This window comes from Asanoa sp. NPDC049573, from assembly GCF_040676615.1.
Lineage (GTDB): Bacteria > Actinomycetota > Actinomycetes > Mycobacteriales > Micromonosporaceae > Asanoa.
The window spans coordinates 341,018-453,282 of sequence record NZ_JBFAPI010000004.1; the positions used below are offsets into that span (position 1 = coordinate 341,018).

Here is a 112,265-nt window from a genome sequence, read left to right on the forward strand (position 1 = left end):
TTGGCGTCTTCGGTGGCCTCGACAGTGAAGTTGTTCTGCGCGCCCAGTTGCTGGATCGCGGCGATGCCCGCCGGGATCGAGTCGTGCCGGAACCCCGCCGTTTTGCTGAAGACCAGCACGGAGAAGTCGGCTGCGAGAGCGGGTGTCGCCGGTATTCCGACGAGTGCCGCTGCCACCAGGGCGACGCAGAGCAGCGCTCTGCGCAACATGATCGGACCTTTCTCATGGGGACGGTCATGAAGCGTGCGCCGACCACGCCGTGCCCACACGATGGCCGATAGAGCGCTCTCCGTCAATCCCCTTCGATGTCTCCGAGGGCCCCGGCGATGATCGCGACCAGCAGGAAGCACAATGCCAGCACGGGTACGGACCAGCGTGCGGCGTGCATCAACGCGGCGGCGACGGTGGCACCGGCGCACAGCGCGCCCAGCTGTCCGAAGGCGACCGCCCGGGTGCCGCGCTTGCCGGTCACCAGGTCGTGCAGCGCGGTGGTGAGGGTGCCGGTCATGTAGGTGGTCGACTCGTGCAGCCAACTCGCGACGACGCTCTGGGTGCCCATCGCCAGGCCCGCGGCGGCGAGCAGCAGCAGCGCGGTCTCCCGGTCGGGCCGGCTGCCGGTCGCGATCCAGCCGCCGGTCAGCACGCCGAGCAGGGCGAGTTCGATGACCAGGTGGCCGGGCCAGCGGAACCGCGGGATGGCCTGGGCGGTCAGCACCCCGGCGGTGTAGCCGCCGATCGCGACGGCGGCCGGCGCGAACACGTGGTCGTCGGCGCTGCCGATGCCGTTGCCGGCGGTGACCAGGTTGCCGGTGATGATGCTGGCGAACGCGCCACCCAGGCCGGCGATGGCGAGCAGGTCGACCGCGCCGGCGCAGGCGGCAAGACTGAGCGAGGTGACCCGGCGCCCGCCGCGCCGGGCCAACCTCGCCAGCACCACAGGCCCCACCGTACCCACGAATTGGGATTAAGGGGTAAAAACGACAAACCAACCAGGGTGGAGCCCGCCGCCACGGCCGGCGGGACGGCGCGGGCCGTGGCGACGAGCACCCCGACGGCCGCCAGCGGGCGCGTGGGCAGCCCGAACTGTAGGTACCGGTGATCGCCGACAGGCGAACCTTAAGTCGAACGTAACCAGGCTTTACAGATCATTCCGGCGGCTATCGCGACGCGCGCCGCGGATAACCGAAATTCCGGCCGGAGTTTTACGCCGTTTCGGCGACCGCGGGGACCTCCTGCGCGGCCGGGGCGGCCTGACGGGGCAGCAGGAACGCGGCGATCGCGATGACGACCGCCACGATCAGCACGCCGATGAACACGTGATGCACGGCCGGGACCAACCGCGCGGGGTCGGCGTCGCTGCCCTGGAGGGTGGCGTTGGCGACCGCGCCGAAGATCGCGGTGCCCAGCGCGCTGCCCATCGAGCGCAGGAACATGTTGTTGCCGGTGACCACCCCCCGCTCCTTCCAGCCGACGCTCGACTGGGAGGCGATCAGCGTCGGGCTGACCGTGAGGCCCATCCCGAAACCGATCACCAGGCACGTCGCGCCGACCTGCCAGACGCTGGTGCCACCGTCGAACAGGAGCAGCAGCGCGCAGCCGAGCAGGATGATCGACGAACCGGTCATCGCGCAGGCCCGGAACCCGAACCGCAGGTAGAACCGGCCCGACTGGGAGGCGGCGATCGGCCAGCCCAGCGTCAGCGCGGCCAGGGCGAGCCCGGCGACCAGCGGGCCGACACCGATCACCACCTGGGCGTACGTCGGCACGTAGGAGCTGAGGCCGAGCAGCACCGCGCCCGCGCCGGCGGATACCGTCCCGCTGGCCAGCAGCAGCCGGCGGCGGAACACCCACAGCGGCAGCACCGGCTCACTGGTGCGGCGCTCGACCAGCAGGAACGCGCCGAGCAGCAGCGCGCCGCCGCCCAGGATCGCGACGCTGGTCGGCGAGTCCCAGGCCCACGACTGGCCGCCTTCGAGCACGCCGAGGATGACCAGCGTGAGGCCGGCGGTCAGCAGCACCGCGCCCGGATAGTCGATCACCGGGCGGGCCGGCGTGCGGCGCTCGTGGTAGCTGCGCATGATCATCCAGCCGGCGAGCAGGCAGAGCGGCAGGTTGACGAAGAAGATCCAGCGCCACGAGACGTACTCGCTGAACACCCCGCCCAGCGTCGGGCCGACGACCGAGGAGATGCCCCAGACGCTGGCCACGTACCCCTGGACCTTGGCCCTTTCCTGCAGTGTGTAGATGTCGCCGACGATGGTGATGGTGGCCGGTGCGATGGCGCCGGCGCCGAGCCCCTGCACCACGCGGAAGACGATCAGCAGGGTCATGCTGGTCGCGAACCCGCATAGCAGCGAGCCGACCAGGAACACCCCGATGCCCCACAGGATGACCGGCTTGCGGCCGAACAGGTCGGCCAGCTTGCCGTAGACCGGCACGGTGACCGCCTGGGCCAGCAGGTAGATCGAGAACAACCAGGGGAACTGGGCGAATCCGCCGATGTCGTCGACCACGGACGGTACGGCGGTCGCGATGATGGTGGAATCGATGGCGACCAGGGCGGTGGACAGCATCACCGCGGCGAGGACCGGTCCGCGTTCGGAGCGGAACCCGACGCCACTGTGTACGGCGGAGGCAGCAGGCACGTTTTCCCACAATCCACCCGGATGAGTGACAGCACCAGGGTGTGAACGATCACTCCGGCCGACACGTGATCACCTTCATGTCATGAACTCCCTGCTACTGGCCGTTGTCACGGCGTTGACTGTCGGTATCGGACCCGCGACCGTCCCCTCCGCGGCGGAGCCGGCCGCACCCGAGGCGGCCACCCCGGTCAGCACCAACGGCGCGCTGCACGTGTGCGGCATCCGCCTGTGCAACCGCTACGGCCAGCAGGTGCAACTGCGCGGCATGTCGACACACGGGATCCAGTGGTACGCCAACTGCGTCAACGCCAAGTCACTGGACGTGCTGGCCAAGGACTGGCAGGCCGATGTGCTGCGGGTCTCGATGTACGTCCAGGAGGACGGCTACGCCAGCGACCCGCGGAAGTTCACCGAACTCGTCGACGACTACGTCGACCTGGCCACCGAGCGCGGCCTGTACGTCATCGTCGACTGGCACATCCTCGAACCGGGCGACCCGAAGGCCAACCTGACCCGGGCCCGTACGTTCTTCAACGAGATCGCCATGCGGCACCGGACGGCCGACAACATCCTCTACGAGATCGCCAACGAGCCCAGCGGCGTCTCGTGGCGCCGGATCCGCACGTATGCCGAGGACGTGATCCCGGTGATCCGGGCGCAGGACCCGGACGCGGTGGTGCTGGTCGGCACCCGGGCCTGGTCGTCGCTGGGCGTGTCGGAAGACGCGGACGAGCGCGAGGTGGTGCGCGACCCGGTGCGGGCGACCAACGTGATGTACACGTTCCACTTCTACGCGGCCTCGCACGGCCACCAGTATCTGGACACCCTGTCCCGCGCGGCCGACAAGCTGCCGATGTTCGTCACCGAGTTCGGCACGCAGAAATACACCGGCGACGGTGGCAACGACTTCGCCCGCGCCCAGCAGTACCTCGACCTCATGGCCACCAAGCGGATCAGTTGGACCAACTGGAACTGGAGCGACGACAAGCGCTCGGGCGCGGTGTTCACGAAGGGCACCTGCAAGGCCGGGGCGTACGCCGACGCGGCGCGCCTCAAACCGGCCGGCGGGTGGGTGCGCGACCGGATTCGCAGCGGCCGGATCGCGGGTTCCGTACCGGGGGCGCTGGTGGGCGCGTAGCGTCGGAAAAGGTGGATGAGCAGCGATATCTCCCGATCGGCGAGCACGGCCTCATCGGTAACCTGCGAACCGTGGCCCTCGTCGGGACCGACGGCACCATCGACTGGTGCTGCATCCCGCGGTTCGACTCACCCAGCGTGTTCGCCTCTCTCCTCGATCGTGACAAGGGCGGCTGCTTCAGGCTGACCGCCGACGTCGCGGCCACCACGCGGCAGTTCTACTTTCCCGACACCAACGTGTTGATCACCCGTTTCCTCTCGGAGGACGGCGTCGCGGAGATCCAGGACTACATGCCGGTGCCGGCCGACAACGCCGAGACCGACCACCATCGGTTGATCCGCCGGGTCCGGTGCGTACGCGGCGAGCTGCCGTTCCGGGCACACATCGCACCCCGGTTCGACTACGGCCTGCAGCCGCACACGCTGCGCGAGGAGGGCGGCCGGGCCGTCTTCGAGTCGGCGTCGCTGAGCCTGACGCTGCAGTCGACCGCGCCGTTCGAGCTGGTCGACGGCGACGTGCTCAGCTCGTTCCGGCTCAAGCAGGGCGAGTCCGAGGTGTTCTGCCTGGAGCGGACCGACGGCGGCAGCCCGGTCGCCGCCGGCAGCGCCGAAGAGGCCGAGGAGGAGTTCACGGCCACCGTCGCCTACTGGCGGCGCTGGCTGTCGCAGTCGCGCTACCGCGGCCGCTGGCGCGAGGCGGTGCACCGCTCGGCGCTCACCCTCAAGCTGATGACCTACGCACCGTCCGGCGCGATCGTGGCGTCGCCGACCACCAGCCTGCCGGAACGCCTCGGCGGCGGCCGCAACTGGGACTACCGCTACGTCTGGGTGCGCGACGCCGCGTTCTGCACCTACTCGTTGCTGCGCCTCGGCTTCACCGAGGAGGCCGACGCGTTCATGGGCTTCCTCGCCCAGCGGGTGCGGGAGAGTGACGAGGACCCGGAGGGCCCGCTGCAGATCATGTATCGGATCGACGGCAGCGACACGCTCTCCGAGCGCCGCCTCGACCATTTCGAGGGGTACGAGGGTTCCGCGCCGGTGCGGGTCGGCAACGACGCGGTCAACCAGCTCCAGCTCGACATCTACGGCGCGCTGGTCGACTCGATCTACCTCTACAACAAGTGGGGCCAGCCGATCTCCAGCGGTGTCTGGGAGGGCGTGACCACGTTCGTCGAGTGGGTCTGCAAGAACTGGGACCAGCCCGACGAGGGCGTCTGGGAGACCCGCGGCGGGCGGCGCAACTTCCTCTACTCTCGGCTGATGTGCTGGGTCGCCATCGAGCGGGCGATCCGGGTCGCGCACCAGCGCGGCCTGCCGGCCGACCTGGTCCGCTGGGGCCAGGCCCGGGACGCGATCTACCACCAGATCATGGACCGGTTCTGGGACCCCGACCTGCGCGCGTTCGTGCAGCATCGCGACGGACACGTGCTCGACGCGTCGGTGCTGATGATGCCGCTGTCGAAGTTCATCGCGCCGTCGGACCCGCGCTGGCTGAGCACGCTCGATCTGCTCGGCGACACACTGGTCTCCGACTCGCTGGTCTACCGCTACGATCCGCATCTGAGCCCGGACGGCCTGGAGGGCGAAGAGGGCACGATGTCGATCTGCACCTTCTGGTACGTCGAGGCGCTGTCCCGCGCCGGCCGCGTCGACGAGGCGCGGCTCGCGTTCGAAAAGATGATCACTTACGCCAACCACCTCGGCCTGTACGCGGAGCAACTCGGCCCGACCGGCGAGCAGCTCGGCAACTTCCCGCAGGCGTTCACCCACCTGGCGCTGATCAGCGCGGCCTTCAACGTCGACCGCGCGCTCGGCTGACCGTGCAGACCTTCCTGCCGTTCCCGGACTTCGCCCGCTCGGCCGCGGTGCTCGACCCGCCCCGGCTGGGCAAGCAGCGGGTGGAGAACGTGCAGATCCTGCGCGGCCTCACCGTCGCGGGCCACGGCTACCGCCACCACCCGGCGGTCAAGATGTGGGCCGGCTACGAGGAGGCGCTGGTCCGCTACGGCCTGATCGTCGCCGGAGTGTGGACCGCGACCGGCCGCAACGACACCACCGCCGCGACGCTGTCCGCCGACCTGGCGGCCGCCTGCGGCATCACCGCGGTGCGCGACGTGGCCGATCTCCGCGAGGCCGGCGACCTGCCGCCGTGGCTGGGCGACGAGGCGTTCCACCGGTCGCACCAGTCGGCGCTGATCCGCAAGGACGCCGCGCTCTACGGCCCGATCTTCGGCGACGTGCCGCCGGACCTGCCCTACGTCTGGCCGCCGTCGGACCGGCCCAACGGCTGCGTGCCGGCGAGCTGAGCGTCGAGCCAGGCGAACATCCGCTCGTCGGTTAGCGCCCGGCCCAGCGGCTGGCAGTGCAGGTTGGCCCCTTCCTCCGCGGTGAACTCGACCCGGTGCGCGCGGTCGCCCAGCAGGTCGGCGAGCTGTCTGGACTGGCCCGGCCAGAACTGCTCGCCCTCCGGGTCGGTGACCAGGATGGGCGTGCTGATCCGGGCTGCGAGGTCGTCGGTGAGGCGGTACTCGCGTACCTCGTTGAACAGGTCGAACCAGTCCCCCGCGGACCGGTAGGGACGCGACCGGAAGGTGAGGGTGCGGCGCAGCTTCGGCACCACCGTCGCGAACTTCACGTCGCGGTCGAACGCCGCCCGGTCGCCCTTGTCGAGCAGGCCGCGCATGCTCTTGCCGAGCGGTCCGGTCCACGTGGTCGACACGTCCACCACGCCGGGGTCCGCCACCGCGGCCACCAGGCGGTGCTCGAAGGCCAGCGCCCGGGGCAGCCAGTAGCCGCCCTGGCTGATGCCGTAGCCGGTGAGCCGGTCCGGGCGACGTCGGCCCGGCCGACCAGGGCGTCGAGCACCGGGGTCAGCACGGCTTCCCAGTCGGGGCGGAACGAGGTCTTGCGCTCGAAGAGCATCGACTGCTGGCCGGGACCGTCGTAGACGAACGCGTTCCAGCCGCGGGCCACCGCGCCCGCGGCCGCAGCGCTCCACAGGCCGCTGATCGAGCCGTCGCTGCCGTTGGTGACCACCAGGGTCGGCCGGCGGGCGCCGGAGGCGTCGGGCCGCAGCAGGAAGCCCGGCAGGGAGCCGCCCTCGTAGGGGACCTCGAGGCGGACGTGCGCGCCGTCCGAGGCATCGACGAACCCCTCCCAGGCGGTGCGGTGGGCCCGGAAGGCCAGCAGCAGCGCCGGCTCGTCGTCCAGTTCGGACAGCGACTCGACCACGCAGGCCCAGTAGTTGGCCGCACGGAGGAAGGCCGACCCGGCGCCCCGCCGGTCGCCCTGCTCCCGCGAGCGCTCGGCCAGGCCGGCGACCCGGGTGGCGGTCGCCGACCAGGCCGACCGCCAACTGTCTGCGTCGGAGATCCGCTCGATGGTGGCCAGGACCTCGCCGGCGTCGCTCCCGCCGTGCACGGCCCGCCCGAGGATCCCGCGGGCCTGGTAGTCCAGGCCCTTGTCACGGAAGAAGCCCTTCGAGAACGCCGTGTTCGTCGCCATTGCCTCACGCTACGTAGCCCCGCGCGGTCACGGCGGGTGAACACGCCGGGGCGCCGTGATGTCGGCAACCATGGCGCGCCCGGCTGGTTTGTCGTAACCTGCCGGAAGTCACAACGGGAGCTCGGAGCACCGGGCTGAGAGGGCGGCTGACGCGCCGCCGACCGTCGGAACCTGTCCGGGTAATGCCGGCGTAGGGAGCCTCACCTATGTCTTCGTCAACCGCCGTCGACGTCGCCGCGCCGGCCGCAGCCGACGCGGGCCGGACCCTCGGCTTCCGCGACACCGCCGGGCTGTTCGGCAGCCTCGGCGTCAGCCTGCTCCTCCCGGTCGCGGCCACCTTCGCGGTGCTGCCGGGCCGCCCGCTCTGGGTCACCGTGCTGGCCATCGTGGTCGGCGCCGCGATCGGCTCGGCCCTGCTGGGCCTCGGCGCCGCCGCCGGTGCCCGCGAAGGCGCGCCGACCATGGTGCTGCTGCGCGGCCTGCTCGGCCGCCGGCTCTCCTACCTGCCCACCGTGCTCAACGTGGCGCAGTGCGTGGGCTGGGCGACCTTCGAGATCTTCATCATCGCGTCCGCCGCGGCGCAGGTGCTGCACACCCCCAAGTGGCCGTTCGTGCTGGTCGCCGGCGTCGCCGCCACGCTGATGGCACTGCGGCCCCTCGGCGCCGTCCGGCTGCTCGCGCGCTACGCGGTCTGGGCCTCGCTGATCGCCGGGGCCTACCTCTTCGTCGAGGTGCTGCGCGCCCACCCCCAGCCGCTGACCGGGCCGGGCGGCTCGTTCTGGACCGCGGTCGACGTGGTGATCGCCATGCCGGTCTCCTGGTTCCCGATGGTGGCCGACTACACCCGCTACACCCGCGGCGGCCGGGCCGCCTTCGCCGGCACGGCGCTGGGCTACGGCACCGCGACCGTGGCCTGCTTCGTGCTCGGCGTGCTGGCGCTGTCCGCGTACGGCGCCGGCGGGCTCGACGTGGTCGGCGCGCTGCTGGCCGTGCCGCTGGGCGCGGTCGCGCTGGCCGTGCTGGTCGTGGTCGAGGTCGACGAGGCGTTCGCCAACGTCTATTCGACTGCCGTCTCGGCCCGCAACATCGTCGAACGCATCGACCGTCGGGTGCTCGTGGTCGCCGTCGGCGCGGTGGCCACCCTGCTCGCGCTCGTCGTCGACATCGTCTCCTACGAGCCGTTCCTGTTCCTGATCGGCGCCGTCTTCGTGCCGCTGGTGGGCGTCTTCGCGATCGCCTACTTCGTTCTGCCCCGCGGCGGCTGGAATGTCTCCGCGACCGCACCCGCGCGGCCGTGGCTGCTGCTGCCCTGGGCCGCCGGGTTCATCGCCTACCAGCTCACCCTGCCGACCTCCTTCCCGGACGCCGGTCGACAGTGGACGCAGTGGTGGCTGGCGCGGCAACAGGACCTAGGCATCGACCCGGCCAACGGATTTTCGGCCTCGCTGGTCAGCCTCGCGGTCGCCGCGCTGCTGACCGCGCTGATGCTGCTGCCGGGCCACACGAAGCGTGGCGCGCGATGATCGGGCGGCTGCACGTGGTCACCGACGCGGCCGGCGGCCGGCCGGCGCTGGACGCCGTACGGGCCGCCCTGAACGCGGGCGCGCCCGTCGTCCAGGTCCGCACCAAGACCGGCAGCGACCGGGCCCGGCTGGCGTTCGCCCGCGAGGTGGTCGGGCTCTGCCGGGCGGCCGGCGCGCGCTGCGTCGTCAACGACCGGGTCGACCTGGCCCTGGCCGCCCGGGCCGACGGCACCCACGTCGGTGCCGACGACCTACCGGTCGAGGTGGTCCGCCGGATCGCCGGCCCGGCCCACCTGGTCGGCGGCACCGCCCGCGACCCGGACCGGGCGGCCGCGCTGGTCGCCGCGGGCGCCGACTACCTGGGTGTCGGCCCGGCCTTCGCGACCGCGACCAAAGACGGGCTGCCGGACCCGATCGGGCCCGAGGGTGTCGCGGCCGTCGCCGCCGCGGTGGCGGTGCCGGTGATCGCGATCGGCGGGGTGACCGCGGCCCGGGTGCCGGCGCTGCGCGCCGCGGGGGCGCACGGGGTCGCCGTCGTGTCGGCGGTATCCGGCGCGGCCGACCCGGTCGCGGCCACCAAGGCCCTGCTGGCGGCCCTGGACGGCGCGCCGCGGTCGCGGCTGACCGGCTTCGGCTCATGACCGTCGCGGTCGCCGGCGGCGGGCTGATCGGGCTCGCGGTCGCCTGGCGGGCGGCGCGCCGCGGGCTCGCCGTGACGGTCGTCGACGACGATCCCGGCAACGGCGCCTCGCGGGCCGCCGCCGGGATGCTCGCCCCGCTGACCGAGGCCGCCTACGGCGAAGAGGCGCTGCGCGCGCTCAGCCGGGAGTCGCTGGCCCGCTACCCGGCGTTCCTCGCCGACCTGGCCGCCGACGGGGGCGGCACGGTGGACCTGCGTACGGCCGGCACGCTCGAAGTGGGTTTCGACGCCGACGACATGGCCTCGCTCGACCGGTTGCACGCCTACTACCTCGATTCCGGCCTGCCGGTCGAGCGGCTCACCGCCGGCCAGGCCCGGCGCCGCGAGCCGGCGCTGAGCCCGCGGGTGCGCGGCGCCCTGCACGCACCGAGCGACCACTCGATCGAGCCCCGCGCGTTGCACGCGGCCCTGCTGAGGGCGGCGGGAGCCGCGGATGTCCACATCGTACGGTCGCGGATCGCCGCCCTGGCGGTGGAGAACGGGCGCGCGACCGGCCTGCGGCTGGCCGACGGTTCACGCGTCGAGGCCGACCAGGTGGTCCTCGCGCTGGGCGCCTGGAGCGGCACCCTGCCCGGCGCTCCCCCGCTGCCGGTCCGCCCGGTCAAGGGCCAGATCCTGCGGCTGCGCGGCGACGACGGGCTGCTCGCCGGCACCGTCCGGGCGCTGGTCCGCGGCCGGCACGTCTACCTGGTGCCCTACGCCGACGACCGACTGGTGGTCGGCGCGACCAGCGAGGAGCGCGGGTTCGACCCGACGGTCACCGCCGGCGCCGTGCACGACCTGCTCCGCGACGCCATCGAGGTGGTGCCCGGCGTCGCCGACCTGGAACTGGTCGAGACGCTGGCCCGCTGGCGACCGGGCACGCCCGACAACGCGCCGCTGCTCGGCCCGTCGGGGCTGCCCGGTCTGGTGCTGGCCACCGGCCACCACCGCAACGGCGTGCTGCTGACCCCGGCGACCGCGGACGCGATCGCCGACCTGTTGACCGGAGGGACGCTGCCCGCCTACGCGGCGGCGTTCACCTCGGACGGGAGAAATCGATGACGCTGACCGTCAACGGCCAGACCGTCGAACTGGACACCGCGGTGACCGTGGCCGGGCTGGTCGCGGCGCGCACCGACCAGCGGCGGGTCGCGGTGGCCCGCAACGGCGAGGTGGTGCCGCGCGGCGAGTGGGCGGCGACCGTGCTGGCCGAGGGCGACGAGGTGGAGATCCTCGCCGCGCAGGCGGGCGGGTGACCGCGATGACCGACGACCCGTTCGTGCTGGCCGGGGTGACGCTGCCGTCCCGGCTGCTGCTCGGCACCGGCGGCGTGCCCAGCCTCGACGTGCTCGCCCGCGCGGTGACCGCCTCCGGCACCGCCCTGGTCACCGTCGCGCTGCGTCGGGTGGAGGCGTCGGCCGGCGGCGCGCTGGCCGACGTGCTCGACACGTGTGGTGTCCGGCTGCTGCCCAACACCGCCGGCTGCTTCACCGCCCGGGAGGCGGTGCGCACGGCGAAACTGGCGCGGGAGGCGTTCGACACCGACTGGGTCAAGCTCGAGGTGATCGGCGACGAGCGGACGCTGCTGCCCGACCCGGTCGAGTTGCTCGACGCGGCCGAACAACTGGTCGCCGACGGGTTCCAGGTGCTGCCCTACACCAACGACGACCCGATCACCGCGCGCCGGCTGGCCGACGCCGGCTGCGTCGCGGTGATGCCGCTCGGCTCGCCGATCGGCAGCGGGCTGGGCATCCGCAACCCGCACAACATCGCGCTGATCCGCGAGACGGTGCAGGTGCCGGTGATCCTCGACGCCGGCTTGGGCACGGCGTCCGACGCGGCGCTGGCGATGGAACTCGGCTGCGACGCGGTGCTGCTGGCCTCCGCGGTGACCCGCGCCCGCGACCCGGAGCGGATGGCCCTGGCCATGCGCTACGCGGTGGACGCGGGCCGGCTCGCGCACCGGGCCGGCCGGATCGAGCGGCGCTGGCACGCCCAGGCGTCCACGCCGAACGCCGGCCTGGCCGCGCTGTGAGGCTGCCCCGCCTGCTGGTGCTGACCGACCGCACGCAGTGCGCCGGCCCGCTGCCCGCCACCGTCGCCGCGGCCGTCGACGCCGGCGCGCGGGCCGTGCTGCTCCGCGAGAAGGACCTCCCGGCCGGCGAGCGGGCCGCGCTGGCGGCCGAGTTGGCCGCCCTTCTGGCGCCTGTGGGTGGGACGCTCATCGTCGCCGCCTCCGCTGGCCAGAGCGGCACTGCCGCCCGCGCCGGCCAAAGCGGCACCGCCGTGCACCTGGCCGCCCGCCAGCCGTTCCCGGGCGAGCGGCCGGCGCTGGTCGGCCGCTCCTGCCACGACGCGGCCGAGATCGCCGGGGCCGCCGCCGAGGGCTGCGACTACGTGACCGTCTCGCCGGTCTTCCCCAGCCCGTCCAAGCCCGGCTACGGCCCGCCGCTGGGCCCGGCCGGGCTCGCGGCACTGCTCAGGGACGCTCCCCCGGCCTACGCGCTCGGCGGTGTCCGGCCGCCGGACGTGCCGGTCTGCCGCGCCGCCGGCGCCTACGGCGTGGCCGTGATGGGCGCCGTGATGCGCGACCCGCACTCCGTCGCCGGCTACCTGCGCGCACTCACCACAGTGGAGGACTGACCGTGAACCCGCCCGTCGCGCTGACCATCGCCGGCTCCGACTCCGGCGGGGGCGCCGGCATCCAGGCCGACCTCAAGACGTTCGCGGCGCTGCGGGTGTTCGGCACCAGCGCGATCACCGCGCTGACCGCGCAGAACACCACCGGCGTACGCGGTGTGCACGCCGCACCGACCGAGTTCGTGGTCGCGCAGATCGCCGCCGTCCTCGACGACCTGCCGGTGCGGGCGGTCAAGACCGGCATGCTGGCCACCGCCGCCACGGTCGAAGCGGTCGCCGCGCTCGCGGTCGCCGGCCGGCTGCCGCACCTGGTTGTCGACCCGGTGATGGTCTCCTCCTCCGGCGACCGGCTGCTGGAGCCGGCCGCCGAGGCCGCCTACCGCGACAAGCTGTTCCCGCACGCCGCCGTGGTGACGCCCAACCGGCGCGAGGCGGAGGTGCTGCTGGGCACCGCCATCCGCACGCGGGCCGACCAGCACGCGGCGGCCCGGGCGCTGGGCGATCTAGGCGCCGCCGCCGCGGTGGTCAAGGGCGGCCACCCGACCGACGACGCGGGCAACCACGCGGTCGACGTGGTCTGGGACGGCACCGGGACCTACGAGCTGACCGGGCCCTGGGTGGACACACCCAACACGCACGGCACCGGCTGCTCGTTCGCCGCGGCGACCGCCGCCCTGCTGGCACAGGGCGACGACCTGCGGACCGCCCTTGCCGGCGCGAAGGCGTTCGTCGCGCGGGCGGTCGCCGGCGGTGCCCGCTGGCGCCTCGGGGCCGGCCACGGCCCGCTGGACCACTTCGGCTGGGCCTAGCGCCGGAGGCGCTTCGCGAGCCACTCCACCGCGAGCGGGTAGCGGTAGTCGATGCCGCCGTGCGCCGCCGGGAACAGCTCGAAGTTGATCCGGTCCGCCGGCAGGCCGACCCGCTCGATGCCTTCCTTGAACGCCTCGGCGCCCAGGTCGAGGAACCACTCGTCGCGCGTGCCGGCGTCGATCCAGACCGCGCGCAGCGAACGCACCTCGTCGGCGTACCGGTCGATCATGCGCACCGGGTCCCAGGCCAGCCAGCGGTCCCACAGCTCCGGGATGAGCTGCCCGGAGCGCGGGTCGACCGGCAGCCGCGGCGTGCCGTCGGGGTCGGGCGAGAACGCGGCCGCGCACCCGAGGGTCAGCACGAGCAGGTTGTCCTCCTCCTTGGTGAAGGAGACGCGGCCCTGGAAGTCGCGCCACCAGGCCAGGATGTCGTGGTCGTAGGCGCGCAGGGCGCGGACCGACTTGGCGAACTCGTTGAGGTAGCAGTATTCGTACAGGGCGTCGCCGGCGTGCGTCGCGAGCGCGCCGAACAGGTCGGGCCGCAGCATCGGTGTGATCATCGCGCCGAAGCCGCCCGACGACTTGCCGGAGATGGCGCGCGACTCGCGGTCGGCGATCGTGCGGAAGCGGGCATCCACCCAGGGCACCACCTCGTCACACAGGTACGAGTGGTAGTTGCCGGTGCCGGGCGAGTCGACGAACTGGGAACCGCCGTACGCCGTCCACGCGTCGACGTAGACCAGGATGCAGCCCGGCGCCCGCCCCTCGGCGAAGACCTGGTCGGCGGTCTCGACGAACGGCTGCCGGAACGGGGTGCGGTTGCCCCACATGGCCAGCTGGCCGGTGTAGCCCTGGATCACGTAGATGCCCGGATAGCGTTCGGCCGATTGCTCGTAGCCCGGGGGTGTGTAGACCCAGAGCGGTCGCACGTGCGGGTCACCGAGCGGGTTGTCGCGCAGCAGCTCCGACTCGATCCGCTCCTGATGCAGGGTTCCGGCGAGGTCAGTGAACATGCTGTCAATTACTACCACCGCGGATCTTCGCCAGCGTGATCGGCAGGTCGCGGACGCGTACGCCGGTGGCGTGGAAGACCGCGTTGGCCACCGCGGCAGCCGCGCCGACGATGCCCAGCTCGCCGATCCCCTTGCCGCCGGCGAGGGTGATGTCGTCGTCGGCCCGCTCCAGCGAGTGCGCCTCGACGCCACGGATGTCGGCGTTGGTGGCGACGTGGTATTGCGCGAGGTCGTGGTTGACGAACAGGCCCAGCCGCGGGTCGACGACCGTCTCCTCGTGCAGGGCCATGGAGATGCCCATGACCATCCCGCCGAGCAGTTGCGAGTGGGCGGTGCGGGCGTTGACGGGCCGGCCGTGCGCGAAGACACCGAGCAGCCGGTCGACCCGCACCTGGCCGGTGTCGGCGTCGACCCGCAGCGCGCAGAAGTGCGCGCCGTAGGAGTGCCGGGACCGATCCGGCGGTGGTTGGTCGATGTCGGTGTTGGCCGTCACCTCGAGGCCGTCGGCGGGCACCGCGCCACCGTGCTCGGCCAGCCGTCGACACAGCTGCGTGGCGGCCTTGCGCACCGCGCCGCCCCACGACGCCGTCCCGGCAGAGCCGCCGGCCAGCGCGGCCGGGCCGTAGCTGGCGCGTCCGATGTGGATGGTGACCCGGTCCGGCGGCACGCCGAACACGTCGGCGGCGAGCTGCCAGAGCGCGGTGCGGGCGCCGGTGCCGATGTCGACCGCGGCGACCGAGACCTGGAACGTGCCGTCCGGCTCGGCCCGGGCGGTCGCGGTCGACCCGCTCTGGTAGACGGGATACATCGACGAAGCCAGCCCGGTGCCGAACAGCGAGCGGCCGTGCCGCCGCGCCCCCGGGGTCGGGTCACGGTCGGCCCAGCCGAAGCGTTCGGCACCGGTGGTCAGGCACTCGGTCAGGTGGCGGCCGTCGAAGGGCAGGCCGGTCGCCGGCTCGACGGCCGGCTCGTTGGCCAGCCGCAGGGCCAGCGGATCCAGATCGAGTGCGTACGCGAGTTCGTCCATCGCCGACTCGAGGGCGAACATGCCGGGTGTCTTGCCGGGTGCCCGCATCACCCGCGGGGTGGGCAGGTTGAGCCGGGCCAGCCGGTGCCGGACCCGCAGGTTGTCGGCGGCGTACATGGTGCGGGTGGCCGAGCCGGTCTGCTCGACGAACTCATGGATCACCGAGGTGTACTGCAGGGCGTCGTGGTCGACGGCGGTCAGCGTGCCGTCGCCGCGGGCGCCGAGGCGGATCCGGCTGCGGGTCGCGGTGCGGCCCGGAACCATCGTGAACATCTGCTGCCGGGTCAGCATCAGCTTGCAGGGCCGGCCGGTGACCCGCGCGGCCACGGTGGCCAGCACCGAGCCGGGCGTCGGCCAGACCTTGCTGCCGAACCCGCCGCCGACGTGCTCGGTGACCACCTCGACCTGCTCGCGCGGGATGTTCCAGAGCATGCCGTACGCGGTCGCCACCGCCGCCGGACCCTGGTTGGAGTCGTACAGCAGCAACCGGTCGCCGTCCCACTGTGCGATGGTCGCGACCGGCTCCATCGGGTTGTTGTGCTCCGGCGGGGTGGTGTAGACGCGGTCGACCACCACGTCGGCCGCGCCGAGGGCGGCGTCGACGTCGCCCTTGACCGAGGTGCCGGGAAAGCCGGCGTTGGTGGTCCCGGGCGACTCCAGGTCGGGATCGTCGGGGTCGAGGGTGACCTTGTGCGGGTGCTCGGCGTAGCGCACCACGACCCGCTCGGCACCCTCGCGGGCGGCCTCGGCGGTGGTCGCGACAACGCCGGCCACCACCTGACCGCGGTAGGCGACTGTGGCCGACTGGAGCACGGACTGGTCGGCGGTGACGCCCGGCCGCAGCCGCGGCACGTTGGTGTGGTCGAGCACCGTCACCACGGCCGGGTCGGCCAGGGCGGCGCTGGCGTCGACGTCGGTGATCGTGCCGCTGGCCACGTTCGCGCCGACCGGCCAGACGTAGAGCGCGCCGTCGACCGGGTACTCGTAGGCGTAGCGGGCCGCGCCGGTGACCTTGTCGCGACCCTCCAGCCGGGCGAGTCCGGTGCCGGCACTCACGAGGCGCTCCGGCGGAGCACGGCCGCGACCAGGTCGGCGGCCAGGTCGATCTTGAACGCGTTGTCGGGCAGCGGCCGGGCGCCGGCGAACGCGGCACGGGTGGCCGAGCGCACCTCGTCGTCGCCGGGGTCGGTGCCGGCCAGCCGCCGCTCGGCGGTCCACAGCCGCCACGGTTTCGGTGCCACGCCGCCGAGCGCGAGCCGGACCTCGTCGAGCCGGCCCGCGGCGTCGCGACGGAACACGGCCGCGACCGAGACCACGGCGAAGGCGTACGACCAGCGGTCGCGCACCTTGCGGTAGGCGGCGGTGGCGCCGTCCGGGGGCGCCGGGAGTTGGACGCCGGTGACCAGGTCGCCCGGGTCGAGCACGGTCTCGATCCAGGGCGTGTCGCCGGGCAGGCGGTGCAGGTCGTGGATCGGAACGAGCCGCTCGATCCCGTCCGGGCGGCGCACCTCGACCACCGCGTCGTGCGCGGCGAGGGCGACCGCGAGATCAGACGGGTGACTCGCGACGCAGGCGTCGGACGTGCCGATCACCGCCAGGTCGCGGTGCGCGCCCGGGATCGCCGAGCAACCGCTGCCCGGTTCCCGCTTGTTGCACGGCGTGGCGGTGTTCTGGAAGTACGGGCAGCGGGTCCGTTGCAGCAGGTTGCCGGCCACGGTGGCCTGGCTGCGGATCTGCCCGGAGGCACCGGCGAGCACCGCGCGGGCGACGGCCGGGTAGCGGCGACGGATGCCGTCGTCGAGGGCCAACCGGGAGTTGCGGACCGCGCCGCCGATCAGCACGCCGCCGTCCGGGCGGTGTTCGATCGCGTCGTAGGGCAGCCCGCTGACGTCGACCAGCAGGCCGGGCCGGAGCACGCCGAGCTTCATCAGGTCGACCAGGTTGGTGCCCCCGCCCAGGTAGGCCGCGTCCGGCACGCCGGCGACCAGGGTGGCCGCGGCGCCGGGGTCGTCGGCCTTCGCGTAGCGGAACGCCCTCATCCGCGGGCCACCTCACGCACCGCGGCGACGATGCCGGCGTAGGCGCCGCAGCGGCACAGGTTGCCGCTCATCCGCTCGCGGATCTCGTCGTCGTCGAGGTCGGCCGGCGCGACGCTGTCCAGATCGTCGCCGGCCCAGCTCGGCAGCCCCTCCTCGGCCTCGGCGAGCATGCCGAGCGCCGAACAGAGCTGGCCCGGCGTGCAGTATCCGCACTGGAACCCGTCGTGCGCGATGAACGCGCGTTGCAGCGCGTGCAGGTCGCCACCCGCGGCAAGCCCCTCGACGGTGGTCACCTCGCGGCCGCCGGCGGCGACCGCCAGCAGCAGGCAGCTGTTGGCCCGCTGGCCATCGACGAGCACCGTGCAGGCGCCGCACTGGCCGTGGTCACAACCCTTCTTGGTGCCGGTGAGGCGCAGGTGTTCCCGGAGGGCGTCGAGCAGGGTGACCCGATTGTCGAGGTTGACGACCCGGTCCGCGCCGTTGACCCGCAGGACCACATCGCCGCGCAACTGGTCGGTCACGACCGTCTCCCGCTCTGTCGCCGGCGTCAGTTCGACACTACGTCGGCAGCGGCGCGCCGCTCAGCTAAACCACGGCGGCGGTCCGGCGCCGGACGGCGAGCAGGAGGCCGGCCGAGACGAGCAGCAGCAGGCCGCCCTCGACGAGCTGGAACCAGACATAGCGGGCGGCGGGCTGGTAGACCACCCGCTGGCGCAGCCCGAGCCGGTCGACACACTCCGGCGTCGGCGAGCTGTTGGCGGGGTCGGCGCACAGTCGCCCGGCCGCCGCGGAACTCAGCTCGTGCCCGTCACGGTCCAGATAGGACACGCGATAGATCCAGCCGCTCTCGATGGCTTCGGGGCCGGGATCGCCGACGAACTGCTCCTGGGTGACGGCGATCCGGTCGACAGGCGGGATCAGGTGTGGCCGCAGCGCGACCAGGCCGGCGAAGACGAGACTCAGCGCCACGACCGTCGCCGCGACCGCGGGCATCAGCCGGCGCAGGAACGCACCGAGCGCCACGCCGGCCACGAGGGCCAGCACCCAGGTCGCGGCCGGCATCATGCCGGCCTGGCTGAACAGCAGGTCGTTGCCGAAGGCCGGGCTGGAGAAGGCGCCCAGGCGCCCAATGGACCAGCTCACGGACGCGCCCACGGCGAGGCCGAGGAGCACCGCGACGCCGGCGAGCACACCCAGCTTGACGGTGAGCCAGCGCCGCCGGCTGACGGACTGGGTGAACGCCAGCCGGATCGTGCCCTGCTCGACCTCGCGGGCCAGCAGCGGTGCGCCCCAGAACACCCCGACCGCGAGCGGCAGGAGGTTGCCGACGAAGACGGCGTTGGTCCACCGCGCGTTGAGCAGGTTGAGCTGGGTGCAATCGGGATCCACGGGCCCACAGGCCCGCACGGCCTCGGGAGCGGCTCGGACCACCCAGAGCAGGTATCCACAGTAGGCGGCCACCAGCGCCGTGACGGCGAGGAGCTGCCAGCGGTGCTGGCGCCAGACGAGCCAGAGCATATCGGTCTCCTGTGGAGGATCAGCGGACGACGGAGGTCGGGCCGGGCAGCGCGGTCGCCTCGGGCGTGCCCAGATAGCCCCGGACCAGCTCGTCGAGGGTCGGCGGCCGGGTGCTCCAGGCCGGGCCGAACGTCTCGGCGCCGGTGCGGGTGAGCAGCTGGGCCTGGCGCCCGCCGGCCGTCTCGGTGACCACCGGCAGGCGGTCGGGCAGCAGCGCGCGGGCCTGCAACGGGCCGCTGACCACGGCGTGCCCGGCCAGCAGCTCCTCGATCTCGCCGGAGATCTGCACCCGGCCCCGGTTGACGGCGACCAGCCAGTCGCAGGTCTCGACGAGGTCGGCGATGATGTGCGAGGACAGGATGATCGTCGTGCCGTGCAGCGCGACCATCTCCATCAGCACGGCCATCACGTCGTGCCGGGCCAGCGGGTCGAGGCTGGCCAGCGGCTCGTCGAGGAGCAGCAGGTCGGGCCGCTTGGCCAGGGCGAGCACGAGCGCGCACTGGGCGCGCTGCCCGCCGGAGAGCTGCCGCATCCGCCTGTCGAGCGGGATCCGCAGCCGGGCCAGCCGGTCGCGGGCCAGCTCGTCGTCCCAGCCCGGGTTGAGCCTGCGCCCGAAGGTGAGCAGGTCGGCGCCGGTGAAACCAGGGTAAAGCGCGGAGTCCTGCGCCATGTAGGCGAACCGGCGCAGCGACGCCCGGTCGTCGCGGGTCGGCTCGCCGAACCTGAGCACCGTGCCGGCCGACGGCCGCACCAGCCCGGCCACCAGGTTGAGCAGCGTGCTCTTGCCGGCGCCGTTGGGGCCGACCAGGGCCACCACCCGACCCTGCGGGATCGACAGGGCGCAGTCGTGTAGCGCCCAGGTGCGCCCGTAGCGGCGCCCCAGCCGGATCGTCTCCACCGCGTTGGTCATGCGACGCCCCGCTCCGCGTCCTGGCGCGCGGCCTCGAACAGCGCGTCGACGTCTTCCCGGTCGAGCCCGGCCGCGGCCGCCGACCGCATCCACCCGGCGAGCTGGCGGCGCAGCCGGGCCCGGTCGGCGGCGCCGACCCGGCCGAGCGTGCGTTGCACGAACGTCCCCGTGCCGGGCCGGGCCGCGACCAGCCCTTCGCGCTCCAGCTCCCGGTAGGCCTTGAGCACCGTGTTGGGGTTGATGGCGAGGGCGGCCACCACCTCGGCGGCGGTGGGCAGCCGGTCACCGGGCTCCAGCAGGCCCAGGCGCAGCGCGTGTTTCACCTGGTTGACGAGCTGGAGATAGGTCGGCACGCCGGAGCGTGCGTCGAGCCGGAAGCCGATCATCTCCCACCTTCCACTAAGTGATTAGTTGAATGATGGAGCACGGACCGGCCCCCGTCAACGACGACCCTCCGCAGGCAGTTGATCACTCGTCTCGTTCCGGTAACGGCCGGTCAACACGTGTTGCATCTGTTCATCCACGCGTCACATGATCTCCAGCACATCCCACGCAACACGTGTTGACCGGAGGTACCCGCGTGACGGTTCGGCGCATGGACGTGGCCCGCCTGGCCGGGACATCGCCGGCGGTGGTCAGCTACGTCCTCAACGGCGGCCCCCGCCCGGTGTCCGCCGAGACCCGGGCGCGGGTGCTCGCGGCCGTCGAGCAGCTCGGCTACCGGCCCAACGGCATCGCCCGCTCGCTGCGGATGAGTCGCACGATGACGCTCGGCCTGGTCATCCCCGACAACGCCAACCCGTTCTTCGCCGAGCTGGCCCGCGCCATCGAGGAGGAGTCCTTCGCGCAGGGCTACACGCTGCTGATCGGCAACGCGGCGGAGAACGACGAGCGGCAGACGGCGTACGTCCGGACGTTCCTCGCCCGTCAGGTCGACGGGCTGTTCATCGTGCCGGCACACGGCCCCGCCGGTTTCCTCGGCGACCTCGATCGGGCCCGTACCCCGTGGATCTGCCTCGACCGGCAGGTGCCCGGCGCGGCCGCGCCCGGTGTCCTGGTCGACAACCGCGGCGGCGCCTACACGGCCACCCGCCACCTGCTCGACCACGGCCGCCGCCGGATCGCCTGCATCGGCGGCCCGGAAGACGTCATGCCGGCCACCGACCGGGTCAGCGGCTGGCGCGACGCGCTCGACGAGGAGGGCATCTCCCGGCGCGCGATGTCGGTCGTGCACTCGTCGTTCGGCCGCCGCGGCGGCTACGGCGCCGCCCGCGAACTGCTGGCTGGGCCGCAGCGCCCGGACGCCATCTTCGTCGCCAGCGACGAGCAGGCCGTCGGGGTGCTCCGCGCGATCGCCGAGGCCAAGCTGCGCTGCCCCGACGACGTCGCGGTGGCGTCGTTCGACGGGATTCCCGGCGCCGCCTACACGACGCCGGCGCTGACCACGATGGCGCAGCCGTTCGCGGCGCTCGGCCGCGCCGCCGTCGCACACCTGCTGGCCCAGCCCGCCGGCCCGACCGACGTGCTGCCCGTCGCGCTGGTCAGACGTGGCTCGTGCGGCTGTGCGGACCCACCGGGCGGCGACCTCGCGGTGGCGGAGGTGCCGGCATGAGCAAGGTGGTCGTCGTCGGAAGCGCCAACCTCGACCTCGGCGTCGGCGTGCCGCACCTGCCCGGGCCGGGCGAGACCGTGCTCGGCTCCGACGTGGTGGCCAGCCCGGGCGGCAAGGGCGCCAACCAGGCCGTCGCCGCGCACCGGTTGGGCGCCGACACGCTGCTGGTCGCGGCGCTCGGCGCGGACCGGTTCGGTGCCGACCTGCGCGGCGCGCTCCAGCGCGAGGGCCTGCCGCTCGACCAGGTGGTGACCCGCGACGGCACCGCCACCGGGATCGCCCTGATCGTGGTCGACGCCGGCGCCGAGAACACGATCGTGGTCGCGCCCGGCGCCAACGCCCACCTGGACGACGCGGCGCTGGGCGGGCTGCCGGATCTGCTCGGCCCCGGCGACGTGCTGGTGCTGCAACTGGAGATCCCGCTGGAGACCTGCGTGGCGGCCGCCCGGCACGCCCGCCGGGCCGGCGCCCGGGTGCTGCTCAACGCCGCGCCGTTGCCGCCGGCCGGCTCGGGCGCGCTCTCCGAACTGCTGCGCGAGGTCGACGTGCTGGTGGTCAACGAGGGCGAGGCCCGGCAACTGGGCGGCGACGCCACGGCGCTGCGGCACCGCGGGCCGGCGGCGTGCGTGATCACGCTCGGCGCCCGCGGCGCGATCAGCGCCGACGCGACCGGCACCCGCGCGCACCCCCCGTTCCGGGTCGACGCCGTCGACACGACCGGCGCCGGCGACAGTTTCTGCGGTGCGCTGGCCGCCGCCCTGGCCGCGGGCGCCGACCTCGAGCAGGCCGTCCGCCGCGGCTGCGCGGCCGGCGCGCTGGCCACCACCCGGATGGGCGCGCAGTCGGCGATGCCGACCGCCACCGAACTCGACCAGCTCCTGGAGACCACCCATGCGTGATTCCGGAATCTGGCATCCGCGGCTCGCGGCGCTCGTGGCCGGCCTGGGCCACACCGAGACCATCGTGGTCGCCGACGCCGGCCTGCCGGTGCCGCCCGGCGTCGAGGTCGTGCAGCTGGCGGTGAGCCGCGGCGTCCCGCCGTTCCTGACGGTGCTCGACGCGGTCGCCGGCGAACTCGTCGTGGAAGCGGCCACCGTGGCCGACGAGCTGACCGACGAGCCGACCATCGACGGCATCCGCCGGCTGGGCGTGCCGATCGAGGCCGTCGAGCACGGGGAGTTCAAGCAGCGCTGCCGGACCGCCCGCGCCGTGGTGCGCACCGGTGACGCGACGCCGTACGCCAATGTGATCCTGAAGGCGGGAGTGCCCTTCTGATGCTGCCCACCGACTACGAGGAGCGCGTCTACGCGGGCGTGCTCGGCAAGGTGATCGCGGTCTACCTGGGCCGCCCGTTCGAGGGGTGGACCTACGAGCGGATCAGCCGCGAGCTGGGCGAGATCACCGGCTATGTCAACGACCGGGTCGACCTTCCGCTGAAGAACCACCTGCTGGTGGTCACCGACGACGACATCAGCGGCACCTTCGTCTTCCCGCGGGCGCTGCGCGACCACGGCGTCGAGCCGACCTCGGCGCAGGTCGGCGACACGTGGCTCAACGAGATCCTGGAGGGCACCTCGGTGCTCTGGTGGGGTGGCGTCGGCAACTCCACCGAGCACACCGCCTACCTGCACCTCAAGGACGGCGTACGGGCACCCGACAGCGGCTCGGTCGCCCGCAACGGCGTCGTGGTGGCCGAGCAGGTCGGCGCGCAGATCTTCGTCGAGGGTTTCGCGATGACCCGCCCGGGCGACCCCGAGGCCGCGGCCGACCTGGTCGAGCGGGCGGCCCGGGTGAGCCACGACGGCGAGTCGGTGCACGCGGCCCGGGTGGTCGCCGCGCTGGTCGCCGGCGCGTTCACCGAGACCGACATGGACCGCCTGCTCGACACCGCGGTCGGGCTGATCCCGGCGGACAGCCTGATCCGGCGGGTCATCGACGACGTCCGGTCGTGGACAGCGGCCGACTCCGAGTGGACCGCCACCAGGGCCCGGATCGACGAGCGCTACGGCTACCACCGCTACGGCGGCAACTGCCATGTGGTGCCCAACCACGCGACCGTGATCCACGCGGTGGCCCGCAGTCGGGGCGCGTTCCTGCCGGCGATGACCGTGGTCAACACGTCCGGCTGGGACACCGACTCCAACGCCGGCGACGTCGGCGCGATCTGCGGCGTGTTCGGCGGCCTGGCCGGGATCGCCGACGGTCCGGACTGGCGCGGCCCGATCGCAGACCGGATGTATCTGCCCAGCACCGACGGCGGATCGACGGTCACCGACGCGGCCCGCGAGGCGATCACGCTCGCGGACCACGGCCGGGCCTGGGCCGGCCTGCCGCCCCGGGAGCCGGCCGCACGCTTCCATTTCGAGTTGCCGGGCAGCGTGCAGGGGTTCACGGTGCTCGACGGTCCCGCCCGGATCACCAACCCGGGCGGCCGCCTCGCGATCGACGGCGCCGGCACGGTGGCCACGCCGACGTTCATCCCGCCGGAAGCCCGGGACATGCCGATCTACGGGCTGATCGCCAGCCCGACGCTCTACAGCGGACAGACGTTGCGGGCCGCCGTCGACGGCGCCGACTTCCGGCTGACCGTGGCGCACTACGCCGACGACGGCGACACGCTCGCCTGGGTCGACGGGCCCGCCGGTGCCACCGAGTGGACCGTGCCCGACATCGGCGGCCAGCCGGTCGCCTACGTCGGCCTGCGGGCCGGCGGCCCGGTCGAGCTCGAATCGCTCACCTGGGCCGGCGCGCCCACGGTCACCCTCACCCGGCCGGCCAACGGGCACGTCGGGCACGGCGGCGACCCGGGTGCGATGTGGCGGCGGGCCTGGGTCAAGGCCGTCGACCGTTGGGACCCGCACTGGCCGGAGCCGTTCCGGCTGGTGCAGAACCGCGGCACCGGGCTGCTGATCCAGGGCGCCCGGGAGTGGCAGGACTACACCGTCACCGCCGATGTCACACCGCACCTGGTCGAGGCGGCCGGCCTGGCCGCCCGGGTGCAGGGACTGCGCCGCTACTACGCGCTGCGGCTGGCCGGCCGCGACCGGGTCGAGCTGGTCCGCCACCTCGACGGGCCGGCACCGGTCGTGCTCGCCGGGCGCGCGTACCCCTGGGAGTTCGGAGGGACCCATCAGCTCGCGCTGCGGGTCGCCGGTTCCCGGATCACCGCACTGGTCGACGGCGAAGAGCTGTTCGACCTCGACGACACCGCACTCACCTGCGGCGGCGTGGCCCTTCTCGTCGAGCAGGGGCGCACCGCCACGCAGGCCGTCCAGATCACCCCCATCCCCTCGGAGGACTCAGCATGACCGCATCGCTCAGCCGCCGTCGGTTCCTCTCCGGTGCGGGCCTGACCGCACTCGGCCTGGCCAGCCCGAGCCTCCTTCTCGCCGCGTGCGGCGACAGCGGCGGGTCGGCCGGCACCGGGACCGGCAAGGTCGACCTCTGGCTCGACATCCAGGGCGACGCCAACCAGAAGTACTTCAACGAGAGCGTGGCCGCGGCCTTCGAGAAGGCCAAGCCCGGCATCGACCTCAACACCACCTACTACAAGGGGGACGACCTACGCCGGCTGGTGCAGACCGCGCTGCAGTCGCGGTCGGGCCCCGACATCGTCCGCGGCCCGAGCGCCACCCAGACCATCGCGTGGAGCAAGGCGCACCTGCTGGCCGACCTGAACCCCTACGTGGAGAAGTTCGGCTGGAAGGACAAGCTGTCGACCTGGGCGGTGGACGCGTTCACCACCGACGGCAAGCTCTACGCGCTGCCGATGCGGGTCGACACCATGCTGCTCTACTTCAACAAGACGCTGTTCGCCGACAAGGGCTGGACCCAGCCCACCGACCGGGCCTCGCTGGAGGCGCTCGCGACCGAGGCCGCCGGCCAGGGCATCATCCCGTTCGGCTCGTCGAACGTCGACTGGAAGGCCGCCGGCGAGTGGCTGATGACGGTCTTCTGGAACCTCTACTCGGGCCCCGACGCGCTGCGTCAGGCGCTGACCGGCGAGATCAAGTTCACCGACCCGGTGTTCGTCGACGCGGTCAACCTGATCAAGGGCTACTTCGACAAGGGCTGGATCGGCGGCAGCGTCGAGAAGTACTTCGCGGTGCCGTCGCAGGAGATCGGCGCCAACTTCGGCAAGGGCAAGGTTGCCATGGTCCCGCAGGGCAACTGGTTCATGAGCCAGGTCGGGCAGTATTTCGGCGCCAAGGCCAAGAACGACAACGACTGGGACTGGATGGCCACTCCCCCGCTGCGCTCCGAGGTCAAGGCCGGCACGCTGCCGCTCGGCATCGGCGGCTCGTTCGCGATCAACGAGGCCAGCAAGAACAAGGACGCGGCGGCCGAGTACCTCAACTGGTACTACGGCGACAAGACCGCGGCCCTCAAGCGGATGGCCGACGTCCCGTCGACCTACAACATCCCGATCGACTTCGCCGACAGCGACGTGCCGAGCACCATCGACCCGCGCGCGGGCCGGGCGCTGGCCGCGGTCAACAAGGCGGTCGCGGGCGGTGACTACGGCTTCGTGACGTGGACCTGGTGGCCGCCGAAGACCGACGTGTTCGTCTACGAGGGCCTGGAGCAGGTGCTGACCGGCAAGCTCACGCCGGCCGCGTACTGCGCGCAGCTCGACCAGATGTTCACCGAGGAAAAGGCCGACGGCAACCTGCCACAGCTTCCCGCCAAGGGGCCCGGCAAGTGACCGCCACCGCCGCGCCCGCCGTGGCTCCGCCACCTGGCAAGCATGGCCCGCACGCCCGCCGCGCGCGGCGGCGCGCGGCGGTGGTCGGCTGGGCGTTCCTCGCGCCGCTGCTGCTGCTCAACGTGCTCGTCGTGGCCGGGCCGTCGGTGGCCACCATCTACTACTCGTTCACCGACTGGTCCGGCCTCGGGCCGGCGACCTTCATCGGCCTCGACAACTACGTCAAGGCGTTCGGCGACGCCAAGGTGCACGAGGCGCTGCTGCACAACCTGATCTGGTTCGCGCTCTTCCTGACCGTGCCGATGGCGCTGGGCCTGCTCGGCGCCTACCTGCTCAGCCAGGTCAAGCGGTTCCAGATGCTGTTCCGGGCGCTCTACTTCATCCCGTACGTGGTGGCCAGCGTGGTCAACGCCGCGGTCTGGAAGATGCTCCTGTCGCCGACCAGCGGCATCGGCCACCTGCTCGGCACCGACCAGTCGTGGCTGGGCGACCCGAACACCTCGCTCTACAGCGTCAACTTCGTCGTCGACTGGCACTGGTGGGGTTTCCTCGCCGTCATCTTCCTGTCGGCGATGCAGGGCGTCGACCCGTCGCTCTACGACGCGGCCAAAGTGGACGGTGCCAGCCGCTGGCAGCAGTATCGCAACGTCACGCTGCCCGGCATCCGGCCGACGATGGTGTTCATCGTGCTGATGACGGTGATCTGGTCGCTCAAGGCGTTCGACTACATCTTCATCATGACCCAGGGCGGGCCCGCCGGGTCGAGCGAAGTGGTCTCCACGCTGATGTACAAGCAGGCGTTCAACGAGTACTCGGCCGGCTACGCGGCCGCGCTCGGCCTCTCGATGACCCTGGTGACCGCGGTGATCCTGGCCGTCTACCAGTGGATGCGGCGCAAGGGATGGGAGGACGCATGACCCGGCGCTTCGCTGGCCACTACATCGTGCTGGTCGTGTTGGCGCTGTTCGCGATCGGGCCGCTGGTCGCGGTGCTGTTCAACGCGTTCAAGAACAACGCCGAGATCGGCAGCAACCCGCTGGCCCCGCCGACCTCGTTCACGTTCGACAACTTCGTCCACGCCTGGACCCAGGGCGACTTCGCCACGACGATGCGCAACAGCCTGATCATCTGCGCGGGCTCGGTGCTCGGCACGTGCCTGGTCGCCGGGCTGGCCGCGTTCGCGCTCAGCCAGCTCAAGGTGCCCGGCGGTGGTGCGGTGGTCGGCTACCTGTTCCTGGGCAGCGCGCTGCCCGTACAGCTGTTCCTGGTGCCGCTGTTCTTCCTCTGGACCCAGCTGCACCTGACCGACAACCTGTTCGGGCTGATCGTCATCTACTGGGCCACCGACGCGCCGTTCGCGACGCTGCTGCTGCGCTCATTCCTGCTGAAGATCCCGCAGGACTTCACCGAGGCGGCCCGGCTCGACGGCGCGTCGAGCCTGCAGGTCGCCTGGCGGGTGGTGCTCCCGCTGGCCTGGCCGGGCTTCCTGACCGTGGCGCTGATCGTCGCCCTGTGGTCGTGGAACGAGTTCTTCTGGGCGATCACCTTCATCCACACGCCCGAGCTGCGGCCGGTGTCGACCAGCTTCCTGGCCTTCCAGGACCAGAACTCGACCGACTGGGGCCTGACCAGCGCGGCGGCGATCTTCATGCTGGCACCCGTCGTGCTGCTGTTCCTCGCGCTGCAACGCAAGTTCGTCAGCGGCCTGACCTCCGGAGGTATCAAGTGACCCGGCCGAACATCATTCTGATCATCTCCGACCAGCTCCGCCGCGCGGCGCTCGGCTGCTACGGCGACCCCAACGTCAGCACGCCGCACATCGACGCGCTGGCCGGCGCCGGAACCCGGTTCGACGCCGCCTCGTCGACCTATCCGGTCTGCGTCCCCTACCGGTTCACGCTGATGACCGGCGAGTACGCGCACACCCGCTTCATCCCGTCCATCGAGTGGCGGATGTCGCCGGCCGAGCGGACGCTGGCCGACGAGTTCAACGACGCCGGCTACGCGACGGCGCTGTTCGGCAAGTGGCACCTCTACGGCAACTTCGGCCACTACCCCGGGCACAACGTGGTCAAGGCCTCCCGGACCCCGGTGCCGCGGCCGTTCCAGGGCCGGTTCGAGCGGTTCGGCGGGTTCGACATCTGCAACGACCCGTGGGACACCTACTACTGGAACGAGGACGACCCGACCCCGCACAAGATCGACGGGTTCCAGACCGACGGGCTCTTCGACCTCGCGATCGAGCACCTCGGCGCGGTCGGCGACCGGCCGTTCGCGACCGTGCTGTCGGTCGAGCCGCCGCACCCGATCTTCACCGCGCCCGAGTCCTATGTGGAACGCTGGCGCGACCGCGAACTGGTGCTGCGCGACAACGTGGAGCTGGACAAGGACTACAACAAGCGCGGGCCGCACGGCCGCGACCTGCTCGACGACCTGCGGGTCTACTACGCGATGATCGAGAACCTCGACGACAACATCGGCCGGCTGGTGGCCGCGTTGCGGGCCAATGGTCAACTCGACAACACCGTCATCGCGCTGACCGCCGACCACGGTGAGCTGCTCGGCTCGCACGGGCTGCTGGCCAAACAGCGGCCCTGGGAGGAGTCGCTGGGCATCCCGCTGATCGTCTCCGGCGCCGGCACGCCCGCGTCGGTGGTGGCCGACCCGGTCTGCACCGAGGACCTGTTCCCGACCCTGCTCGGCCTGGCCGGGGTGACGCCGCGCGACCCGAAGCCCGGCATCGACCTGAGCCCGCTGGTGCGGGGCGAGGCCGCTTCGGTCGATCGGGAGGGCGTGCTCCTGGAGTTCGTCGCCGAGATGCGCCCGGGTCTGCCGTTCCACGACGAGACCTGGCGGGGCATCCGCACCCGCCGGTTCAAGTACACCGTGCTCGGCGACGCGCACGGCGGGCGCCCGTGGCAGTTCTTCGACCTCGAGAACGACCCCTACGAGATGACCAACCTGGTCGACGACCCCGCCCACGCCGCGCAGGTGGCACACCACCACGCCCTGCTGCGGTCGCGGCTGGCCGAGACCTACGACCACTACGTGCTCGCGCCCGCCTTCGGCGCGGCCGGGCTGAACGAGTGGGACCCGGAAGCCAAATACCAACGCCGATTCGGCTGACAGGAAGCTGGTACGCCCATGCCACGCAACCGTTCACTCGTCGCCTTCGCCGCCGCCGCCCTCGTGGCCGCCCTGCTTCCCGCGGGTGCGGCCCGGGCCGACGGTCCGCCGTTCACCGGTCAGCAGTACGACTTCGGCGGCGCGGTCACCCCGATCAACGGGACCGTGCCGGTCGTCGACGACATCGCCAACAGCATCACCGCGTCGACGGCGGCCACCGTCGACGAGATCGCCGCGCACCGTTCCTCGTTGCCGTACGGCGACATCGACCCGGCACCGGGCACGCCCGACCAGCTCACCACCTACCCCGGGCCGGCCGGGATCCCGGCCTCGGACCAGTATTCGGTGACCGTGCAGCAGGCGGGCGGCCCGGTGCCGTCGTTCGTCTACAGGTCGACGGCGAAGAAGGCCGACACCAACCGCGAGGCCGACACCTCGTGGACCTCGTTCTCGTTCTCGGGTGCGGTCACCGTGCGGGTCACCCGGAACGCCGCGGGTGCGACCGGGTGCCTGGTGCGGCCCTACTCCGCCGCCGTCGCCACCAGCTTCGCCGGCAACACCTGCACGTTCACGATGACCCGGCCGGGCAACCTCTCCGTGGAGTTCGAGCCCGAGATCCACAACCCGGTGCTCCATCCGATGCTGGTGTTCGCCAACCCGCCCGAGGTCGACGTGCCGTCGCCGGGCGACCCCAACGTCCGCTATTTCGGGCCGGGCGTGCACACCGTCGGCGCCGGGCAGCCGATCACCTCCGGCCAGACCATCTACCTGGCCGGCGGCGCGTTCGTCTCCGGCGCGTTCATCGCCACCGGCGCCGTGCACGACGTGACCATCAAGGGCCGCGGCGTCATCTCCGGGCTGTTCATGGACACCGGAAACCAGGACACGAACAAGAACCAGCCCGGCATGATCGACATCGCCGACCAGGCCTCGTCCAACATCCTGGTCGAGGGCGTCACGTTCGTCGACGCGCCCCGCTTCAACGTGCGGGCGTTGGGCCAGTTCACCACCATCCACAATGTCAAGACGATGTCCTGGTGGTACAGCACCGACGGGATGGTCGGCGGCAACAAGAGCCTGCTGGAGAACAACTTCGTCAAGTCCAACGACGACTCGATCAAGCTGTTCTGGGGCGACACGATCGCCCGGCACAACACGATCTGGCAGCTCGAGAACGGCGCGCCGTTCATGATCAGCTGGAACATCCAGCAGGACAGCTCGACGTTCCACGTCTACGACAACGACGTCATCCACGCCGAGCACTACCAGATCGAGAAGTCCGGCATCTTCCGCGCACTGCACGCCGGCAGCGGCACGCTCTCGCGCTATCTGTTCGAGGACATCCGGGTCGAGAACGCCACCTTCCGGCTCTTCGACCTGACCATCGACAACAACAAGTGGTACGACCCGGCGCTCGGCTACGGCGAGATCGAACAGCTGATCTTCCGCAACATCCACGCCTACACGACCTACCAGAAGCCGAGCATCGTGCGGGGCATCGACAGCACGCACAAGATGCGCAATATCAACTTCGAGAACGTGTACGCCAACGGCGCGTGCCTGAACAACGCCGGCACCTTCGACATCGACCCGGCGACCACCAACGCGGTACGGATATACCGCAGCACCGACGGGAGCTGCCGCACGTGAAACCCAACATCCTGGTCGTGCTCGCCGACGACATGGGCTGGGGCGACCTCGGCTGTTACGGGTCGAAGATCCCGACCCCGCACATCGACGCACTGGCCGCGGGTGGGGTGCGCGCGACCGACGCGCACTCCGCCTCGGCGGTCTGCACGCCCAGCCGCTACGCGCTGATGACCGGCCGCTACGCCTGGCGCGGCCCGCTGAAGAACTTCGTGCTGATGGGGCACGGCCCGGCGCTGATCGAACAGTCGCGGCCGACGCTGGCGTCCGTGCTGCGCGACGCCGGCTACGCCACCGGCGCGTTCGGCAAGTGGCATCTCGGGCTCGGCTGGCGGCACCGCGACGGCTCGGTCCGCGACGCGTTCGCGCCGGGCGCGACCCTGCACGACGACGTCAAGACCGACTTCGGGACCGACATCGACTACACCGCACCGGTCACCGGCGGGCCGACCGCGCTCGGCTTCGACCGGTTCTTCGGCATCGCCGGGTCGCTCGACATGCCGCCGTACGCCTTCATCGACCAGGACCGCACCGTCGGCGTGCCCGACCGGGAGAAGGAGCACTACCTCACCGAGCAGCGGCCGGGCCTGCAGGTGCCGGGTTTCCGGGAGGACGAGGCCGATATCCGGTTCGTCGCCGAGGCCGTCCGCTGGCTCGGCACCGTGCCGACCGACCAGCCGTTCCTCTGCTACGTCACGCCGTCGGCGCCGCACCGGCCCAACGTGCCGCCCGACGTGGTCCGCGGCCGGTCCGGGCTGGGTGACCGCGCCGACGGGGTCTGCCTGGTCGACTGGACGGTCGGTCAGCTGGTCGCCGCCATCGACGCACGTGGTCAGCGCGACAATACGTTGGTGATCGTGACCAGTGACAACGGCGCACCGATGATCTTCACCGACGACGGTGACGTGGCGGAGCACCGGCCCAACGGCGACTGGCGCGGCCAGAAGGGCGACCTGTGGGACGGCGGCCACCGCGAGCCGTTCGTCGCGTACTGGCCCGACCACCTGCCGGCCGGCGCCGTGCTCGACGCGCCGGTCTGCCTGACCGACGTGCTGCCCACGGTCGCGTCCGCCGCGTCGATTCCGCTGCCCCCGGGCGCCGCCGAAGACGGCCGCGACCTGTTCGGCGCGCTGGCCGGCACGGCCGCTCCCCCGCCGGCCGACCGCCCGATCGTGCACCACAGCCTCGGTGGACGGTTCGCGCTGCGGGCCGGCCGCTGGAAGGCGGTGTTCGCGATCGGCTCCGGCGGCGGCTTCTCCGAGCCGTCGATCGACGCCCTGTTCGCCTCCGGTTCCGGCAAGGCGCACGCCAACCCGCCCTGGGACGCCGAGCACCCGGTCGGCCAGCTCTACGACGTCTACGCCGACCCGGGCGAGACCACCGACCGCTGGGCCACCGAGCCGGCCGTGGTCGCCGCCCTCTACGCTCAGCTCCGCGAGATCTGCCGCGACGAGAGCAGCGGCCTCCCGTTCGACGTCCCGGTGCCGGCGTGAGCTCTGCCTGCTGCGCGCCGGGCGGCCACGGCATCGGCCCGGCGCCGGTCGGCGCGGCCCCGGTCGGCGCGGCCCCGATCGGCGCGGCCCCGATCGGCGCGGCCCCGGTCGGCGCTGGCGCGGTGGTGCCGCACCCGGTCGGTGCGCGTGCGGTCGATCCGCGGGAGGCGGCCCGCGGGATGGTCCGGGTCCCGGCGGGGCCGTTCTGGATGGGCAGCGACGACGAGGACACGTTCGCCGACGACGGTGAGGGTCCGGTCCGCGAAGTCTCGGTGGCGGCGTTCCGGATCGACCCCAAGGCCGTGACCAACGCGCAGTTCGCCGCGTTCGTCAAGGCCACCGGCCACCAGAGCGACGCCGAGCGGTTCGGCTGGTCATACGTGTTCCACGCGTTCGTCCGCGGCGAGGCGGCGCATCGGGTGCTCGACGGGCACGTGCCGGGCGCGCCGTGGTGGCTGCCGGTCGAGGGCGCCTCCTGGCGGGCGCCGGAGGGCCCCGGCTCCGACGTCGCCCGCCGGGCCAACCACCCGGTCGTGCACGTCTCCTGGCAGGACGCCGCCGCCTACGCGGCCTGGGCCGGAAAGCGGCTGCCGACCGAGGCCGAATGGGAGAAGGCCGCCCGCGGCGGGCTCGACCGGGCCCGGTTCCCGTGGGGCGACGAGTTCACCCCGCGCGGCCAGCACCGGTGCAACACCTGGCAGGGCACCTTCCCGCGGCAGAACACCGGTGCCGACGGCCACCTGGGTACCGCGCCGGTCAGCGCGTTCCGCCCCAACGGCTACGGGCTCTACAACACCTCGGGCAACGTCTGGGAGTGGTGCGCCGACTGGTTCAGCGCGGACTGGCACGCGCCGGCGTCCGACGCCACCCGGCGTGACCCGGTCGGCCCCGACAGCGGCGTCGGCCGGGTGATGCGCGGCGGTTCCTACCTCTGCCACGAGTCCTACTGCAACCGCTACCGGGTCTCCGCCCGCACACAGTCCACACCGGACAGCACGACCGGCCATGCCGGTTTCCGGTGCGCCATCGACGAACCGGACCGCGCCCGTGCCTGAACCCCGCTGGCAGCGGGAGGGGCAGGAACCGGACTACCGCTTCTCGCTGGCCAACGAGCGCACGTTCCTGGCCTGGATCCGCACCGCCCTGGCGCTGCTGGCCGGCGCCGTCGCCGTCATCCAGTTCCTGCCCAGCTCCGCCCTGGTCGGCCTGCGCACCGCGTTCGCGGCCGTGCTCGCGGTCGGCGGCACCGTGCTCCCGGTGGTCGCCTACCGGCGCTGGTCGGCCGTGCAGCGAGCGATGCGGCTCGGCCGGTCCCTGCCCTACACCCCGTTGCTGGTCGTCGTCGCGGGCGTCATCGGCGTGCTCGGCACCGGCCTGGTGGTGCTCGCGGTGGTGTCGTGACCGACGGCCCGCCCGGCCTGCAGGCCGAACGCACCGCGCTGGCCTGGACCCGCACCGCCTCGGTCGCCCTGGTGACCGGCATCCTGCTGGTCCGCCTCGCGATCCACGCCGGCGAACCGCTGCCGCTGGCCGGCGCCGGCGCGGCCGCGGGCCTCGCGTCGCTCGCATTCTGGCGCCGCCGGCGCCGGATCGGCGCGGCCAACACCTCGGCCCGGCCGCGGTCGCTGCTGCTCTTCGCCGCCCTGGCCACCGTCTGCGGCGCGCTGGCGCTCACCGGAGTCCTCCTCGTTCCCTAGCCGACACCTCCCGCGGCCATCCGCTGACGGCCTACACTTGCGCGCGATGGCGGCTCGGCGGTCACTGGTCCTCGGCGCGTGGCTGCTCGTGGCCGCGGCGCTGCTCGGTGGTTCCGTCGCGCCGGCACCCCTCCCCCGGGCGGTCCGGCTCCTCCAGCTCAACCTGTGCGCGAGCGGGCAGGCCGCCTGTTACACCGGCAAGTCGATCGACGAGGCGGCCAAGGTCATCCGGGACACCCGGCCCGACGTGGTGACGCTCAACGAGATCTGCGAGGGCGACATCGCCACCCTGGGCGCGGTGCTCGCGGGGGTGCACGGCGAGCCGGTCGCGACCGGGTTCGAGGCGGCGCCCGACCGACCCTCCGGCGGGCCGACCATCTGCGGCCGCAACGGCCAGCCGTACGGGATCGGGCTGGTGGCCCGGCGGCCGGCGGCGCCGTTCGAGACGGTCGGCGGCGTCTACCCGGTGCAGGACCCGGTCGACCCGGAGGAACGGGTCTGGCTCTGCCTGCTCGCCTCGGTCGACGTCTGCACCACCCACCTGGCCGGCTTCGACGCCACCGCCGCGCTGCACCAGTGCCAGCACCTGCTCGGCGTGACGCTGCCGGCACTGCACCGGCGCGCCGGTTACCACCCGACGATCGTGGCCGGCGACCTCAACCTCCGCTACGGTGCACCGCCCGACCTGCGGCCGTGCATCCCGCCCGGCTACCGCTGGCTCGGCGACGGCGGGTTGCAGCACGTGCTGGCCACCACCGACCTGGCCGTGCCGACCATGCGCGCGATCGACCTGGCCCGGACCACCGACCACCCGGGCCTGCTGGTGACCGTGGGCCTCACCGGCACGACCTGAGCACAGACGGCGGGCGTACGATCCGGCAATGGCGCTGCTGCACCGGGCGACTGTGACGCCCACGAAGCTCGATCTGATCGCCGGCTGGTTGCCCGGCCGACGCTGGCACCAGGCCGCCGCCGGTGAGCTGGAGCGGGTCGCCGCATTCCGGTTCGACGACCCCGGCGGTGCTGTCGGCATCGAAACCATGCTCGTCCGTTATGGCGACGGCCCGGTGCACCACGTGCCCCTCACCTACCGTGACGCGCCGCTGCCCGGTTGCGACGCCTGGCTGCTCGGCACGGCGGAGCACTCCGTGCTCGGCAAACGCTGGGTCTACGACGCGGCCGGCGACCCGGCCTACCTCGCCGCCGTGGCCGGCGCGATCATCGAGGGCACCGGCGAGGCGGAGGAGTTCATCGACGTCGACGGCAATGGCACGCTGGAGCGACGCGAGCCGGCGATGAGCGCACGGGGCACCGGCCTGCCCGGCGGGACCGCACCCGGGGTCGAGTCGATCCGGCGGATCGAGGAGCACGGCGACCGCACACTGGTCGAGTTCGGATCACTACGGATCGTCATCATCCGCCGAATTACCGACGGTGACCTTCCACCCGCCGCGCTCGTCGGCCGCTACGCCGAACAACCGGAAGTTATCTTGGCGTTTCTTTCGAACGGTTGACAGCGGTCAATCTGCGGACTGAGGTAGGACCTAACGTCCTTCGATGTCCGCAGGAGGTTCCATGTCACACAGACGGATCTGGGTGGCCAGCGCCGCCGCAGCCGTTCTGACCGTCGGGCTGCTCGCCCCGTCCGGAGCGAGCACCGCCGCCCCGCCCGACACCGCCAACACCGCCGCCGGGCCGGCCGTCACGCTGGCCGCGGGCGAAACCGCGCTCGTCCGCTTCCGCCTTCCCAACGAAGCGATGCTGCGCGACCTCGTCGCCAGCGGCGCCGACGTCGCCGCCCGGCCGCGCACCACCCTCGGCGAGGTCCAGGTCGACCTGGTCGTGACCGACCAGGAGCTGGCCGCGCTGACCGCCCGGGGCGCGGTCGCGACCCAACTCATCCAGACGGCGACCGAAGGCAGCGCGCGGGTCGCGGCGAGCAAGAAGGCCGCCGCCCGGGCCCTGGTCGCCAGCGACACCCTGCAGTTCCTCCAGTCCTACTGGTGGACCACCGACGGCCAGAGCTTCCTGTCGGTCGAGGTGGCCACCACGGCGACCGACGACCCGGACGTCGAGATCACCGTGACCTGGACGACCGCGGACGGCACCACCGGTTCGTTCCCCCTCTCCCGGTTCGAGGACTCGGGCGAATACCAGTACCACGTCGCCCTGCCCCAGCCCGTGCCCGCGCAGCCGGTGACGGTGACCGCCAGCTCGAGCCTGGGTGGCAGCACCCGGGCGATCAAGCCGACCGCGTGGCCGGGCGCGACCCCGCCGCCCATGCCGGAGGGCTACCAGCAGGACTTCATCGGCGCCTACATGACGCCGACCGACATCCAGGCCCGGATCAAGCGGCTGGCCCGCCAGTACCCGAGCCTGGTCGACGTCATCGACCTGCCCAACAAGACGCAGGGCTACCGGCGCACCGCGACCGCCTACCTCGGTGACCCGGCCGCGGCCGCGATCGTCGTCGAGTCGGTCAAGTTCGGCGACCAGAAGATGAACGGGGTCCAGGTCAAGACGGTCGACCCGGGCAAGAAGAACCGGCCGCTGAAGGCCACGTACAAGGACCGGGTCCTGACCGTCTCGCTCGCGACGGACAGCGCCGGCGCCGTGATCAGCACGACCGACGACGTGGCCGCGCTCATCAAGGCCAGCTACCCGCAGGTGTTCAACGCGTTCGTCGAAGACGGCTCGGCCGGCAAGGTCATGCCGATCGTCGCGCCCGTGCGGCTCGACGACGGGCTCGACGGCACCGAGGTGTCGAGGAAGCCGTGGACGGTGCAGGCGCTGCGGCTCGGCTCGGTCCGCGACGGTTCGAAGATCGGCGTGCTGGCCTACTCGCAGGAGCACGCGCGTGAGTGGGCGACCCCGCTGGTCACCCTGGAGTTCGCGGAGCGGCTGCTGGCCAACTACGCGACCGACGCGGAGACCCGCAGCCTGCTCGACAACGTCGACGTGTTCGTCATCCCGGTGACCAACCCGGACGGCGCGAACTACTCGTTCAACGACTACAACTTCCAGCGCAAGAACATGGTCAACCACTGCACGGGCGCACAGCGCGACCCGCGGCTGGCCAACTCGTGGGGCGTCGACGTCAACCGCAACTACACCGTCGGCTCCTACTTCGACGGGTACGTGGGCGGCAGCGCCAACTGCCTCTCCGGCACCTACTCCGGCACCTCGGAGCTGTCCGAGGCGGAGAGCAGCAACGTCATCGCGCTCGCGAAGTCGCACCCGAACATCAAGTTCGCGATGAACGTGCACAGCTACGGTGGCTACTTCATGTGGCCGCCCGGCTCCTACAAGGCCGACGGCCGGATCACGTTGCCGCGCCCGTCGATCGAGGAGGCGGCCTACTTCCAGGAGAGCGCCAAGCGGATCATCGGCGCGATCCGCAGCTCGCGTGGCACGGTGACCTGGCCGTCCTACACGGGCCCGGTGGCCGACGTGCTCTACTCGGCGGCTGGCAACTCGGCCGACCAGCTCTACTACGAGCTGGGCATCCTGGCCTGGGACTTCGAGGTCGGCAACGACCTGTGGAACGCGCAGACCCAGGAGTGGGAGGGCGTCGGCTTCCAGCCACCCTACGACGAGGCGCACGCCGAGTCGCAGGAGTACGCGGGCGGTCTGGTGGAACTGGTCCGGGTCGCGCGCGACCTGCAGGCCCAGGACGCCGCCGCGCGCTAGCTCGCACCGGTGGTGAGGCCCCCGGTCGACGCCACGGCCGGGGGCCGGCCACCATCGTCAGCGCCTCAGCCGGCTGTTCGTGGCCTAGCGTCCCTCCGGCAGCGCGAACGCGTGGATGAGTCCGGCCACCAGCGTGGCCCGCGCGACCGTGGCGTCGATGTCGATGTGTTCGTCGCGGGCATGCGCGCCGGCGCCGACCGCGCCGAGGCCGTCGAGCAGCGGGACGCCGAGCGCGGCCAGGAAGTTGGCGTCGCTGCCACCGCCGACGGCGCGCTCGCCCAGGTCCTCACCCAGGCCGGCGGCGATCCCCCGGGCCAGCTCGAACATCGCCGCGATGCCCGGCGTACGCGGCATCGGCGGCCGGTTCCAACCGCCGCCGACGGTGATGCCCAGGCGCGGGTCGGTGGGCCTGACCGCGGCCAGCGCGGCGTCCACCCGCGCGGCCTCGGCCGGGTCGGTGACCCGCACGTCGATGGTGGCCACCGCGTGCCCGGCGATCACGTTGTTGCGGGTGCCCCCGGCGATCGTCCCGACGTTGACGCTCGTGCCCCGGCCGAGATCCTGCAGCGCACGCAGGGCCAGCACGATCCGGGCCAGCTCGTCGATGGCGCTGGCGCCCTTCTCCGGGTCGAGGCCGGCGTGCGCCTCCACGCCGGTGACGTCGACCTGGAAGAAGCCGATGCCCTTGCGAGCCGTCTTCAGCGCGCCGTCGACGCCGGGCTCCAGCACCAGCGCCGCCGTGACGCCGTCGGCCGCCGCCTCGAGGACGGGCCGGGACGCGATGCTGCCCAGTTCCTCGTCGCCGTTGAGCACGAACCGCAGCGGCGGCCGGGCCAGCCCGGCCGCGTCCAGCGCCCGCACCGCCCAGAGCGCCTGCACCAGCCCCGCCTTCATGTCGAACACGCCCGGCCCGCGGGCGACCCCGTCGGCCACGGTGAACGGCCACCCGTCGAGCGTGCCGGCGTCCCAGACCGTGTCGTAGTGGCAGAGCACCAGCAACCGCCGCTCGCCGGTGCCGGCGTAGTCGGCGACCAGCACGTCGCCGTGCCGCCCACCGGGGAAGCGTTGACCGGCCGCGGGCGGCCCGAGCACCGACGCCAGCCGCCCGGTCAGCCAGGCAAGGCCCCGGTCCAGGTGCGGCTTGCTGTTGCTGGGCGTCTCGATCGCGACGTAGTCGGCGATGTCGGCGATGATGTCGGCGCGCCGTTCGGCCAGCCACGACGAGACGGCCGACAGGTCGAAGCCGCCGGCGCTCGGGACTCCAGTCAATGTCCTACTCCCGTGTCCAGGGGCCGACCGGGTCCGGGCCGGCGCGGAACCCGTGTGCCGCGGCGACCTCCGCCGCCGCGCGGAACTGGTGGGCCAGCGCGTCCGGGTGGTGTGCGTCGCTGCCGAACGTCACCGCCCGCCCGCCGGCCGCCCGCCACCAGGCGAGCAGGTCGGCGTGGAACACCTCGCGGGTGTTGACCTCCAGGATGCGCCCACTGCGCCGGATCGCCGCGAGCGCATCTCGGAACTCCGGCTCGAACGCGCCGATGTCGCACCGCCCGGCGGACGCCGGCCAGTAACGCAGCGGGTAGTCCAGGTGGCTCACCACCTCGAAGTCGGTGTTGCCGGCCACCATCCGGGCGGCCTCGGCCAGGTAGCCGCGCACCACCTCGGCCGCCGGCACCGACGCGTACGCGTGGCTGATCTCGACATAGCCCCCGGGACCGGCCGGCCGCGCGTGCACCGAGCCGAGCACCCGGTCGAACCCGCTCGCCACCAGCGCGCGCAGGTCGGCCGCGTGCCAGTGCGGCTCGCTGAACTCCACACCCGACAGGATCCGCAGGCCCGGGTAGCGGTCACGGCATTCGGCGAGCGCCGCCCGGTAACCCTCGACGTCGAAGGGCTCGCCCAGCAGGGTCCCGCCGTCGGGCATCGTCCAGGGGGTGTGGTCGACGTGCTCGGTGAACGCCACCGCGGGCAGCCCCCAGTCGACCGCCCGGGCACAGGTGCGGGCCATGTCGCCGCCGGGAGCGTCCCACGACCACTGGCTGTGCACGTGCCCGTCCGCCGGTAGCGCCACGCCGCCACCTTAATCCCCGTTTGGTGCCGGCGGCGGTGGGCATGTGGCGGGCGGAGGTGCACCCATGGACCTGACGATCCTGTCCGCCACGACGGCGGGCGCCGCGGCCGGCGCCGCCGGCTGCGCGGCGCTCGATGCCACCACCTATCTCGACATGGCCGTACGCGGCCGCCCGGCCAGCGACGTGCCCGCGGAGACCGCGGCGGCCGTGCTCAAGCACCTGCCGGTCGACCTGCCGGGCCAGAATTCCAAGCGGCAGAACCGGTTGAACGGGCTGGGCGGGCTCACCGGCGGGCTCACCGGCATCGGCGTCGGCGCCGTCTTCGGCCTGCTGCACGGCCTCGGCTGGCGGCCCCCGCTGCCGGTCGGCGCCGTGGCCGCCGCACTCGGCGCGATGGCCGTGTCCGACGGTTCGCTGGCGGCGTTGCGGGTCTCCGACCCACGTACCTGGTCGACCACCGACTGGCTCAGCGACCTGCTTCCCCACCTGGTGTACGGCGCCGTCACATACGCCACGCTGACCGCACTGGAACGCGACGTGTGACCCTGAACTGCCTTTTCAAGCCGTGGGCGTACGCGTAGGGTGGCCCAAAGGATCGAGACGTTCCGATAGATCGATGGGGGGTCCCGGAACCTCACAACGCTGTGCGAGATCCTCGCGGCCCGTCGGCGCGGTGGCCCCCTGGCAAGGGCCCAGACGACGTGCGCCGCCGTGCCGCGACCGGTCTCGCCGTGCTCATCCTCGTCGGCCCTGGCACCAGCCGGCGAACGCCTGGTCACCCGTGATCGGCCGTTGCGTGCGGCGTGCCTTCGTGTCGGCGACGAACGACGCCTGACGCTGCCCTGATCCGGGTGAAGTCCGTCCACCCCGGCAAGGAGGCGTCAGCACCCCATGAGAAGAAGACTGGCACTGGTCGTCGCTCCGCTCCTGGCGATAACCGGCGGCGGCATTTCGCTGTCACCGGCCGCCGCCGCACCACCCGGCGGGCCACCCGCCGACAGCAACTTCCAGAAGGTCACCCTCGACGACTTCCCCGGTGAGCCGATCAGCCTCGCCGTGCTGCCCGACAACCGGGTGCTGCACACCGCCCGCACGGGCGAGGTGCGAATCCACGACCCGCGCTCGGGCCGCAACATCCTGGCCGCTGACGTGCCCGTCTACGAGCACGACGAAGAAGGCCTGCAGGGCATCGCGATCGACCCCGACTTCGCACACAACAAGTGGGTCTACCTCTACTACTCGCCACCGCTGAACACGCCGACCGACGATCCCGCAACGCCCGACGTCAACGAGGGCGACGCGCCGTTCGAGGGCACGGCGGCCGACTTCGCACCCTACAAGGGCATGCTGCGGTTGTCGCGGTTCAAGTTGTACGGCAACACGCTCAAGCTCGACACCGAGCAGAAGATCATCGAGGTGGCCACCGACCGGGGCATCTGCTGCCACGTCGGCGGCCAGATCGACTTCGACAGCCGGGGCAACCTCTACCTGTCGACCGGCGACGACAGCAACCCGTTCTTCTCCGACGGCTACGTGCCGATCGACGAGCGGGCCAACCGCAACCCGGCGTTCGACGCGCAGCGCACCGCCGCCAACACCAACGACCTGCGCGGCAAGCTGTTGCGGATCCGGGTCAGGCCCGGCGGCGGCTACACGATCCCGTCCGGCAACCTGTTCAGGCCGGGCACCGCGAAGACCCGTCCCGAGATCTACGCGATGGGGCTGCGCAACCCGTTCCGGTTCGCCGTCGACCGGCGCACCGACGACGTCTACCTCGGCGACTACTCACCAGACGCGGGCGAGGCCGACCCGGCGCGCGGGCCGGCCGGCCATGGTCGCTGGATGCGGATCGACAAGCCGGCCAACTACGGCTGGCCCTACTGCGCAACGCCGGATCTGCCCTATGTGGACTACGACTTCGCCACGGGCACGTCGGGCGCGCCGTTCGACTGCCGGCGGCCCGTCAACAACTCGCCGCACAACACCGGCCTGACCCGGCTGCCCCCGGTCGAGGAACCCGAGGTGGCCTATTCCTACGGCGAGTCGGCCGAGTTCCCCGAGCTGGGCACCGGCGGCATCGGCCCGATGGGCGGCCCGGCCTACGACTACGACCGGCGCAGCGACTCGCGCATCAAGTGGCCGTCCTATTACGACGGTGTGCCGTTGTTCTACGAGTGGACCCGCGACTACATCAAGGAGTTCCGCCTCGACCGGCACGGCGACGTCGCCGACATCCGGCCGGTGCTCCCGTCGTTCGTGGTCGACAACCCGATGGACATGGAGTTCGGCCCGGACGGCGCGCTCTACGTCCTGGAGTACGGCGACGGCTATTTCGCCGAGAACCCGGACGCGCAGCTCTCCCGGTTCGACTTCGTGCGCGGCAACCGCACGCCGATCCCGAAGATCGGCGCCGACCCGCTGGCCGGCGTGGCACCGCTGACCGTCCAGTTCTCCAGCGCCGGCACGACCGACCCCGACGGCGACGCCCTGCGCTACGCGTGGGACTTCGACGCCGACGGCACGGTCGACTCGACCGCGGCCAACCCGACCTACACGTTCACCGCCAACGGCAACTACCGGGTCACCCTGAAGGTCACCGACAGCACCGGCCGGTCCGCGTCGGCCGAGCTGCCGTTCCTGGTGGGCCCGCGGGCGCCGGTCGTCGAACTGGTCTCCCCGGTCGAGGGCCAGCCGTTCGAGTTCGGTGACACCGTGACCTTCCAGGTCAACGTCGTCGACGACCAGCCGACCGACTGTTCCCGCGTCGTGGTCAACTACATCCTCGGCCATGACGAGCACGGCCACCCGATCACCGCGGCCACCGGCTGCACGGGCAGCATCACCACGACGGCACCCGGGCACGGCCCGGGCGACGACCTGTCCGCCGTGTTCGTGGCGACCTACACCGACGCCAGCGGCGAGAGCGGCTCCGACCAGGTGGTCCTCTTCCCCGGCACGACAACGCCGTAACAGCTGATGGGCGAGGGTGGAGCGGATGCGGCACACTGCGTGCCGTGGATCAGCCCTTCCGCACCACCCTCGCCCAGCTCCTCAAGGCGCGCTTCCCGATCCTGTCGATCGAGTCGCACGAGGAGCTCCGGGTCCTCTTCGAGGTGCGCGCGGTGGCCGGCGACGCTCCGCGGGTGCGCACGCCGCGGGCGGTCTGGACCTGGTCGCTGACCGACGGGTTGCGCTCCGACGACGGCACCCAGCAGGGCCGCACCAAAGACCCGGCCGACGCGCTCGACGCGCTGTTGCGGGTGGAGCAGCCGGTGGTCGCCGTCTTCCGCGACCTCCACCCGGTGCTGGGCGGGTCCGGCCGGCCCGGCGAGCCGGAGGTGATCCGCCGGCTGCGCGATGTCGCCACCGCCTTCCGGGCCGGCGTCGTGCCGCGCAGCCTCGTTCTGGTCTCGCCGGTCGGCGGCGTGCCGGTCGAGCTGGAGAAGGACGTCACCGTCGTCGACTTCCCGCTGCCGGCGGAGACCGAGATCCGGGCAGTGCTCGACGGCATGCTGCGGGCCAACGCCGCGTCGCCGCGGCTGCGGGTCGACCTCGACGAGAGCGGTCGCGAACGGTTCGCGAAGGCCGCGCTCGGGCTGACCCTGCACGAGGCGGAGAACGCGTTCGCCCGCGCGATGGTCAACGACGGCGTGCTCAGCCTGGCCGACCTGCCGGTGATCCTCGAGGAGAAGCGGCAGACCGTACGCAAGGCCGGTCTGCTCGAGTTCGTCGAGTCCGGCCCGGGGCTGTCCGACATCGGCGGGCTGGAGAATCTCAAGCGCTGGCTCAGCCGGCGCGAGGGAGCCTGGCTCGCCGACGCCGCCGAATACGGCCTGCCCGCGCCGCGCGGCGTGCTGATCACCGGCGTGCCCGGCTGCGGCAAGTCGCTGACCGCCAAAGCGGTCGCCGCCGCCTGGGCCGTCCCGCTGCTCCGCCTCGACATCGGCCGGGTCTTCGCCGGCCTGGTCGGGTCGAGCGAGCACAACATGCGCAGCGCGATCCGCACCGCCGAGGCGGTCGCACCCTGCGTGCTCTGGATCGACGAGATCGAGAAGGGATTCGCCAGCACCGGCGCCAACGACTCCGGCACCTCGTCGCGCGTCTTCGGTTCGTTCCTCACCTGGCTCCAGGAGAAGAAGCGCCCGGTGTTCGTGATCGCGACGGCCAACGAGATCGAAAGCCTGCCGCCGGAACTGCTCCGCAAGGGTCGTTTCGACGAGGTCTTCTTCGTCGACCTGCCGACCCGGGCCGAGCGGCGAGCAATCTGGCAGGTTCATCTCGACCGCCGGCTGGCCCACCCGCGGGTGCGGGGCGAACTGGCCGTCGACGATGCCGCGCTGGCCGAACTCACCGCCCTCAGCGAGGGATACTCGGGCGCCGAGATCGAGCACGCGCTGGTCGCGGCGGTCTACGAGGCGTTCAGCGAGCGGCGCGCGCTGCGCCAGGACGACGTGGTGCGGGCGCTGGCCAACATGGTGCCGCTGAGTGTCACCCAGGCGGAGCGGATCGCCGCCGTCCGCGGCTGGGCCGACGCCCGAGCGGTCGCGGCCACCGCGGCCGAAGACTGGGACCTCACGAGCGCGGCCGCACCCACCCGGCCCGGGCCGCAGCGTCCGCACGGCGGCCGACCCGTTGAGTTCTGACCCGAGGAGGGTGCGATGAGCGTCTCGCTGATCCTGATCCCGGCCGCCCTGGCGGTGGCCGCGGCCATCCAGGCCGGCGCGGTCGACACCGGCGGCACGGTGTGCACCGTGTCGACGCGGATGCGTGACAGCACGCTGCTGGCCGCCGCCCTCCGGGAGACCGGCGCGGTGGTCGAGACCGACACCGACCGGGTCGTCGCGGTCTGGCAGGGCGTCACCGCCCGGTTCACCCGCGACGCCGAGGGCATCTGGGCGGCACACTTCAGCGGCGACGTCGACGAAGCGCGCGCGGTGGCCATCGTCGGCCGGCTCGACACCGCCTACGGGCGGCAGGTGCAGGCGGCGGTCCTCGAACGGCTACGCGACCGCGCGCCCGCGGCCGGGCTGCGGCTCGAGTCCGAGACGGTCACCGACGACGCCGCCGTCCGGCTGGTCTTCGCCGTCGAGCAGCGGGGCCGGGCATGACCACGCGTCCGAGGATCACGGTCGTGGTGGCCGCCGACGGCACCGTCACCGCCGAGACCGGGGGCGTCACCGGGCCCGGCTGCCTCGACTACATTGCCGTGCTCGAAGACCTGCTCGACGCCACGACGGTGTCCAGTGCCTACACCGCCGACTTCGGCCGCGCGACGGTTGCCCAGCCGATCGAAGCCCGCGACGTGGTGCCCGATGTCGAACGACCCTAAGCCGAAGGTGGCGCGATCGCCGGAGCCCGCACCCCGCGGCTTCGGTTGGCGGCTGCTGCACAGCCTCTGGCTCCTCCTGCCGATCGTGGGCTTCGGCTGCCTGGGTGCGCTGCCGTTCGTCTACCTCGGGATCCGGATGCGACGCCGGTCGCTTCGGATCGCCGGGTTCACCTACCTGGTGATCAGCGCGGCCAGCTTCGTGACCGTCGGTTCGGTCGACGAGACGACCGCGCTCAGCGACTGGGCGGTCGGCGTCTTCCTGGTGACGTGGCTGGTGTCGATCGTGCACGCGTTCACCGTCAACGTGAGCTGGCTGCGCTTCGAGGCCGGCGTGCGCCCCCATCACGGCGTCCGGCTCGCGCCCCCGCCCGGGTACGACGACCTTCACCGGCCGCCGAGCAGCGCCGCCACGCTCGACGTCAACTCGGCCACGGCTGAGCAGTTCGCCACCCTGCCGTTCTTCGACCGGGCCCGTGCCGAGGCGGCGGTCACCCAGCGGGCCCGCGCCGGCGGCTTCACCGATGTCTACGCCTTCAGCGACGCCCTGGGCCTGCAGCCACACGAGTACGTGAAGATCTTCCCGTTGGTCGTCGCCACCCCGCGCGCATCCGCACCGCCGCCCCGGCCGGCACCGGAGCAGGGCGGCCACTCCGGACGCATCGTCGATGTCTGAGCCGGCCGTCAGCGTCGCGCGCTACCTGGCGACCACCACGGCGGAAGGACCGGGCTTACGCACCGCCATCTGGGTGCAGGGCTGTTCGATCCGGTGCGCCGGCTGCTTCAACCCGCACCTCTTCCCGACCGAGGGCGGCGTCCGCTGGTCGCCGGCCGATCTCGCGGCGCGCGTCCTGGCCGAGCCGTCGACCGGTCTCACGCTGCTCGGCGGTGAGCCGTTCGAGCAAGCCGAAGCGCTCGCCGAGGTGGCCCGCCAGGTCCGCGCCGGCGGCCGCTCGGTGCTCACCTTCTCCGGCTTCACGCACGCCGCCCTGCGCCGCGCGGCCGCCGCCGGCCGGCCCGGCGTAGCCGGCCTGCTCGCCGCGACCGACCTGCTGATCGCCGGCCCGTTCCGGCGCGACCGCCTCGACCACGAGCGGCCCTGGGTCGGCTCGACCAACCAGGAGTTCGTCGTCCTCGACGACCGCTTCCCCGACCTGGCCGACTGGCGGCCCGGCGCCCTCGACCGCGTCCAGGTCGACGTCGACCGGGCCGGCACCGTGTCGGTCAACGGTTGGCTCGACACCGACCGCCTCGACGCGCTGCTGGCCGATCTCTGAATTAACCCTGGACTTATATAAGCCACAGCTGTCAGACTGTCGCACGGCACCGGCGGGCACCCTGCCCGCCACCGACGGAAAGGACAGCCGATGATCGACATCGCCCAGCACCTCGCGGCGATCCACCGCGCGGTCGGCACGGGGCCGGCCGAGGGCGGCGGCGAGGAGGTCAGCGTGGTGCTCCGCCGTGGCTACGCCGCGCCGATCGCCGACGTCTGGGATGCGCTGACCGACCCCGACCGGGTCAAGCGGTGGTTCTACCCGCTCAGCGGCGACCTGCGCGCCGGCGGCACCTTCCAGCTCCACGGCAACGCCGGCGGCGAGATCCGCACCTGCGAGCCGCCCCGGTTGCTCACCGTGACCTTCGGCGGCCCGACCAGCGTGGTCGAGGTGCACCTCTCCCCCGCCGCCGACGACGCCACCGAGCTGCGGCTGACCCACACCGTGCCGATCGAGATGGCCCGCAGCGAGGCCGGCGCGCTGTTCGTCGGGCCGGGCTGGGACGGCGCGCTGCTCGGGCTCGCGCTCTTCCTGCAGGGTGAGGTCGTCGACGACCCGATCGCCGCGGCCAACTCGCCGGAGGTGCGCGAGTTCTCCCGTGGCTCGATCGACGCCTGGGTGGCGGTGGTCGAGGCGTCCGGCACCGCGCCCGCCGACGAGATCGTCGCGGGTCGCGCGATGGCCGAGGCGCAGTTCACGCCCGCGCAATGACCGGCCCGGGCCGCCGTCGCGGTCGCCGGTCGGTCATGACGTGACCGTGACGGCGCCGGTCTGTGCCACGTGCGGACGGACCAACCGCCTGCACATCTCGGTCCGCACCGTCGAAAATCACGTCTCCTCGCCGCTCCCCGAATACGCACCCGCAGGCCCGCGCCGCGCTGGCCGACCGGCAGCAGCCGGCGCGGCCGGGCGTGGTGGCCCGGCTGCCCGCGCCGGCTTCGCGGGCCGGTCCGTCGAACGCGACCCGGTGCTCGCCGGCCGGGCCGACGCCGCCTGCTGACCGTCGTCGGCCCCGGCGGCGTCGGCAAGACCGGCTGGCCAGCGTGGTCGCGGACGCCGCCCGGACCGGCCGGCGGCGCCTTCGTCGTCCTGGTGCGGACCCGGCCGGTCAGTGGCCGTTGATCCGCTTCGCGATCGCCTCGGCGAGGTCGTCGATGTCGATCTGCGGGCGGGCGGCCAGCTCGGCGACCTTGCGTTCGAGCGCCTGCCGGGCAACCTTGGCCTTGTTGGGCTCGGTCGCGTTCTGGCCGTTGGCCTTGCGGTAGGTGATCTCGTCGAGATCCTGGTAGACGCCCAGCGCGCGGAAGTTGGCACTGGTGAGGGCGTCCCGGTCGGCGTCGCTGAACATGTCGTCCTCCTCGGTGTTTCCGTCGACCGCGGCCTGGACGACCGCGATCAGGTGATCCCACGGGAAGTTCGGCCCGGGGTCAGTGTGCGTCGTGCCGCCGAACGCGCGGCGCATGTCGTCGTGGCCGTAGAAGGCCTTGATCTGGGGGTTGGCGCGCAGTTCGGCGACCGACGCCCGGCGCACCGAGAAGCCCGCGTAGTCCGGGTCGGTGCGGATGACGAACGCCAGCGTGCTGGCCAGCTTGTCCCAGGCGACCGAGTCGAGCCAACGCTGCCGGCTGAACGAGTTCAGCCCGGTGATCTCGACCGCGATCGAGTTCTGGTTGCCTTCCGTCGACCCGGCGTGCCCGGCCCGGGCGTCCGTGTCGAGCGACTGCACGACCGAGTCCTTGTCGCAGTAGAAGTGCGCGCTGATCCCGTCGGTGCGCCTGGTAGCGAAGTCCGCCTCGTCCTGCGCCGAGGCGAGATTCGCGTTCGAGGTGTTGTGGATGGCGATGCCGAAATGCTTGCCATCGGCATCGTTGAAACTGTTGCGTCCCTGCACGAACGGGACTCCCGGAACGCGCATCGCCGCTCCTTCCCACGATGGACGGTGCCGTTCTGCAGGTCCGGAGCGGGTGCGTCGGGGGGAAATACCAAGATCGCGAGATTTGCACCCGGAGGTGGCGATACGGTCGGCGGATGGTGTACGTCCCGGCAGCGGACCGGTATGACTCCATGCCCTACCGGCACAGCGGCCGCAGTGGGCTCCGGCTCCCGGCGATCTCGCTCGGCCTGTGGCAGAACTTCGGCGAGAACCGCCCGCTGGAGACCCACCGGGCGATCGTGCGGCGCGCCTTCGACCGCGGCGTCACCAGCCTCGACGTGGCCAACAACTACGGACCGCCGCGCGGCACCGCCGAGCAGGCGCTGGGCCGGATCCTGGCCACCGACCTGCGCGCTTACCGCGACGAACTGGTGATCGCCACGAAGGCGGGTTACGACATGTGGCCCGGCCCCTACGGCGTGGACGGCTCGCGCAAGCATCTGCTCGCCAGCCTCGACCAGAGCCTGCGCCGGCTGGGCCTCGACTACGTCGACATCTTCTACTCGCACCGCTTCGATCCCGGCAGTCCGGTCGACGAGACGATGCGCGCGCTGGACACCGCCGTACGCCAGGGCAAGGCGCTCTACGTCGGCATCTCCTCCTACTCGGCCGCGCACACCGCGGAGGCGGCCCGGTTCGCGCGGGAGTTGGGCACGCCGTTGCTCGTACACCAGGCGAGCTATTCGATGTTCAACCGCTGGATCGAGCGTGACCTGCTCGGCGTGCTCGACCGCGAGGGGATGGGTTGCATCGCGTTCTCGCCGCTGGCCCAGGGGATGCTGACCGACCACTACCTGCACGGCGTGCCGACCGCCTCGCGCGCGGCCCGGCACGGCTCGCTGCCGGTGGAGTGGCTGACCGACGAGAACCTGGCCAAGGTACGCGCACTGCGCGACATCGCCGCCCGTCGCGGCCAGACCCTCCCCCAACTCGCGGTCGCGTGGACGCGCCGTGACCGGCGGATCACCTCCACGCTGCTCGGCGCCAGCAGCGTCGGCCAACTCGACGACACGCTCGGCGCGCTCGACAACACCAGCTTCGACGAAGCCGAACTGGCCGAGATCGAACGCTACGCCACCGACTCGGGCATCAACATGTGGGCAGCCTCGAGTGAGGCCTGACCACTCGAAGGGAACGCCATGACCGACCGACCGCCATTGCCACCGTTCGACCACGCCGGCGCGACCGCCAAGGTGCAGGCCGCGGAGGACGCCTGGAACACCCGCGATCCGGAGCGCGTCTCACTCGCGTACACAGTGGACTCGGTGTGGCGCAACCGCGACGAGTTCCTGGTCGGTCGCCCGGCGATCGTCGAGTTCCTGACCGGCAAATGGGAACGCGAACTGGACTACGCGCTGCGCAAGAACCTGTGGTCGTTCACCGCCGACCGGATCGCCGTGCGTTTCCAGTACGAGTCGCACGACGCCAGCGGTCAGTGGTGGCGAAGCTACGGCAACGAACTGTGGGAGTTCGACGAGCACGGCCTGATGCGCCGGCGCGAGGCGAGCATCAACGACGTGCGGATCGACGAGTCGCAGCGGCGCATCCACGGCCCGCGCCCGAAGGGCACCCACGAACCCGACCTGCCGACCGAGTGAGCCTGGTCTAGGTTGGCGGGCATGATCGGACGGTTGCACCATGCGATCCTCGACTGCCCCGACCCGTTGGCGCTCGCGCGGTTCTACAGCGAGCTGCTCGGCCTGCCCATCACGTACCGTGATGATGATTTCGTGGTCGTCTCGACCTCCGACCGGGCCTCCGGGCTGGCTTTCCAGCGCGCACCGGACCATCGCCCGCCGACCTGGCCCGACCCGGCCGTGCCGCAGCAGATCCACTTCGACGTGATGGTCGACGACCGGGCCACCGCCGGCGCCGCCGTCCTCGCGCTGGGCGCGACCAAGCTCGCCGGCGAGGGCGTCTACGCCGACCCGGCCGGGCATCCGTTCTGCCTCATCCCCCTCCCCGGCTGGGCCGACCCGGTGGGTGCGCGCATCGGATGATGGACGAGTTCCGCGCCCTGCTCGCACGGCACGCCCGGCCCGACTTCAGCACCGCCATCGACGGCGTGCTCATCTCGTCGGTCGACCGGCCGCTGCCGCCGTCCCCCTCGATGTCGGGCACGGTGCTCGCGGTCATCGCGCAGGGAGCGAAACGACTGGCCCTCGGCGACCGGGTGTACGAGTACCGCGCCGGCCAGTACCTCGTCGCCTCGGTCGACCTGCCGGTCACCGGCCACTTCACCGAGGCCAGCCGGGAGCGGCCGGCGCTCGGCTTCGGCCTGACACTGCGCCCGGAGGCCGTGGCCGCCCTGCTCCTCGAGGCCGGTTCGCTCGGCGGTGGCACGGCCGCGGCGCCCGCGGGCATCTCCGTCAGCGACGCGCCGGCGGAGTTGCTCGACGCGGTGATCCGGCTGCTGCGCCTACTCGACCAGCCGCGCGACCGGGCGGTGCTGGCGCCGATGGTGATCCGCGAGATCCTGTGGCGGCTGATCACCGGGCCGCAAGGCGACGTCGTGCGCCAACTCGGCGTGGCCGACAGCAGCCTGCGGCACATCACCCGCGCGGTGGGCTGGATCCGCGAACACTACGCGCAGCCGTTCCGGGTCGAAGACGTCGCGCGACTCGCCGGCATGAGCGTGTCGGCGTTCCACCGCAACTTCCAGGCGGTGACCGCGATGAGCCCGATCCAGTTCCAGAAGCAGATCCGGTTGCAGGAGGCGCGGCTGCTGCTGGCCACCAGGTCGACCGACATCGCCGGGGTCGGGCTGCGGGTCGGCTATGACAGCCCGTCGCAGTTCAGCCGGGAGTACCGTCGCCAGTTCGGCGCGCCGCCCAGCGCGGACGCGGCCCGCCTGCGGCCGGTGCTTCCCTAGTTCGGCAGGATCGTGCAAGGCCTCGCGCGAATCCGTCTACCCCGCCCGGGAGGGCCGGCGTTCGATGGGGTCATGGCACTTGACCAGTATGTGACCCTCGGCCGATCCGGCCTCCGCGTCAGCCCGTTCGCGCTCGGCGCGATGACCTTCGGCGACGATCCCGGCGGCGCCGGCTGTGGCGTCGAGGAGTCCGAGAAGATCCTGGCCACCTACCTTGAGCGCGGCGGCAACTTCGTCGACACCGCCAACTTCTACACCAACGGCCACTCCGAGAAGATCCTCGGCGACTACTTCGCCGCCCGCCCGGGCCTGCGCGACCGCGTGGTGCTGGCCTCGAAGTTCTTCGGCAACATGCATCCGGGCGACCCCAACGGCGGCGGCGCCGGCCGTGGATCGATCATCGCCCAACTCGACGAGAGCCTGCGCCGCCTGCGGACCGACCACCTCGACGTCTACTGGCTCCACAACTGGGACCGGCACACGCCGATCGAGGAGACCCTGCGCACGCTGGACGACCTCGTCCGCGCGGGCAAGATCCGGTATGTCGGCTTCTCCAACACGCCGGCATGGCTGACCGCGCAGGCCCAGACGACGGCGCTGCTCAAGGGTTGGACCCCGCTGATCGCCCTGCAGGTGGAGTATTCGCTGCTGGCCCGCACGGTGGAGGGCGAGTTGGCGCCGCTGGCGCTCGACCAGGGCATGGCACTGGTCCCGTGGAGTCCCCTGAAGAACGGCTTCCTGTCGGGCAAGTACCGGCGCGGCGGTGAGGTCACGGACTCCGCCCGCACCGCGTTCGTCGGCGGGCCGACCGAGGCGGAGTACGAGGTCATCGAGGCCGTCGCCAAGGTCGCCGCCTCGCTCGGGACCACCGCCGCGGCGGTGTCGCTGGCCTGGCTGCGCGCCCGGCCCGGCACGGTGGTGCCGATCGTCGGCGCGCGGCGGGTGGCACACCTGGAGAGCAACCTGGCGGGCCTTGCGGTCTCGCTGACCGCCGAACAGGTCCGCACCCTCGACGAAATCTCCGCGCCCACGCTGAACTACCCGGCCCCGATGCACGGCGCACAGCGCGCGATGCTCCAGTTCGCCGGCACCACCGTCGACGGCGAGGCCTCCGAGGTGTACCCACCTCTGGTGCAGAGCAGCGTCCGGTACTGAGGGGCTTGATCGCGACGCGGACCAGCGGCCGGGCGTCTTCGCGATCAAGCTACCGGCGCTAAAAGCGGATGACCACGGCCGAGGTCGTCGGTTAGCTTCGGCGGCATGGACCCACTCGACGAGGAAACCATCCGCGGTTCCTTCGTGAACTGCAGCAAGGGCGAAGCCGGCCGCATCCGCCTCCCCGCGGGCTTCGCCGACGGTGGCGTGCCCTGGGCCGACCTCGACTTCCTCGGCTGGACCGACCCGGGCGCGCCGCTGCGGGCGCTCCTGGTCGTCCCCGGCGAGCAGGGCCCGACGGGCATCGTCCTGCGCCGCCCGGAGTCGCGCCGCACGAGCGCGCTGCGGTCGAGCATGTGCAGCGCCTGCCTGACCGACCATGCCGCGTCCGGGGTGGCGCTCTTCGTCGCGCCGCTGGCCGGCCCGGAGGGCCGCAAGGGCAACACCGTCGGCGAATACCTGTGTGCCGACCTGGCCTGCTCGCTCTATCTGCGCGGCAAGCGACAGCCCAAGATGCGCCTCGTGCGCCGGGAGGAGACGCTCACCCTGGAGGAGCGGATCGAGCGCACGATGACCAAGATCGGCGCCTTCATCAACCGCGTCGCCGCGCCGGCCCCGCTCGGCTGACCCACGGGCCCGGCCGGTTAGCATGAAATGATCGAATGGCCCGATTCCGGCAGGAGCAGCCGATGCCCGAGCAGCCGCCGGCCCCCATCGGGGCCATGATCGCGGCGACCAACGCCGCCGACTCGGCCGCCTTCGTCGCGACCTTCACCGACGACGCCTACGTCCGCGACGGCAGCCGCGAGTTCACCGGCCACGAGGGAGTCCGCGACTGGGACCGCACCGACAACATCGGCGTCGGCATGCACTTCGACCTCGTGTCCGTCGAACCGGCCGGCGACGACGCCTACGTGGTCACCATCCGCGCCCGGAGCAACCGCTTCAACGGCACCGGCCCGATGCGAATCACGCTGCGCGACAACCTGATCGCCCGCCTCGAGATCGGCTGACCGGGCGCGCCGCTCATCGCGACGCGCCGGCAGGGGACGGTTCAGCCCACCTCGGCCAAGGCGATCTTCTTGCGACCGTCGTCAGCCGAGACCCAGGGGTGCCAACCTCGGGACCCAAGCTGGTCGCCACGTAGCCACCGGCGACGCGCGGCACGTGCGAGCACGTCGTCATCCCCGCCGCCGGCGGGGGAATCCGCCTCGCGCAGGCCGGCTACACCCAGCCGAAACCGCTCATCCCTTGTCGGGCAAGCCGGCCTCCGAGACCGGCCCGGCCCGGTGTCGCGTCGCTACCGGTGGTGGTCCGGGTCATCCCGTTGCCGAAGGAGATGAGCGCGCTGCCGTCGGCCAGGCCGAAGCTGCCGCCGTCGCCGCCGGCCGACGGTCCGAGGTCGAAGTCGTGGCCGTCGTCCCAGGTCCGGCCGCCGTCGCCGCCGGCCGACGGTCCGAGGTCGAAGTCGTGGCCGTCGTCCCAGGTCCGGCCGCCGTCGTCGCTGCGGTAGATCCGCTTGGCGTCCGAACCGGTGCGAAGTCAGTGTGGTGCGCCGGTCAACGGGCGGTGCGCAGAGCGTCCGCCCGTGGTGAGCCCGCCGCCCAGGGGCCTGGATTCCGGATAAAATGGCGCATGCCGACACCAGCATTGGCCGGACAGACCGTGGTCCTCATCGGGGGCAGCGCCGGCATCGGCCTGGAGACCGGCCGGCTCGCCCGGGCCGAGGGCGCCGACGTGATCCTCACGGGCCGCAGCCAGGAACGCCTCGACGACGCCGCGCGCGACATCGACGCACCGCGCACGGCTGCGTTCGACGCCACCGACCCGGCCGCGCTGGCCGGCTTCTTCCGGGACCTGCCCGGGCCGATCGACCACGTGCTGATCACTGCTGGCGGTCCGCGCTACGGCCCGCTGCTGGAGATGGACCCGGCCGAGGCGGGCCTCGCCGTCGGCGACCACATCGTGCTCGCGCTCGACGTCGCCCGCAACGCCGCCGGGCGGATGCGGCCCGGCGGCACCCTGATCGTCATGGGCGGCACCGGGGGCCGGAAGATCGGGCGCGGCCTGGGCATCGCCTCGGCCGCCACCGCCGCGCTGCCGCCATTCATCGCCGCGCTGGCCCTCGAACTCGCGCCGCTGCGGGCCAACCTGATCGCCGCCGGCTTCGTCGACACGCCGCTGTCGGCCATGCTGCTCGGCGACGGCCTCGAAGCCCGCCGCGCCGAACTGCGCGACGCCCTCCCGATCCGCCGCGTCGTGACACCGCAGGACGTCGCCGCGCTCGCCGTGCACATCATGACCAACACCGCCCTGACGGGTGCGACGTACGACATCGACGGCGGTCAGCAGTTCGTCCAATGAGGACTCAGCGGGCGAACAGGATGCCCGACTCCTCGTCGACGCCGGGCAGCCGCTCGTCGGTCACGGTGAAGCCCGCCCCGCGCAACCGGTCGGCGACCTGGTCGGGCCGGCGGCGGTGCACGTACACCTTCATGGGGTGTCCGCCGTAGCCCTCGGTCTTCAGCCGCGACCCGGTGCCGACGTGGAAACCGACCAGCAGCGGGCCGCCGGGCCGCAGCACGCGCCGGAACTCGGCGAACACCGTGGGCAGCGCGCCGTCCGGGACGTGGACGAGCGACCAGAACGCCAGCAGGCCGGTCACCGACGAGTCGGCAACGTCGAGGGCGGTCATCGAACCGACCGTGAACGTCAGGTGCGGATGGTCGCGCCGGGCCACGTCGACCATTCCGGGCGACAGGTCGACGCCGGACGCGTCGACGCCGAGCGCGTGCAGGTGGGCGGTCACGTGGCCGGGCCCGCAGCCGACGTCGAGCACCGGCCCGCCACCGGCCGCGCGGACCAGGCCGGCGAAGTGCGCCAGCGCCGCCAGCACGTCGGGCGCACCGGCCAGCGAGTCGCGGATCCACTCGGCGTAGCTGACCGCCACGGTGTCGTAGGAGTTCCGGGTGTCGGCCAGCCAGTCGTCGTCCGCGCTCACGACCGGACACCGTAGCGGAGATCAGCCCGGCTCGACGACCTCCGCCTCGCCCGGGACGCCGCGCTCGATCACACCCCGCCCGGCCACCCGGTAGCGGAACTCCATGGGCAGTCCGCGCGCGGCGAACGGGTCGGACCCGTCCATCGCCTGGATGTGCAGGTGCGGCTGGGTCGAGTTGCCGGAGTTGCCGCAATCCCCCACCTGCTGGCCGGCCACCACCGGCGAACCCACCCGGACCCGGACCGAGCCGGCCCGCAGGTGGGCGAGCACGACGTAGCCGCCCGCGACCGCGAGAATCACGTGGTTGCCGGCGATCGCGGCCGCGCCGCCCCGGGCCCGCAAAGCCTGGGTCAACGCGTAGCCCGCCAGGGTCAACGGCGACCGGCGGGCCTCGTGGTCGGGCTCGCCGTCGTGCACCGCCACCACGGTGCCCGCGGCGGGCGCGAGGATCGGCAGGCCGAACGCGAAGAACCGGTCCGGCGGCTCGGTCGCCAGCAGCGTGCGCCAGTCGCGGGTGGGCGCCGTGCGCCCTTCGCGAACGGCGATGAAATCCATCGCGTACGTCGTCGCGAACAGGTGCGTGCCGTGGCTGGGCACCCGCCGCGCGGGGCTGTTGCGCACCCGCCAGGTGCCACGGAACGGCAGGGCGAGGAGCATCAGCCCGGGCTAGGTCCCCGCCGCCACCGCCGTGCCCAGGCCGGGCAGCACGCGGCCGGTGACCAGTCGCGGCGCTCCCGCCGCTGGTCGGTGCATTCCTGAGGCTGCTGCACGATGTCGTCGCCGACCTCGACGGCGGGCCTTGAGCCGGAACAGACTCGGTCGTCAAATGGCTCGACAGCGCCGACGGGCGGCTCAAGCGGGCCGCGTTCGACCCGCCCGCCACGCCGCGGGCGACACCGCAGATCCGACGCCGGACGGGGGATACGCCGATGAGTGTGCTGGAGCTACGGGCGGTCTCGAAGACCTATCGGGACGGTGCCGACGAGGTGCACGCACAGTCCGACGTCGGCCTCGCGGTCGAGGCCGCTCGGATGGTGGCGGTGATGGGGCCGAGCGGCTCGGGGAAGAGCACGCTGCTGACCATCGCCGGCGCGCTCGAGTCGGCGAGCGCCGGCGAGGTGCTGGTGGCCGGGCAGGCACTGGCGACGATGTCGCGCGACGAGCGGGCCCGGCTGCGCCGGCGCTCGATCGGCTACGTGTTCCAGGACTTCAACCTGCTGCCCTGGCTGACCGCCGCGGAGAACGTCGCGATGCCGCTCGAGCTCGACGGGATGTCGGCGGGCAGGGCCCGCTGACCGCGACCGGCGCGGCACCCGCCGGGCGCTCACCGCCGCGACCGCCGGTTCGCTGGCGCTGCTCGGCGCGCTGATCGGGGCCGCCGGCGCCTACCTGGCGCTGCTGGCCTGGTATCACCGCGAGGCGCACTGGCTGACCCACGTGCCGGTCGTGGACCTCGCGGCGATCCTGGTCGGGTTGCCGGTGGCCGCCTACGCCGGCGGCTGGCTGCTGGCAGGCAGGGAGCCGGCCACGCTGGGCCGCCAGCCGCTCGACTGAGTCGCGGTCAGGTGCAGTTCGGGAACTCGGCGCCGACCAGGCTGCAGTTGGTGCCGGGCACCCGCTGGCCGGTCCGGTCGAAATAGCGCAGGTTCCAGGTCGGGCCGGTGACGTCGCGCAACACCGCGTAGCCGAACTCGGAATGCGTGATGAGCTGCCCGACCGGTTGGCCGTCGACGTTCTTGCCGATCAGGTTGGCGTCGGTCCAGGTCTTCTGATCGAGTTTGGTGCCGGACGAACCCACGGTGATCTGCGGAGGCCGGTGCGGCGCGACGAGGCTGCCGAAGTCGAGCATCTGGTAGAGGTGGACGTGGCCGGACAGCACGAGCCTGATCCGGGAGCTCAGCATATGGGCGGTGGTCGCGGTCACGGCCGCCGCGAGCCGCTGGTCGAGCCACTCCGGATTGCCGCCGGGGGTCACGTTCTCGATGGTCCAAATAGGATCGTGCGTGAGCAGGAAGTCGTCGCCCGGGCCGGCGAGCGTGTTGTTGATCTGGTTGAACTGCGTCGTGGCCACGGACTGCACCATGGCCGTGCCGCAGGTCTGGTTCGCACCGTCGGAGGCGCACGAGGTGTCCATCACCAGCAGCCCGAGGCTGCCCGCCTCGACGCGGACCGGCGGGCTGAAATTCTGGCAAGCCGAGACGCTCGGCTCGTTGGCCTGGTAGCGGAACCACACCGCGCCGTTGCGGTCGCACGTCTCGTGGTTGCCGCGGACGAACACGAAGGGCGCGGCGGCGATCAGCGACTGCGCCGGCTCGAAGAGGTCGGCGACCAGACAGCCCCAGGTGCGCTCGTTCGTGCTCTGGTCGCCGCAGTAGCGGGTGGGCTCGTCGCCAGGCCGGGAGCGGTAGATGTAGTCGCCGGTGTGGATGACCAGGTCGGGCGTGTCCGGCCGTTTCGCGGCACTGCTCGCGACCTCCGGGAACGGCCAACTCTGCACGTGGTCGCACACCTGATGGGTGCCGCCCGAGGGGATCCGGCAGCCGGTGTCACCGATCACGGCGATGTTCTCCGGCCGCTTGCCCGATCCCCAGGTCGGCAACGGCACGACGCCGCTGTTGTGCGGACGGATGCGCACCTGGCTGGTCTTCCGGTCGATCTGCGCCTTGGTGGCGTTCAGCGGCACCCGCCAGGTGCAGACGGTGGCGTCCGTTGGGTACTGGCTGACCACGCTTTCCGCCACCATGTGGTGGCGTTCGCGCCCGGCCGGCGTGGTGATCTCGATGAACGGGCAGGTGGCGTCGGGCGTGACCAGCCTGGCCTGGGTGACCTGCCCGGGGTGCGCGGGGTCGGCGACGAGCTGGGTCCACGCCCAGGCCTCGCGCGGCGCCACGCCGCCCGGATTGCCGTAGCCGTCGCCCTCCACACTGGACCGGCCAGCGCTGGCGCCGGCCGCGACGGCGGCCACCACCACCAGACCGGCGGCGATCGCCAGCCGCACCACATTGCGACGCTTCACATTCATCTCCCGAGCGGGCCGCCCTGATCCCTTCAGGACAACGGCCGGGCCTGGCGCAAGATATGCCTGTTTAGTCCGATTTATGCCAGCGTTGCCGTCAGCAGGACCGGGCTCGCGACGCCATTGCGGGCGCACAGGTCGGCGAGGAAGGCGCCCAACCAGCCGATCGCGTCCGGCGACCACTCCGCGAGGGTCCCGTCGAAGGTCGTCCGGTGCGCGGGCGGGCCGTTCCAGAGCCGGTCGTCGAAGGGCGGCCCGATCAACGGATCATGATTGACCAACGAGTACGCGTCGCACGCGAACACGCTCTGGTCGAAGCTGTTGATCTCGTGATACAGCCGGGGCGCCGCCCCGGGAACGGTTGCCGCCTGCCCGCTGTCCAGGGTCACCCGCACCGGCGCCCGGGACGCCGGGTCGGCGGCGGCGAACCAACCCGCGGCGCCCAGCGCGGGCGGGAAGGCAGCCTCGGCCCGCAGCGCCTCGACCGGCAGCAGCACCTGCGCCGCCCGCAGCCGCAGGCGCCCGATCCGCTCGGTGGCGTCGCCGGCACACCGAAGAAACGGCTGCACCGGCAGCGGGCCGTCATCGGGCAGCGGCTCGACGCCGACCTGGAACCAGGCGGCCAGCGGGGGTTCGGAAGCGGCGAGCGGGTGCTGCTCCCCCGCATCGTTCATGCCCCACCGGGCGAGCCAGCCCATCGCCACCGACCGGTGGTGGAAGAGGAAGTACGCGTCGAGGTCCGGGTCCCGCCACGGATGCGGCGTCAACTCGCCGTACAGCGCGGCGAACATGGTGCCCGCCGGGCGGCGTACACCTGGCGCAAGGCCGGGTCTGGCTTCTGTCACCCACACAGCAAAGCACCGTGCGGGCCGGCTCGGCGCCGGCCCGCACGGTGCGTGCGCTCAATCCTCAGGCGACGTCGTAACGGTCCAGGTTCATGACCTTGACCCACGCCGCGACGAAGTCGCGGACGAACTTCTCCTTGGCGTCGTCGGCGGCGTAGACCTCGACCAGCGCGCGGAGCACCGAGTTGGAGCCGAAGACCAGGTCGGCCCGCGTGCCGGTCCATTTCAGCTCCCCGGTCGCGGCGTCGCGGCCCTCGAAGGTCTCCTCGTCTTCCGAGGCCGACTTCCAGACCGTGCCGACGTCGACCAGGTTGACGAAGAAGTCGTTGGTCAGCGCCTCCTGCTGCACGGTGAACACGCCGTGCGGCGCCTGCCCGGTGTTGGCGCCCAGCACCCGCAGGCCGCCGACCAGCACGGTCGTCTCGGGCGCGGTCAGCGTCAGCAGTTGGGCCCGGTCGATCAGCAACTGCTCGGTCGGCCGGGTCTGGCCCTTGCCGAGGTAGTTGCGGAACCCGTCGGCCGTCGGCTCGAGCACGGCGAACGACTCGATGTCGGTCTGCTCCTGAGACGCGTCGGTGCGGCCCGGCGTGAACGGCACCTCGACGGTGACGCCCGCGTTCTGCGCGGCCCGCTCGATCGCCGCGGAGCCGGCGAGCACGATCAGGTCGGCCAGCGACACCTGCTTGCCGGTCGCGTTGAACCGCTCCTGGATCGCCTCCAGCGTGAGCAGCACCTTCGCGAGCTGTGCCGGGTCGTTGACCTCCCACTCGCGCTGCGGTGCCAGCCGGATCCGGGCACCGTTGGCGCCGCCGCGCTTGTCGGTGCCGCGGAACGTCGACGCCGAGGCCCACGCCGTCGAGACCAACTCGGCCACCGACAGCCCCGAGGTGAGCACGGCGTCCTTGAGCGCGGCGACATCGGCCGCGCCGATCAATTCATGGGTCACCGGGGGTACGCGGTCCTGCCAGATCTGCGGCTCGGCCGGCACCAGCGGGCCGAGGTAGCGGGCGATCGGGCCCATGTCGCGATGGGTGAGCTTGAACCAGGCCTTGGCGAACGCGTCGGCGAACTCCTGCGGGTTCTCGTGGAACCGGCGCGAGATCTGCTCGTAGTTCGGGTCGACCCGCAGCGCGAGGTCGGTGGTGAGCATCATCGGCGCGTGCCGCTTGGTCGTGTCGTACGCGTCCGGCACCAGATCGCCGGCGGCCGCGTCGGTCGGCGTCCACTGGGTCGCACCGGCCGGGCTCTTCGTCTGCTGCCACTCGAAGCTGAACAGCATGTCGAAGAAGGTGTTGTCCCAGGTCAACGGCGTCGGCGTCCAGGCGCCCTCGAGTCCGCTGGTGATCGTGTCGGCGCCCTTGCCGGTGCCGTGCGCGTTCTTCCAGCCCAGCCCCAGCTGCTCGATCGGCGCGCCCTCCGGGTCGGCGCCGACCTTCTCGGCCGGCCCGTTGCCGTGTGCCTTGCCGAACGTGTGGCCGCCGGCGATCAGCGCCACCGTCTCCTCGTCGTTCATCCCCATCCGGCCGAACGTGTCGCGGATGTCGCGGGCGGCGGCCAGGGCGTCCGGGTTGCCGTTGGGCCCCTCCGGGTTGACGTAGATCAGGCCCATCTGGACGGCCGCGAGCGGGTTGCGCAGCTCGCGGTCGCCGCTGTAGCGGTCGTCACCCAGCCAGGTGTCCTCGGTACCCCAGTTGACCTCCTCGGGCTCCCAGACGTCCTCGCGGCCGCCGGCGTACCCGAAGGTCGTGAAGCCCATCGACTCGAGCGCGCAGTTGCCGGCCAGCACGAGCAGGTCGGCCCAGGAGAGGCTCTTGCCGTACTTCTTCTTGACCGGCCAGAGCAGCCGGCGCGCCTTGTCGAGGTTGCCGTTGTCGGGCCAGCTGTTGAGCGGCGCGAACCGCTGCTCGCCGGAGCCGGCGCCGCCGCGCCCGTCCTGGATCCGGTAGGTGCCGGCGCTGTGCCAGGCCATCCGGATGAACAGCGGGCCGTAGTGGCCGTAGTCGGCCGGCCACCAGTCCTGCGACGTGGTCATGACGGTGTTGATGTCGGCCTTGACGGCGTCGAGGTCGAGCGTGTTGAACGCCTCGGCGTAGTTGAACCCGTCGCCCATGGGGTCGCCGGCCCGGGGGTTCTGGTGCAGCACCGTCACGTCGAGCTGGTTGGGCCACCAGTCCCGGTTGGACCGGGCCCGGACGGTGTTGTCGCTTGCCACGTTGCTGTTCTCCTTGCTTGGCAGGTGCGTTGGTTGGACGTCAGGCACAGGCCGGGCACAGACCCCGGTAGACGATCTCCGCCTCGTCGATGGCGTAGCCGTGGTCGTCGGACGCGGGCAGGCAGGGCGCGTCGCCGGCGACACAGTCGATGTTCGGCCTCGAACGTCGCGCGCACCGTGAGAGTGTGGACCACTTTTCTGGAACGAGTCAAGAAAGCGCGGGCGGGCGTGTCGTACGCGACTCCGCCCGACGCGGCCGTGCCGGTCAGCTCGCCCGGGGCGCCCAGAGCCGATCGGCATCGCCGGCGGCCAGGCGGCCCCGGTAGACGTCGATCTTGTGGTCGATGGCTTTCAGGTTTTCGGTCAGTTCGGCGATGCGGGCGACCACCTCGGCGCGGTGCGCCGTCATCAGGGCCAGGCGTTCCTGCTCGTTGCCGTGGCCGGCGCAGACCAACTCGGCGTAGCGGCGGATCACCCTGATCGGCATGCCGGTGGCCCGTAGCTTCGTGCAGACCTTGATCCAGTCGAGGTCGATCTGGCGGTAGCGGCGCCGGCCGCCGGCCGTCCGGTCGACCGTCGTGACGACCAGGCCGGCGCGTTCGTAGTAACGCAGCGTGTGCGCGCTGACCCCGGTGCGGTGGGCGGCCTCGGCGATGCTCAGGCCGGCCGCGGGGATCGGGCGCGGGTTGACTTCGAGCACGCTCTAAATCCTAGCGTCGACGTTGTGAGTGTTTCGACCCTGGACAAGACCGCCGCCGCCGGCCCGCGCCCGCGCCGCCGGTGGCTGGTGCTCGCCATCTGCTGCACCAGCATCGTCGTCGTCGTGATGGACATCTCCATCGTCAACGTCGCGTTGCCGGCGATCCGCGACGACCTGCACGCCTCGGTCTCCGGTCTGCAATGGACGATCGACGCGTACACCCTGGTGCTGGCCAGTTTTCTGCTCCTGGCCGGATCGACCGCGGACCGCGTCGGGCGGCGGCGGGTCTTCCAGATCGGCCTGGCCGCCTTCGGGCTCGGCTCGCTGCTGTGCGGCCTGGCGCCGAACATCGGCGCGTTGATCGCGGCCCGCGCGGTGCAGGCCGTCGGCGGCACGATGCTCAACCCGGTGGCGATGGCGATCGTCGCCACCACGTTCCCGGACCGGGCCGAGCGGGCCCGCGCGATCGGCGTCTTCGGCGGCATGTCGGGTGTCTCGCTGGCGCTGGGCCCGATCCTCGGCGGTGCGCTGGTCGACGGGTTCGGCTGGCGGGCCATCTTCTGGGTCAACGTGCCGATCGTGGCCGTCGCCATCGTGGCCGCCGCGCTCTTCGTGCCGGAGTCGCGGGCCGACCGGGCGCGCCGCTTCGACCCCGTCGGGCAGGTCCTGGTGATGGTGGTGCTGGGCTGCGTCGTCTACCCGATCATCGAGTCCGAGCGGTGGGGCTGGGCCTCGCCGGTGGTCCTCGGGCCGCTCGCCGTCGCGGCGCTGGGTGTGCTGGCCATCCTGTGGTACGAGCCGCGCCGCACCGACCCGCTCCTCGAACTGCGCCTGTTCCGCAGCCTCCCGTTCAGCTCGGCGATCCTGATGGCGGTCTTCGCTCTCTGCGGCTTCAGCGCGTTCCTGTTCGTGACCACGCTCTACCTGCAGAACATCCGCGGCCTGTCGGCCCTGGCGGCCGGGCTGTGCCTGCTGCCGGTCGGCCTGCTGATCGTGCTCCTCGCGCCGGTGGCCGGCCGGGTGGTCGGTAACCGCGGGCCGCGCCTGCCGCTGGTGGTGGCCGGCGTCGCACTGGCGCTCGGCGGCGCCACCTCGCTCACCCTGGGCCCGACCACGGCCCTGCCGACTGTGCTGGCCACCTTCGCGCTGTTCGGCGTGGCCAACGGCACCGTCAACCCGCCGGTCACCAACTCGGCGGTGGCCGGCATGCCGCCCGGAATGGCCGGGCTGGCCGCCTCGGTCGCCTCGGCCGGCCGCCAGACCGGCATCACGCTGGGCGTCGCGATCGCCGGCACCATCGTCGGCTCCGCCTCGACCGGTGCGGCCTTCACCACCGCCGAACGCGGCGTCTGGTGGGTGGTGGTCGTTCTCGGCATCGGCATCGTCGCGCTCGGCCTGCTCGGCACCAGGCGGCGCCGGCCGACGTCCTCGCCCGTCGCGGGCCGCGCCGACCCGGCCTAGACGCGCTCCGCCAGGACGACCGTGACGGTGGCGCCGGCCTCCTTGCCGATGGCCTTGCGGACCTCGGCCTTGACCGGGAGCTTGTGGGTGCCGTCGCCCAGGGCCATGAACGAACTCTGGAACGGGTGCCCGTCGATCGTGCCGCGCACCTTCACCAGGCCGCGGGTGCCGAAGAACGCGACCGACCGGGGCCAGACGACGTAGGTGTGGCCGCCCTTGGCCGGGCTCTTCACCAGCGTCGCCGTGAACTGTTCGTCGAGCACCATGGCTGCTCCCGTGATCACAGTGGATCGAGGTCGACGCGGACGGTCAGCGGGTCGGCATCACTGACCGCGGACGTGCTGACACAGAGGCGGCGCGCGAGGCCGCCCCGCGCGATCGCGCGCTGGCGCGCGTGCGGGTCGTCGGCCTCGACGATACGCGCGGTGCCGGCCCGCCAGGCCGCGCCGCGCCCGCCCTCCACCTTGACCCGCACCCGCGGCTCGGCCATCACGTTGCGCACCCAGTCGGCCGCGCGACCGCGCTGCGACACCAGCCAGAAGACGTCGCCGTCGAGGCCGTCGCACACCGGCGTGCGGCGCGGCCGCCCGGTGCGGCGGCCGGTGGTCTCCAGCAGGGCGTCGCCCGGGATCGGGAGCCGGGCACGCCAGGCCAGCCGGACCACGGGGTTGACCAGGCGTTGCTGCAGCAAGACGGACAAACTCCGCACAACGCCAACGCTACTCCGGCCCAGACCCGGACCCCACCGTGGCTGGCCGACACCGACCGCTGGCAGGACGGGCTGCGCGAGGCCCGGGCCGCCTCCCGGCTGCGCCACGGCTCGACATCGTGCGCCCGGACCGACCCTGGATCGTCGTGGAGTACGTGCCGGCGAAGACGCTGCACGAGGTCGTCGCCGAACGCGGGCCGTTATCGGGCTGGAGATCCTCACCGCCCTCGACACCGCGCACCGCGCCGGCGTGATCCACCGCGACGTCAAGCCGCAGAACGTGTTGCTGGCCGACGACGGCCGGGTGGTGCTCACCGACTTCGGGCTGGCGGTGGTCGCCGACGGCGGGGTGAGGTTCCGGACCAGGTCCTTCGTCGCGCCGGAGACCGCCCGGCACGGCGTTTCCAGCGTGGAAGGCGACCTGTGGTCGCTCGGCGCGACGCCCTACACGCTCGTCGAGGGCGTGTCGCCCGACCACCGGCCGACGGTCGTCGCGACGCTGACCGCGCTCGCGGCCGGCCCGACGACGCCGCCCGGTCGCGCGACCAGCGGCTGTTCCGGCTGGCGGTCAGCGGCAACCGCGACAACACCTGACCAAGGTGAGGTCTATGTGCCGCCCCGCTGGGGTATGTAACTGCCCGACGCGGATATGAGGTGAGCCGGTGATCGACGACCAAGGGCCGGATCACGCACGTCCGCTGGCCGCCGACTTCTCCGCCGGCACGGTGTCTGGGCTGCGCAAGGCCGTCACCGCCCACCTGCACGCCCAGGGCCTGCTCGGCGACGAGATCGACGATTTCGTGACCGCGGTCAACGAGCTCGCCATCAACGCCGTCGAGCACGGCGGCGGCGCCGGTCATCTCGATCTCGAGGTCGAGCGGACCACGCTCACGTGCCACGTGACCGACCACGGGGGCGCCGCCACCGCGCCCCGGGTGCGCAAGCCCGACCCGCACGTCCCCGGTGGGCGCGGCCTGTGGCTGGCTGCCGCCCTCACCGACTCGCTGGACCTCAGCGCGCATGGCGACGGGCTCACCGCGACCGTCACCATCCGGTTACCCAAGGTGTGGCCGGACCGAGATCCACCCTGAAGGGGTCTCAGCCGACCTCGGTCACCGTCTTCAGACGGGCGAGGCCCTTCTCGAAGTCAGGGCCGATCATCGCGTCCATCGACCTGACCATCGACATCATCCGGGTCATCACCGTCTTGGTGCCGACCATCGTCCAGGTCACCTGGGCACCCTCGCCGGCCGGCAGCACCGCGAAGCGGATCTCGCTGCGCGACCTGAACGGCTTCTCGAAGGCCAGATCGATCTTGACGTCGGACGGCTCGGCCGCCTCGACGATCTCCATCCGGCCCTTGCCCGCCTTGCTGTTGCCCGACCACGCGTAGGCGGCGCCGGGCCCGGACTCGGCACCGGAATAGTCGCGCACCATGTCGGGGTCCATGTCTTCCCACGGCGACCACTGTGTCCAGTGGTGGAAATCCGCGATCTTCTCGTAGATCCGGGCCGGTGGCGCGGCGATGTCGATCGACCGCGAGACGGTATACGTATCGGTCACGGCCCGTCAGCGTACGCCGGTCCGAGCGTCCATGGTGGTCACTCGCGAGGGGTCGTCCCTACGGCGATTCGAGGTAGTTGAGCACGGCCAGCACCCGGCGGTTGTCGTCGCCGTCGGGCAACAGGCCGAGCTTGCCGAAGATGTTGTTGATGTGTTTGTTGACCGCCTTCTCGGTGACCCCGAGCCGGTGCGCGATGCCGGCGTTGGCCCGGCCCTCGGCCATCAGCCGCAGCACCTCGCGCTCGCGCGGGGTGAGCCGGGCGATCGACTCCTCGCGCCCGCGCCGGCCGAGCAGGTCGGCGACCACGTCCGGGTCGAGCACCGTGCCGCCGCCGGCGACGATCCGGACCGCCTCGACGAACCGGGCCACGTCGGCCACCCGGTCCTTGAGCAGATAGCCGAGGCCGCCCCGGCCGTCCGAGAGCAACTCGCGGGCGTAGAGCACCTCGACGTGCTGGGAGAGCACCAGGATCGGGAATCCGGGTCGCCGGGCCCGGGCCTGGGTGGCCACCCGCAGGCCCTCGTCGGTGAAGCTGGGCGGCATCCGCACGTCCACGATCGCGACGTCGGCCTCCGCGTCGGCGATCGCCTCGCGGAGTTCGGGGGCGGTGCCGACCGCGGCGACGACGGTCTCGCCGTAGGCGGTCAGTATCCGGGCCAGGCCGTCGCGGAGCAGCGTCTGGTCTTCGCCGATCACGACCCGCACGGCACCTCCATCGTCAACACCGTCGGGCCGCCCCGGGGGCTGGCCACGACGAGCCGGCCGTCGAACGTGCCGAGCCGGCGGCGCACCCCGGCCAGCCCGCCGGCCGAGGGCGCGTCGGCGCCACCCGTGCCGTCGTCCCCGACCTCCACGACCACCCGTCCGGCCGGCGCGCGGACCGTGACCCAGGCGCGCCCGGCGCCGCTGTGCTTGGCCACGTTGGCCAGCGCCTCGGCGACGGCGAAGTAGAGCGCGGCCTCGATCGGCGCGGCGGCGCGTACGCCCGCGTCGGCGTCGACCGTGGTCGGCACCGGCAGCACCACGGCGAGCGCCCGGACGGCCTCCACCAGCCCGCGCTCGGCCAGCACGGGCGGGTGGATGCCGCGGACCAGGCGGCGCAGGTCGGCCAGCGCCTGGCCGCTGGTGTCGCGGGCCTCGGCCAGCAGCGCCTCGGCCTTGGCCGGGTCGCTGCGGACGAGTTGCTCGGCCAGGCCGATGGTCATCCCGAGCGCGGCGATGCGGGCCTGGGCGCCGTCGTGCAGGTCTTTCTCGATCCGGCGCAGTTCGGCGGCGCTGGCGTCGAGGGCGTCGGCCCGGGTCACCTCCAGCCGGTCGACCCGCTCCTCCAGGTCGCGCCGGGCCGGGCTGAGCAGGGTGCCGCTGAACAGGGCATGCAACTCGAGGATGGCCGGCGCGAAGATCACCAGCGTGGCCAGGGTGACCAGCCCGATCCCGACGGCGACCCGCCAGAACTCGCCCTCGGCGCCGCCGGCGACCGCGACCGGGGCGATCACCAGGCCGAGCGCCGACCACGCGGTCAGCGCGACCGGCACCACCCCGAGTGCCGTGCCGATCGGGATGTTGAGCACGAGCCAGAGCAGGTCACGCCAGGTCGCCGCCTGCCACAGCGGGCGCAGGCCGTGGACCGGGCCGTGGTAGGGCCGGTCGACCCGGACGCCGGACCAGGCCCGCCCGCGCTCGCGCTGCTCGTCGGCGAACCGGCGGACGGCGGCCAGGGCGCGCGGCACCAGGAACAGCCCGACGCCGAGCGGCACCAGCGCGATCGAGATCACCGTGGCCACGAGAAGGGGCAGCCCGACGAGCGAGCGCAGCGCGAGCAGCAGCCCGCGCAACCCCGTCTCGCGCGCCGCGCGGATCCGCTCTTCCCAGTCCATCACGACCCATTGTCCCGCCCCGCGGCGCGCGCTGTCGGTAGGGGAAACCCCACCACCAGGGGCCCATCGATCCGGCTCGTTTTATGTGGCCCATCGACATATCGACGCGAACGCATCCCTCGTACGTTTCCGGAATGCGTCGCCGGGGTGTGACGAAAACGACAGCGGGAGGCGCGAATGGCGGAGCCGATGCTCTCCGCCCACACGTTGACCCGCGACTTCCGTGGGTTCCGGGCGGTCGACGGGGTCGACCTGGCGGTCGCGGCCGGCACCGTGCACGCGCTGGTCGGCCCGAACGGCGCCGGCAAGACGACGCTGTTCAACCTGCTCACCGGCTTCCTTAAACCGACATCCGGGCGGATCGAGGTGGCCGGCCGGGACATCACCGGGCTGCCGCCGGAGCGGATCGCCGGCCTCGGTGTGGCCCGCTCGTTCCAGATCACCAGCCTGTTCCCCCAGTTGTCGGCCCGCGAACACGTCGAACTGGCCCTGCAGGGCCGGGGCCGCCTCGGCTGGCAGTTCTGGCGGTCGGCCAAGCTGCTCGGGCGCTACCGCGACCGCGCCGACGAGTTGCTGGCCATGGTCGGCCTGGAAGAACTGGCCGAGGTGCCCTCCGACGCTCTCCCGTACGGCCGGAAAAGAGCTCTTGAACTGGCCCTCGCGCTGGCCCTCGAGCCCGACGTGCTGTTGCTCGACGAGCCGACCGCCGGCATGGGCCTGGAAGACGTCGACCGCACCGTCGACCTGATCGGCCGGGTCCGCGCGGGCCGCACCGTCGTGCTGGTCGAACACAACATGAGCGTGGTCGGCCGGCTCGCCGACCGGGTCACCGTGCTCCAGGCCGGCCGGGTGCTCGCCGAGGGGCCCTACGACGAGGTCCGCGCGGACCCGCGGGTGATCACCGCCTACCTGGGAGCGGCCGATGTTGCGGGTTGACGGGCTGCGCGCCTGGTACGGCGAGGCGACGGTGCTGCGTGACGTCGCGCTGACCGTCGCGCCCGGCGAGGTCGTCACGCTGGTCGGCCGCAACGGGGCCGGGAAGTCGACGTTGCTGCGCTGCGTGATGGGACTGCACGCCGGCCAGCGCGGCGCCGTGACGCTCGACGGCCGCGACCTCGGGCCGCTGCCGGCCCATCGCCGGGCCCGGCTCGGGCTCGGCTGGGTGCCCGACGACCGCGGCGCGTACGCCTCGCTCACCGTCACCGAGCACCTCACCCTGCCGCCGACGGTCGGCCCGGACCCGTGGCCCCTCGAGCGGGTCTACGAGGCCTTCCCGGTGCTGCGCGAGCGCCGGGCCGCGGCCGCCACCCAGCTCTCCGGCGGCGAGCAGCAGATGCTCGCCCTGGCCCGGGTGCTCCGGATGGGAGCCCGGGTGCTGCTCTGCGACGAACCGACCGAGGGGCTCTCGCCGCTGCTGGTCACCCAGGTCGCCGAGATCCTGCGGCAGGTGCGGGCCCAGGGCACCGCGGTGCTGCTGGTCGAGCAGAACCTGCGTTTCGCCACCGGCGTCGCCGACCGCCACCACCTGCTCGCCGAGGGCCGGGTGGTCGAGACGCTCCGCAACGACGAGGTCCGGGAGCGCGAAGGCGAACTGCTCACGTACCTCGGAATCTGAATCCCTTGGAGGCGGCTCATGAATAAGCGTGGCACCGTCGCGGCGGCATCCGCCCTGGCGCTCCTGCTCTCCGGTTGCGGTGGCGGGGGTCCGCAGGGCTCGTCGGACAGCAAGCTCTCCGGCGACCGGATCGTCCTCGGCGTCCTCAACGACCAGTCCGGCGTCTACCTGGCGCTGTCCGGCACCAACTCGGTGAAGGCCGTGGAGATGGCGATCGCCGACTTCAAGGCCAAGCACGGCAACGACGCGATCACCCAGGACATCACGGTGGAGACCGCCGACCACCAGAACAAGCCGGACGTGGCCAACACCAAGGCCGCCGAGATGTACGACCGGATGGGGGTCGACGCCATCCTCGACGTGCCCACCTCGTCGGCGGCGCTCAAGGTGGCCGACGTCGCCAAGGAGAAGAAGAAGCTCTACTTCAACATCAGCGGCGCCACCACCGACCTGACCGGCAAGGCCTGCAACAGATACACGTTCCACTACGCCTACGACACCTACATGCTCGCCAACGGCACCGGTAGGACCGTGACCGAGCAGGGTGCGAAGAACTGGTACATCGTCTACCCGAACTACGCGTTCGGGCAGGACATGGAGAAGAGCTTCTCGGCCGCGGTGACCGGGGCCGGTGGCACGATCGTCGGCCGCGACGCGACGCCGTTCCCCAACGACAACTTCTCCACGTTCCTGCTGAAGGCGCCGACACTCAACCCCAAGCCCGACGTGCTGGGCACCATGCAGGCCGGCGGCGACCTGGTCAACCTCGTCAAGCAATACAACGAGTTCAAGCTCCGGGAGAAGGGCGTGGGCCTGTCGGTCGGCCTGATGTTCCTCACCGACATCCACTCGCTGACGCCGGCCGCGCTGGCCGGGACCACCTACACCGACGCCTGGTACTGGAACTTCGACGCGGAGAACCGCACGTTCGCCGACCGGTTCCTGAAGGAGACCGGCTCGCGGCCGACGTTCGCGCACGCCGCCAACTACTCGGCGGCGCTGCAGTACCTGGAGGCCGTGCAGGCGGCCGGCACCGACGACGCCGACGCGGTGGTCAAGCAACTCGAGGGCAAGAGCATCGACGACGTGTTCCTGCGCCACGGGAAGATCCGGGCCGAGGACCACCGGGTCATCCACGACGCCTATCTCGCGCAGGTCAAGACGCCGGCCGAGGTCACCGAGGACTGGGACTACGTCAAGATCCTCAAGACCATCCCGGCCGCCGAAGCCTTCCGCAGCCCCTCGGCCGAGTGCAAGCTATGAGCGGGCGAACCGTATGAGCGCGTTCCTCCAGCACACGTTCGACGGGTTGGTGAGCGGGGCCTTTCTGGCCCTGCTCGCCCTCGGCCTGTCCGTCATCTTCGGCATGCTGCGGGTCGTCAACTTCGCGCACGGCGCGTTCTACATGCTCGGCGCGGTCGGCGCGTACCTGCTGCTGACCGAGTTCGGCGTGCCGTTCTGGTGGGCCCTGCTGATCGTGCCGGTGGCGCTCGGCGTGCTCGGCATGGGAGTGGAGCGGGCTCTGGTGCATCCGCTGGCCCGGCTCGATCCGCTCTACAACTTCCTGCTCACCTTCGGCCTGACGCTCGTGCTCCAGGACCTCGTGAAGATGCGCTACGGCACCCAGTCGAGCCCGTACGGCACGCCGGACCTGCTGGTCGGCACCGTCGACTTCGGACTGTTCGACTTCCCCGCGTACCGCGTCTTCGTGCTCGCCTTCGCGGTCGTGGCCTGCGTCGCCGTCTGGTGGCTGCTCGGACACACCCGGATCGGCATGGTGGTGCGGGCGGCGACCGAGCGCCCGGAGCTGACCCGGGCGCTCGGCATCGACGTCGGGCGCTGGGTGACCCCGGTGTTCGGCTTCGGCATCGCGCTGGCCGGCCTGGCCGGCGTGCTGGCGGCGCCGATGCGGGCCGTCAACCCGCTGATGGGTGCCGACCTGGTGATCGTGGTGTTCGCGGTGGTGGTGATCGGCGGGCTGGGCTCGATCTTCGGCTCGGTCGCCGCCGGCTTCGGCATCGGGCTCGTGCAGGCCTGGGGCGAGTCCTATCTGGACCAGTGGCCCATCGTGGCGCAGACCTCAGTCTTCGTCATCATGGCGATCGTGCTGCTCTGGCGGCCGGCCGGCCTGTTCGGCCGCGAGGAGGCACCGGCATGACCGTCACCGCTCCGGCCCGGTCCGTGGTGCGCGCCGCGACAGGTGCGCCTCGCTGGGTGCGCTGGACCCTGCTGGCCGCCGGCCTGGCAGTGGCCCTGTGGCTGCCCAACGGCCTCTACGCCGCCGTGGCCGTCGATATCCTGTGCTGGGCGCTGTTCGCGGTCGCGGTCGACCTGCTGCTCGGCTTCACCGGCCTGCTCTCGTTCGGCCACGCGGCCTTCTGGGGCACGTCCGCGTACGCCAGCGGCCTGATCGCCATCCACGCGGGCGTGCCGTTCCCGGTCGCGGTGCTGGCCGGCGCGCTGGTCGCCGCCGCGCTCGCCGTGCCGATCGGCTATCTGGCGGTACGCCGTACCGGCATCTACTTCGCGATGGTGACGCTGGCCTTCGCGCAGCTGATCTACTACGTGGCCAACAACCGGCGCGGGCTGACCGGCGGCGAGAACGGCCTGCAGAGCGTGCCGCGCGAGTTGTTCGGGCTCGACCTGACCGACGCGTACTACTTCTACTACGCGGCCCTGCCGATCGTGCTGCTCGGGCTCTGGGCGGCCTGGCGGATCGTCAACTCGCCGTTCGGTCGGGTGCTGGTCGGCATCCGCGACAACCCGGCCCGGGCCCGGGCGCTCGGCTACCCCGTACACCGCTACAAGCTTCTGGCCTTTGTCCTGTCGGCGTTCCTGGCCGGGCTGGGCGGCGGCCTGTTCGCGATGGCGCACCGGTTCGTCACCCTGGACACCCTGCACTGGACCACCTCCGGCAAGGCGGTCGTGATGGTGGTGCTCGGCGGCATCGGCACGCTCTGGGGCGGTGTGGTCGGCGCGGGGTTGCTGGTGCGGCTGGAGGACTGGCTCTCCTTCGCCGGCTTCGAGTCGGTCGGCCTGGTCACCGGCGGCCTGTTCGTCGTGGTGGTGCTGGTGTTCCGGCGCGGGCTCTGGGGCACCGCGGCCGACCTGCTCCGCCGCCGGTTCCGCCGGTAATCCCATGGCGGTGGCGGGCGGGGATGGCTAGCGTCCGGGCGGTGAGCCACGCTCCCCCGCTGGGCACCGGTGCCTACCTCGACTTCAACGGTCCGCTGTCGGCGGCCCGGGCCGACCGGCTCGCCACGTCCCTTGCCGCCCGCGGGCCGGCGACCGTGCTCGACCTCGGCTGCGGCTGGGGCGAGTTGCTGCTGCGGGTGCTGGCGGCGGCGCCCGGCGCGACCGGAGTGGGCGTCGAGACGCACGCCGCCGACCTGGTCCGGGCCCGCGCCAACGCGGCCGCCCGCGGCCTGGCCGACCGGGTCACATTCGTCGACGGGCCGGCCGCCGACCACGACGGCGGCGCCGACCTGGTGATCAACATCGGCGCCTACCACGCCTTCGGCGACCTCTCCGACGGCCTGCGTGCGCTGCGCGGCCTGGTCAACCCGGGCGGCCGGCTGCTGTTCGGCGCGGAGTTCTGGGAACAGCCGCCGCCACCGGAGCGGCTGGCGCGGATGTGGGCGGGGATGACCGTCGACGACTGCGACGACCTGGCCGGGCTGGTCGACCGGGCGACCGCCGCCGGGTTCCGGCCGCTGCGGATCGAGACCGCCACCCGGGCCGAGTGGGAGGAGTTCGAGTCCGGGCTGGCCGCCGACGCCGAGGAGTGGCTGCTGGCCAACCCGGGCCACCCGGAGGCGGCCGACCTGCGCTCCAAACTCGACAACCAGCGCGACATCTGGCTCCGGGGACACCGCGACCTGATGGGGTTCGCCTATCTCACTCTCGGTTAGACTACGCTTGTAGTCTCTCACACTACAGATGTAGTATCGCTGGCATGGGCCGCCGGGAGGACGTCCTCGACGCCGCGATCACCCTGCTCGGCACGGGCGGGGTGCGCGCGGTGACGCACCGCGCCGTCGACGCCGAGGCCGGCGTGCCCGCCGGCGCCACCTCCAACCTGTTCCGCACCCGCGACGCGCTGCTCGAGGCGGTGGTCGACCGGTTCGCCGCCCGCGAGAAGGCCAACTGGGACGAGCTCGCCGCCCGCACCGTGCCGGCGACCCCGGCCGAGCTGGCGGCGGTGCTCGCCGACGTCGCGCTGGCCGCCGTCGGTCCACACCGGACATTGACCCTGGCCCGTTACGTGATCCTGGTGGAGGCGGCCCACCACCCACCGCTGCGCGACCGGCTGCTGGCCGCGGGCACCCGGGTCGACACCTGGTTCACCCTGTGGCTGCGGGTCGCCGGGTCGACCCACCCAGAACGCGACGCGCCGATCCTGATGAACGCCTACACCGGCCTGGTCCTGCACGAGCTGGCCAACCCGGACCCGGCCTTCGACCCCGGCCGGCGGCTGTCGCCACTGGTCGAAGCGCTCCTGGGAGGCACCGATGGATCGTGACGAGCTGTGGCGCGTCATCGACGACCAGCGCCGCACGCTGACCGACCAGCTCGACTCGCTGACCGACGCCGAGTGGCGCCGGCCCTCGCTGTGCGCCGGTTGGACGGTGCGGGACGTGACCGCGCACCTGACCTTCCAGCACATCGGCGTCGGCACCGTGCTGCGCGGCGTGGTCCGCGCCCGCGGCAACCTCGACCGGGCCGTCCGCGAGACCACCGCCACCAAGGCCGCGCGGCCGACCGGCGAGCTGATCGCCGAGATCCGCGGGCAGGTCGGCTCGCGCCGGCACGTGCCGTTCGTGACCGACAACGAGGCGCTGATCGACGTGCTGGTGCACAGCCAGGACATCATGCTCCCGCTCGGCCGCCGGCACGAGATGCCGCCGCACGCGGCCGCGGCCGCCGCCGCCCGGATCTGGTCCCGGCCCTGGCTGTTCAGCGCGATGAAAGAGCTGCGGGGGTATGCCTTCGTCGCCACCGACGCCGACTTCCGGGTCGGCACCGGCCGGGTGATCGAGGGCCCGATCGAGGCGATCCTGCTCCTGCTGACCGGCCGGCGTGCGGCCCTGGGCCGGCTTTCCGGCCCCGGCGTCGCGGAACTGACCGCTTAGCGACCGGCGGCGGGTGCACGGTTTGGCCCGGACAGGCGTGGCAAGGAGTTGGCAAGCCCCATGCCGTGCGATGCGGCTGTCGACACAAACGGCAGGGAGGGCCAACGGTGATTACTCGGCTTGTGAAGGGACTCGCCGCGGGCGTGGCGGGCGTGGCGGTCGCCGTCGCGCTCGGCGCGGCGCCGGCCAGCGCGGCCTATTCCTACGAGTGGGACGAGGGCCCGCTCAGCGAAGGGCCGACGGGCACGTTCTACTGCGTACAGACGGATTATTCGGGCGTGTGCTTCGAGCCGTACGGCGACAAGATCTTCGTCCTTGACCTGTCGAGCGCCGACCACGCGTCGGCGGTCGCCCGCTGGGTCACGGACTACGGCCGCTGGGGCACCTGCCGCAACGCGCACGGCGCCGGCACCTGGGCCGTCTGCGACAAGGACTTCAAGGAGGGCGCGACACTGAAGTTCCGCGCCGCCCAGTACGACGGCGACACCGGCACCTGGTGGGGCGAAGAGTCACTGGCCCGATCGGTCAGCACCGGCTGACGTCCGGGCGGCACCCATGTGCCGGTGCCGCTCGGTAGGGTCCGGCCATGGTGGACGAGCGCCGTCGGGCGGATGGGGCTGGGCCGTTCGAGCTGTTCTTCGATCTGGTCTACGTCTTCGCGGTCATCCGGATCACCGCCTACATGGCGCACGAGCACACCGCCATCGGCGTCGTGCGAGGGTTGCTGACCTTGGCGCTGCTGTGGGGCACCTGGTCCGGCTACTCCTGGCCGGGCAACCCGTCGCGGGCCGGCATGGTCGTCGCGATGGTGCTGATGTTCCCGATCGCGCTGACGATTCCCGAAGCCTGGCACGACGGGCCTGGCGGCCTCGACGGGCCGCTGGTGCTGGTCCTCGCCTACCTGCTCGTGCGGTGGGTGCACCTCGGGAGCCACGCCGTCGCCGGTGACGCGCCACAGCGACGGATGCGGGTCACTCGGCTGCCGATGCTGGCCGGCGCCGCGCCGCTGATCTCCGGCGCGTTGCTGGGCGGCGGCGCGCAACTGGTGCTGTTCGCCGTCGCCGTCCTGGTCGAGTGGGTCGGCGGCGACCTCGCCGCGCGGCGCCGGGGTCTGCACGACGCGGCGCAGCTGGCCGAGCGGCACGGCCTCTTCGTCACCCTGGCCATCGGCGAGTCGGTCGTCGCGATCGGCATCGGCGCCGCCGGCCAACCGGTCAGCCTGTCGCTGCTGCTCGCGGGCGTGCTCGGCATCGCGACCGCGATCTGCCTGTGGTGGCTCTATTTCGACGTGGTGTCGCGGGCCGCCGAGCGCAGGCTCGAGGAGGCACACGGCCGCGACCGGGTCGCCCTGGCCGTCGAGGCCTACACCTACGGCCAATTTCCGATCGTGGCCGGCATCCTGCTCGCCGCGCTCGGTGTGGGAGGCGTGCTGGGGCGCGCCGGCGAGAGCCGGCCGCTCGGGCTGTTCTCCGCGCTCGCGCTCTTCGGCGGCCTCGCGCTCTACCTCGGCGGCCACCTGGTGTTCGAGCACCGCGTGCACGGCGCGCACAGTGTGCCGCGGCTGTTGACCGCCGGTGCGCTGCTGGTCGTCGTGCCCGCGGCCGCCGCTTTGCCGCCGCTGGCCGGGCTGGCCGGCCTCGTGGTCATCCTGACCGGCCTGATCGTCGTCGAGACCGGCCAGAACGCGGAGCTCCGCCAGCGCCTGCGCGCCGGTCCGTCCTGAGCGGATCAGAGCGCGGTCGCGAAGACGACGACGTTGTCGACATAGCTGTGCGCCTTGGCGTCGAACGTGCCGCCACAGGTCACCAAGCGCAGCCCGGGCTTGCTGTTCGGTCCGTAGACGAGGTCGGTCGGGAAGCTCTTCTTCGGGTAGGCCTTGACGCCGTCGACCCGGAACTGCGCGTTGCGGCCGTCTTCGCGCTTGATCGTGATGACGTCCTTCTTGCGCAGCGAGCCGAGCTCGAAGAACACGGTCGGCCCGAGTTCGGCGGTCGACACATGCCCGACGATGACCGCGTTGCCGATCTCGCCCGGCGACGGGCCCAGCGAATACCAACCCGCGAGCGTCGCCTGTTCCAGCGGCGGCACCTGGAGCGTGCCGTCGGCGTTGACACCCAGATCCATGATCTTCGCGTGTACGCCGATCGCGCTGATCGTGATATCCGTCGGTGCGGACCGCGGCAGGTGGGCGGCCACGGAAGCGCCCGGTGTCGCGGTGGGTTCGAACCTGGGCTCGGCCTCGACGGCCGGCTGGGGCGGCGGCGGTGTCTCCTTGACCGACGCGCGCACCAGGCCCAACCCACCCAGCGCGGTGACGGCGACGAGAGCGACGCCGGCGGCGCGCCACGGAGTACCGTGGCGGCCGCCGGCCTGCCCCGCCGAAGCCCTAGGCCAGAGAGCCATCGGTCCGGCGACGGCGCATGAGGACAACTCCGCCCAGAGCGGCCCCAGCCAGCAGGATGCCGCCGCTGGTGGCCAGCTTGCCGTCGACGGTCGAACCGGCGTCGCCGCCGTCGACCCAACCCTTGGGAGCCTCGCACTCCTCGCCACCGGGCGCGCCCTTGGCGGCCTCCGGCTTGCCGGCGGACTCGGGCTTGCCCTCCGGCTTGCCCGACCCCTTCTCGTCCTTCTTGTCTTCGTCCTTCTTGTATCCGTCCTTCTTGGCTTCGTCCTTCTTGGCTTCGTCGCCCCACGAACTGGCGCAGTGCGACCAGTCCTTGCCGTCCTGTGCGTGCGCCCAGTCAGCGCCCTGGCCGTCATCCGCCAGCGCGATGCCGGGAGCGATGAGGAGCGTTGCCCCGCCGAGCGCCACGCTCGCGAGGACCTTGCCCAGGAACTTCTTCGTCATGACTCGTGTCCCTTTCCTTGCCCCGAAGCAAGCCCGACGGCAGTCGAGCCATGACCGAGATTAGCCCTTTTGGGCGGTCTGTTCCGATTGATCGGTATGCTTCGTTTAATGACGCTTTGAGCGGCGAAACGTGCTAACAGGGCGGTTTGGGACTGCGGTGACTCATGAGGCACGGGCGAGGAAGACGGCCTCCTGGCAGTAGCGGGCGACGACCGACCGGTAGGGCCGGAACGGCTCGCCCAACGGGTCGAGTTCCCGCGCGGTCGGCGCCGGTTCGACACCCCACGCGAGCGCGTAGCCTTCCCGCACGTCGAGGTCGCCGACCGGCCAGACGTCGAGCCGGCGCAGGCAGTGCATCAGGTACATCTCCGCACTCCACCGGCCGATGCCGCGCACCTGGGTCAGCCGCCGCACGACCTCCGCGTCGCTGAGCCGGGTCGCGGGGCTGACGTCGACGGTGCCGTCCAGCACCTTGGCCGACAGGTCGCGCAGCGAGGCGATTTTGTTGCGGGACAACCCCGCCGTCCGGAGTTCGTCGTCGGACGCGGCGGCGATGCCCTCCGGGGTGAACAGCCCGCCCACCACCGCCGCCGTGCGGCCGATGATGGCCTGCGCCGCGGCGGCGGAGATCTCCTGCGAGATGATCGAGCGGACCAGCATCCCGAACGGCCCGTCCGGGAACCGCGGCAGATAACGGATCGGGCCGACCTTCTCGACCAGCCGCGCCATCGCCCGATCCCGGGCCGCTACCTCGTCGATCGCGTTGGCCAGCGAAATCCTTGCCACCGGGCTCACCCCCAAGCCACGCAAGACAGTGCGGCGGCGAACACCCCAACCCTAATGCGGGCTCCGGACGAGCGGACATGCCCGCGGCGGCGCATCCGTGATGGCGTTGTGGCGCCGCGAGAACGCTGTGGCGAAGCGCGCAACCCGGTCGACGCGCCCCGCCCACAGCGGTGGCCCGGCTCAGCGGGGAGCGACGGTCGACGACAGAACACTTCGGGGCGGTTATGTCCCGGGTGACCGGATCACAGCGTTCGGCCGGCCGAAACCTGGCGATCGCGAAGGTCCGCCCGTTGGGCCAGGCCGTGCACCGCTGGCCGGCTTCCACGACGCAGGGCACCGCATGCTCCACAAGGGAGGGATCGGCTCGCCTGGATGGCGAAGCGCCCCCGCTCGGCCGGCGAGGTGCCGGCTCCGCGACCGACCCGCCGAGGGCAGGACATTGACGAACGTCGTACGGCGATGATCTGATCGCGATCTCAGAGTTTGTTTCACGTTTTGGAGGTCGCATGCGTCGTCCCGCGTTCCTGGCCGCCACCCTCACCGCTCTCGCCGCCGGTGTGGTCGCCGTGCTCGGCGGCAGCCCCGCGTCGGCCGCCCTGCCCACGGCCGCCGTCGCGCTCGGCGACAGCTTCGTCAGTGGTGAGGGCGCCGGCGACTACCAGCCGGTCACCGACCTGAACGGGGTGGCGCAGTCCTTCCCGGGCTGGTCGGCGCCCAACAACAACGCCTACTTCTGCCACCGGTCGGCCAACGCGTCGATCCAGCAGGCGGCGCTGCCGGGGATCGCCGCCCGGTTCAACCTGGCCTGCTCGGGAGGCCAGCCGCACGACATCGCCGCGGCGTCGTCCGCGCGCGCCAACGGCCGCACCGTCGCCGCCCAGCTCGACCAGTTGCGCGCCGTCGGCCAGACCCACGACATCGACCTGGTGCTGGTCGGGCTGGGATCCAACAACAGCCAGTTCACCTTCGGCAGCGTCGCGGAGAAGTGCGCCAACCGGTTCATCGCCGACGCCTGGACCGGCTGGTGGGAGTTCTGGGCCTACGTCAACGGCCCGGTCGAGCAGGCGCCCTGCGCGACCAGCGACCTGGCCACGGACGCGCAGATCGCCGCCGCCACCCAGGAGACGGTGGCCGCGGTGCGGCAGATCGTCACCACGCTGCGCGAGATCGACCCCGACGGGCAGCACCGGATCGTGCTGCAGGACTACACCAACCCGCTGCCCCTCGACGTCGCACCGCGCTTCTACACCGAAGACGGGCGGGCCGACGACCGCGACAAGTTCCGCGACCTGGGCGCCGAGCGCTACGCCGCCGGGTGCCCCATCCACCGCGCCAGCCTCGCGGCCGGGCACTGGTTCTCCGGCGGCCTCGGCGGCATCGTCCGCGCCGGCCAGTCGACCCTGTCGGCCGAGTTCCCCGGCGAGGACATCGTCTATCTCAACGTGCAGCGGGCCTTCGACGGCGCACGGCTCTGCGAGTTCGACGCCAGCCCGACCGGTGCGCTGGCCACCCCGATCCGGCTGCAGGACGGCCCGACCGGCGTGCCGGTCACCAGCCTGGCCGGCAAGGACAAGATCGCGATCCAGCGGATCGCCAACGCCTGCGCCACCTATTTCCAGACCTGCCAGGAGTCGTGGCACCCCAACGTCGCGGGCCACCAGGTCCTCGGCCAGTGCCTGGCCGCGGCCGCGACCAGCGCCAATCGGACCGTCTCATGTGCACGCCAACCGGACGGCCGCATCGTCGCCGGTTGACCGCCCGGGGAGCTGGCTTCCGGATCGCGGAGGCCAGCTCCCCCGGTCGCGCGCGAGCGCCGGTTCCCCCACCACCAGGAGGCACGCGGAATGCTCACCCGAAGGGGCCTGATCGCCACCGTCGCCGCCGCCACGGCGGCTGCCGCACTGCCCGGCAGTGCGGCCCATGCGGCACTGCCCGAGGTCGACATGGAGGCGGTCATCAAGGCCGCCCAGATCGATCCGCGGCGACCGGACACCGCGCTCACGCCGGGCGCCAAGGCCAGCGTGCTCGAGGTCGAGCGCGCCCTCCAGGCCCGCGGCCTGCTGGCCGCCACCTACGTGGACGGCCACTTCGGCACGAGCACGATCGCGGCCTACGCGGCCTATCAGCGCTCGCTCGGCTACACCGGCCTGGACGCCACCGGCCTGCCCGGCCCGACCTCGCTGCGGTCGCTGGGCAGCGGGCGCTACACGGTCGTGCGGGCGATCTCCCCCGGCAGCATCGTCACCCTGCGCGGCGTCCAGGTGAACACCCGCACCCGAACGATGCTGCTCGAGGCCGAGCGGCTGATCGGCAGCACGTTGACGCTGACCCAGGGCTCCTACAACACCGGGAACGCGGCCTCGGCCGGCACCCACGACGGCGGCGGCGCGCTCGACATCTCGGTCACCAACCTGTCCACGGCCACCCGCACGACGGTCGTGCTGCAGTTGCGCACGGTCGGATTCGCGGCCTGGTTGCGCAACCCGTCGCAGGGCGACTGGCCCTACCACATCCACGCGATCGCGATCTCCGACACCGACCAGTCGACGGCCGCCCAGCACCAGGCCGGCGACTACTACCTCGGCCAGAACGGCCTGGCCAACCGCGGCCCCGACGACGGCCCGGCGGTCACACCGAAGCGCACCTGGGAGGAATACCAGCGGATGTGATCCGCGGGACGGGCCCTAAGCGCGGTTCTCGGCCAGCCGGCGGATGGCCGATGCGGACGCGCCGCGGGCCCAGTCTTCGAAGGTGTGCGGGCGGGTGACGATCTGGCAGCGGCCCGCGGCGCCGAAGGCGTGTGCGGCGTAGGCGGCGCGCAGGTGTGTCTCGAAGAGGTCGAAGTTGCTGACCGCCTCGCCGCCGATGATGACCAGTTGCGGGCCGGTCAGGTTGGCCAGCACCGCGATCGCCGTGCCGATGACGGTCGCCGCCTGCTCGAAGGTGCGCACGGCGATGGGGTCGCCCCGGTGGGCCAGGTCGACGACCTCGCCGATGGTCAGGTCCTTCCCGTGGCCCTGGGAGACCTCGGCGACGATCGCCGGCGTCGCGGCGACCGCCTCGACGCAGCCGCGCCGGCCGCACGGGCAGACCCGGTCAGGTGAGGTGAGCGGGAGGTGACCGATCTCGCCCGCGACGCCGTAGGCGCCCTCGACCACGTCGCCGTTGATGTGCAGTCCGCTGCCGATGCCGCGGCCGATGGTGACGATCGCGAACAGGTCCGTGCCGACACCGACGCCGAACCAGTGCTCGCCGATCGTCAGCGCCCGCACGTCGTTCTCGACCAGCACGTCGCGGCCGAGGCGGCCGGACAGGATCTGGCCGAGCGGCACCCCGGTCCAGCCCATGATGGCCGACTCGCGGACGATGCCGCGCCCGGTGTCGACGTCGCCGGAGACGCTGACGCCGACCGCGCAGATCCGGCCGGCCCGGTCGCCGAGCAGGTCGCCGAGCCGGCGCACGCCGGCCTCGATCGCGTCGACGACCGCGTCGCGGTCGGTGGTCGTCAGCGGGCGGCGGTCGACCGCGAGGACGTGCGTGGTCAGGTCGGTGGCAACGCCGATGATCTCGTCGGCGTTGACCTTGACCCCGATCGAGACGAGCGCGTCGGCCACCACCATGACCGGGTTGGCCGGGCGGCCGGGCTGGCCGTCGCGGGGCAGCTCGAGCTGGTCGGAGACCAGGCCGACGTCGATCAGCGGTCCGACCGCCTTGGTGACCGCCGCCTGCGACAGGCCCAGGAGGCGGGCCACGTCGATCCGGCTGATCGGGCCCCGGGTGAGGATGGTCTTGAAGACGTCGGCCGCGGCCGCGGAGGCTCCTTTGAGGAGCGCGATCGCGGCGTCTGCGTCATGCATCGCTGGTTCCTTTGTGGTTCGACCGGCCGGCACGCCTCCGGACGATACGGTAGCCGGGGCGGAAAGCCGCCCCGGCCGCCGTCGGTTACTTGGCGAAGATCTCCGCGGTCTTGGCGGCCATCTCCGGGAACACGCTCTTGTCCTTCTCACCGCTGAAGTAGGCCTCGAATAGCGGCTGGATCGTGTCCGAGATCTCCTGGCCGTTGGTGGTCGGCGGCGCCGGGTAGAGCTCGCCGTTGTCGAGCGCGTTGACGAAGCCCGACAGGTCGATGCCGTCCTTCTTCTGCGCGTCGACCGCGACCTGCAGCGACTTGCCGATCGACGGCAGGAACGTGGCGTCCGCGCCGGCCGTCGACTGGCAGGCCTCGGAACCCATGTAGGTGACCCACTTCCAGGTGGCGTCGAGGTTCTTCGTGCCCGCGTAGATGTTGTTGGCGTTCGAGTTGCTGATCATCGAGCGGCCCTGCGGACCCTTGACGGTCGGCGCGACGCCCACCTTGACGCCGGGGATCTTGGTCATCGAGGTGACGTCCCAGGTGCCGCCCTCGGCCATCGCGACCTGGCCGGAACCGATCTGCTGGCTGCCGGCCACGGTGAACTGGCCGAACTTCGGCATCAGGCCCCGGTCGCCGAGCCCCTTGATGTATTCGAGGGTCTTGACGAAGTTGGGGTCGTCGTACTGGAACTTGGTCGGCCACGCCGGCTTGTCGCCGAGCCGCCAGCCCAGGGTGGAGACGAACGAGTTCCACGAGGTCTGCCCGTTGAAGTCACCGGACGCGAGGCTGGCGATGCCGTAGGTGGCGACCTTGGTCTTGTCGAACCCGGCCTCGTCGCCGCGCTTGCCGTTCTTGTCGACGGTGAGGTGCGAGACGATCTTGTCGAACGTGCCGCCGTCGTCGGGGTTCCAGGTCATGTTGTTGATCTGGTCGGCGGTGATGCCCGCCTCCTTGGCCTTGTCCTCGTTGAAGTAGATCGCGGCCCCGGCCCAGTCGAGCGGGATGCCGTACTGCTTCCCGTCGGTGAACTTCCACGAGTCCGCGCCGATGTCGAAGACCGACATGTCGTAGTTGGTCTTCTTGATCTGGTCGTCAAGAGCCATGATCTGGTGCTGACCGGCGTACGCGCCGAGCAGCGGGACGCTGTTCTGGAAGGCGTCCGGGGCCGAGCCGGAGACGAACCCGGCGGTCAGCTTGGTGAAGTAGTCGTCGACGGCGTACTGCGAGATCTTCACGGTGATGCCGGGGTTCGCCGTCTCGAAGCCGGGCAGACACTTCTTGTACGAGGCGGCCTGCCGCTCGTCCCACGTCCACCAGTTGACGGTCTTGCCGCCCGCGTCGCCACTGTCACCGCCGTTGTCGCTGGAGCAGGCGGCGAGCGCCGCGCTGGCCACAACGGCGAGCGCGATCGCGGACGCGATTCGCTTTGCTTTCATCCGTTCCTCACTTGGGGTGTGGTTGGGGGTGTGGTGGGTCCTGGCGCCGGGGCAGGGAGCATCCACATCGGACGTCGGTGGCGTCGCGATGGCCGGCGGGTGTTCAGTTCTGGTGGGTCGGCAGGGACAGGGCGGCCGTGCCGCGGGCCGGCACGTCGAGCGTGTGCGCGTCGCCGCCGGTGACGACGACGATCCGATGTGGAGCACCGCGGACGTCGTGGAAGACGGCTTCCCGGACAGCTCCGGCTTTCCAGTCGAGGTCGACCGCCAGCCCGCCGCGGACGCGCAGGCCGGTCACCCGGCCGTCCGGCCATTCGGCGGGCAACGCCGGAAGCAGCCGGACCCGGCCGCCGTGGCTCTGCACGAGCATCTCCGCGATCGCGGCGGCGAGCCCGTAGTTGCCGTCGAGCTGCACCGGCGGGTGGGTGCTGAACAGGTTGGGCAGCAGCCCGCCCCAGTCGGACCCGTCGACCGGCGAGTGCTCGCGGTGGTCGCGGTCGAACGGGGTGATCGCCTCCAGCAGCAGGTCCCGGGCCTGCGCGGCGTCGCCGAGCCGGGCCCGCAGCGCTATCTTCCAGGCCCACGACCAGCCCATCGCCCCTGGGCCGCGCCCGTCGAGGAACCGGCGCGCCGCCTCGGCCAGCTCAGGCGTCGCGACCAGGTCGAGCGGATAGAGCGCGACCATCGGCGAGAGGTGCCGGTGGCGCGGGTCGGCGTCGACCAGGTCGGTGTGCCACTCGCGGAGCCGGCCGTCCGGACCCGGCGTGAGGTCCGGCAGCCGGGCCAGCGCGGCGGCGAGTTCGGCGTCGACCGGGTCGCTCAGGCCCAGCTCCGCGATCGCGGCGCGGGCACGCAGGAACAGTGCCCGGATCAGCGCGACGTCCGCCGTGGCCGAGACGGTCAGCGCCTCGGGCCGGCCATCCGGTCCGAGGTAGAGGTTCTCGGGCGAGGTCGACGGGATGGTCCGCAGGCCGCCGGTGGCCAGGTCGTCGACCAGCCAGTCGAGGCAGAACAGGGCCGCGCCGCGCAGCAGCGGCCACAGGTCGGCGAGCAGGTCGCGGTCGCCGCTGAACTCATAGCGGTCCCACAGGTTGTGGCTGAGCCAGACGCCGCCCATCATCCAGATCGCCCAGCTCGGCGCGCCGTGCCCCATGCCGACCGGCAGGCTCCAACCCCAGAGGTCGCTGTTGTGGTGTGCCACCCAGCCCCGCGCGCCGTAGAGCCGCTCGGCCACGGCCGACCCGGTGCGGGCCAGCCGGCGGACCAGCGCGGCCAGCGGCTCGACCGGATCGTCGAGCCCGAGCAGCGGGCCCGGCCAGTAGTTCATCTGCGTGTTGATGTTGATGGTGTAGTTGGACGACCAGGGCGGGCGCATCTCCTGGTTCCAGATGCCCTGCAGGTTGGCCGCCGGGTTCCCCGCCCGCGACGAGGCGCCGAGCAGGTAACGGCCGTACTCGGCGATGACCGTCGCCCGCAGTCCCTCGTCGGTGCCGCGCCGGATGTCGCGCTCGACGTCCCAGATGCCGGCGCGCCGGCCACCGATCGCGAAGCGCGCCCCCGAGACGTGGTCACGAACGTCGGCCACGTGCTCGGCGAACCGCTCGGCCGCGGCCCGCCCGAGGGCAGCCCGTGCGGCCGCGCGGGCCCGCTCCCGGATCTCCTCGTGCGAGGAGGCCCGCCAGCCGGCGCCGTCCGGGTCGCCCCACCACAGTGCGGCCCGGCTCGACGTCGACAGTGCGATCAGCAGCCGGCTCGCCCCACGGATCCGCAGGAGGTCGCCGTCCCGGCCCTGGGTTCCGTCGCTGTGCGCCGCGACCGTCGCGGCCGCGAAGTGGTCGAAGCCGTCCGTCGCCCACCGGTGCGCGGGCACCGCGGGCTCGTGCCGGGGCGCGCCGTCGACCGGCACCAGCACGTCAAGGGTGATCTCGGCGTCGCCGGTGGCCCGGCCGGTCTCGCGCAGCGGGGTCGACAGCCGCAGGTCGACGTCGAGCACCGGCCCGTCGGCGGCGTAGTCGACGAACAGGCAGCCGGCCGGCGCGGAGACGTAGGTGCGCCGGGTGGCGGAAGTGCCGTCGATGTCGAGGCGCTCCGTCACGTGCGACTCGTCGAGGTCGAGGACGCGGGCCGGGCCGCCCCGCACGCCGCGGGTGCGCAGTTCGAGGTCGACGAAGGGCAGGAACTCCTGCGAGTACGGGCCTTCGAAGGTCATCAGCAGGGCCTCGGCGCGACGCAGGTCGCCGGCGTCGATGGCCGACCTGACCTCGGCGAGCCGTTCGGGGCCCGCGCCGGCCGCGACGAGGGCGTCGAGCGCGGCGGCCGGCCCGGCCGGGTCACCCGACCAGACGGTCGCGTCGTTGACCTGGATACGGGCGTCGGCACCGCCGAAGACCATCGCGCCGATGCGGCCGTTGCCCAGCGGGATGGCCTCGACCCAGTCGCGGGCCGGTTCGGCCCAGGCCAGTCGGAGGGTCATTTGATCCCCGAGAAGCCGATGGAGTTGACGATGCGCCGCCCGAACACCATGAACAGCAGGAGCATCGGCAGGGCCGCGACCAGCGTGGCCGCCATCAGGCCGGCCCAGTCGGGCTGTGCCTGCGGAGACGACTGCTTGAAGACGGCGAGCGCGAGCGTCAGCGGCTGCACCGAGTCGTCGCTGGTCACCAGCAAGGGCCAGAAGTAGTCGTTCCACATCCCGATGAAGCCCAGGATCGACAGCGTGACGATCGGACCGCTGGTCATCGGCAGCGTGATGCGGAACAGCATCCGCAGCCGGCCGGCGCCGTCGAGCAGCGCCGCCTCCTCGGTCTCGGTCGACAGGCCGAGCATGAACTGGCGGAGGAAGAAGATGTTGAACGCCGAGAACAGCGCGCCGGGCAGGATCATGCCCGCGAACGAGTTGAGCAGCCCGAGTTCCTTGATGAGCACGAAGTTGGGCAGCAGGGTCAGGATCCCCGGCACCATCAGCGCGGTCAGGAAGAGGCTGAACATGAGATCGCGGCCGCGCCAACGCAGGCGGGCGAAGGCGTACGCGGCCAGCGTCGAGCAGAACACGATCAGCACCGTCGACACCGTCGCGTAGACGACGGAGTTGACCAGAAACCGTCCGATGTGGATCGACGCGCCGGAGCCGCCCTCGGCGATGGACTCCCCCGTGGTGGCGAGCCCCAGCACGCGCCGGAACGGGCCCCAGGTGAAGCCGGCCGGCAGCAGCGAGGCCGGGTGGGCGCTCAGGGCGTAGTTGTTGGACAGCGCGGTGCGCAGGATCCAGTAAAACGGGAAGATCGTCACGAACAGCACGCCGACGAGGTAGGACCACGCGACCCCGCGCCCGACGGTGAACCTCCGCGGCCGGCGGACGGCATTGACGGTCATTGGTTGGTGTCCGATTCGCTGGCCCGCAGCAGGCGCATCTGCAGGAAGGTGATGACGATGAGCACTGCGAACAGCGACAGCGACATCGCCGCGGCGTAACCGAAGTCGAACTGGCCGAACGCCTTGCTGTAGATGTACATCTGGAGCACGTTGGATGCGTTGGCCGGGCCGCCCTTGGTGGTGACCTGGACGATGTCGAAGACCTGGAACGCGCCGATGACGTTGAGCACGATGACCAGGGCGAGGATCGGGCGCAGCAACGGCAGCGTGAGCCGGCGGAACATCCTCAGTTCGCTCGCGCCGTCGACCCGGCCGGCCTCGTAGATCGTCGGCGGGATGGTCTGCAGCCCGGCGAAGATGATGATCGACGTGTAGCCCATCTGCTTCCACACGCTGATCAGCGCGATCGACGGGATCGCCCAACCGCGCGAGGTCAGGAACTGCACGCCGTCGCCGCCGAGTGCCTTGATGACGATGTTGACGATGCCGAGTTGGGTGTCGAGCATCCACGACCACACCGTGCCGGCGACCACCGAGGAGATGAGGAACGGCAGGATGATCAGGCCGCGGATGACGGTCGACGAGGTCAGCCGGTGCAGCACCGCCGCGGTGGCGACCGAGACGACCAGGCTGATACTCACCGACAGCAGTACGAAGTAGACGGTGACGCCGAGCGCCGACCAGAAGACCTCGTCGTGCGCGAGTTGCACGTAGTTGTCGAAGCCGACCCACTCCGGCGGGCTGAGCACCTTGAAGTCGGTGAAGCTCAGGTAGATCCCGCGCAGCGTCGGGTAGGCCGCGAAGACCAGGAAGCCGACCAGCGCGGGCGCGATCAGCACCCAGGCCAGCTTGCCGTCGCCGCGATGCGCGGGCGAGGGCGCCGTGCGCCGCTGCCGCTTCGCGGGTTGTATGGCCCGCTGCTCGCGAGCTGTTGACTCCAGAACCGCCATTGGTTGCTGCCTGCTTCCGCACGTCTCCGACCTGTCGTGCCGCTTGCGGCGACAGACTAAGCATGGTTAATTAACGCCGTCAAGTAACCCGGTCGTAACGTTTACGGAGGCTGCGACACATGCTTTCCGAGGTCCTGGCCCTGCGGGCCGGAGGCACCGCCTTCGTCGTCGAGGTGGGCCGTCCCGTCCCCCAGGTTCTGCACTGGGGTGCGGATCCGGGGCCCGGCCGGGACGACGACCTCCGACTGACTTCGGCGCCGGCCGTGCTCAACAACTCGCCCGACGTGCCGCGGGTGCTGTCGGTCTGGCCGACCGAGCGCGACGGCTGGTCGGGCACGCCCGCGCAGTCGGGCAACGCGGCCGGCTTCGGCACGACGCCGCGGCCCGAACTCGAGGCACACTCGGTCGACGTGCCGGCCGACGGCGTCGGCGGACGGATCGAGTTCCGGTTCGTCGACCGGGTCTGCGCGCTGCGGTCCGCCGTCGTCTACGAACTCGACCGGTTCGGGGTGCTCGCGGTGACGATGAGCGTCGAACGGGACGCGGCGCTCGGCGCCGGGCTCGCGCCCTACACAGTGGACGGTCTGCTGGCCCTGCTCCCGGTGCCCGAGCGGGCGGTCGAGCTGCTCGACTTCACCGGGAAGTGGTGCCGGGAAAGGGCACCGCAGCGCGCGCCGTTCGGGTTCGGCACGCACCTGCGCGCCGCCCGGCGCGGCAAGCCCGGGCACGACTCGCCCTACCTGCTGGCCGCCGGCACGGCGTCGTTCGGCTTCGGGCACGGCGAGGTCTGGGCCGCGCACCTGGCCTGGAGCGGCGAGCAGCGCTACCTCGCCGAACGCCTCCCGGAAGGGGCCGGCGTGTTCTCGGCGGTCGTCGGGGCCGGCGAGTCACTGCGCTCGGGCGAGGTGATCCTGGCCGACGGCGAACGCTACGAGGCGCCGCCGGTGTTGTTCGTCTGGTCCGACGCCGGCACCGACGGCATCGCCGACCGGTTGCACCGGCGACTGCGGGCCCGCCCGCGGCACCCGCGCCCACCCCGGCCGCTGGTGCTCAACACCTGGGAGGCGGTCTATTTCGACCACGACCTCGACCGGCTGACCCGGCTGGCCGAGCGGGCCGCCGCGGTCGGTGTCGAGCGGATCGTGCTCGACGACGGGTGGTTCCACGGGCGCCGCGACGCCGACGCCGGGCTGGGCGACTGGTTCGTCGACGCAGACGTCTGGCCGGCCGGGCTCGACCCGTTCGTGAAGGTCGTGAAGGCGCACGGGATGCAGTTCGGGCTCTGGTTCGAACCCGAGATGGTCAACCTCGACTCGGACCTGGCCCGCGGGCACCCCGACTGGATCCTCGGGCCGCGGGCCGGGCTCGGGCCGAGCGCGCGGCGGCAGTACGTGCTCGACATCGCCCGGCCGGAGGCCTACGACTACCTGCTGGCCCGGATCGACGACCTGGTCCGTACCCACGAGATCGACTATCTCAAGTGGGACCACAACCGCGACCTGCTCGAAGCGGTCAGCCGCGCGACGAGCGGTGGCGAGCGGCCCAGCGTGCGCCGCCAGACGCTGGCCCTCTACCGGCTGCTCGACGAACTCCGCGCCCGGCATCCGGGGCTCGAGATCGAGACGTGCTCGGGCGGCGGCGGGCGGGTCGACCTGGGCATCCTGGACCGCACCGACCGGGTCTGGGCGTCGGACTGCAACGACCCGGTCGAGCGGGTCCAGATCGAGCGGTGGACCCGGGTGCTCGTACCTCCGGAACTGATCGGGTCGCACCTCGGCGCGGACCGGGCGCACACCACCTCCCGGACCACCGACCTGTCGTTCCGGCTGGTCGCGTCGCTGACCGCACACGCGGGCATCGAGCAGGACCTGACCGCGGCCGACGACGCCGAGCTCGCGACGATCGCGGCCTGGGCCGCGCTCTACCGGGAGCTGCGGCCGTTGCTGCACACCGGCCGGGTGGTCAACGCCGATCTCGCCGACGACGCGACCGCCCTCTACGGCACGGTCGCCCAGGACGGTTCGCGCGCCCTGTTCACCTGGGTCCGGTTCCGCACCTCGGCGGCCGGCCAGTCGGGGCGGGTCCGCTTCCCCGGGCTCGACCGCACCAGCCGCTATCGCGTCACCCTCCGCGAGGAACTCGGCGCGGCCAGCCGCCACCAGGGGCACGACCCGGATTGGGTGGCCCGCGCCGCCCGCGGCCCGGTCGAGCTGTCCGGCGCCGTGCTCGCCGGGGCCGGCGTCCCGCTGCCTACCCTCAACCCCCAGCAGGCCATGCTGATCGACATCGAGAGGATCTCATGAACACCATCGTCTTCGCCGGCGACAGCATCACCGACTGTGACCGGCGCCGAGACCCGGCCGGCCTCGGCGACGGCTACGTCAAGCTGGTCGCCGGCGCGCTCGGTGGCGCCGCCCGCGTCGTCAACCGCGGTGTCAGCGGCAACAGCAGCCGCGACCTGCGCGACCGGTGGGAGGCCGACGTGCTGGCCGAGCGGCCGGCGCTGGTCAGCGTGCTGGTCGGGATCAACGACACCTGGCGACGGTACGACAGCGGCGCGCTGACCTCGGCCGCCGAGTTCGAGGACAACTACCGGGCCCTGCTGGCACCGCTCGACGGCGTCCGCTCGGTGCTGATCGAGCCGTTCCTGCTGCCCGTGCGCGAGGAGCAGGTGGGTTGGCGCGAAGACCTCGACCCGAAGCTGGCCGTGGTGCGAGCGCTGGCGGCCGAGTACGGCGCCGCGCTGGTTCCCGCCGACACCGCCCTGCGCGCGACGGGGGCGGCCGAGGAGGTCGCGCCGGACGGCATACACCCGAGCGCGTGGGGCCACGAACTGCTCGCCAAGCTCTGGTTGGACCACGCGGGGGTGTGACGGCGCGGCGACGGGCAGCGGGAGACCGCGCTCGATCAGCCTGATATGCCCGCCTGGTCGGGGTGTCGACCGCGATAATCGGTGCCGATGGACAACGCCCGGATGTGGGTCGCCGCGCCGTGGGTGCCGGCCGGCATCTACGGGACGGTCATCTGCGCCTCGACCCTCGCCGCGTCGGGCGACTACCCCGCCGGCCGGGTGGCCGCGATCGTGCTGGTCACGCTGCTGGTCTACTGGCTGGCCGAGCGGTACGCGGAACTGCTCGGCCTGGCCGCCCGCCGCGGCGCCGGCGGCCCGGGCGTGACCCGCGAAGACGTGCTCGGCGTGCTGACCGCGGGCTGGGCGTTGATCCAGGCCTCGACCACGCCGCTGCTCGTGCTCCTGCTGTCCCGCGCCTGCGGCGCGAGCAACGCCGCGGCGCTGGACGCCGCGCTCGCGTACACCGTGTTCCTGTTGATCGTGCTGGGCTGGCTGGCGGCGCGCAGTGCCGGCCTGACCGGTTGGCCCCGGCGCGCCGCGACGGCCTTCGCCGGCGTCCTGGGTCTGGTGGTGGTCGCCCTCAAGGCGTCATTGCACTGAGCGGGGAACGGACGGATGATGTGGGCAACGCCCTTATCCCGCACACTGTGCATGTGACGGGTGTCAACGGGCAAATGCCCCTGGAGAAGCTCTTTGTGTCATACGCGGGAACCGATCGCGACTATGCGATATGGGTGGCCCACGCGTTGCGCGACGCGGGATATGACGTGGAGATGGACCTCGACTGGGGCGTCGGTCAGAGCTTTGTCCTGCGGATGAGTGACGCGCTGGAAACCAATCGGGTCGTGTGCCTGTTCAGCAAGGCATATTTCGACCCGGCGCGCTATACCACGGAAGAGTGGACGGCGGTGATCGCCGATCGTCATCGCGCGGGGCGGCTCATTCCGTTGCTGCTGGAGAATGTCACCGTGCCCGCGGTGCTCCGGCCACTGATCTACAAGGACATGACCGGTCTCGACGAAGACGCCGCCCGGGTCGCGTTGCTGGAAGCGGTCCAGGGCAGACCCGCACCGACGGCGCCGCCACCGTTCCCGAGGCGCGCAGGCCTGACCTGATGGGAAAGGCCAAGAAGAAGGCCGGCGGGCTCGACGTCTTCGTCTCCTACGCCGATCGCGACCGGCCCTGGGCCGAGTGGATCGCGTGGCACCTGCGCCAGTCCGGCCTGGCCGTCGAGATCGGCGGGCCGGACTGGCAGGCCGGCGACAACGCCGTCCTGCGCCGCACCGACGCGATCGAGCGCGCCGAACGGGTGGTCGCCGTCTACTCCGACGCCTACTTCGATCGGGAGGCGGCCGGCGACAACGACTGGACCGTCCTCGCGGCACACGGCGTACGCCTGGTGCCGTTGCGGGTCGAAGAGGTTCACCCACCGGCTGTGCTGCGCCCCTACGTCGCCTGTGACCTGTTCGGACTCGACGAGGAACCGGCCCGGCTGCGCCTGCTCGAGGCGTGCGGCGTCGCTGTGCACGCCGACGGCCGACCGGTGTTTCCGCCGGGGCGCACCCGCAAGAAGGTCACCGGGCCCGAGCCGCGGCTACCCGGCAGCCTTCCCGACGTGTGGCAGGCGCCGCCGCGCAACGCGATGTTCAAGGGCCGCGAGAAAGACCTGGCCGAGTTGCGGGAACGGCTGTCCGCTCAGGCGTCCGGCTCGGTCCAGTCGATCCACGGCATGGGCGGCATCGGGAAGTCGACCCTGGCGCTGGAATACGCGCACCGGTTCGCCGGCTCCTACGGGCTGGTCTGGTGGATCGACGCCGAGCAGCCGGGGCTGATCGGCGAGCAGATCGCCGCCCTGGGCATCGAGGCCGGCTGGTGCACGGCCGACGTGTCCGACTCGCGGGCCACCACGATGGTGCGGCACCGGCTCCGCACCGAGGGCGGCTGGCTGGTCATCTTCGACAACGCGGAGCGGCCCGACGACCTGCGCCGCTGGCTGCCCCAGGGCGCCGGCCACGTGCTGATCACCTCGCGCAACTCCGGCTGGGCCGGCATCGCGAAACCGTCCGAGTTGGACATCTTCGATCGCGACAACTCCGTCGACCTGCTGCGCGAACTGGTCCCGGCGATCGCCGCCGGCGAGGCCGACGACCTCGCCGACGACCTGGGCGACCTGCCCCTCGCGGTGGCGCAGGCGGGCGCGTTGCTGGCCGAGAGTGGCATGCCGGTCGAGACCTACCGCCGGCTGCTGGCCACCGAGGCCGCGGAACTGCTGTCGCTCGGCGACGCCAACGGCTATCTGGCCTCGCTGGCGGCGGTCGTACGCATCTCGTTGGAGCGGATCGCGACCGAAGACGCGGCGGCGGCGAACATCGCGCGGGTGTGCGCGTTGCTCTCGGCCGAACCGATCCCGATCGACATCTTCACCGGCGCTCCGCCCCGGCTGCGGGAGGGCTTCGCGGGCGGCGGCGTGCCAGCGGAGTCCGCCGTGCACGCCAGCATCGGCCGGATCGGCCGCTACGGGCTGGCCAAGCTGGCCGGTGGGCTGATCCGGATGCACCGCCTCACCCAGGCGATCATCCGCGACCTGATGGCCGCCGGCGACCGGGCGAGCACCCGGCTGCAGGCGCAGGAACTCGTGGCGGCGGCCCACCCGCTGGACTCCGCGGGCGTGGCCGACGGCGGCCGCGATCCCGAGGCCTGGCCCCGCTGGGCGCAGCTGTTGCCGCACCTGCTCGAACTCGAGCCGGCGACGTCCGGCTTCGAACCACTGCGGGAGACGGCCCTCGACGCGGCGCGCTACCTGCTGAGCCGGGGCGACTACGGCGCGATGACCGCCCTGGCCACGCAGCTCTACGAAGGCTGGCGCCGGTCGCTCGGCGCGGACGCGAAACAGACGCTGTCGGCCGGCCGCCTGATCATCACCGGCCGGACCCGGATGGGCGAGGCGCCGCGCGCCCAGGACCTCGCCGCGGAGATCTACGCGTCGTGCGAGAAGGTGTTCGGCAGCAGCCATCCCGACACGCTCAACTCGGGCCAGGCGCTCTCCGGGCTGCTCTACTCGATGGGTCAGGTCGACGAGGCCGAGCGGGTCGCCGCCGACTGCCTCGGGCGGGCCCGATCGGCGCTCGGCGAGGATCACGAGTTCACCACCCTGCTGAAGTCGTCGGTCGCCAACGTGCTGTGGCATCGGGGCGAACACAACGAGGCGCTCACGCTGGAGGAGGAAGCGCTCGACTGGCTGTCACGCGTTCGTGGCCCCGACGACCTCGACACCCTGATCGGCGCACACAACTTCGTCGAGACCCTCTTCAGCCTCGGCCACGACGACCGGGCCATCCGGCTGCTCGAAGACACCTTCGAGCGGTCCCGGCGCCGGTTCGGGGCCGATCACCCGCTGACGTTGTGGCACGCCCGGCGGCTCGGCGAGATGCTGGCCGCCACGAAGCGGGCCTCGGACGCCCGCGAGTTGCTCCGCGACACCCTCGACCGCAGCGTCCGGGTCGCCGGGCCGAGCAGCGTGCTCGCCCTCGAGGCCCGGGTCGCGGTGATCCAGTTTCAGGCGCGGTTCGGGCCGCGCGGGCCGCTCGGCGGGATGGTCGACGAGCTCGTTCGGTGCATCCAGGCGTCGTACGCGTTCGAGACCTGGGACCTGCCGTCCCGGGAAATGATCGACAAGATGGCCGACCTGTTGCGCCAGATGTCCCGTCCGGCCCAGGCCAAGTCCCTGGCCGCGGGCCTGGAGAAAGTGATACGCGCCGCTGAGAACGACGCGGGCTTCGGCCCGCGGCCGACCGCGCCGTAGAGTCGGGCGGCGCCCGGGCGGTCCAGCCCCGGCGCCGCCGGGGGATGATCGTGACTGTTGCCGTGGGGTTCGGCCTGCTGGCGGCGTTTCTCTTCGCCGCCGCTGCCTCGCTGCAGCAGCGCGCCGCACACCGCCACCCGCCGGAGGTGGTCGACGCACACGGTCCGCCGCACCGGACGGCGATTTTCGTGAGCCTGTGGCGACTGATCCGGCGCCTCGTACGCGAGCCGTTGTGGCTGATCGGTTGGAGCACCAACCTGGTCGGCTTCGGCGCGCAGGCCCTGGCGCTGCGGTTCGGATCGGTGGCGCTGGTGCAGCCGCTGCTGGTCACCCAACTGCTGTTCGCGCTGCCGATGGCGGCCGCCTGGCGGCAGCGGCGGCCCAACGGGCGGGACTGGCTCTCGGCGGCGCTGATCTGCGGCGGGCTCGTGGTGTTCTTCGCCGTGCGCGGCGTGGCACCGGTCGACGGTGCGGCCAACCGCCTGCACCTGCTGCTCGGCTGCGTCGCCGCCGCGGCCCTGGTGCTGCTGATCCTGCCGTTCAGCGAGGGGATGCCGACCCTGGTCCGGGCCACCATGCTGGCCGTCGCGGCCGGCATCTGCTTCGCCGTGAGCGCCGCCATGATCAAGGTCACGACCGAAGACCTGCTGGTACGCGGCGTCCTGGCCACCGCCCGGGACTGGCCCGGCTATGTCCTGGCCCTCTCCACCCTGGGCGGCCTGCTCCTCGGCCAGGGCGCGTTCGCCGCGGGTTCGCTGGCCTCCGCCGTCGCCGCCATGTCGATCACCAACCCGGTGGCCAGCTACCTGCTGGGCGTCTACGCGTTCAAGGTGGCGCCGCCGCAGACCCCCGCCGCGCTGGCCGGCCTGGCGGTCGCGGGCGGGCTGATCTCGCTCGGCGCGGTCGGGCTGGCCCACTCGCCCCTGGTGCGGGCGGGCGAACCCGCGCTCAGTTGAACGCGTCGTACTTGATCCGGGTGATCGGCACCCGCAGGCCGGTCAGGGTGGACAGGGTCGAGGAGACCATCGTTGGCGAGCCGGCGACGTAGAAGTCGTGGTCTTCCCACGGCCCGTGGTCGGCCAGCACCTCCTCGACATCCCCGTGGACGGCGTCCGGAAAGTCCGGATCGTCGCTGACCGTCCGGGTCAGTGTCAGCCAGGCGTGCCGCGCCACCAGGTCGTCGAGATCCTTCTGGTCGTAGAGGTCCTCGCGCCGGCGTACGCCGCGGAACAGGTGCACGAACCGGGTCCGGTTGTAGCGCGACAACTCGTCGATGAGCGCCTTGACCGGCGCCAGCCCGGTGCCGCCGGCCACGCAGACGATGTCGCGGCGGGAGTCGCGGTCGAGCGTCATGGCACCCATCGGGGCGGCCAGCTTGAGCAGGTCGCCCTCCTTCAACCGGCGGACCAGCGACCCGGAGACCTGGCCGCCGCGCACGGCCCGGATGTGGAACTCGAGCGTGCCGTCGTCACGCGGCGCGTTGGCCATGGAGTAGGTGCGCCAGAGCCGGGGCTGGTAGGCGCACTCGATGCTGACGTACTGGCCCGCGCGGAACTCCATCGGTTCCAGCGGCCGGCAGGTGAACACGGCGACGTCGGGACCGCGCCGCTCGTGGCTCACCACGTCGGCGTACCAGAACGGCGGGCCTTCTTCCTCCTCGGCGCCGGCCATCATCCGCTTCGCGATGTGGTCGTAGACGTCGCCCCACGCCTGCTCGTATTCCAGCCGCCAGTCCTGGCCGGCGTATTCGCGCAGCGCGTCGACCAGCGCCGACTTCACCATGATGTAGTGCTCGGGCTGCACGTCGAACTTGCGGTGGTCGCGGCCGAGGGCGCGCAGGTACTCGTCGGTCCGCTCGGGATCGTCGAAGTGCTGGATCGCGGTGACGATCGCACCCAGCAGCCGGGCGCGCTGGGTGTCCATCTGCACCGGGAACATGTGCCGCAGGTGCGGGTAGGACAGGAACAGCCGGGCGTAGAAGTAGCCGGCCACCTTGTCCTGCCGGTCCTCGACCAGCGTCCAACTCTCCTTGAGCAGCGTCGACAGGTTGCTCCGCAAGCCGTTCACCGCCCCGCCGGCCGGCGTTGCCACCAGCGCCGCCGCTCCGGGACCGGCTCAGCGGCGGCGCGCCGGCGCACCTCGAAGTAGTCGCCGCCCTTCCGGCGCGCGTCGTCCGTACCCCAGGATCGGTCTCTGGGCACTTTGGCCAGCAGCGGGATGTGCTTGCGGCAATGGATGTAGGCCTCCTCGACGTCGACCCGCACCCAGCGTACGCAGCGCCGGTCGGTGGCGATCTCGGGCAGGTCTTCGACGATCTCCGCCCGGCCGTTGACGTGCAGGCCGATCAGGTCTTCGAAGAAGTCGACGAACAGCAGGCCCGCGTTGCCGTTGACGGCGATGTTGCCGAGGCTGGCCATGACGCCGTTGCCGCGATATTCCGGCCAGGCCACCTGCCGCTCGTTGAGCACGGACACGAAGCCGGGCGGGCCGGCGCGGAACGTGCTGTCACACCGCCCGTCGGCGTCGGCCGTGGACACGAACATCATCTCCTGGCGGCCGATGAACCTGGTCATCGTGTCGCTCAGGCGATCGACCACCTGGGTGTCGTAGAAGCGCTGCGCCCGCTCTCGCGTCCCGTAGGCCTGCTGCAACATGCGTTCGCCGACCGAACCAACCAGGCTGTCGACCCCGACCGGTGCATCCATTCCGCCTCCCACCCGTGCAAACCGCCATCAAGAAGGTCGCACTGGGTGGGAGGCGATGTCGCACATCTTGTGCGAGATGGGACCAGAACAATCCGATCAGGCGTTGTAACCGCCGTGCGCGTCGAGCACGGCGCCGGTGACGTAGGACGCCGCCGGGCTCACGAGGAACCCGATGGCGGCGGCGATCTCGTCGGGGTGGCCCATCCGCTGGATCGACAGCGCGCCGAGGAGGGCCTTGAGCGTCTCCGGGTCCGGCGGCTCCATGCCGCTGGCCATCAGCCCGGCCTCCACCACGTTGGCGGTGATGCCGCGGTGGCCGAGGTCGCGGGCCACGCCCATGGTGTAGCGCTCGACTCCCGCCTTGGTCGCCGAGTAGTCGGCCACGCCGGGGACTCCGACCCGGGTGCCCAGCCCGGAGCTGACCGTGACGATCCGGCCGTTCGGCCGCAGCACCCGGGACGCGGCTCGGATGATGGCGATCACGCCGAGATAGTTGGTCGCGTGCATCAGGTCCAGCGCGGCCCTGTCGGCCTCCGGGTCGTCGACCGTGCGGCCCTGCTCCGGCGAGATCGCCGCGTTGTTGACCAGGATGTCCAGGCCACCGAACTGCGCGACCACCGCGTCGATCAACGCCGGCGCCGCGCTCATGTCGGCCTGGTCGGACTGGAAGGCGATCGCCTTGGCGCCCAGCGCGGACACCTCGTCGACGACGGCCTGCGCCTTCGCGGCGGAACTGGCGTAGGTGAAGGCGACGTCGGCGCCCTGGGCGGCCAGCAGCCGCACGGTCGCGGCCCCCAGCCCGCGCGATCCGCCGGTGACCAGGGCGACCTTGCCGGTAAGCGGCTGATTCATGTTCGTCGTCTCCTTGCTAGGACATCTGGTTGGCGAAGCCCGTATGCCAGGTGGGATAGCTCAGCTCCCACCCGCGCGAGCGGGCCAGGCTGTTGGACACGCCCCGCGCCCACTCCAGGCGTCCGGAGGTGGGTTCGGGCGCGGGCACGCCGAGCGCGGCGGCCAGCACGGGCACCCACTCGCGCCCCTCGGCCGGGTCGTCGTCGGCGATGTTGACCGCGCCGCCGGGCCAGCCGAGGGCGTCGAGCGTGGCCCGGGCCGCGTCGGCCACGTGCACGAACGACGTCACCGACCCGTCCGGCACGACACTGCCGATGAACGGCGTGTCGACCCGGCCGGACAGCACGGCGGCCGCGGCGCCGCCCGGTGCGTACCAGGTGCCGGGGCCGTAGAGGATGCCGAAGCGCAACAGCACCGCGGTGTCCAGTTCGGACGCCGTGGCCTCCATCGCCACGACACCGTCGACGAGGCCGCGGCGGGGCTGTTCGGCGTCGACGTCGAGCGGGTCGGTCTCGTCGGCCGGCTTCTCCCCCGGCGCATAGCCGAAGCCGACCGACTGGATGACGATCCGGTCGGTGCCGGCGGCCCGGGCCGCGTCGACCAGGTTGCGGGTGCCGTCGACGCGCAACCGGTTGGTCGCCTCGCCGTCGGCGCCGGCCAGATCGGTGAGCTGGTGGACGATCGCGTCCGGCGCGGCGGCCAGCACCGCCGCGCGCAGGCCGGCGCGGTCGAGCACGTCGCCTCGCACGGCCGACGCACCCTGGCGGCGGACCCGTTCGGCACCGCCGGCCGAGCGGGACATGCCGGTGACCTGGTGGCCCGATGCCACGAGCAGCGGGACGAGCAGCCGGCCGACCACTCCGGTGGCGCCGGCGACGAAGATTCGCATGGGTCTGTCCCCCGATGATTTCTAGGTGTGCACCTTTTCGGCGACGCGCACGGGCGCCGGGTGGGCGCGGTACGTCAGCCGCCTCCGGCGGGACCGCCGGAGGAGATAGCGCTGGATCAGGGCCCCGGCACCCGCGCCGAGCACCGGCGCGACCAGGTAGATCCAGAGGTCTGTGGTCTGACCGGCGAGCACGGCCGGGCCGAGTTGCCGGGCCGGGTTGATCGAGCCGCCGCTGAGGGGGCCGAGCACCGCGATGACCAGACCGACGGACACCCCGATGACGTACGGGACCAGGCGGGCCAGGCCGTGCCGTACCAGGAAGAATGCGAAGACGAGGACGACGGCGGCCATCGCGCCGAACTCGGCGGCGAAGACCGCGGCGGGCGACCAGGTGGCGGCCGGCCGGATCGCGCCGACCGCGACCATCGGGTGGCTGGCCGCGCTCCCCCACGCCAGCAGCGCGAGGCCCGCGCCGGCCACCGAACCCGCGAGTTGCGCGAGCACGTAGGGCACGACCCGGCGGCCCGGGAAAGCACCCATCAGCCACAGGCTCACCGTCACGGCGGGGTTCATGTGCCCGCCGCACCGCCGGCCGATCGGCGTCAGGATCAGCCCGGTCAGCACGGCGCCGCTGAGCCCGCCGATGACGATCAGGGCGGTGCTCAGGTCGGCGATGAACAGCGGGGAGTCGGGGTGCCGCAGCCACCGGATGACCGTCACGGCGACGAAGAGCAACACGGTGGTCAACACGAACTCGTCGACGCTGCGCCACAGGAGGTCCAGCTTGCGGATCGATGCGCTCACGATGACCTCCTCGGCTGCTCGGCGGATCTTTCGCTGGCAACGCTACGAGCCGGGTGGCATCGGAGTATGGTCCATTTCCATGGCGGAAACGTGGGCCACTTCGGGGTCTGGCGAGCCGGCTGAGACCGGCGTTGACCTGCACCTGGACCTGACCGGCCCGCGGTTGCGCGAGGGGCTGACCGACGCCCTGCGCGACGCGGTGCGCAGCAAGCGACTGGCACCCGGCACCCGGCTGCCCTCGTCGCGGACCCTGGCCGCCGATCTCGGCGTCGCCCGCAACACGGTGGCCAACGCCTACGCCGAGTTGATCGCCGAGGGCTGGCTGACCGCGCAGCAGGGCTCCGGGACCCGGGTGGCTCGGCGGGTCGAGCCGCGCCGGGCCGCGCCCGCCGCGCTCCGGCCGAGACTGGCCGGGCAGCGGCCGACCTACAGCCTGTTGACGGGTTCGCCGAACCTCGCGCAGTTTCCCCGCAAGCAGTGGCTGGCCGCCGCCCGCCGGGCGCTGACCGCGGCACCGCACGAGGCGTTCGCCCTCGGCGAGGCGCACGGCCGGATCGAGTTGCGCACCGCCCTGGCCGACTACCTGGCCCGGTCCCGCGGGGTCTACGCCGACCCCGAACGGATCGTCGTCTCCGCCGGTTTCCACCACGCGCTGGGTCTGATGGCGCAGGCCCTCAAGGCCCGCCGGGTACGCACGGTCGCCGTCGAGTCCTACGGCCTGGACATCTACCGCGAGCAACTGTCCAACGCCGGCCTGCGGATCCCGCCCCTCTACGTCGACGACCACGGCGCACGCACCGGCGACCTGGCCGGGATGCCGGATGTCGGCGCGGTGCTGATCACGCCCGCGCACCAGTTCCCGACCGGGCACGCGCTGCCACCGGCCCGGCGCGCGGCGGTCCTCGACTGGGCGCGTGCGACCGGCGGGCTGATCCTGGAAGACGACTACGACGGGGAGTTCCGCTACGACCGCGAGCCGGTCGGCGCGCTGCAGGGCCTCGACCCCGACCGGATCGCCTACTTCGGCACGGTCAGCAAGTCGCTGGCGCCGGGGCTGCGGCTGGCCTGGATGGTGCTGCCGGACTGGCTGGTGCCGGAGATCATCACGGCCAAGGGGTATCTCGACTGGCTGTCGAGCGCGACCGAGCAGTTGACGCTGGCCGAGTTCATCGCGTCCGGCGACTACGACCGGCACGTCCGCGCGATGCGGCTGCGCTACCGGCGCCGCCGCGACGAGCTGGTCGCGGCCCTGTCCGAGCGGGCACCGGCGATCAAGGTGACCGGCCTGGCCGCCGGTCTCCAGGTGGTGCTCGAACTGCCGGCCGGCACGGAGCGGTCGGTGATCGAAGCGGCCGCCGCGCGCGGGCTGGAGATCAGCGGGATCACCGAGTTCCGCTACGAGACGGCGGACGCCGGCTGGCGGCTGCCGGTGAAGGACGCCCTGGTGATCAACTATGCGGCGCCGCTGGACAACGCGTGGGCGGGCGCGCTCGACATTCTGTGTGACGTGCTGGCCTAGCGTTTTGGCGGTCGCGGATCGTGGGGTTCACTTCAGGCATGAACATCTGCGTCTTCCTCTCCGCCGCCGACCTCGACGAGCGCTACACCCGCCCGGCCCGGGAGTTCGGCCAGTTGCTCGGCAAGGGTGGCCACACCCTGGTGTGGGGCGGTTCCGACACCGGCCTGATGAAGGTCGTCGCCGACGGGGTGCGCGACGGCGGCGGGCGGCTGGTCGGCATCTCCGTGGAGATCCTGCGCGCGCTCGTCCGGGCCGACGCCGACGAGATGGTCGTCACCAGGGACCTGGCCGCCCGCAAGGCGCAGTTGCTGGCCCGGTCCGACGCGATCGTGGTGCTGGCCGGCGGCCTCGGCACCCTCGACGAGGCCACCGAGATCCTGGAGCTGCGCAAGCACCGCCTACACGACAAGCCGGTGGTGCTGCTCAACACCGACGGCTTCTACGACGGGCTGATCCTGCAACTGCGCCGGATGGACGCCGAGGGCTTCCTGCCGGTGCCGCTCGACGGCCTGGTGCACGTCGCCGACGACGGCGCCGGGGTGTTGGCCTACCTGGAGACCGCGGCGACCTAGGCGGTATCGGCCCGCACCTGGGCCATCGCGTCGACGAACCGGTCCGGTTGCTCGAACATCGGCCGGTGTCCCGACGTCTCGAACACGACGAGCCGCTTGACCGGCGCGTCGAGCAGGCCGAACCACTGCGCGAACGGCACCGCGAGGCCGCGCATCTCGTGTGCGCCCTGCATGAAGTAGGCCGGCACCCGCAGCCGCGGCACGTCGGTGCGCAGGTCGATACGCTGCAGGTCCGGATACTGCGCCTGCCAGCTGTCCATCATGGAGTTCAACGTGTGCGCCTTCTCCAGCACCGTGTATTCGGGGGTGGCGAGGTTGTCCGCCATCCCGGCGGCGGCGTTGTCGTCGCCGTACACCCCGGCGGTGTTCGTGATGATCGGTTCATACGAGAAGAAGTCCGGGTACGGCGGCGGCCCGCGGTCCACGAGGGTCCGTTCCAGATCCCGCTTCCCGGTCGCCCGGGCCCACGCCAGGATGTCGGCGTAGAAGATGCGGTCGGTCTCGGGCAGGTCGACGGCCTGACCCACGCCGATGTAGGCCCGGTAGAGTTCCGGGTGACGAGCGGCGGCGAGCGCGCCGAGCAGCGAGCCGCCCGAGTGCGCCAGCAGGTAGATCCGGTCCTGCCGGAAGCGGGCGCGCAGATAGTTGGTGACGGCGATCGTGTCGGCCACGCCACTGTCCAGGCCGGCCGGCGGGCCGCCGTCGAGCGCGCCGTAGGACTTGCCGCCGCCGCGCCGGTCCAGCGTCACGACGACGAAGTGCTCTTCCAGCGCGCCGAGGTGGCGCCGCACGGAGCCCATCTCCATGCCGCCCGGCGCGCCCGGCACGTAGAGCAGCACCGGTGCGGACGTGTCGCGTCCCCTGATCATCAGGCCGAGCCCGTCGACCGTCGTGAGTTCGGCGACGCCGCCGGGGATCGCGGCCGTGCGGGCCGGGAGCACCGCCGCGGCGGTGGCCAGCGCGACGACGGCCGCGAGCGCACCGACGCCGGTCCGCCGCAGGTAGCGCGGGATCCGCTTGCCGGGAGGCCGGCCGCGGCGGCCGAGCGCGGCTCCGTAGGCGGCGGCGACCATCATCGGCAGCACGGAGAGCACTCCCTGCACCCCGCGCCCGGCGATCTGCGCCGCCACGCCGAAGGTGCTCGCGTGGGGGCCGTCGACGGACGGCCCGTGCAGCCGCACGCGGGCCAGTTCGAGCGCGGCGACGAACACGGCCGGCGCGGCCAGCATCGCCCAGCGCGACCGGCTCGCCCACCCGGCGAGGGCGCCCACCGCCGCGCTCAGCCCGACCGACCAGAGGGCCTGCGCGGCGGTCAGCGGGCCCCGCGGCTGCCAGAGGCCGGCGCCGACTCCCCACGACACGGCCAGCACGATCCAGGGCAGGTTCCGTTGTGTCATGGGCGCCAGCATGAGTGGGCGGCGGCGCCGCTGACATCGGCCCGAGGTCGTGCCGCACCCGTTCCGTCGGATCCGGTCCCGGCCACGACTTTGGTAGGGGTCCGATGCGGACTTCCGGCGCTGCCCATCGCCCGGTCCGGGCCGTACCCTCGGCGTATGTCCGGTCTGCCCTTCACGCTGCTCGTGCCCGAGCCGCCGGGCAGCCGCGGATCCGGGGTGCGGGACCGGCTCGCCGACGTGATCGCGATCGGCTGCGCGTTGGTCTACGGCGCGCTGATGGTGTCGATCGGCGACGCGACCAGGCCGGGTGCGGCGGTGCCGTGGCCGGTCGACGCCGCGATCGGCGCCGGCTGCTGTCTCGGCCTGCTGGCACGCCGGCGCTGGCCGGTGGGCGTCGCCGTCGCGGTGCTCCCGGTGACCGCGGTGTCGGTGCTGTCGACCGGCGCGGCCGTCGTCGCGCTGTTCACGGTGGCGGTGCACCGCCGGGCCCGGGTCGCCCTGTTGCTCGCGGCGGCCTACGTCGCGACCGTCCCGGTCTACTTCCTGCTGCACGACCGGCCGGAGTTCCCGCTCTGGGTCGACCTGGTGGCCCGTGCCGGCCCGAGTTCGGCGGCGATCGGTTGGGGCCTGTTCGTGCAGGGCAACCGGCGGCTGACCCACTCGCTGCGCGACCGGGCCGCGCGCTTGGAGGCCGAGCAGCACCTGCGGGTCGACCAGGCCCGGCTGACCGAGCGGGCCCGCATCGCGCGGGAGATGCACGACGTGCTCGCCCACCGGATGTCACTGGTCAGCCTGCACGCCGGGGCGCTGGAGGTGCGCACCGACGCGCGGCCCGAGGAGATCGCCGTCGCGGCCGGCGCGATCCGCACCAGCGTGCACGACGCCCTGCAGGAGCTGCGCACCGTGATCGGCGTGCTGCGCGAGGGTGCGGCCGGTCGGCCCGAGCCGCCGCAGCCCGGCCTGGCCGACCTGGCGGAGTTGGTCGACGACGCCCGGGCGACGGGCATGACGGTGAGTTTCACCTGCGAGGTCGAGCCCTCCGGCCCGTCCGTGGTGCTCGGGCGCACGCTCTACCGGGTCGTGCAGGAAGGGTTGACCAACGCCCGCAAGCACGCACCCGGTGCGGCCGTGGCGGTGCTGCTCGACGGCGCGGCGGGCGCCGACCTGCGGGTCCGGATCACCAACCCGCTCGGCGACGCACCGCCCGCCGGGCCCGGCGCCGGGATGGGACTGGTCGGCATCGCCGAGCGGGTGGCCCTGGCCGGCGGCCGGGTCGAGCACGGCCCCGACGGTGCCGGCTTCCGGGTCGAGGCCTGGCTGCCGTGGCCGGCGTGAAGCGCATCCGGTTGGCCATCGTCGACGACGACCCGCTGGTGCGGACCGGCCTACGGATCCTGATGGGCGGGTCGCCCGACATCGAGGTGGTCGCCGAGGGCCGCGACGGCACCGAGGTCGACGCGCTGGCCGACGCGCACTGGCCCGACGTCGTCCTGATGGACATCCGGATGCCCACGGTGGACGGACTGGTGGCCACCCGCCGGCTGCGGTCGCGGCCGGCGCCGCCGCACGTGATCGTGCTGACCACTTTCAACGCCGACGAGCACGTGCTCGACGCGCTGCGGGCCGGCGCGAGCGGCTTCCTGCTCAAGGACACCCCGCCGCTGGACATCATCGAGGCGGTGCGCACGGTCGCCGCCGGGTCGGCCACCCTGTCGCCCGCGGTCATCCGCCAGCTGATCGACCACGTCGCCGACCCGCTCGCCGGCCCGCGCCGCGACCGCGCCCGGGCCCGGCTGGCCAGGCTCACCGATCGGGAGCGCGAGGTCGCCGTGGCGCTGGGCCAGGGCTGGTCCAACGCCGAGATCAGCACCCGGCTGTCGATGAGCGTGCCGACGGTCAAGGGACACGTCTCCCGGCTGCTGGCCAAGCTCGACCTGAACAACCGCGTGCAGGTGGCCCTGCTGGTGCACGACGCGGAGCTGCTCTAGCGGCGCGGCACGAAGGCGTGCCGCGCGGCGTCGCGGAACGTGCGGGGCGACGAGCCGTGCGCCTCGTGGAACTGGCGGCTGAAGTACGAGGCGCTCGCGAACCCGCACGCGTAGGCGATGTCGGAGACCGTGCGGGTGGTGGTGGCCAGCAGGGCGGCCGCGTGCCGCAGCCGCAGGTCGGCGACGAAGCCGGTCGGCGTGGTGCCGTAGTGGCGGCGCACAGTGCGGGCGAGGTGGGCGGCGCTGACGTGGGCCAGCGCGCGCAGCCGGGGTAGCCCCTCGCGCAGGTGATCTTCCCGGCTCATCGCCGCCGTGGCGGTCAGCAACCAGCCGGGGATCCCGGGCGGCGGACCGGGCGCCGGGGTGGCCGGCACGAGCAGGTCGACCACGTCGCACCAGAAGCGCAGCAGGTCGGGCTGGCGCGGCGCGTCGTGGAACCGGCGCAGGGTGGCCGCGCAGAGGTCAACACCGCGGTCGTCGCGCACCAGCGGCGGGAGCGCGCCGCCGCCCCACCGCGGGTCGAGGCCGGCCAGGCCGGCGAAGGCGCGCCAGCCGGTGGCCGGGAACGCGATGTTGTAGAAGCGCAGCGGGCCGACGATCGTATGGTGGTCGCGCGGCCGGACCAGCACGACGTCGCCCGGGTGCAACGGCTGCACCCCGGCCTGCGACACCACCTGCTCGCCCGCGCCGGAGACCACCGCCATCACCTCGAAGTAGTCGCGGTGGCTGTGCGGGTTGGACCGGCTCTTCAGGTCGACGAGGGCGGCGTGGAAGGGCCGGCCGAGCGCGTGGTCCTCGAACCGTTCCGCCCGCTCGGCCACATCAACACACTACAAGTTCTGGTTCCGGCCGGCCGTATCCCGCGCACCCGGGGCGGTGGCACGGTCAACGGCATGTCTGACACCTCGTACGACCGCGACGGCTACGCCATCTTCCGCGACGTCATCGACGCCGACCTGATCGCCGAGACCAGCGACCACGTCGCCTGGCTGGAGCGGCGGCATCCGGACGTGCGGCCGGAGCAGCTCGGCCACACCTTCCTGCGCGATGACCCGTTTTGGATCCGCCTGATCAGCGACGACCGGCTGCTCGACATCGCCGAGAAGTTCGTCGGGCCCGACCTCGCGCTGTTCGCCTCGCACTACATCAGCAAGCCGCCCTTCACCGGCCAGCCGGTGCTCTGGCACCAGGACAGCGCGTTCTGGCCGCTGGAGCCGATGGAGGTGGTCACCCTGTGGCTGGCCGTCGACGACTCCACACCGGACAACGGCTGCGTGCGCCTGGTGCCGGGCAGCCACACCCGCGACATCGCGGCCATGCGGGCCAACACCGAGGTCGACAACGTGCTCGGCCAGGAGATCGCGGTCGAGGTCGACGAGGCCGACGCGGTCGACATCGTGCTGCGCCCCGGCGACGTCGAGGTGCACCACCCCAACATCATCCATGGCAGCAACGCCAACACGAGCCCCCACCGGCGCTGCGGGCTGACCATCCGCTACATCCCGACCTCGACCCGGATCCTCGGCGACGAGCAGCCCTTCCCGAGCGCCTTCTGGCTGCGCGGTGAGAAGGGCGTCAACAGCTACCAGCCGGTGCCGACCTTCGACGCCGCGCGTCATTTCCCGTTCCGCGACGCCAACGCCTGGTCCTGACCCTGCGCCGCCCGCCGGTGCTCCCGCGGCGTTCGCCCGGTCACCTGCCGGAAGACCCGCGCGAAGTGCTGGCTGGAACCGAACCCGACCGCGAACGCGATGGTGGTGACCGGCAGGTCGCCGCCGGCGAGCAGGTGCCGGGCCCGCTCCACCCGGCGCTCGTTGAGGTAGCGGTGCGGCGTCATGCCCACCTCCTGCGCGAACAGCCGGGCCAGATAGCCCGGTGCGAGCCCGATCGCCCGGGACAGCTCGTCGAGCGTCCAGCGCCGCGCGCTGTCCCGGTCGATCAGGTTGCGGGCGGCCGCGACCGCCGGGTGGCTGGCGAGCGTCGGCACCGGGTGGGTGTCGCGTAGCTGGCGGCTCAGCTCGAGCACCAGGCGGTCGACCGCGAGCAGCAGCCCGGTGGTGCCGTGCCGGCGCACCGCGGTCAGCTCCCGGCCGATCTGCCGGAACGTCTCGGCCAGCGCGTCGGAGCCGGCCCGGTGCACGGCCGGCGGCTGCCCGCGCCAGTCGGCGGCGAGGTCCGGGTGGCGGACCAGCACGGGCGACAGGTCGACGGCCGCGAAGCAGAAATGGTTGTGCCGCGCCGACTCGTCACGCATGTGGTGCGGCACGCCGGGCCCGACGCCGAGCAGGTGGCCCGGCCGCAGCGCGAACACCTCGCCACCGGCCTGCCAGCTGCTCTCGCCGTGCATCTGGAGGTAGAACTCCCAGACCCGGTGGGTGTGCGACGCGATCCGGAACCGGGCCGGGGTCCACTGCTCGCCGGCGTGGACGAGGCCGGTGCCGTCGCCGGGTTCGGTGCGCACGTCGGCGTGGAACCCCGCGGTCACCCCGGACGGGCGGAACACCGCTACACCGGACATCAGTCCACCAGCGCGCCGAGCAGTTCCGCAAAGGTCGGCCGGGCGAAGTGCGCGTACCCCTGGAACTCGCGGTAGCGCAGGTCGACCACCGTGTCGCGGATCCGCCGCACGCTCACCTGGATGTCGTCGAAGTCGTCATCGGAGTGGAAGACCGTCAGGCCGGCGGTACGCGCGGCTACCCGCGGATCCAGCGTGAAGTCGAAGAAGCCCGGCGCCCGGCCGGTCGGATCCAGCCAGGGCGCGACCAGCACCACGCGGCCCACGAAGACGCCGGGGTGCTCGCTGAGCCAGCGCAGCAGGAACCCGGCGCCACAACTGTGCGCGGCGAACAGTGTGCGCGGGCCGACGTCGTAGCGCTCGAACTCGTGCCGCCAGGCCGGATAGTCGGGCTCGAAGGCCCGCGGCATCTCCGGTGTGTGCGCCGGGATGTCCCGCACGATCAGCTGCTTGGCCAGCCAGGGCAGCCAGTGGTGGTTGCTCGGCGAGGGCACCGACGGGTCGTAGAACTCCGCCTCGCCCGGCTTGCCGTGCAGGATCAGCGCGTTCGGTTTCGCACCGAACTCGGTCGGATCAGGCACGAACGCGCCGGGCCCGCTACCTACGTTCGACACCATGGATCACTCCTTCTTGCCCGGACCCGAGGACGTCGCGGCGTACCGCGACGACGGTTTCTGGGTCTCGCCGGTCATCGTGCCCGGCGCGGTCCTCGACGCCGCCGAGCGTGGAATGCGGCGCTTCTACGCCGGGGAACGGGACGCCGACCTCGACGGCCCGCACGGCTGGACCCCGGCCGACGGGCCCGGGCTGCGCAAGAACGACTACGCGTCGCTCGTGGTGCGCGAACTCGCCGACCTCGTGCGCCATCCGGCGATCGCCGCCAGCGCGGCTCGGCTCGCCGGCGCCGGTGGGATCCGGCTCTGGCACGACCAACTGCTCTACAAGCCGGTCGACACCGCCGGGCCGGACGCGAACGTCGGCTGGCACACCGACCGGCAGTATTGGCAGACCTGCTCGTCGGAGAACATGCTCACCGCCTGGGTCGCCTTCCACGACGTCGACGAGGCCGGCGGCTCGGTGTCGTTCCTGGAGGGCAGCCACCACTGGGACGTCGACGGCCTGGACTTCTTCGCGCAGGACCTGGACCTGCTCACCGACCGGATCGCCCGGCAGGGCTTCCGGGTGAAGGTGCGGCCGACCGCCATGCGGCGCGGGCAGGTCAGCTTCCACCACTGCCGCACGGTGCACGGCAGCGGCCCCAACCACGGGAGCACGCCGCGCCGGTCGCTGGCGATACACCTGCAACCGGCCGACAACCGATGGCGGCGGCATGTCGGGCCGGCCGGCCGGCCGGCCCGACACGGCAACGACCGGCTGGTCGGACAGGTCGACGGGGTGCCCGACTACACGGATCCGCGGGTCTGCCCGCAGCTGTGGCCGCCACATTCCGGCTAGCGTACGGCTTGTTGTTGGACCGGTCCACTGTTAGCGTCCCTGTCGCGGTGGACCGGTCCAGCGCGGTCCACACGAGACCGAAAGGCAACAGCCATGCCAGCGTCACGGGTCGCCATCGTCGGCACCGGCCATCGCGCCCAACTCTTCACCGCGGGCCTGGCCAGCCGGCCCGCGTACGAGGTGGTCGGCCTCTGCGACCCGAGCCCGACCCGGATGGCGTTCCACAACGCGCTGCTGGCCGAGCACGGCCGCCCGGCGGCCTGGACCTGGGCACCGGTCGACTTCGACCGGCTGCTTCAGGACGTGCCCGACCTGGTCGTGGTGACCTCGCCCGACGCCACCCACGACGCCTACATCGTTCCCGCGCTGCGGTCAGGCGCGCGGGTCATCACCGAGAAGGCGATGACCACCGACGCGGCCAAGGCCCGCCGCATCATGGCCGCCGTCCGGGACACCGGCGGCGACCTGAGCGTCGCGTTCAACTACCGGTTCAACCCGGTCCACGCCAAGGTCCGTGAGCTGCTCCGGTCCGGCGCGATCGGCGAGGTCGTGTCGGTGCACTTCGAGTGGCTGCTCGACGTGCGGCACGGCGCCGACTACTTCCGGCGCTGGCATCGTGAGCGCGTCAATTCCGGCGGGTTGACAGTGCACAAGGCCAGCCACCATTTCGACCTGGTCAACTGGTGGCTGGGCGCGCGGCCCGTGTCGGTCTACGGCCAGGGCCGGCTGGCGTTCTACGGCGCCAACGGGCGGCGGACCGGCTACGCCCGCGACTACGTGCGGGCACACGGCTCGCCGGCCGCGCAGGACGACCCGTTCGCCATCCACCTGGCCGACAACCCGGGCCTACGGGGGCTCTACCTCGACGCGGAGGCCGACTCGGGCTACATCCGCGACCAGAACGTGTTCGGCGACGGCATCACCATCGAAGACGACATGGCGCTGGTCGTCGGGTACGACACCGGCGCCTCGATGAGCTACCACCTCACCGCGTACTCGCCGTGGGAGGGCTACCGGGTGATGTTCAACGGCACCGGTGGCCGGTTGGAACTCGAGGTCGAGGAGGCACGGTGGACGCAGCCGGCGGCCCGGGTCGAGTCCGCCAAGGGCTCCGTGCACGGTGACCTCGCGGCCGCGACGGCGGGCGGGGCCCGGATCCTGGTCCGCCGGCTCTGGCAGCCGCCGGAGGAGGTGACGGTTCCCTCGTTCGACCACGCCGGGCACGGCGGCGGCGACCAGCGGATGCTGGCCGCGCTGCTGGACGGCGCCGCGGACCAGTTGGCCGACCGGGCCGACGCCGGCGACGGGCTGCTCGCGCTGCTGCCGGGGCTCGGGGCCAACGAGTCGTTCCGCACCGGGCGTGCGGTCGACCTCACCACGCTGCTCGAGGCCTGATGTCCCTGCGGATCGAGGCGATCGAGTCGACCGACCTGTTCGTGGGGACGGTGGGCGAGCCGCGGCAGGTGGTGCGGGTCAGGGTCGCGGGTGCGGCTCCGGGCGTACCCGTGGAGGTTTCCGGCTTCGCCGCCGACCCGGACGCCGCGGGCGTCGCGGTGGTCGAGGTCGGTCTGGCGGTCGACGGGCCGGTCGGCGCTTCCGTGCCGGTGTCGGTAACCGCGCGCTGCGGCGGCGAGACGGCGCACGGCTCCGGCACCGTCGTCGTGGCCGAGCCCGGCTGGACCGTGCATCTGGTCTCGCACTTCCACTACGACCCGGTGTGGTGGAACACCCAGGCCGCCTACACCAGCGAGTGGAACGGCCTGCCCGGCCCGGCGCAGGAGCACCGCGCGGCCTACCAGCACACCGGGTTCGACCTCGTCCGCACGCACCTGGAACTGGCCCGGCGCGATCCGGACTACACCTTCGTGCTGGCCGAGGTCGACTATCTCAAGCCCTACTGGGACCGCTATCCGCAGGACCGTGCGCTGATCCGCCGGCTGCTCGCCGGCGGCCGGCTGGAGCTGATGGGCGGGACCTACAACGAGCCCAACACCAACCTGACCGGTGCCGAGACGACCATCCGCAACGTCGTGCACGGTCTCGGCTTCCAGCGGGACGTGGTCGGCGGCGACCCGGCGACCGCGTGGCAGCTCGACGCGTTCGGACACGATCCACAGTTTCCCGGCATCATGGCCGACGCCGGGCTGACGTCGAGTTCGTGGGCGCGCGGTCCTTTCCACCAGTGGGGCCCGATGATGCGGGTGGCCGGCGACGTGGTGACCGACGCGTCGGCGATGCAGTTCCCGAGCGAGTTCGAGTGGATCGCGCCGAGCGGGCAGGGTTTGCTGACCAGCTACATGCCGGCGCACTACAGCGCCGGGTGGTGGATGGACTCGGCCGCGACCCTCGCCGAGGCCGAGGAAGCGGTGCTGCGGCTGTGGCGCCTGATGCGCCCGGCGGCGGCCACCCGCCATATCCTGCTGCCGGTCGGCACCGACTATTCGCCGCCGAACAAATGGCTCACGGCCATCCATCGTGACTGGAACAGCCGCTATCTGTGGCCGCGGCTGGTGTGTTCGTCGCCCCGTGAGTTCTTCGGGGCGGTGCGCGAGGCGCGTCCCGCGCTGAGCCCGCAGACCCGCGACATGAACCCGATATACACCGGCAAGGACGTGTCCTACATCGACACCAAGCAGGCGCACCGGGTCGTGGAGAACCTGCTCGTCGACGCCGAGAAGTGGGCGACGCTGGCTTCGGTGCACGGGTCGGCGCGCTATCCGGTCGAGGCGCTGGACCGGGCCTGGCGGTTGCTCATCTATGGCGCGCACCACGACGCGATCACCGGGACGGAGTCGGACCAGGTCTACCTCGACCTGTTGGCCGGGTGGCGGGAGGCGCACGATCTCGCACGAACGGTGCACTCCGGCGCCCTGCACCACCTCGCCGACCAGATAGCGACCACCGACGCCAGTGTGCTGGTCTTCAACCCGTCGTCGTGGTCGCGCACCGACGTCATCAGCGTTCCGATCGATCCGGCGATGCGGGTCGCGGACGCTTCCGGGGCGCCGGTGCCGGCCGTGCGGTCCGGCGACCGCTTGACGTTTCTGGCGCGGGACGTGCCGTCGCTGGGCCATCGGACCTACCGGCTGATGCCGGCCGCCGCCGCCGGCTGGACTCCTGCCGACGGTTTACGCATCGCCAACTCCGCTTACCGGCTCACGGTCGACCCGGCCCGCGGCGGGACGGTCGCTTCGCTCGTCGAGGTGGCCAGCGGGCGCGAACTGCTGCGGCCCGGGCGGGTGGGCAACGAGATCCTGGTGTACGACGAGTACGCCGAACACCCCGAGTTCCACGAGGGCCCGTGGCACCTGCTGCCGACCGGCGGCCCGGTGGCGGCCTCCGGCTCGCAGGCCGCCACCTCGGTGCGGGTCGAGCACAGCCCGGTCGGCGAGCGGGTCGTCGTGACCGGTGTCGTCGGGCCGGTGCGTTACACGCAGACGCTGACGCTGATGTACGGACTGTCGCGGGTGGACTGTGAGACCCGGGTCGA

General features: G+C 72.2%; 115 protein-coding genes, 2 pseudogenes and 1 riboswitch (2 of these 118 running past the window's edge). Of the genes and pseudogenes, 73 read left to right on the forward strand and 44 right to left on the reverse strand.

Translation table 11 applies throughout. The features are described from left to right. The 3 genes from AB0J74_RS11645 to AB0J74_RS11655 form a co-directional block, all read right to left on the reverse strand. Positions 1-209, reverse strand: partial view of a ThuA domain-containing protein gene (locus AB0J74_RS11645; RefSeq protein WP_363447250.1) — the 5' portion only. 3,700 nt of this gene lie to the left of the window's left edge; 209 of the gene's 3,909 nt are visible here — the first part of the coding sequence; its start codon is at positions 207-209; the stop codon falls past the left edge of the window. 83 nt (positions 210-292) lie between these two features. Beyond that, the gene (locus AB0J74_RS11650) at positions 293-937 is read right to left on the reverse strand and encodes a DUF1275 family protein (RefSeq protein ID WP_363447252.1); all 645 of its coding nucleotides are present in this window, start codon (positions 935-937) and stop codon (positions 293-295) included. A 265-nt stretch (positions 938-1,202) separates the two neighbouring features. After that, positions 1,203-2,645 carry an MFS transporter gene (locus AB0J74_RS11655; RefSeq protein ID WP_363447254.1) on the reverse strand — a complete coding sequence of 481 codons (1,443 nt, stop codon included), beginning with the start codon at positions 2,643-2,645 and terminating at the stop codon, positions 1,203-1,205. A 166-nt stretch (positions 2,646-2,811) separates the two neighbouring features. On the opposite strand from AB0J74_RS11655, the pseudogene AB0J74_RS11660 reads away from it, so the two are divergent. From AB0J74_RS11660 to AB0J74_RS11670, 3 genes and pseudogenes are all read left to right on the forward strand, one after another. Further along, positions 2,812-3,783 (forward strand): annotated as a pseudogene (locus tag AB0J74_RS11660) (glycoside hydrolase family 5 protein); the annotation flags it as partial. 11 nt (positions 3,784-3,794) lie between these two features. Next, positions 3,795-5,600 (forward strand): glycoside hydrolase family 15 protein, encoded by a 1,806-nt coding sequence (locus tag AB0J74_RS11665; protein WP_363447257.1) that lies wholly within the window; start codon positions 3,795-3,797, stop codon positions 5,598-5,600. Positions 5,601-5,602: 2 nt separating this feature from the next. Next, positions 5,603-6,088 carry an MSMEG_6728 family protein gene (locus AB0J74_RS11670; protein WP_363447259.1) on the forward strand — a complete coding sequence of 162 codons (486 nt, stop codon included), beginning with the start codon at positions 5,603-5,605 and terminating at the stop codon, positions 6,086-6,088. Here the strand turns inward: AB0J74_RS11670 and AB0J74_RS11675 are convergent. Then, on the reverse strand, positions 6,037-6,501 hold the full coding sequence (locus AB0J74_RS11675) for a hypothetical protein (RefSeq protein WP_363447261.1): 465 nt from the start codon (positions 6,499-6,501) through the stop codon (positions 6,037-6,039). The two genes, AB0J74_RS11670 and AB0J74_RS11675, sit on opposite strands and share 52 nt — an antisense overlap. Further along, positions 6,414-7,286 (reverse strand): hypothetical protein, encoded by an 873-nt coding sequence (locus AB0J74_RS11680; RefSeq protein WP_363447264.1) that lies wholly within the window; start codon positions 7,284-7,286, stop codon positions 6,414-6,416. The genes AB0J74_RS11675 and AB0J74_RS11680 overlap by 88 nt, the downstream gene beginning before the upstream one ends. Positions 7,287-7,389: 103 nt before the next feature. After that, positions 7,390-7,501: riboswitch (TPP riboswitch) on the forward strand. Between AB0J74_RS11680 and AB0J74_RS11685 the strand changes: the two genes are divergently transcribed. The 7 genes from AB0J74_RS11685 (at position 7,493) to thiD (ending at position 12,940) form a co-directional block, all read left to right on the forward strand. Next, positions 7,493-8,809, forward strand: coding sequence for a cytosine permease (locus AB0J74_RS11685; RefSeq protein WP_363447266.1), 1,317 nt, complete (start codon positions 7,493-7,495; stop codon positions 8,807-8,809). (Overlaps the previous riboswitch by 9 nt.) Next, entirely contained in the window at positions 8,806-9,450 is a 645-nt protein-coding gene (gene thiE / locus AB0J74_RS11690; RefSeq protein WP_363447269.1) for a thiamine phosphate synthase, read from the forward strand. Before AB0J74_RS11685 ends, thiE begins: the two co-directional genes overlap by 4 nt. Beyond that, the gene (gene thiO / locus AB0J74_RS11695) at positions 9,447-10,553 is read left to right on the forward strand and encodes a glycine oxidase ThiO (protein WP_363447271.1); all 1,107 of its coding nucleotides are present in this window, start codon (positions 9,447-9,449) and stop codon (positions 10,551-10,553) included. The genes thiE and thiO overlap by 4 nt, the downstream gene beginning before the upstream one ends. Beyond that, positions 10,550-10,747: a sulfur carrier protein ThiS gene (gene thiS / locus AB0J74_RS11700; protein WP_363447274.1), complete on the forward strand. Its 198-nt coding sequence runs from the start codon at positions 10,550-10,552 to the stop codon at positions 10,745-10,747. The genes thiO and thiS overlap by 4 nt, the downstream gene beginning before the upstream one ends. Before the next feature lie 5 nt (positions 10,748-10,752). After that, a complete protein-coding gene (locus AB0J74_RS11705; protein ID WP_363447277.1) occupies positions 10,753-11,526 on the forward strand; it encodes a thiazole synthase in 774 nt (257 codons plus the stop codon). Further along, complete coding sequence (locus tag AB0J74_RS11710) at positions 11,523-12,134, forward strand: thiamine phosphate synthase (RefSeq protein ID WP_363447279.1); 612 nt, start codon at positions 11,523-11,525, stop codon at positions 12,132-12,134. The genes AB0J74_RS11705 and AB0J74_RS11710 overlap by 4 nt, the downstream gene beginning before the upstream one ends. A 2-nt stretch (positions 12,135-12,136) precedes the next feature. After that, entirely contained in the window at positions 12,137-12,940 is an 804-nt protein-coding gene (gene thiD, locus AB0J74_RS11715; RefSeq protein ID WP_363447281.1) for a bifunctional hydroxymethylpyrimidine kinase/phosphomethylpyrimidine kinase, read from the forward strand. On the opposite strand, the gene AB0J74_RS11720 is transcribed toward thiD, so the two are convergent. The 7 genes from AB0J74_RS11720 to AB0J74_RS11750 all read right to left on the reverse strand — a co-directional run bounded on the left by AB0J74_RS11720 (position 12,937) and on the right by AB0J74_RS11750 (position 19,833). Further along, entirely contained in the window at positions 12,937-13,953 is a 1,017-nt protein-coding gene (locus AB0J74_RS11720) for an alpha/beta hydrolase-fold protein (protein ID WP_363447283.1), read from the reverse strand. The two genes, thiD and AB0J74_RS11720, sit on opposite strands and share 4 nt — an antisense overlap. Positions 13,954-13,957: 4 nt before the next feature. Continuing rightward, positions 13,958-16,036 carry a xanthine dehydrogenase family protein molybdopterin-binding subunit gene (locus AB0J74_RS11725; protein ID WP_363447285.1) on the reverse strand — a complete coding sequence of 693 codons (2,079 nt, stop codon included), beginning with the start codon at positions 16,034-16,036 and terminating at the stop codon, positions 13,958-13,960. Continuing rightward, positions 16,033-17,019, reverse strand: a complete 987-nt coding sequence (locus AB0J74_RS11730; RefSeq protein ID WP_363447287.1) for a xanthine dehydrogenase family protein subunit M — start codon at positions 17,017-17,019, stop codon at positions 16,033-16,035. Before AB0J74_RS11730 ends, AB0J74_RS11725 begins: the two co-directional genes overlap by 4 nt. Beyond that, positions 17,016-17,540: a 2Fe-2S iron-sulfur cluster-binding protein gene (locus AB0J74_RS11735; RefSeq protein ID WP_363447289.1), complete on the reverse strand. Its 525-nt coding sequence runs from the start codon at positions 17,538-17,540 to the stop codon at positions 17,016-17,018. The genes AB0J74_RS11730 and AB0J74_RS11735 overlap by 4 nt, the downstream gene beginning before the upstream one ends. A 64-nt stretch (positions 17,541-17,604) precedes the next feature. Next, complete coding sequence (locus tag AB0J74_RS11740) at positions 17,605-18,537, reverse strand: ABC transporter permease subunit (protein ID WP_363447291.1); 933 nt, start codon at positions 18,535-18,537, stop codon at positions 17,605-17,607. Positions 18,538-18,556: 19 nt separating this feature from the next. Continuing rightward, positions 18,557-19,447, reverse strand: coding sequence for an ABC transporter ATP-binding protein (locus AB0J74_RS11745; protein WP_363447293.1), 891 nt, complete (start codon positions 19,445-19,447; stop codon positions 18,557-18,559). Continuing rightward, complete coding sequence (locus tag AB0J74_RS11750) at positions 19,444-19,833, reverse strand: GntR family transcriptional regulator (RefSeq protein WP_363447295.1); 390 nt, start codon at positions 19,831-19,833, stop codon at positions 19,444-19,446. Before AB0J74_RS11750 ends, AB0J74_RS11745 begins: the two co-directional genes overlap by 4 nt. 194 nt (positions 19,834-20,027) lie before the next feature. On the opposite strand from AB0J74_RS11750, the gene AB0J74_RS11755 reads away from it, so the two are divergent. From AB0J74_RS11755 to AB0J74_RS11830, 16 genes are all read left to right on the forward strand, one after another. Next, positions 20,028-21,059 carry a LacI family DNA-binding transcriptional regulator gene (locus AB0J74_RS11755; RefSeq protein WP_363447297.1) on the forward strand — a complete coding sequence of 344 codons (1,032 nt, stop codon included), beginning with the start codon at positions 20,028-20,030 and terminating at the stop codon, positions 21,057-21,059. Further along, positions 21,056-21,958 carry a ribokinase gene (locus AB0J74_RS11760; protein ID WP_363447300.1) on the forward strand — a complete coding sequence of 301 codons (903 nt, stop codon included), beginning with the start codon at positions 21,056-21,058 and terminating at the stop codon, positions 21,956-21,958. Before AB0J74_RS11755 ends, AB0J74_RS11760 begins: the two co-directional genes overlap by 4 nt. Further along, a complete protein-coding gene (rbsD, locus tag AB0J74_RS11765; RefSeq protein ID WP_363447302.1) occupies positions 21,951-22,334 on the forward strand; it encodes a D-ribose pyranase in 384 nt (127 codons plus the stop codon). Before AB0J74_RS11760 ends, rbsD begins: the two co-directional genes overlap by 8 nt. Continuing rightward, positions 22,334-24,367 carry an ADP-ribosylglycohydrolase family protein gene (locus AB0J74_RS11770; RefSeq protein WP_363447305.1) on the forward strand — a complete coding sequence of 678 codons (2,034 nt, stop codon included), beginning with the start codon at positions 22,334-22,336 and terminating at the stop codon, positions 24,365-24,367. The genes rbsD and AB0J74_RS11770 overlap by 1 nt, the downstream gene beginning before the upstream one ends. Then, on the forward strand, positions 24,364-25,764 hold the full coding sequence (locus AB0J74_RS11775) for an extracellular solute-binding protein (protein ID WP_363447309.1): 1,401 nt from the start codon (positions 24,364-24,366) through the stop codon (positions 25,762-25,764). The genes AB0J74_RS11770 and AB0J74_RS11775 overlap by 4 nt, the downstream gene beginning before the upstream one ends. After that, positions 25,761-26,681, forward strand: coding sequence for a sugar ABC transporter permease (locus AB0J74_RS11780; protein ID WP_363447311.1), 921 nt, complete (start codon positions 25,761-25,763; stop codon positions 26,679-26,681). The genes AB0J74_RS11775 and AB0J74_RS11780 overlap by 4 nt, the downstream gene beginning before the upstream one ends. After that, positions 26,678-27,493, forward strand: coding sequence for a carbohydrate ABC transporter permease (locus AB0J74_RS11785; RefSeq protein WP_363447313.1), 816 nt, complete (start codon positions 26,678-26,680; stop codon positions 27,491-27,493). Before AB0J74_RS11780 ends, AB0J74_RS11785 begins: the two co-directional genes overlap by 4 nt. Continuing rightward, positions 27,490-28,890: a sulfatase gene (locus AB0J74_RS11790; RefSeq protein WP_363447315.1), complete on the forward strand. Its 1,401-nt coding sequence runs from the start codon at positions 27,490-27,492 to the stop codon at positions 28,888-28,890. Before AB0J74_RS11785 ends, AB0J74_RS11790 begins: the two co-directional genes overlap by 4 nt. A gap of 18 nt (positions 28,891-28,908) precedes the next feature. After that, positions 28,909-30,540 carry a hypothetical protein gene (locus tag AB0J74_RS11795; protein WP_363447317.1) on the forward strand — a complete coding sequence of 544 codons (1,632 nt, stop codon included), beginning with the start codon at positions 28,909-28,911 and terminating at the stop codon, positions 30,538-30,540. Next, the gene (locus AB0J74_RS11800; protein WP_363447318.1) at positions 30,537-32,030 is read left to right on the forward strand and encodes an arylsulfatase; all 1,494 of its coding nucleotides are present in this window, start codon (positions 30,537-30,539) and stop codon (positions 32,028-32,030) included. Before AB0J74_RS11795 ends, AB0J74_RS11800 begins: the two co-directional genes overlap by 4 nt. A 179-nt stretch (positions 32,031-32,209) precedes the next feature. After that, positions 32,210-33,085, forward strand: coding sequence for a formylglycine-generating enzyme family protein (locus AB0J74_RS11805; protein ID WP_363447782.1), 876 nt, complete (start codon positions 32,210-32,212; stop codon positions 33,083-33,085). Beyond that, positions 33,078-33,431 (forward strand): DUF202 domain-containing protein, encoded by a 354-nt coding sequence (locus tag AB0J74_RS11810; protein ID WP_363447319.1) that lies wholly within the window; start codon positions 33,078-33,080, stop codon positions 33,429-33,431. Before AB0J74_RS11805 ends, AB0J74_RS11810 begins: the two co-directional genes overlap by 8 nt. Continuing rightward, positions 33,428-33,727 carry a DUF202 domain-containing protein gene (locus tag AB0J74_RS11815; protein ID WP_363447322.1) on the forward strand — a complete coding sequence of 100 codons (300 nt, stop codon included), beginning with the start codon at positions 33,428-33,430 and terminating at the stop codon, positions 33,725-33,727. Before AB0J74_RS11810 ends, AB0J74_RS11815 begins: the two co-directional genes overlap by 4 nt. 46 nt (positions 33,728-33,773) lie before the next feature. Then, on the forward strand, positions 33,774-34,580 hold the full coding sequence (locus tag AB0J74_RS11820; RefSeq protein ID WP_363447324.1) for an endonuclease/exonuclease/phosphatase family protein: 807 nt from the start codon (positions 33,774-33,776) through the stop codon (positions 34,578-34,580). A gap of 28 nt (positions 34,581-34,608) precedes the next feature. Further along, complete coding sequence (locus AB0J74_RS11825) at positions 34,609-35,241, forward strand: hypothetical protein (protein WP_363447326.1); 633 nt, start codon at positions 34,609-34,611, stop codon at positions 35,239-35,241. Between the two features lie 61 nt (positions 35,242-35,302). Further along, positions 35,303-37,417 carry a M14 family zinc carboxypeptidase gene (locus tag AB0J74_RS11830; RefSeq protein WP_363447329.1) on the forward strand — a complete coding sequence of 705 codons (2,115 nt, stop codon included), beginning with the start codon at positions 35,303-35,305 and terminating at the stop codon, positions 37,415-37,417. An 84-nt stretch (positions 37,418-37,501) separates the two neighbouring features. On the opposite strand, the gene AB0J74_RS11835 is transcribed toward AB0J74_RS11830, so the two are convergent. Next, entirely contained in the window at positions 37,502-38,686 is a 1,185-nt protein-coding gene (locus AB0J74_RS11835; RefSeq protein WP_363447331.1) for a M20 family metallopeptidase, read from the reverse strand. Positions 38,687-38,690: 4 nt separating this feature from the next. After that, complete coding sequence (locus AB0J74_RS11840) at positions 38,691-39,485, reverse strand: PHP domain-containing protein (RefSeq protein ID WP_363447333.1); 795 nt, start codon at positions 39,483-39,485, stop codon at positions 38,691-38,693. Between the two features lie 64 nt (positions 39,486-39,549). Between AB0J74_RS11840 and AB0J74_RS11845 the strand changes: the two genes are divergently transcribed. From AB0J74_RS11845 to AB0J74_RS11885, 9 genes are all read left to right on the forward strand, one after another. After that, entirely contained in the window at positions 39,550-40,029 is a 480-nt protein-coding gene (locus AB0J74_RS11845; protein ID WP_363447336.1) for a hypothetical protein, read from the forward strand. Positions 40,030-40,377: 348 nt separating this feature from the next. Next, complete coding sequence (locus tag AB0J74_RS11850; protein WP_363447338.1) at positions 40,378-42,456, forward strand: PQQ-dependent sugar dehydrogenase; 2,079 nt, start codon at positions 40,378-40,380, stop codon at positions 42,454-42,456. Between the two features lie 44 nt (positions 42,457-42,500). Beyond that, positions 42,501-44,129 (forward strand): AAA family ATPase, encoded by a 1,629-nt coding sequence (locus AB0J74_RS11855; RefSeq protein ID WP_363447339.1) that lies wholly within the window; start codon positions 42,501-42,503, stop codon positions 44,127-44,129. A gap of 15 nt (positions 44,130-44,144) precedes the next feature. Then, positions 44,145-44,594, forward strand: a complete 450-nt coding sequence (locus AB0J74_RS11860) for a hypothetical protein (protein WP_363447341.1) — start codon at positions 44,145-44,147, stop codon at positions 44,592-44,594. Then, the gene (locus AB0J74_RS11865) at positions 44,591-44,815 is read left to right on the forward strand and encodes a DUF2997 domain-containing protein (RefSeq protein ID WP_363447343.1); all 225 of its coding nucleotides are present in this window, start codon (positions 44,591-44,593) and stop codon (positions 44,813-44,815) included. Before AB0J74_RS11860 ends, AB0J74_RS11865 begins: the two co-directional genes overlap by 4 nt. Further along, the gene (locus AB0J74_RS11870; protein ID WP_363447345.1) at positions 44,799-45,488 is read left to right on the forward strand and encodes a helix-hairpin-helix domain-containing protein; all 690 of its coding nucleotides are present in this window, start codon (positions 44,799-44,801) and stop codon (positions 45,486-45,488) included. Before AB0J74_RS11865 ends, AB0J74_RS11870 begins: the two co-directional genes overlap by 17 nt. Then, a complete protein-coding gene (locus AB0J74_RS11875; RefSeq protein WP_363447347.1) occupies positions 45,481-46,089 on the forward strand; it encodes a 4Fe-4S single cluster domain-containing protein in 609 nt (202 codons plus the stop codon). The genes AB0J74_RS11870 and AB0J74_RS11875 overlap by 8 nt, the downstream gene beginning before the upstream one ends. Before the next feature lie 90 nt (positions 46,090-46,179). Continuing rightward, positions 46,180-46,800 carry an SRPBCC family protein gene (locus tag AB0J74_RS11880; protein WP_363447349.1) on the forward strand — a complete coding sequence of 207 codons (621 nt, stop codon included), beginning with the start codon at positions 46,180-46,182 and terminating at the stop codon, positions 46,798-46,800. A gap of 40 nt (positions 46,801-46,840) precedes the next feature. Further along, entirely contained in the window at positions 46,841-47,089 is a 249-nt protein-coding gene (locus tag AB0J74_RS11885) for a hypothetical protein (RefSeq protein WP_363447351.1), read from the forward strand. 108 nt (positions 47,090-47,197) lie between these two features. Here the strand turns inward: AB0J74_RS11885 and AB0J74_RS11890 are convergent, their stop codons facing one another. Next, complete coding sequence (locus tag AB0J74_RS11890; RefSeq protein WP_363447353.1) at positions 47,198-48,004, reverse strand: peptidoglycan recognition family protein; 807 nt, start codon at positions 48,002-48,004, stop codon at positions 47,198-47,200. A 113-nt stretch (positions 48,005-48,117) separates the two neighbouring features. Between AB0J74_RS11890 and AB0J74_RS11895 the strand changes: the two genes are divergently transcribed. The 8 genes from AB0J74_RS11895 (at position 48,118) to AB0J74_RS11930 (ending at position 54,413) form a co-directional block, all read left to right on the forward strand. Next, complete coding sequence (locus tag AB0J74_RS11895; protein ID WP_363447356.1) at positions 48,118-49,143, forward strand: aldo/keto reductase; 1,026 nt, start codon at positions 48,118-48,120, stop codon at positions 49,141-49,143. 18 nt (positions 49,144-49,161) lie between these two features. Beyond that, entirely contained in the window at positions 49,162-49,620 is a 459-nt protein-coding gene (locus tag AB0J74_RS11900) for a nuclear transport factor 2 family protein (RefSeq protein ID WP_363447358.1), read from the forward strand. A gap of 21 nt (positions 49,621-49,641) precedes the next feature. Then, positions 49,642-50,022, forward strand: a complete 381-nt coding sequence (locus tag AB0J74_RS11905; protein ID WP_363447361.1) for a VOC family protein — start codon at positions 49,642-49,644, stop codon at positions 50,020-50,022. After that, positions 50,019-50,894, forward strand: a complete 876-nt coding sequence (locus tag AB0J74_RS11910) for an AraC family transcriptional regulator (protein WP_363447363.1) — start codon at positions 50,019-50,021, stop codon at positions 50,892-50,894. Before AB0J74_RS11905 ends, AB0J74_RS11910 begins: the two co-directional genes overlap by 4 nt. 72 nt (positions 50,895-50,966) lie before the next feature. Continuing rightward, the gene (locus tag AB0J74_RS11915; RefSeq protein ID WP_363447365.1) at positions 50,967-52,049 is read left to right on the forward strand and encodes an aldo/keto reductase; all 1,083 of its coding nucleotides are present in this window, start codon (positions 50,967-50,969) and stop codon (positions 52,047-52,049) included. Positions 52,050-52,154: 105 nt separating this feature from the next. After that, positions 52,155-52,676, forward strand: coding sequence for an FBP domain-containing protein (locus tag AB0J74_RS11920; RefSeq protein WP_363447366.1), 522 nt, complete (start codon positions 52,155-52,157; stop codon positions 52,674-52,676). Between the two features lie 62 nt (positions 52,677-52,738). Continuing rightward, positions 52,739-53,062: a nuclear transport factor 2 family protein gene (locus tag AB0J74_RS11925; protein WP_363447368.1), complete on the forward strand. Its 324-nt coding sequence runs from the start codon at positions 52,739-52,741 to the stop codon at positions 53,060-53,062. 622 nt (positions 53,063-53,684) lie between these two features. Further along, positions 53,685-54,413, forward strand: a complete 729-nt coding sequence (locus AB0J74_RS11930) for an SDR family oxidoreductase (protein ID WP_363447370.1) — start codon at positions 53,685-53,687, stop codon at positions 54,411-54,413. A 4-nt stretch (positions 54,414-54,417) separates the two neighbouring features. Here the strand turns inward: AB0J74_RS11930 and AB0J74_RS11935 are convergent, their stop codons facing one another. Both AB0J74_RS11935 and AB0J74_RS11940 read right to left on the reverse strand, forming a co-directional pair. Then, a complete protein-coding gene (locus AB0J74_RS11935; RefSeq protein WP_363447372.1) occupies positions 54,418-55,050 on the reverse strand; it encodes a methyltransferase domain-containing protein in 633 nt (210 codons plus the stop codon). A gap of 21 nt (positions 55,051-55,071) precedes the next feature. Beyond that, positions 55,072-55,707 (reverse strand): M23 family metallopeptidase, encoded by a 636-nt coding sequence (locus AB0J74_RS11940; protein ID WP_363447375.1) that lies wholly within the window; start codon positions 55,705-55,707, stop codon positions 55,072-55,074. Positions 55,708-55,979: 272 nt separating this feature from the next. On the opposite strand from AB0J74_RS11940, the gene AB0J74_RS11945 reads away from it, so the two are divergent. Then, positions 55,980-56,345 carry an ATP-binding cassette domain-containing protein gene (locus AB0J74_RS11945; RefSeq protein WP_363447377.1) on the forward strand — a complete coding sequence of 122 codons (366 nt, stop codon included), beginning with the start codon at positions 55,980-55,982 and terminating at the stop codon, positions 56,343-56,345. A gap of 266 nt (positions 56,346-56,611) precedes the next feature. Here AB0J74_RS11945 and AB0J74_RS11950 read toward each other — a convergent pair whose 3' ends face one another. From AB0J74_RS11950 to AB0J74_RS11970, 5 genes and pseudogenes are all read right to left on the reverse strand, one after another. Then, positions 56,612-58,066, reverse strand: coding sequence for a metallophosphoesterase (locus AB0J74_RS11950; RefSeq protein ID WP_363447379.1), 1,455 nt, complete (start codon positions 58,064-58,066; stop codon positions 56,612-56,614). A gap of 80 nt (positions 58,067-58,146) precedes the next feature. Continuing rightward, positions 58,147-58,911, reverse strand: a complete 765-nt coding sequence (locus AB0J74_RS11955; protein WP_363447381.1) for a hypothetical protein — start codon at positions 58,909-58,911, stop codon at positions 58,147-58,149. 64 nt (positions 58,912-58,975) lie between these two features. Next, positions 58,976-61,123: a catalase/peroxidase HPI gene (katG, locus tag AB0J74_RS11960; protein ID WP_363447383.1), complete on the reverse strand. Its 2,148-nt coding sequence runs from the start codon at positions 61,121-61,123 to the stop codon at positions 58,976-58,978. Positions 61,124-61,163: 40 nt separating this feature from the next. Next, positions 61,164-61,277, reverse strand: a pseudogene (locus AB0J74_RS11965) (transcriptional repressor); the annotation flags it as partial. A 111-nt stretch (positions 61,278-61,388) separates the two neighbouring features. Continuing rightward, positions 61,389-61,823, reverse strand: coding sequence for a MerR family transcriptional regulator (locus AB0J74_RS11970; RefSeq protein ID WP_363447385.1), 435 nt, complete (start codon positions 61,821-61,823; stop codon positions 61,389-61,391). A gap of 24 nt (positions 61,824-61,847) precedes the next feature. Between AB0J74_RS11970 and AB0J74_RS11975 the strand changes: the two genes are divergently transcribed. Then, positions 61,848-63,284: an MFS transporter gene (locus AB0J74_RS11975; protein WP_363447387.1), complete on the forward strand. Its 1,437-nt coding sequence runs from the start codon at positions 61,848-61,850 to the stop codon at positions 63,282-63,284. On the opposite strand, the gene AB0J74_RS11980 is transcribed toward AB0J74_RS11975, so the two are convergent. Both AB0J74_RS11980 and AB0J74_RS11985 read right to left on the reverse strand, forming a co-directional pair. Then, positions 63,281-63,550 carry a DUF1905 domain-containing protein gene (locus AB0J74_RS11980; protein WP_363447389.1) on the reverse strand — a complete coding sequence of 90 codons (270 nt, stop codon included), beginning with the start codon at positions 63,548-63,550 and terminating at the stop codon, positions 63,281-63,283. The genes AB0J74_RS11975 and AB0J74_RS11980 overlap by 4 nt on opposite strands. 14 nt (positions 63,551-63,564) lie before the next feature. After that, the gene (locus tag AB0J74_RS11985; protein ID WP_363447391.1) at positions 63,565-63,993 is read right to left on the reverse strand and encodes a nitroreductase/quinone reductase family protein; all 429 of its coding nucleotides are present in this window, start codon (positions 63,991-63,993) and stop codon (positions 63,565-63,567) included. 250 nt (positions 63,994-64,243) lie between these two features. On the opposite strand from AB0J74_RS11985, the gene AB0J74_RS11990 reads away from it, so the two are divergent. Together AB0J74_RS11990 and AB0J74_RS11995 are read left to right on the forward strand one after the other, a co-directional pair. Beyond that, positions 64,244-64,627: a protein kinase gene (locus AB0J74_RS11990; protein WP_363447394.1), complete on the forward strand. Its 384-nt coding sequence runs from the start codon at positions 64,244-64,246 to the stop codon at positions 64,625-64,627. Positions 64,628-64,655: 28 nt separating this feature from the next. Beyond that, positions 64,656-65,084: an ATP-binding protein gene (locus tag AB0J74_RS11995; RefSeq protein WP_363447396.1), complete on the forward strand. Its 429-nt coding sequence runs from the start codon at positions 64,656-64,658 to the stop codon at positions 65,082-65,084. Positions 65,085-65,091: 7 nt separating this feature from the next. Here the strand turns inward: AB0J74_RS11995 and AB0J74_RS12000 are convergent, their stop codons facing one another. The 3 genes from AB0J74_RS12000 to AB0J74_RS12010 are packed head-to-tail and all read right to left on the reverse strand — an operon-like array spanning position 65,092 to position 67,434. After that, a complete protein-coding gene (locus AB0J74_RS12000; protein WP_363447398.1) occupies positions 65,092-65,556 on the reverse strand; it encodes an SRPBCC family protein in 465 nt (154 codons plus the stop codon). 58 nt (positions 65,557-65,614) lie between these two features. Further along, positions 65,615-66,262: a response regulator transcription factor gene (locus AB0J74_RS12005; RefSeq protein ID WP_363447400.1), complete on the reverse strand. Its 648-nt coding sequence runs from the start codon at positions 66,260-66,262 to the stop codon at positions 65,615-65,617. After that, positions 66,250-67,434, reverse strand: coding sequence for a sensor domain-containing protein (locus tag AB0J74_RS12010; protein WP_363447402.1), 1,185 nt, complete (start codon positions 67,432-67,434; stop codon positions 66,250-66,252). Before AB0J74_RS12010 ends, AB0J74_RS12005 begins: the two co-directional genes overlap by 13 nt. A gap of 177 nt (positions 67,435-67,611) precedes the next feature. Here AB0J74_RS12010 and AB0J74_RS12015 point away from each other — a divergent pair, with 177 nt between their 5' ends. From AB0J74_RS12015 to AB0J74_RS12060, 10 genes are all read left to right on the forward strand, one after another. Then, entirely contained in the window at positions 67,612-68,370 is a 759-nt protein-coding gene (locus tag AB0J74_RS12015) for an ABC transporter ATP-binding protein (RefSeq protein WP_363447405.1), read from the forward strand. After that, the gene (locus tag AB0J74_RS12020) at positions 68,357-69,049 is read left to right on the forward strand and encodes an ABC transporter ATP-binding protein (protein WP_363447407.1); all 693 of its coding nucleotides are present in this window, start codon (positions 68,357-68,359) and stop codon (positions 69,047-69,049) included. The genes AB0J74_RS12015 and AB0J74_RS12020 overlap by 14 nt, the downstream gene beginning before the upstream one ends. Before the next feature lie 18 nt (positions 69,050-69,067). After that, complete coding sequence (locus AB0J74_RS12025; RefSeq protein WP_363447410.1) at positions 69,068-70,312, forward strand: ABC transporter substrate-binding protein; 1,245 nt, start codon at positions 69,068-69,070, stop codon at positions 70,310-70,312. 13 nt (positions 70,313-70,325) lie between these two features. Beyond that, complete coding sequence (locus AB0J74_RS12030) at positions 70,326-71,207, forward strand: branched-chain amino acid ABC transporter permease (protein ID WP_363447413.1); 882 nt, start codon at positions 70,326-70,328, stop codon at positions 71,205-71,207. Next, positions 71,204-72,184 carry a branched-chain amino acid ABC transporter permease gene (locus AB0J74_RS12035; protein WP_363447415.1) on the forward strand — a complete coding sequence of 327 codons (981 nt, stop codon included), beginning with the start codon at positions 71,204-71,206 and terminating at the stop codon, positions 72,182-72,184. The genes AB0J74_RS12030 and AB0J74_RS12035 overlap by 4 nt, the downstream gene beginning before the upstream one ends. Before the next feature lie 41 nt (positions 72,185-72,225). Continuing rightward, positions 72,226-72,960, forward strand: a complete 735-nt coding sequence (locus AB0J74_RS12040; RefSeq protein WP_363447417.1) for a class I SAM-dependent methyltransferase — start codon at positions 72,226-72,228, stop codon at positions 72,958-72,960. Between the two features lie 44 nt (positions 72,961-73,004). Further along, entirely contained in the window at positions 73,005-73,571 is a 567-nt protein-coding gene (locus AB0J74_RS12045; protein ID WP_363447419.1) for a TetR family transcriptional regulator, read from the forward strand. Next, the gene (locus AB0J74_RS12050; RefSeq protein ID WP_363447421.1) at positions 73,561-74,181 is read left to right on the forward strand and encodes a maleylpyruvate isomerase family mycothiol-dependent enzyme; all 621 of its coding nucleotides are present in this window, start codon (positions 73,561-73,563) and stop codon (positions 74,179-74,181) included. The genes AB0J74_RS12045 and AB0J74_RS12050 overlap by 11 nt, the downstream gene beginning before the upstream one ends. Positions 74,182-74,288: 107 nt before the next feature. After that, entirely contained in the window at positions 74,289-74,720 is a 432-nt protein-coding gene (locus AB0J74_RS12055; RefSeq protein ID WP_363447423.1) for a hypothetical protein, read from the forward strand. A 47-nt stretch (positions 74,721-74,767) separates the two neighbouring features. Continuing rightward, a complete protein-coding gene (locus AB0J74_RS12060; protein ID WP_363447425.1) occupies positions 74,768-75,904 on the forward strand; it encodes a low temperature requirement protein A in 1,137 nt (378 codons plus the stop codon). A 5-nt stretch (positions 75,905-75,909) separates the two neighbouring features. On the opposite strand, the gene AB0J74_RS12065 is transcribed toward AB0J74_RS12060, so the two are convergent. The 3 genes from AB0J74_RS12065 to AB0J74_RS12075 form a co-directional block, all read right to left on the reverse strand. Continuing rightward, positions 75,910-76,584 carry a class F sortase gene (locus AB0J74_RS12065; RefSeq protein ID WP_363447427.1) on the reverse strand — a complete coding sequence of 225 codons (675 nt, stop codon included), beginning with the start codon at positions 76,582-76,584 and terminating at the stop codon, positions 75,910-75,912. Then, positions 76,568-77,029, reverse strand: coding sequence for a hypothetical protein (locus AB0J74_RS12070; RefSeq protein WP_363447429.1), 462 nt, complete (start codon positions 77,027-77,029; stop codon positions 76,568-76,570). Before AB0J74_RS12070 ends, AB0J74_RS12065 begins: the two co-directional genes overlap by 17 nt. A gap of 162 nt (positions 77,030-77,191) precedes the next feature. Next, entirely contained in the window at positions 77,192-77,815 is a 624-nt protein-coding gene (locus tag AB0J74_RS12075; protein WP_363447431.1) for a hypothetical protein, read from the reverse strand. A gap of 506 nt (positions 77,816-78,321) precedes the next feature. Here AB0J74_RS12075 and AB0J74_RS12080 point away from each other — a divergent pair. Together AB0J74_RS12080 and AB0J74_RS12085 are read left to right on the forward strand one after the other, a co-directional pair. Beyond that, entirely contained in the window at positions 78,322-79,569 is a 1,248-nt protein-coding gene (locus tag AB0J74_RS12080; protein ID WP_363447433.1) for a hypothetical protein, read from the forward strand. Positions 79,570-79,659: 90 nt separating this feature from the next. Next, complete coding sequence (locus AB0J74_RS12085) at positions 79,660-80,484, forward strand: peptidoglycan-binding domain-containing protein (protein WP_363447435.1); 825 nt, start codon at positions 79,660-79,662, stop codon at positions 80,482-80,484. 15 nt (positions 80,485-80,499) lie between these two features. On the opposite strand, the gene AB0J74_RS12090 is transcribed toward AB0J74_RS12085, so the two are convergent. The 5 genes from AB0J74_RS12090 to AB0J74_RS12110 all read right to left on the reverse strand — a co-directional run bounded on the left by AB0J74_RS12090 (position 80,500) and on the right by AB0J74_RS12110 (position 87,426). Further along, positions 80,500-81,672, reverse strand: coding sequence for an ROK family protein (locus tag AB0J74_RS12090; protein ID WP_363447438.1), 1,173 nt, complete (start codon positions 81,670-81,672; stop codon positions 80,500-80,502). An 85-nt stretch (positions 81,673-81,757) separates the two neighbouring features. Beyond that, entirely contained in the window at positions 81,758-83,104 is a 1,347-nt protein-coding gene (locus AB0J74_RS12095) for a sugar ABC transporter substrate-binding protein (RefSeq protein ID WP_363447440.1), read from the reverse strand. A gap of 103 nt (positions 83,105-83,207) precedes the next feature. Then, a complete protein-coding gene (locus AB0J74_RS12100; protein WP_363447443.1) occupies positions 83,208-85,577 on the reverse strand; it encodes a glycoside hydrolase N-terminal domain-containing protein in 2,370 nt (789 codons plus the stop codon). After that, complete coding sequence (locus tag AB0J74_RS12105; protein WP_363447445.1) at positions 85,574-86,476, reverse strand: carbohydrate ABC transporter permease; 903 nt, start codon at positions 86,474-86,476, stop codon at positions 85,574-85,576. Before AB0J74_RS12105 ends, AB0J74_RS12100 begins: the two co-directional genes overlap by 4 nt. Next, entirely contained in the window at positions 86,473-87,426 is a 954-nt protein-coding gene (locus tag AB0J74_RS12110; protein ID WP_363447447.1) for a sugar ABC transporter permease, read from the reverse strand. The genes AB0J74_RS12105 and AB0J74_RS12110 overlap by 4 nt, the downstream gene beginning before the upstream one ends. 119 nt (positions 87,427-87,545) lie before the next feature. Between AB0J74_RS12110 and AB0J74_RS12115 the strand changes: the two genes are divergently transcribed. The 6 genes from AB0J74_RS12115 to AB0J74_RS12140 all read left to right on the forward strand — a co-directional run bounded on the left by AB0J74_RS12115 (position 87,546) and on the right by AB0J74_RS12140 (position 95,035). Then, positions 87,546-89,729: an alpha-galactosidase gene (locus AB0J74_RS12115; protein ID WP_363447449.1), complete on the forward strand. Its 2,184-nt coding sequence runs from the start codon at positions 87,546-87,548 to the stop codon at positions 89,727-89,729. Further along, complete coding sequence (locus tag AB0J74_RS12120; protein WP_363447451.1) at positions 89,726-90,298, forward strand: SGNH/GDSL hydrolase family protein; 573 nt, start codon at positions 89,726-89,728, stop codon at positions 90,296-90,298. Before AB0J74_RS12115 ends, AB0J74_RS12120 begins: the two co-directional genes overlap by 4 nt. A gap of 87 nt (positions 90,299-90,385) precedes the next feature. Then, the gene (locus AB0J74_RS12125) at positions 90,386-90,877 is read left to right on the forward strand and encodes a hypothetical protein (RefSeq protein ID WP_363447453.1); all 492 of its coding nucleotides are present in this window, start codon (positions 90,386-90,388) and stop codon (positions 90,875-90,877) included. Positions 90,878-90,930: 53 nt separating this feature from the next. Next, entirely contained in the window at positions 90,931-91,392 is a 462-nt protein-coding gene (locus tag AB0J74_RS12130) for a toll/interleukin-1 receptor domain-containing protein (RefSeq protein ID WP_363447455.1), read from the forward strand. Further along, positions 91,392-94,079, forward strand: a complete 2,688-nt coding sequence (gene fxsT / locus AB0J74_RS12135; RefSeq protein ID WP_363447457.1) for an FxSxx-COOH system tetratricopeptide repeat protein — start codon at positions 91,392-91,394, stop codon at positions 94,077-94,079. The genes AB0J74_RS12130 and fxsT overlap by 1 nt, the downstream gene beginning before the upstream one ends. A gap of 50 nt (positions 94,080-94,129) precedes the next feature. After that, the gene (locus AB0J74_RS12140; protein WP_363447459.1) at positions 94,130-95,035 is read left to right on the forward strand and encodes a DMT family transporter; all 906 of its coding nucleotides are present in this window, start codon (positions 94,130-94,132) and stop codon (positions 95,033-95,035) included. Here AB0J74_RS12140 and AB0J74_RS12145 read toward each other — a convergent pair. From AB0J74_RS12145 to AB0J74_RS12165, 5 genes are all read right to left on the reverse strand, one after another. Then, the gene (locus AB0J74_RS12145; RefSeq protein ID WP_363447461.1) at positions 95,028-96,137 is read right to left on the reverse strand and encodes a globin domain-containing protein; all 1,110 of its coding nucleotides are present in this window, start codon (positions 96,135-96,137) and stop codon (positions 95,028-95,030) included. The two genes, AB0J74_RS12140 and AB0J74_RS12145, sit on opposite strands and share 8 nt — an antisense overlap. 5 nt (positions 96,138-96,142) lie before the next feature. Next, positions 96,143-96,784 carry a pyridoxamine 5'-phosphate oxidase family protein gene (locus AB0J74_RS12150; protein ID WP_363447463.1) on the reverse strand — a complete coding sequence of 214 codons (642 nt, stop codon included), beginning with the start codon at positions 96,782-96,784 and terminating at the stop codon, positions 96,143-96,145. A gap of 96 nt (positions 96,785-96,880) precedes the next feature. Then, on the reverse strand, positions 96,881-97,636 hold the full coding sequence (locus AB0J74_RS12155) for an SDR family oxidoreductase (RefSeq protein ID WP_363447465.1): 756 nt from the start codon (positions 97,634-97,636) through the stop codon (positions 96,881-96,883). 16 nt (positions 97,637-97,652) lie between these two features. Further along, a complete protein-coding gene (locus AB0J74_RS12160) occupies positions 97,653-98,525 on the reverse strand; it encodes an NAD(P)-dependent oxidoreductase (protein ID WP_363447467.1) in 873 nt (290 codons plus the stop codon). 21 nt (positions 98,526-98,546) lie between these two features. Further along, the gene (locus AB0J74_RS12165; RefSeq protein ID WP_363447470.1) at positions 98,547-99,329 is read right to left on the reverse strand and encodes an aquaporin; all 783 of its coding nucleotides are present in this window, start codon (positions 99,327-99,329) and stop codon (positions 98,547-98,549) included. 79 nt (positions 99,330-99,408) lie between these two features. Between AB0J74_RS12165 and AB0J74_RS12170 the strand changes: the two genes are divergently transcribed. Together AB0J74_RS12170 and AB0J74_RS12175 are read left to right on the forward strand one after the other, a co-directional pair. After that, positions 99,409-100,848 (forward strand): PLP-dependent aminotransferase family protein, encoded by a 1,440-nt coding sequence (locus AB0J74_RS12170; protein ID WP_363447472.1) that lies wholly within the window; start codon positions 99,409-99,411, stop codon positions 100,846-100,848. A gap of 38 nt (positions 100,849-100,886) precedes the next feature. Next, positions 100,887-101,420: a TIGR00730 family Rossman fold protein gene (locus AB0J74_RS12175; protein ID WP_363447473.1), complete on the forward strand. Its 534-nt coding sequence runs from the start codon at positions 100,887-100,889 to the stop codon at positions 101,418-101,420. Here the strand turns inward: AB0J74_RS12175 and AB0J74_RS12180 are convergent. Beyond that, positions 101,417-102,817 (reverse strand): alpha/beta hydrolase, encoded by a 1,401-nt coding sequence (locus tag AB0J74_RS12180; RefSeq protein ID WP_363447474.1) that lies wholly within the window; start codon positions 102,815-102,817, stop codon positions 101,417-101,419. The two genes, AB0J74_RS12175 and AB0J74_RS12180, sit on opposite strands and share 4 nt — an antisense overlap. Positions 102,818-102,973: 156 nt before the next feature. Between AB0J74_RS12180 and AB0J74_RS12185 the strand changes: the two genes are divergently transcribed. Then, positions 102,974-104,152: a histidine kinase gene (locus AB0J74_RS12185; protein WP_363447475.1), complete on the forward strand. Its 1,179-nt coding sequence runs from the start codon at positions 102,974-102,976 to the stop codon at positions 104,150-104,152. Beyond that, a complete protein-coding gene (locus AB0J74_RS12190; protein ID WP_363447477.1) occupies positions 104,149-104,805 on the forward strand; it encodes a response regulator transcription factor in 657 nt (218 codons plus the stop codon). The genes AB0J74_RS12185 and AB0J74_RS12190 overlap by 4 nt, the downstream gene beginning before the upstream one ends. Here the strand turns inward: AB0J74_RS12190 and AB0J74_RS12195 are convergent. Continuing rightward, the gene (locus tag AB0J74_RS12195) at positions 104,802-105,626 is read right to left on the reverse strand and encodes an AraC family transcriptional regulator (protein WP_363447479.1); all 825 of its coding nucleotides are present in this window, start codon (positions 105,624-105,626) and stop codon (positions 104,802-104,804) included. The genes AB0J74_RS12190 and AB0J74_RS12195 overlap by 4 nt on opposite strands. A gap of 72 nt (positions 105,627-105,698) precedes the next feature. On the opposite strand from AB0J74_RS12195, the gene AB0J74_RS12200 reads away from it, so the two are divergent. Next, a complete protein-coding gene (locus AB0J74_RS12200; RefSeq protein ID WP_363447481.1) occupies positions 105,699-106,457 on the forward strand; it encodes a phytanoyl-CoA dioxygenase family protein in 759 nt (252 codons plus the stop codon). On the opposite strand, the gene AB0J74_RS12205 is transcribed toward AB0J74_RS12200, so the two are convergent. Continuing rightward, positions 106,421-107,323, reverse strand: a complete 903-nt coding sequence (locus AB0J74_RS12205; RefSeq protein ID WP_363447483.1) for an AraC family transcriptional regulator — start codon at positions 107,321-107,323, stop codon at positions 106,421-106,423. The two genes, AB0J74_RS12200 and AB0J74_RS12205, sit on opposite strands and share 37 nt — an antisense overlap. Continuing rightward, entirely contained in the window at positions 107,323-107,937 is a 615-nt protein-coding gene (locus AB0J74_RS12210) for an alpha/beta hydrolase (RefSeq protein WP_363447485.1), read from the reverse strand. Before AB0J74_RS12210 ends, AB0J74_RS12205 begins: the two co-directional genes overlap by 1 nt. Between AB0J74_RS12210 and AB0J74_RS12215 the strand changes: the two genes are divergently transcribed. The 3 genes from AB0J74_RS12215 to AB0J74_RS12225 form a co-directional block, all read left to right on the forward strand. Then, complete coding sequence (locus AB0J74_RS12215; RefSeq protein WP_363447487.1) at positions 107,936-108,775, forward strand: phytanoyl-CoA dioxygenase family protein; 840 nt, start codon at positions 107,936-107,938, stop codon at positions 108,773-108,775. The two genes, AB0J74_RS12210 and AB0J74_RS12215, sit on opposite strands and share 2 nt — an antisense overlap. A 93-nt stretch (positions 108,776-108,868) precedes the next feature. Next, the gene (locus tag AB0J74_RS12220; RefSeq protein ID WP_363447489.1) at positions 108,869-110,170 is read left to right on the forward strand and encodes a Gfo/Idh/MocA family oxidoreductase; all 1,302 of its coding nucleotides are present in this window, start codon (positions 108,869-108,871) and stop codon (positions 110,168-110,170) included. Further along, on the forward strand, positions 110,170-112,265 hold the 5' portion of the coding sequence (locus AB0J74_RS12225; protein ID WP_363447490.1) for a glycoside hydrolase family 38 C-terminal domain-containing protein. Its footprint extends 1,987 nt past the window's final position; only the first 2,096 of its 4,083 coding nucleotides appear in the window; it begins with the start codon at positions 110,170-110,172; its stop codon lies off the right edge, out of view. The genes AB0J74_RS12220 and AB0J74_RS12225 overlap by 1 nt, the downstream gene beginning before the upstream one ends.

Bases quoted from the DNA above. Each gene is read 5' to 3' on its own strand.
- AB0J74_RS11680 (WP_363447264.1), bottom strand. From the start codon at position 7,286: ATGGCGACGAACACGGCGTTCTCGAAGGGCTTCTTCCGTGACAAGGGC.
- AB0J74_RS11685 (WP_363447266.1), top strand. From the start codon at position 7,493: ATGTCTTCGTCAACCGCCGTCGACGTCGCCGCGCCGGCCGCAGCCGAC.
- thiE (WP_363447269.1), top strand. From the start codon at position 8,806: ATGATCGGGCGGCTGCACGTGGTCACCGACGCGGCCGGCGGCCGGCCG.
- thiO (WP_363447271.1), top strand. From the start codon at position 9,447: ATGACCGTCGCGGTCGCCGGCGGCGGGCTGATCGGGCTCGCGGTCGCC.
- thiS (WP_363447274.1), top strand. From the start codon at position 10,550: ATGACGCTGACCGTCAACGGCCAGACCGTCGAACTGGACACCGCGGTG.
- AB0J74_RS11705 (WP_363447277.1), top strand. From the start codon at position 10,753: ATGACCGACGACCCGTTCGTGCTGGCCGGGGTGACGCTGCCGTCCCGG.
- AB0J74_RS11720 (WP_363447283.1), bottom strand. From the start codon at position 13,953: ATGTTCACTGACCTCGCCGGAACCCTGCATCAGGAGCGGATCGAGTCG.
- AB0J74_RS11730 (WP_363447287.1), bottom strand. From the start codon at position 17,019: ATGAGGGCGTTCCGCTACGCGAAGGCCGACGACCCCGGCGCCGCGGCC.
- AB0J74_RS11740 (WP_363447291.1), bottom strand. From the start codon at position 18,537: ATGCTCTGGCTCGTCTGGCGCCAGCACCGCTGGCAGCTCCTCGCCGTC.
- AB0J74_RS11745 (WP_363447293.1), bottom strand. From the start codon at position 19,447: ATGACCAACGCGGTGGAGACGATCCGGCTGGGGCGCCGCTACGGGCGC.
- AB0J74_RS11750 (WP_363447295.1), bottom strand. From the start codon at position 19,833: ATGATCGGCTTCCGGCTCGACGCACGCTCCGGCGTGCCGACCTATCTC.
- AB0J74_RS11760 (WP_363447300.1), top strand. From the start codon at position 21,056: ATGAGCAAGGTGGTCGTCGTCGGAAGCGCCAACCTCGACCTCGGCGTC.
- rbsD (WP_363447302.1), top strand. From the start codon at position 21,951: ATGCGTGATTCCGGAATCTGGCATCCGCGGCTCGCGGCGCTCGTGGCC.
- AB0J74_RS11770 (WP_363447305.1), top strand. From the start codon at position 22,334: ATGCTGCCCACCGACTACGAGGAGCGCGTCTACGCGGGCGTGCTCGGC.
- AB0J74_RS11775 (WP_363447309.1), top strand. From the start codon at position 24,364: ATGACCGCATCGCTCAGCCGCCGTCGGTTCCTCTCCGGTGCGGGCCTG.
- AB0J74_RS11785 (WP_363447313.1), top strand. From the start codon at position 26,678: ATGACCCGGCGCTTCGCTGGCCACTACATCGTGCTGGTCGTGTTGGCG.
- AB0J74_RS11795 (WP_363447317.1), top strand. From the start codon at position 28,909: ATGCCACGCAACCGTTCACTCGTCGCCTTCGCCGCCGCCGCCCTCGTG.
- AB0J74_RS11805 (WP_363447782.1), top strand. From the start codon at position 32,210: ATGGTCCGGGTCCCGGCGGGGCCGTTCTGGATGGGCAGCGACGACGAG.
- AB0J74_RS11820 (WP_363447324.1), top strand. From the start codon at position 33,774: ATGGCGGCTCGGCGGTCACTGGTCCTCGGCGCGTGGCTGCTCGTGGCC.
- AB0J74_RS11825 (WP_363447326.1), top strand. From the start codon at position 34,609: ATGGCGCTGCTGCACCGGGCGACTGTGACGCCCACGAAGCTCGATCTG.
- AB0J74_RS11830 (WP_363447329.1), top strand. From the start codon at position 35,303: ATGTCACACAGACGGATCTGGGTGGCCAGCGCCGCCGCAGCCGTTCTG.
- AB0J74_RS11845 (WP_363447336.1), top strand. From the start codon at position 39,550: ATGGACCTGACGATCCTGTCCGCCACGACGGCGGGCGCCGCGGCCGGC.
- AB0J74_RS11850 (WP_363447338.1), top strand. From the start codon at position 40,378: ATGAGAAGAAGACTGGCACTGGTCGTCGCTCCGCTCCTGGCGATAACC.
- AB0J74_RS11860 (WP_363447341.1), top strand. From the start codon at position 44,145: ATGAGCGTCTCGCTGATCCTGATCCCGGCCGCCCTGGCGGTGGCCGCG.
- AB0J74_RS11865 (WP_363447343.1), top strand. From the start codon at position 44,591: ATGACCACGCGTCCGAGGATCACGGTCGTGGTGGCCGCCGACGGCACC.
- AB0J74_RS11870 (WP_363447345.1), top strand. From the start codon at position 44,799: ATGTCGAACGACCCTAAGCCGAAGGTGGCGCGATCGCCGGAGCCCGCA.
- AB0J74_RS11875 (WP_363447347.1), top strand. From the start codon at position 45,481: ATGTCTGAGCCGGCCGTCAGCGTCGCGCGCTACCTGGCGACCACCACG.
- AB0J74_RS11880 (WP_363447349.1), top strand. From the start codon at position 46,180: ATGATCGACATCGCCCAGCACCTCGCGGCGATCCACCGCGCGGTCGGC.
- AB0J74_RS11890 (WP_363447353.1), bottom strand. From the start codon at position 48,004: ATGCGCGTTCCGGGAGTCCCGTTCGTGCAGGGACGCAACAGTTTCAAC.
- AB0J74_RS11895 (WP_363447356.1), top strand. From the start codon at position 48,118: ATGGTGTACGTCCCGGCAGCGGACCGGTATGACTCCATGCCCTACCGG.
- AB0J74_RS11900 (WP_363447358.1), top strand. From the start codon at position 49,162: ATGACCGACCGACCGCCATTGCCACCGTTCGACCACGCCGGCGCGACC.
- AB0J74_RS11905 (WP_363447361.1), top strand. From the start codon at position 49,642: ATGATCGGACGGTTGCACCATGCGATCCTCGACTGCCCCGACCCGTTG.
- AB0J74_RS11910 (WP_363447363.1), top strand. From the start codon at position 50,019: ATGATGGACGAGTTCCGCGCCCTGCTCGCACGGCACGCCCGGCCCGAC.
- AB0J74_RS11915 (WP_363447365.1), top strand. From the start codon at position 50,967: ATGGCACTTGACCAGTATGTGACCCTCGGCCGATCCGGCCTCCGCGTC.
- AB0J74_RS11920 (WP_363447366.1), top strand. From the start codon at position 52,155: ATGGACCCACTCGACGAGGAAACCATCCGCGGTTCCTTCGTGAACTGC.
- AB0J74_RS11925 (WP_363447368.1), top strand. From the start codon at position 52,739: ATGCCCGAGCAGCCGCCGGCCCCCATCGGGGCCATGATCGCGGCGACC.
- AB0J74_RS11930 (WP_363447370.1), top strand. From the start codon at position 53,685: ATGCCGACACCAGCATTGGCCGGACAGACCGTGGTCCTCATCGGGGGC.
- AB0J74_RS11940 (WP_363447375.1), bottom strand. From the start codon at position 55,707: ATGCTCCTCGCCCTGCCGTTCCGTGGCACCTGGCGGGTGCGCAACAGC.
- AB0J74_RS11945 (WP_363447377.1), top strand. From the start codon at position 55,980: ATGAGTGTGCTGGAGCTACGGGCGGTCTCGAAGACCTATCGGGACGGT.
- AB0J74_RS11980 (WP_363447389.1), bottom strand. From the start codon at position 63,550: ATGGTGCTCGACGAACAGTTCACGGCGACGCTGGTGAAGAGCCCGGCC.
- AB0J74_RS12010 (WP_363447402.1), bottom strand. From the start codon at position 67,434: ATGGACTGGGAAGAGCGGATCCGCGCGGCGCGCGAGACGGGGTTGCGC.
- AB0J74_RS12015 (WP_363447405.1), top strand. From the start codon at position 67,612: ATGGCGGAGCCGATGCTCTCCGCCCACACGTTGACCCGCGACTTCCGT.
- AB0J74_RS12020 (WP_363447407.1), top strand. From the start codon at position 68,357: ATGTTGCGGGTTGACGGGCTGCGCGCCTGGTACGGCGAGGCGACGGTG.
- AB0J74_RS12025 (WP_363447410.1), top strand. From the start codon at position 69,068: ATGAATAAGCGTGGCACCGTCGCGGCGGCATCCGCCCTGGCGCTCCTG.
- AB0J74_RS12030 (WP_363447413.1), top strand. From the start codon at position 70,326: ATGAGCGCGTTCCTCCAGCACACGTTCGACGGGTTGGTGAGCGGGGCC.
- AB0J74_RS12035 (WP_363447415.1), top strand. From the start codon at position 71,204: ATGACCGTCACCGCTCCGGCCCGGTCCGTGGTGCGCGCCGCGACAGGT.
- AB0J74_RS12045 (WP_363447419.1), top strand. From the start codon at position 73,005: ATGGGCCGCCGGGAGGACGTCCTCGACGCCGCGATCACCCTGCTCGGC.
- AB0J74_RS12050 (WP_363447421.1), top strand. From the start codon at position 73,561: ATGGATCGTGACGAGCTGTGGCGCGTCATCGACGACCAGCGCCGCACG.
- AB0J74_RS12060 (WP_363447425.1), top strand. From the start codon at position 74,768: ATGGTGGACGAGCGCCGTCGGGCGGATGGGGCTGGGCCGTTCGAGCTG.
- AB0J74_RS12065 (WP_363447427.1), bottom strand. From the start codon at position 76,584: ATGGCTCTCTGGCCTAGGGCTTCGGCGGGGCAGGCCGGCGGCCGCCAC.
- AB0J74_RS12070 (WP_363447429.1), bottom strand. From the start codon at position 77,029: ATGACGAAGAAGTTCCTGGGCAAGGTCCTCGCGAGCGTGGCGCTCGGC.
- AB0J74_RS12080 (WP_363447433.1), top strand. From the start codon at position 78,322: ATGCGTCGTCCCGCGTTCCTGGCCGCCACCCTCACCGCTCTCGCCGCC.
- AB0J74_RS12085 (WP_363447435.1), top strand. From the start codon at position 79,660: ATGCTCACCCGAAGGGGCCTGATCGCCACCGTCGCCGCCGCCACGGCG.
- AB0J74_RS12090 (WP_363447438.1), bottom strand. From the start codon at position 81,672: ATGCATGACGCAGACGCCGCGATCGCGCTCCTCAAAGGAGCCTCCGCG.
- AB0J74_RS12095 (WP_363447440.1), bottom strand. From the start codon at position 83,104: ATGAAAGCAAAGCGAATCGCGTCCGCGATCGCGCTCGCCGTTGTGGCC.
- AB0J74_RS12100 (WP_363447443.1), bottom strand. From the start codon at position 85,577: ATGACCCTCCGACTGGCCTGGGCCGAACCGGCCCGCGACTGGGTCGAG.
- AB0J74_RS12105 (WP_363447445.1), bottom strand. From the start codon at position 86,476: ATGACCGTCAATGCCGTCCGCCGGCCGCGGAGGTTCACCGTCGGGCGC.
- AB0J74_RS12110 (WP_363447447.1), bottom strand. From the start codon at position 87,426: ATGGCGGTTCTGGAGTCAACAGCTCGCGAGCAGCGGGCCATACAACCC.
- AB0J74_RS12115 (WP_363447449.1), top strand. From the start codon at position 87,546: ATGCTTTCCGAGGTCCTGGCCCTGCGGGCCGGAGGCACCGCCTTCGTC.
- AB0J74_RS12120 (WP_363447451.1), top strand. From the start codon at position 89,726: ATGAACACCATCGTCTTCGCCGGCGACAGCATCACCGACTGTGACCGG.
- AB0J74_RS12125 (WP_363447453.1), top strand. From the start codon at position 90,386: ATGGACAACGCCCGGATGTGGGTCGCCGCGCCGTGGGTGCCGGCCGGC.
- fxsT (WP_363447457.1), top strand. From the start codon at position 91,392: ATGGGAAAGGCCAAGAAGAAGGCCGGCGGGCTCGACGTCTTCGTCTCC.
- AB0J74_RS12150 (WP_363447463.1), bottom strand. From the start codon at position 96,784: ATGGATGCACCGGTCGGGGTCGACAGCCTGGTTGGTTCGGTCGGCGAA.
- AB0J74_RS12155 (WP_363447465.1), bottom strand. From the start codon at position 97,636: ATGAATCAGCCGCTTACCGGCAAGGTCGCCCTGGTCACCGGCGGATCG.
- AB0J74_RS12160 (WP_363447467.1), bottom strand. From the start codon at position 98,525: ATGCGAATCTTCGTCGCCGGCGCCACCGGAGTGGTCGGCCGGCTGCTC.
- AB0J74_RS12170 (WP_363447472.1), top strand. From the start codon at position 99,409: ATGGCGGAAACGTGGGCCACTTCGGGGTCTGGCGAGCCGGCTGAGACC.
- AB0J74_RS12175 (WP_363447473.1), top strand. From the start codon at position 100,887: ATGAACATCTGCGTCTTCCTCTCCGCCGCCGACCTCGACGAGCGCTAC.
- AB0J74_RS12180 (WP_363447474.1), bottom strand. From the start codon at position 102,817: ATGACACAACGGAACCTGCCCTGGATCGTGCTGGCCGTGTCGTGGGGA.
- AB0J74_RS12185 (WP_363447475.1), top strand. From the start codon at position 102,974: ATGTCCGGTCTGCCCTTCACGCTGCTCGTGCCCGAGCCGCCGGGCAGC.
- AB0J74_RS12200 (WP_363447481.1), top strand. From the start codon at position 105,699: ATGTCTGACACCTCGTACGACCGCGACGGCTACGCCATCTTCCGCGAC.
- AB0J74_RS12205 (WP_363447483.1), bottom strand. From the start codon at position 107,323: ATGTCCGGTGTAGCGGTGTTCCGCCCGTCCGGGGTGACCGCGGGGTTC.
- AB0J74_RS12215 (WP_363447487.1), top strand. From the start codon at position 107,936: ATGGATCACTCCTTCTTGCCCGGACCCGAGGACGTCGCGGCGTACCGC.
- AB0J74_RS12210 (WP_363447485.1), bottom strand. From the start codon at position 107,937: ATGGTGTCGAACGTAGGTAGCGGGCCCGGCGCGTTCGTGCCTGATCCG.
- AB0J74_RS12220 (WP_363447489.1), top strand. From the start codon at position 108,869: ATGCCAGCGTCACGGGTCGCCATCGTCGGCACCGGCCATCGCGCCCAA.